This is a genomic window from Achromobacter sp. EG18 (assembly GCF_059759395.1).
The window spans coordinates 5670818-5785720 of sequence record NZ_CM186213.1 but is presented as its reverse complement, the minus strand read 5'-3'; the positions used below and the strand labels follow the sequence as shown (position 1 = coordinate 5785720).

At 67.9% G+C, this 114903-nt stretch carries 91 protein-coding genes and 3 tRNA genes (2 of these 94 only partly in view); 36 read left to right on the top strand and 58 right to left on the bottom strand.

All coding sequences use genetic code 11. The features are described from left to right. Both AC6CR5_RS26685 and axyZ read right to left on the bottom strand, forming a co-directional pair. A protein-coding gene (locus tag AC6CR5_RS26685) for a LysR family transcriptional regulator (protein WP_006389200.1) crosses the window boundary here: on the bottom strand, positions 1–403 show its beginning. The gene continues 494 nt to the left of window position 1, outside the view; 403 of the gene's 897 nt are visible here — the first part of the coding sequence; it begins with the start codon at positions 401–403; its stop codon lies off the left edge, out of view. A gap of 86 nt (positions 404–489) precedes the next feature. Beyond that, complete coding sequence (axyZ, locus tag AC6CR5_RS26680; RefSeq protein ID WP_020924753.1) at positions 490–1128, bottom strand: multidrug efflux transcriptional repressor AxyZ; 639 nt, start codon at positions 1126–1128, stop codon at positions 490–492. Positions 1129–1370: 242 nt separating this feature from the next. On the opposite strand from axyZ, the gene axyX reads away from it, so the two are divergent. From axyX to oprZ, 3 genes are read left to right on the top strand one after another with little or no spacing between them, the layout of a single operon-like run. After that, entirely contained in the window at positions 1371–2546 is a 1176-nt protein-coding gene (gene axyX, locus AC6CR5_RS26675; protein WP_053498263.1) for a multidrug efflux RND transporter periplasmic adaptor subunit AxyX, read from the top strand. Between the two features lie 6 nt (positions 2547–2552). After that, entirely contained in the window at positions 2553–5690 is a 3138-nt protein-coding gene (gene axyY, locus AC6CR5_RS26670; protein WP_020924755.1) for a multidrug efflux RND transporter permease subunit AxyY, read from the top strand. Beyond that, positions 5687–7078: a multidrug efflux RND transporter outer membrane subunit OprZ gene (gene oprZ, locus AC6CR5_RS26665; RefSeq protein WP_498085075.1), complete on the top strand. Its 1392-nt coding sequence runs from the start codon at positions 5687–5689 to the stop codon at positions 7076–7078. The genes axyY and oprZ overlap by 4 nt, the downstream gene beginning before the upstream one ends. Before the next feature lie 9 nt (positions 7079–7087). On the opposite strand, the gene AC6CR5_RS26660 is transcribed toward oprZ, so the two are convergent. From AC6CR5_RS26660 to AC6CR5_RS26635, 6 genes are all read right to left on the bottom strand, one after another. Continuing rightward, positions 7088–7750 (bottom strand): helix-turn-helix transcriptional regulator, encoded by a 663-nt coding sequence (locus AC6CR5_RS26660; protein WP_498085074.1) that lies wholly within the window; start codon positions 7748–7750, stop codon positions 7088–7090. A gap of 25 nt (positions 7751–7775) precedes the next feature. After that, on the bottom strand, positions 7776–9206 hold the full coding sequence (locus tag AC6CR5_RS26655) for an efflux transporter outer membrane subunit (RefSeq protein WP_054496708.1): 1431 nt from the start codon (positions 9204–9206) through the stop codon (positions 7776–7778). Between the two features lie 10 nt (positions 9207–9216). Then, positions 9217–12336, bottom strand: a complete 3120-nt coding sequence (locus tag AC6CR5_RS26650) for a MexW/MexI family multidrug efflux RND transporter permease subunit (RefSeq protein ID WP_020924759.1) — start codon at positions 12334–12336, stop codon at positions 9217–9219. Positions 12337–12352: 16 nt separating this feature from the next. Further along, positions 12353–13483, bottom strand: coding sequence for an efflux RND transporter periplasmic adaptor subunit (locus tag AC6CR5_RS26645; RefSeq protein WP_058207259.1), 1131 nt, complete (start codon positions 13481–13483; stop codon positions 12353–12355). Positions 13484–13673: 190 nt separating this feature from the next. Next, positions 13674–15644 (bottom strand): BCCT family transporter, encoded by a 1971-nt coding sequence (locus AC6CR5_RS26640; protein WP_020924761.1) that lies wholly within the window; start codon positions 15642–15644, stop codon positions 13674–13676. Positions 15645–15825: 181 nt separating this feature from the next. Next, positions 15826–16449, bottom strand: a complete 624-nt coding sequence (locus AC6CR5_RS26635) for a TetR/AcrR family transcriptional regulator (RefSeq protein WP_020924762.1) — start codon at positions 16447–16449, stop codon at positions 15826–15828. A 166-nt stretch (positions 16450–16615) separates the two neighbouring features. On the opposite strand from AC6CR5_RS26635, the gene AC6CR5_RS26630 reads away from it, so the two are divergent. The 5 genes from AC6CR5_RS26630 (at position 16616) to AC6CR5_RS26610 (ending at position 25507) form a co-directional block, all read left to right on the top strand. Next, on the top strand, positions 16616–17797 hold the full coding sequence (locus AC6CR5_RS26630; protein ID WP_394817517.1) for an efflux RND transporter periplasmic adaptor subunit: 1182 nt from the start codon (positions 16616–16618) through the stop codon (positions 17795–17797). Further along, complete coding sequence (locus tag AC6CR5_RS26625; protein ID WP_498085073.1) at positions 17794–20967, top strand: efflux RND transporter permease subunit; 3174 nt, start codon at positions 17794–17796, stop codon at positions 20965–20967. Before AC6CR5_RS26630 ends, AC6CR5_RS26625 begins: the two co-directional genes overlap by 4 nt. Before the next feature lie 2 nt (positions 20968–20969). After that, a complete protein-coding gene (locus tag AC6CR5_RS26620) occupies positions 20970–22490 on the top strand; it encodes an efflux transporter outer membrane subunit (RefSeq protein ID WP_054480814.1) in 1521 nt (506 codons plus the stop codon). Positions 22491–22733: 243 nt separating this feature from the next. Next, the gene (locus AC6CR5_RS26615) at positions 22734–23870 is read left to right on the top strand and encodes a C45 family autoproteolytic acyltransferase/hydrolase (RefSeq protein WP_054515483.1); all 1137 of its coding nucleotides are present in this window, start codon (positions 22734–22736) and stop codon (positions 23868–23870) included. A gap of 74 nt (positions 23871–23944) precedes the next feature. After that, entirely contained in the window at positions 23945–25507 is a 1563-nt protein-coding gene (locus AC6CR5_RS26610) for an ABC transporter substrate-binding protein (RefSeq protein WP_498085072.1), read from the top strand. A gap of 445 nt (positions 25508–25952) precedes the next feature. Here AC6CR5_RS26610 and AC6CR5_RS26605 read toward each other — a convergent pair whose 3' ends face one another. From AC6CR5_RS26605 to AC6CR5_RS26575, 7 genes are all read right to left on the bottom strand, one after another. Further along, a complete protein-coding gene (locus tag AC6CR5_RS26605) occupies positions 25953–27512 on the bottom strand; it encodes an ABC transporter substrate-binding protein (RefSeq protein ID WP_006389183.1) in 1560 nt (519 codons plus the stop codon). A gap of 181 nt (positions 27513–27693) precedes the next feature. Continuing rightward, on the bottom strand, positions 27694–28314 hold the full coding sequence (locus tag AC6CR5_RS26600; protein ID WP_006389182.1) for a GntR family transcriptional regulator: 621 nt from the start codon (positions 28312–28314) through the stop codon (positions 27694–27696). A gap of 90 nt (positions 28315–28404) precedes the next feature. After that, the gene (locus tag AC6CR5_RS26595; protein ID WP_047992163.1) at positions 28405–30060 is read right to left on the bottom strand and encodes an ABC transporter ATP-binding protein; all 1656 of its coding nucleotides are present in this window, start codon (positions 30058–30060) and stop codon (positions 28405–28407) included. Continuing rightward, entirely contained in the window at positions 30057–30878 is an 822-nt protein-coding gene (locus AC6CR5_RS26590; RefSeq protein ID WP_498085071.1) for an ABC transporter permease, read from the bottom strand. The genes AC6CR5_RS26595 and AC6CR5_RS26590 overlap by 4 nt, the downstream gene beginning before the upstream one ends. After that, positions 30875–31819, bottom strand: coding sequence for an ABC transporter permease (locus tag AC6CR5_RS26585; RefSeq protein ID WP_006389179.1), 945 nt, complete (start codon positions 31817–31819; stop codon positions 30875–30877). Before AC6CR5_RS26585 ends, AC6CR5_RS26590 begins: the two co-directional genes overlap by 4 nt. Before the next feature lie 61 nt (positions 31820–31880). Continuing rightward, on the bottom strand, positions 31881–32744 hold the full coding sequence (locus tag AC6CR5_RS26580) for an alpha/beta hydrolase family protein (protein WP_026382620.1): 864 nt from the start codon (positions 32742–32744) through the stop codon (positions 31881–31883). Positions 32745–33345: 601 nt separating this feature from the next. Next, a complete protein-coding gene (locus AC6CR5_RS26575) occupies positions 33346–33771 on the bottom strand; it encodes an Lrp/AsnC family transcriptional regulator (RefSeq protein WP_006389177.1) in 426 nt (141 codons plus the stop codon). A gap of 296 nt (positions 33772–34067) precedes the next feature. Here AC6CR5_RS26575 and AC6CR5_RS26570 point away from each other — a divergent pair, with 296 nt between their 5' ends. Continuing rightward, positions 34068–36224 carry a TonB-dependent receptor family protein gene (locus AC6CR5_RS26570; RefSeq protein ID WP_200220934.1) on the top strand — a complete coding sequence of 719 codons (2157 nt, stop codon included), beginning with the start codon at positions 34068–34070 and terminating at the stop codon, positions 36222–36224. Positions 36225–36315: 91 nt separating this feature from the next. On the opposite strand, the gene AC6CR5_RS26565 is transcribed toward AC6CR5_RS26570, so the two are convergent. Then, the gene (locus AC6CR5_RS26565; RefSeq protein ID WP_026384228.1) at positions 36316–37227 is read right to left on the bottom strand and encodes a DUF808 domain-containing protein; all 912 of its coding nucleotides are present in this window, start codon (positions 37225–37227) and stop codon (positions 36316–36318) included. 163 nt (positions 37228–37390) lie between these two features. On the opposite strand from AC6CR5_RS26565, the gene AC6CR5_RS26560 reads away from it, so the two are divergent. Continuing rightward, positions 37391–37699 carry a DUF1272 domain-containing protein gene (locus AC6CR5_RS26560; protein ID WP_006389174.1) on the top strand — a complete coding sequence of 103 codons (309 nt, stop codon included), beginning with the start codon at positions 37391–37393 and terminating at the stop codon, positions 37697–37699. A 97-nt stretch (positions 37700–37796) separates the two neighbouring features. On the opposite strand, the gene ytfE is transcribed toward AC6CR5_RS26560, so the two are convergent. Next, positions 37797–38477: an iron-sulfur cluster repair protein YtfE gene (gene ytfE / locus AC6CR5_RS26555; RefSeq protein ID WP_006389173.1), complete on the bottom strand. Its 681-nt coding sequence runs from the start codon at positions 38475–38477 to the stop codon at positions 37797–37799. Between the two features lie 150 nt (positions 38478–38627). On the opposite strand from ytfE, the gene norR reads away from it, so the two are divergent. After that, positions 38628–40148: a nitric oxide reductase transcriptional regulator NorR gene (norR, locus tag AC6CR5_RS26550; protein ID WP_054445366.1), complete on the top strand. Its 1521-nt coding sequence runs from the start codon at positions 38628–38630 to the stop codon at positions 40146–40148. 13 nt (positions 40149–40161) lie between these two features. Here norR and AC6CR5_RS26545 read toward each other — a convergent pair whose 3' ends face one another. The 4 genes from AC6CR5_RS26545 to galU form a co-directional block, all read right to left on the bottom strand. Further along, the gene (locus AC6CR5_RS26545; RefSeq protein ID WP_058665908.1) at positions 40162–40512 is read right to left on the bottom strand and encodes a hypothetical protein; all 351 of its coding nucleotides are present in this window, start codon (positions 40510–40512) and stop codon (positions 40162–40164) included. A gap of 84 nt (positions 40513–40596) precedes the next feature. Further along, complete coding sequence (locus AC6CR5_RS26540; protein WP_327763910.1) at positions 40597–41739, bottom strand: ATP-binding protein; 1143 nt, start codon at positions 41737–41739, stop codon at positions 40597–40599. Between the two features lie 25 nt (positions 41740–41764). Next, positions 41765–43294, bottom strand: coding sequence for a PAS domain-containing hybrid sensor histidine kinase/response regulator family protein (locus AC6CR5_RS26535; RefSeq protein ID WP_238920247.1), 1530 nt, complete (start codon positions 43292–43294; stop codon positions 41765–41767). A 99-nt stretch (positions 43295–43393) separates the two neighbouring features. Continuing rightward, positions 43394–44227, bottom strand: a complete 834-nt coding sequence (gene galU, locus AC6CR5_RS26530; protein ID WP_047992155.1) for a UTP--glucose-1-phosphate uridylyltransferase GalU — start codon at positions 44225–44227, stop codon at positions 43394–43396. Between the two features lie 432 nt (positions 44228–44659). On the opposite strand from galU, the gene AC6CR5_RS26525 reads away from it, so the two are divergent. After that, entirely contained in the window at positions 44660–45061 is a 402-nt protein-coding gene (locus tag AC6CR5_RS26525) for a response regulator (RefSeq protein ID WP_173000863.1), read from the top strand. On the opposite strand, the gene AC6CR5_RS26520 is transcribed toward AC6CR5_RS26525, so the two are convergent. Further along, positions 45022–45849: a symmetrical bis(5'-nucleosyl)-tetraphosphatase gene (locus tag AC6CR5_RS26520; RefSeq protein WP_047992153.1), complete on the bottom strand. Its 828-nt coding sequence runs from the start codon at positions 45847–45849 to the stop codon at positions 45022–45024. The two genes, AC6CR5_RS26525 and AC6CR5_RS26520, sit on opposite strands and share 40 nt — an antisense overlap. Positions 45850–46005: 156 nt before the next feature. On the opposite strand from AC6CR5_RS26520, the gene AC6CR5_RS26515 reads away from it, so the two are divergent. Next, positions 46006–46770, top strand: coding sequence for an SDR family oxidoreductase (locus tag AC6CR5_RS26515; RefSeq protein ID WP_020924782.1), 765 nt, complete (start codon positions 46006–46008; stop codon positions 46768–46770). Between the two features lie 10 nt (positions 46771–46780). Here AC6CR5_RS26515 and phbB read toward each other — a convergent pair whose 3' ends face one another. Further along, positions 46781–47521, bottom strand: coding sequence for an acetoacetyl-CoA reductase (gene phbB / locus AC6CR5_RS26510; RefSeq protein ID WP_150101371.1), 741 nt, complete (start codon positions 47519–47521; stop codon positions 46781–46783). Positions 47522–47560: 39 nt separating this feature from the next. Then, the gene (locus AC6CR5_RS26505; protein WP_200220931.1) at positions 47561–48901 is read right to left on the bottom strand and encodes a CitMHS family transporter; all 1341 of its coding nucleotides are present in this window, start codon (positions 48899–48901) and stop codon (positions 47561–47563) included. Positions 48902–49441: 540 nt separating this feature from the next. On the opposite strand from AC6CR5_RS26505, the gene AC6CR5_RS26500 reads away from it, so the two are divergent. The 3 genes from AC6CR5_RS26500 to AC6CR5_RS26490 are packed head-to-tail and all read left to right on the top strand — an operon-like array spanning position 49442 to position 52623. Next, a complete protein-coding gene (locus AC6CR5_RS26500) occupies positions 49442–50140 on the top strand; it encodes a response regulator transcription factor (RefSeq protein WP_020924786.1) in 699 nt (232 codons plus the stop codon). Continuing rightward, on the top strand, positions 50109–51551 hold the full coding sequence (locus tag AC6CR5_RS26495) for a sensor histidine kinase N-terminal domain-containing protein (RefSeq protein ID WP_498085070.1): 1443 nt from the start codon (positions 50109–50111) through the stop codon (positions 51549–51551). Before AC6CR5_RS26500 ends, AC6CR5_RS26495 begins: the two co-directional genes overlap by 32 nt. Next, positions 51541–52623 (top strand): ABC transporter substrate-binding protein, encoded by a 1083-nt coding sequence (locus AC6CR5_RS26490; protein ID WP_150101373.1) that lies wholly within the window; start codon positions 51541–51543, stop codon positions 52621–52623. The genes AC6CR5_RS26495 and AC6CR5_RS26490 overlap by 11 nt, the downstream gene beginning before the upstream one ends. Before the next feature lie 5 nt (positions 52624–52628). On the opposite strand, the gene AC6CR5_RS26485 is transcribed toward AC6CR5_RS26490, so the two are convergent. The 9 genes from AC6CR5_RS26485 to AC6CR5_RS26445 all read right to left on the bottom strand — a co-directional run bounded on the left by AC6CR5_RS26485 (position 52629) and on the right by AC6CR5_RS26445 (position 63053). Continuing rightward, positions 52629–53681 (bottom strand): hypothetical protein, encoded by a 1053-nt coding sequence (locus AC6CR5_RS26485; protein ID WP_498085069.1) that lies wholly within the window; start codon positions 53679–53681, stop codon positions 52629–52631. A gap of 92 nt (positions 53682–53773) precedes the next feature. Continuing rightward, complete coding sequence (locus AC6CR5_RS26480; protein ID WP_498085068.1) at positions 53774–56227, bottom strand: TonB-dependent siderophore receptor; 2454 nt, start codon at positions 56225–56227, stop codon at positions 53774–53776. Positions 56228–56313: 86 nt separating this feature from the next. Then, entirely contained in the window at positions 56314–57264 is a 951-nt protein-coding gene (locus AC6CR5_RS26475) for a FecR domain-containing protein (RefSeq protein WP_150101379.1), read from the bottom strand. Positions 57265–57270: 6 nt separating this feature from the next. Continuing rightward, positions 57271–57798 (bottom strand): sigma-70 family RNA polymerase sigma factor, encoded by a 528-nt coding sequence (locus tag AC6CR5_RS26470; RefSeq protein ID WP_054443133.1) that lies wholly within the window; start codon positions 57796–57798, stop codon positions 57271–57273. A 105-nt stretch (positions 57799–57903) separates the two neighbouring features. Then, a complete protein-coding gene (locus AC6CR5_RS26465) occupies positions 57904–58347 on the bottom strand; it encodes a CopD family copper resistance protein (RefSeq protein ID WP_053499941.1) in 444 nt (147 codons plus the stop codon). Between the two features lie 20 nt (positions 58348–58367). After that, positions 58368–60494, bottom strand: coding sequence for a TonB-dependent receptor family protein (locus AC6CR5_RS26460; protein WP_498085067.1), 2127 nt, complete (start codon positions 60492–60494; stop codon positions 58368–58370). Between the two features lie 96 nt (positions 60495–60590). Continuing rightward, positions 60591–61274 carry an ABC transporter ATP-binding protein gene (locus tag AC6CR5_RS26455; RefSeq protein ID WP_241072149.1) on the bottom strand — a complete coding sequence of 228 codons (684 nt, stop codon included), beginning with the start codon at positions 61272–61274 and terminating at the stop codon, positions 60591–60593. Continuing rightward, positions 61267–62061 (bottom strand): ABC transporter permease, encoded by a 795-nt coding sequence (locus tag AC6CR5_RS26450; RefSeq protein ID WP_054504995.1) that lies wholly within the window; start codon positions 62059–62061, stop codon positions 61267–61269. The genes AC6CR5_RS26455 and AC6CR5_RS26450 overlap by 8 nt, the downstream gene beginning before the upstream one ends. Continuing rightward, positions 62058–63053 (bottom strand): ABC transporter substrate-binding protein, encoded by a 996-nt coding sequence (locus AC6CR5_RS26445; RefSeq protein ID WP_053499937.1) that lies wholly within the window; start codon positions 63051–63053, stop codon positions 62058–62060. Before AC6CR5_RS26445 ends, AC6CR5_RS26450 begins: the two co-directional genes overlap by 4 nt. Before the next feature lie 61 nt (positions 63054–63114). On the opposite strand from AC6CR5_RS26445, the gene AC6CR5_RS26440 reads away from it, so the two are divergent. Both AC6CR5_RS26440 and AC6CR5_RS26435 read left to right on the top strand, forming a co-directional pair. Then, positions 63115–63834: a Crp/Fnr family transcriptional regulator gene (locus AC6CR5_RS26440; RefSeq protein ID WP_024068035.1), complete on the top strand. Its 720-nt coding sequence runs from the start codon at positions 63115–63117 to the stop codon at positions 63832–63834. Between the two features lie 126 nt (positions 63835–63960). Beyond that, positions 63961–64674 carry a TehB-like domain-containing protein gene (locus tag AC6CR5_RS26435; protein ID WP_020924798.1) on the top strand — a complete coding sequence of 238 codons (714 nt, stop codon included), beginning with the start codon at positions 63961–63963 and terminating at the stop codon, positions 64672–64674. Positions 64675–64722: 48 nt separating this feature from the next. Here the strand turns inward: AC6CR5_RS26435 and AC6CR5_RS26430 are convergent, their stop codons facing one another. Next, positions 64723–65451, bottom strand: a complete 729-nt coding sequence (locus AC6CR5_RS26430; RefSeq protein WP_251200034.1) for an META and DUF4377 domain-containing protein — start codon at positions 65449–65451, stop codon at positions 64723–64725. A 406-nt stretch (positions 65452–65857) separates the two neighbouring features. Beyond that, positions 65858–71911: an anti-phage protein ProA gene (proA, locus tag AC6CR5_RS26425; RefSeq protein ID WP_498085066.1), complete on the bottom strand. Its 6054-nt coding sequence runs from the start codon at positions 71909–71911 to the stop codon at positions 65858–65860. A gap of 186 nt (positions 71912–72097) precedes the next feature. Here proA and AC6CR5_RS26420 point away from each other — a divergent pair, with 186 nt between their 5' ends. Next, positions 72098–72883 (top strand): substrate-binding domain-containing protein, encoded by a 786-nt coding sequence (locus AC6CR5_RS26420; RefSeq protein ID WP_026384240.1) that lies wholly within the window; start codon positions 72098–72100, stop codon positions 72881–72883. 79 nt (positions 72884–72962) lie between these two features. Next, complete coding sequence (locus tag AC6CR5_RS26415; protein WP_006389144.1) at positions 72963–73895, top strand: hypothetical protein; 933 nt, start codon at positions 72963–72965, stop codon at positions 73893–73895. Positions 73896–73910: 15 nt separating this feature from the next. On the opposite strand, the gene AC6CR5_RS26410 is transcribed toward AC6CR5_RS26415, so the two are convergent. The 3 genes from AC6CR5_RS26410 to AC6CR5_RS26400 form a co-directional block, all read right to left on the bottom strand. After that, entirely contained in the window at positions 73911–74525 is a 615-nt protein-coding gene (locus AC6CR5_RS26410; RefSeq protein WP_049054468.1) for a hypothetical protein, read from the bottom strand. Positions 74526–74746: 221 nt separating this feature from the next. After that, positions 74747–75346, bottom strand: coding sequence for a nitroreductase family protein (locus AC6CR5_RS26405; protein WP_006389142.1), 600 nt, complete (start codon positions 75344–75346; stop codon positions 74747–74749). A 140-nt stretch (positions 75347–75486) separates the two neighbouring features. Next, the gene (locus tag AC6CR5_RS26400) at positions 75487–77127 is read right to left on the bottom strand and encodes a methyl-accepting chemotaxis protein (RefSeq protein ID WP_498085065.1); all 1641 of its coding nucleotides are present in this window, start codon (positions 77125–77127) and stop codon (positions 75487–75489) included. A 319-nt stretch (positions 77128–77446) separates the two neighbouring features. Here AC6CR5_RS26400 and AC6CR5_RS26395 point away from each other — a divergent pair, with 319 nt between their 5' ends. Continuing rightward, a complete protein-coding gene (locus AC6CR5_RS26395; RefSeq protein ID WP_053074801.1) occupies positions 77447–77752 on the top strand; it encodes a hypothetical protein in 306 nt (101 codons plus the stop codon). Positions 77753–77885: 133 nt separating this feature from the next. Here AC6CR5_RS26395 and AC6CR5_RS26390 read toward each other — a convergent pair whose 3' ends face one another. Together AC6CR5_RS26390 and AC6CR5_RS26385 are read right to left on the bottom strand one after the other, a co-directional pair. Next, positions 77886–80000 carry a PhoX family protein gene (locus AC6CR5_RS26390; protein ID WP_498085064.1) on the bottom strand — a complete coding sequence of 705 codons (2115 nt, stop codon included), beginning with the start codon at positions 79998–80000 and terminating at the stop codon, positions 77886–77888. A 381-nt stretch (positions 80001–80381) separates the two neighbouring features. Beyond that, positions 80382–80466 (bottom strand) — tRNA-Leu (locus tag AC6CR5_RS26385). Between the two features lie 333 nt (positions 80467–80799). Here AC6CR5_RS26385 and AC6CR5_RS26380 point away from each other — a divergent pair. Continuing rightward, on the top strand, positions 80800–80979 hold the full coding sequence (locus AC6CR5_RS26380) for a hypothetical protein (protein ID WP_006389135.1): 180 nt from the start codon (positions 80800–80802) through the stop codon (positions 80977–80979). Between the two features lie 87 nt (positions 80980–81066). Here the strand turns inward: AC6CR5_RS26380 and secG are convergent, their stop codons facing one another. The 3 genes from secG to AC6CR5_RS26365 form a co-directional block, all read right to left on the bottom strand. Beyond that, on the bottom strand, positions 81067–81570 hold the full coding sequence (gene secG / locus AC6CR5_RS26375; RefSeq protein WP_054445344.1) for a preprotein translocase subunit SecG: 504 nt from the start codon (positions 81568–81570) through the stop codon (positions 81067–81069). Positions 81571–81591: 21 nt separating this feature from the next. Next, positions 81592–82338: a triose-phosphate isomerase gene (tpiA, locus tag AC6CR5_RS26370; protein WP_026382285.1), complete on the bottom strand. Its 747-nt coding sequence runs from the start codon at positions 82336–82338 to the stop codon at positions 81592–81594. Positions 82339–82466: 128 nt separating this feature from the next. After that, on the bottom strand, positions 82467–83444 hold the full coding sequence (locus tag AC6CR5_RS26365) for an NAD(P)H-quinone oxidoreductase (protein ID WP_173000853.1): 978 nt from the start codon (positions 83442–83444) through the stop codon (positions 82467–82469). Between the two features lie 121 nt (positions 83445–83565). On the opposite strand from AC6CR5_RS26365, the gene AC6CR5_RS26360 reads away from it, so the two are divergent. After that, positions 83566–83653, top strand: a tRNA-Ser gene (locus tag AC6CR5_RS26360). 162 nt (positions 83654–83815) lie between these two features. On the opposite strand, the gene AC6CR5_RS26355 is transcribed toward AC6CR5_RS26360, so the two are convergent. Together AC6CR5_RS26355 and AC6CR5_RS26350 are read right to left on the bottom strand one after the other, a co-directional pair. Further along, positions 83816–85057 (bottom strand): hypothetical protein, encoded by a 1242-nt coding sequence (locus AC6CR5_RS26355; protein WP_435816288.1) that lies wholly within the window; start codon positions 85055–85057, stop codon positions 83816–83818. A 108-nt stretch (positions 85058–85165) separates the two neighbouring features. Continuing rightward, the gene (locus AC6CR5_RS26350; RefSeq protein WP_047992136.1) at positions 85166–86401 is read right to left on the bottom strand and encodes an MFS transporter; all 1236 of its coding nucleotides are present in this window, start codon (positions 86399–86401) and stop codon (positions 85166–85168) included. A gap of 100 nt (positions 86402–86501) precedes the next feature. Between AC6CR5_RS26350 and AC6CR5_RS26345 the strand changes: the two genes are divergently transcribed. Then, entirely contained in the window at positions 86502–87488 is a 987-nt protein-coding gene (locus AC6CR5_RS26345; protein WP_045952815.1) for an AraC family transcriptional regulator, read from the top strand. Here the strand turns inward: AC6CR5_RS26345 and AC6CR5_RS26340 are convergent. Next, a complete protein-coding gene (locus AC6CR5_RS26340; protein ID WP_020924810.1) occupies positions 87429–88370 on the bottom strand; it encodes a LysR substrate-binding domain-containing protein in 942 nt (313 codons plus the stop codon). The genes AC6CR5_RS26345 and AC6CR5_RS26340 overlap by 60 nt on opposite strands. A gap of 92 nt (positions 88371–88462) precedes the next feature. On the opposite strand from AC6CR5_RS26340, the gene AC6CR5_RS26335 reads away from it, so the two are divergent. Both AC6CR5_RS26335 and AC6CR5_RS26330 read left to right on the top strand, forming a co-directional pair. Then, positions 88463–89386: a carbon-nitrogen hydrolase family protein gene (locus AC6CR5_RS26335; RefSeq protein ID WP_020924811.1), complete on the top strand. Its 924-nt coding sequence runs from the start codon at positions 88463–88465 to the stop codon at positions 89384–89386. A gap of 557 nt (positions 89387–89943) precedes the next feature. After that, positions 89944–90504 carry a PIN domain-containing protein gene (locus tag AC6CR5_RS26330; protein WP_058665856.1) on the top strand — a complete coding sequence of 187 codons (561 nt, stop codon included), beginning with the start codon at positions 89944–89946 and terminating at the stop codon, positions 90502–90504. 1 nt (position 90505) lies between these two features. On the opposite strand, the gene AC6CR5_RS26325 is transcribed toward AC6CR5_RS26330, so the two are convergent. From AC6CR5_RS26325 to rpsO, 4 genes are all read right to left on the bottom strand, one after another. Further along, positions 90506–91723: a threonine ammonia-lyase gene (locus AC6CR5_RS26325; protein ID WP_006389123.1), complete on the bottom strand. Its 1218-nt coding sequence runs from the start codon at positions 91721–91723 to the stop codon at positions 90506–90508. 15 nt (positions 91724–91738) lie between these two features. Then, positions 91739–92467, bottom strand: coding sequence for a hypothetical protein (locus AC6CR5_RS26320; protein ID WP_006389122.1), 729 nt, complete (start codon positions 92465–92467; stop codon positions 91739–91741). Positions 92468–92675: 208 nt separating this feature from the next. Beyond that, a complete protein-coding gene (gene pnp / locus AC6CR5_RS26315; RefSeq protein ID WP_047992133.1) occupies positions 92676–94832 on the bottom strand; it encodes a polyribonucleotide nucleotidyltransferase in 2157 nt (718 codons plus the stop codon). A gap of 90 nt (positions 94833–94922) precedes the next feature. Continuing rightward, entirely contained in the window at positions 94923–95192 is a 270-nt protein-coding gene (gene rpsO, locus AC6CR5_RS26310; protein WP_006223612.1) for a 30S ribosomal protein S15, read from the bottom strand. 318 nt (positions 95193–95510) lie between these two features. On the opposite strand from rpsO, the gene AC6CR5_RS26305 reads away from it, so the two are divergent. Next, positions 95511–96029: a hypothetical protein gene (locus tag AC6CR5_RS26305; protein WP_020924856.1), complete on the top strand. Its 519-nt coding sequence runs from the start codon at positions 95511–95513 to the stop codon at positions 96027–96029. Between the two features lie 60 nt (positions 96030–96089). Here the strand turns inward: AC6CR5_RS26305 and pssA are convergent, their stop codons facing one another. From pssA to AC6CR5_RS26285, 4 genes are all read right to left on the bottom strand, one after another. Continuing rightward, positions 96090–96863 (bottom strand): CDP-diacylglycerol--serine O-phosphatidyltransferase, encoded by a 774-nt coding sequence (gene pssA, locus AC6CR5_RS26300; protein ID WP_006389119.1) that lies wholly within the window; start codon positions 96861–96863, stop codon positions 96090–96092. Between the two features lie 235 nt (positions 96864–97098). Beyond that, positions 97099–98115: a ketol-acid reductoisomerase gene (gene ilvC, locus AC6CR5_RS26295; RefSeq protein WP_006389118.1), complete on the bottom strand. Its 1017-nt coding sequence runs from the start codon at positions 98113–98115 to the stop codon at positions 97099–97101. A gap of 70 nt (positions 98116–98185) precedes the next feature. Continuing rightward, positions 98186–98677: an acetolactate synthase small subunit gene (ilvN, locus tag AC6CR5_RS26290; RefSeq protein ID WP_006389117.1), complete on the bottom strand. Its 492-nt coding sequence runs from the start codon at positions 98675–98677 to the stop codon at positions 98186–98188. 10 nt (positions 98678–98687) lie between these two features. Beyond that, a complete protein-coding gene (locus AC6CR5_RS26285) occupies positions 98688–100457 on the bottom strand; it encodes an acetolactate synthase 3 catalytic subunit (RefSeq protein WP_498085758.1) in 1770 nt (589 codons plus the stop codon). 440 nt (positions 100458–100897) lie between these two features. Between AC6CR5_RS26285 and AC6CR5_RS26280 the strand changes: the two genes are divergently transcribed. Continuing rightward, complete coding sequence (locus tag AC6CR5_RS26280; protein ID WP_054517507.1) at positions 100898–103120, top strand: FUSC family protein; 2223 nt, start codon at positions 100898–100900, stop codon at positions 103118–103120. Between the two features lie 76 nt (positions 103121–103196). Here AC6CR5_RS26280 and yaaA read toward each other — a convergent pair whose 3' ends face one another. From yaaA to AC6CR5_RS26265, 3 genes are all read right to left on the bottom strand, one after another. Then, positions 103197–103967 (bottom strand): peroxide stress protein YaaA, encoded by a 771-nt coding sequence (gene yaaA / locus AC6CR5_RS26275; RefSeq protein WP_020924859.1) that lies wholly within the window; start codon positions 103965–103967, stop codon positions 103197–103199. Positions 103968–103983: 16 nt separating this feature from the next. After that, positions 103984–104766 (bottom strand): 3-hydroxybutyrate dehydrogenase, encoded by a 783-nt coding sequence (locus AC6CR5_RS26270; protein WP_006389113.1) that lies wholly within the window; start codon positions 104764–104766, stop codon positions 103984–103986. Between the two features lie 148 nt (positions 104767–104914). After that, entirely contained in the window at positions 104915–106210 is a 1296-nt protein-coding gene (locus tag AC6CR5_RS26265) for a cation:proton antiporter domain-containing protein (RefSeq protein ID WP_230846632.1), read from the bottom strand. Between the two features lie 257 nt (positions 106211–106467). Between AC6CR5_RS26265 and AC6CR5_RS26260 the strand changes: the two genes are divergently transcribed. Beyond that, positions 106468–106558: transfer RNA gene (locus AC6CR5_RS26260), tRNA-Ser, on the top strand. Between the two features lie 165 nt (positions 106559–106723). Here AC6CR5_RS26260 and AC6CR5_RS26255 read toward each other — a convergent pair. Next, positions 106724–107353: a TetR/AcrR family transcriptional regulator gene (locus AC6CR5_RS26255; protein ID WP_006389111.1), complete on the bottom strand. Its 630-nt coding sequence runs from the start codon at positions 107351–107353 to the stop codon at positions 106724–106726. A gap of 133 nt (positions 107354–107486) precedes the next feature. On the opposite strand from AC6CR5_RS26255, the gene AC6CR5_RS26250 reads away from it, so the two are divergent. The 7 genes from AC6CR5_RS26250 to AC6CR5_RS26220 form a co-directional block, all read left to right on the top strand. Beyond that, positions 107487–109280: an ABC transporter ATP-binding protein gene (locus AC6CR5_RS26250; RefSeq protein WP_498085063.1), complete on the top strand. Its 1794-nt coding sequence runs from the start codon at positions 107487–107489 to the stop codon at positions 109278–109280. Continuing rightward, positions 109274–111040, top strand: a complete 1767-nt coding sequence (locus AC6CR5_RS26245) for an ABC transporter ATP-binding protein (protein WP_047992516.1) — start codon at positions 109274–109276, stop codon at positions 111038–111040. Before AC6CR5_RS26250 ends, AC6CR5_RS26245 begins: the two co-directional genes overlap by 7 nt. Continuing rightward, positions 111040–111981 carry an ABC transporter permease gene (locus AC6CR5_RS26240; protein ID WP_026382302.1) on the top strand — a complete coding sequence of 314 codons (942 nt, stop codon included), beginning with the start codon at positions 111040–111042 and terminating at the stop codon, positions 111979–111981. Before AC6CR5_RS26245 ends, AC6CR5_RS26240 begins: the two co-directional genes overlap by 1 nt. A 20-nt stretch (positions 111982–112001) precedes the next feature. Next, positions 112002–112925: an iron chelate uptake ABC transporter family permease subunit gene (locus tag AC6CR5_RS26235; RefSeq protein ID WP_498085757.1), complete on the top strand. Its 924-nt coding sequence runs from the start codon at positions 112002–112004 to the stop codon at positions 112923–112925. Next, positions 112922–113698, top strand: a complete 777-nt coding sequence (locus AC6CR5_RS26230; RefSeq protein WP_498085062.1) for an iron ABC transporter ATP-binding protein — start codon at positions 112922–112924, stop codon at positions 113696–113698. Before AC6CR5_RS26235 ends, AC6CR5_RS26230 begins: the two co-directional genes overlap by 4 nt. Further along, entirely contained in the window at positions 113695–114675 is a 981-nt protein-coding gene (locus tag AC6CR5_RS26225) for a siderophore ABC transporter substrate-binding protein (protein WP_498085061.1), read from the top strand. Before AC6CR5_RS26230 ends, AC6CR5_RS26225 begins: the two co-directional genes overlap by 4 nt. A 109-nt stretch (positions 114676–114784) precedes the next feature. Beyond that, on the top strand, positions 114785–114903 hold the beginning of the coding sequence (locus tag AC6CR5_RS26220) for a TonB-dependent receptor (protein WP_024068007.1). Its footprint extends 2152 nt past the window's final position; the window shows 119 of its 2271 coding nt (coding positions 1–119); its start codon is at positions 114785–114787; its stop codon lies off the right edge, out of view.

Sequence of the window (114903 nt, the reverse complement as noted above, 5' to 3'; positions counted from 1 at the left end):
CCCGCTGCTCCAGCACCTGGCCGATGTCCACGTAGGGTTCCAGCACCAGTTCGGGATAGGCGGCGCGCACCACGCCGATCAGGCGCGGCAGCCAGGTGAGCGCGGTCAGTTCGCCCACGCCGAAACGGCAGCGGCCGCGCAGGACCGGGGTTTCCGCCAGGGAGGCGCGAATCTGGTCGGCCGCGGCCAGCAATTCGCGCGCCTGCGGCAGCAGCCGCTGGCCGGCGTCGGTCAGCACGGCCTTGTGGCCGCTGCGGTCGAACAGCGGCCGCCCCAATGCGTCCTCGAGTTCGGCGATGCGCTTGGACAGCGACGACACCGACAGGTGCAGGCGCTCGGCCGCCACGGCGAAACTGGCGCAGGTGGCGGCCCAGTAGAAGGCTTCGAGTTGCTTGAGGGTCATGGCCGGATTGTAGGGGCACGGCCTGGCGTGGCGGCGGCCGGCGCGGCATCGGGACGCGGGCTAGCGGGTCGGCCGCGTCCAGGGGGTCAAGCGGCCTGCGGCGTCCGCAGTTGCGGCGACAGCCGCAGGGTGTCGATGGCGGCGCGGAGCATGCGCTCGACGCGCGGCCAGATATCGCCCTTGAGGCGATCGGACCAGCAGATAGTGCCGAACACGCCCTCGATCAGGGAGTGAAGGTAGACATTGGACAGGCGCACGTCCAGCGCGCGCGGCAGGTCTTCGCGGCTGACCGCGGCGCGCAGCAGTTTTTCGGAGGTGCGCAGGGCGTGGCGTTCCCACAGGTCGCGCCGGCGCAGGAGTGGCGCGTTCTCGTCGCTGCGCTCGCATTTCAGGTACAGGATTTCAAGCACGCGCTGCACCGAGCCTTCCTCGGCGTAGATCTGCACGTACTGGCGCATCGAGGCATACAGCGATTCCAGCGCCTCGCCGTCGGTCGAGACCCGGGTCAGCGACACGGCTTCGCCCAGGGCTCGGTCGCACATGGCGATGCAGACGTCGATCTTGTTCTTGTAATGGCCGTAGACGGCGCCCCGTGAAACGCCCGCGAAATCGGCGATATCGCTCATGGTGGTACTGGCCACCCCCTTGGACAGGAACACGTGCTCGGCGGCGTCCAGGATGCGGTCGCGGGTGCGTTGGGATTCTTCTTTCGTCTTGCGGGCCATACAAAGATCTCCTTGTAAATGAACGGGTTGCGGGGAAAAACGGATCGACGTGAAAACGGCGGCCCCGTTTGCGGAGGCCGCCGTCTGCGCACTGTAAAGATGTATGCAGCCGTCAGCATACTTTTGAACAAAACAATTAATCAAGCATGACGGATTAAATGATAGACTGCGGACCCCACAGGGAAAACCCGCGCACTTTCCCTTCCTCGCCCGCCATGGGCAACCCACAATAACTTCTAAAAATGTCGCACCGAGTCCCTCTCAGAACGCTCGCATTCGTATCCGTACTGCTTCTTGTTTCCGCCTGCTCGAAGAAGGAAGCCCCCGAAGCCGCCAAGGCGCCCGCCGAAATCGGTGTCATCGTGGCCAAGGCCACGCCCACCTCGGTGGCCAGCGAACTGCCAGGTCGGCTGGAGCCCTATCGCGAGGCCGAAGTGCGCGCCCGCGTGGCCGGCATCGTCACCCGCCGCCTGTATGAAGAAGGCCAGGAAGTGGCGCGCGGCGCCCCGCTGTTCCAGATCGATCCGGCGCCGCTGCAGGCGGCCTACGATTCCGAGGCGGCCGCGCTGGCGCGCGCCCAGGCCAACCTGTCCGCCGCCGCCGACAAGCTGCGCCGCTACGCCGACCTGGTGTCGGACCGCGCCATCAGCGAACGCGACCACGCCGAGAGCGTGGCTGAGGAACGCCAGGCGCGCGCCGAAGTGGCGTTGGCCAAGGCCAACCTGCAGAGCGCCAGGCTGCGGCTGGAATACGCCCGCGTCACCTCGCCGATCGACGGCCGCGCGCGCCGCGCGCTGGTCACCGAGGGCGCGCTGGTGGGCGAAGGCCAGGCCACGCCGCTGACCGTGGTGCAGCAGCTCGACCCGATCTACGTCAACTTCTCGCAGCCCGCGGCCGAGGTCATGCAGTTGCAGAAGCAGATCCGCGCCGGCGCGCTGGAGGGCGTTGCGCCCGACAAGATGCGGGTGCGCCTGCTGCTGCCCGACGGCTCCGAATACGGCCAGGGCGGCACGCTGTCGTTCGCCGACCTGGCGGTGGACCCGGGCACCGACAACGTGACCATGCGCGCGCTGTTCGACAACCCGGACCGCGTGCTGCTGCCCGGCATGTACGTGCGCGTGCGGCTGGAGCAGGCCGTCAACCGCGACACCTACCTGGTGCCGCGCGACGCCCTGCTGCGCAATGCCGACGGCGCGCACCTGCTGGTGGCGGGCGACGACGGCGAGCTGCGCAGCGTGGCGGTGGCCGCGCACCGCCTGCTGGGGCCGAACTGGGTCATCACAGAGGGGCTCGAGGGCGGCGAACGCGTGGTCGTGGAAAACGCCGCGCAGCTGGCCCCCGGCCAGAAAATCAAACCGGTCGAGCGGGCCGCGCCAAGCGCGCCCATGGCGACCGCGGGAAATAACGAAAAAAGGTAAACCGCCATGGCGCGTTTCTTTATCGATCGCCCCGTCTTCGCGTGGGTGATCTCGCTGCTGATCGCGCTGGTCGGCCTGTTGTCGATCCGCGCGCTGCCGGTGGCGCAGTATCCGGACATCGCTCCGCCGGTCGTCAACATCGGCGCCAGCTATCCCGGCGCCTCGGCCAAGGTGGTCGAGGAGGCTGTCACCGCCATCATCGAACGCGAGATGAATGGCGCCCCGGGGCTGATGTACACCTCGTCCAGCAGCGACTCGACCGGCTGGGCCAGCATCAACCTGACCTTCAAGCAGGGCACCAACCCCGACATCGCGGCGGTGGAAGTGCAGAACCGCCTGAAAGCAGTCGAACCGCGCCTGCCGGAATCCGTGCGGCGCGACGGCGTGCGCGTGGAGAAGGCCGCCGACAACATCCAGCTGGTGGTGTCGCTGAAGTCGGATGGCAGCCTGGACGACATGCAGCTGGGCGAACTGGCCGCATCCAATGTGCTGCAGGCGCTGCGCCGGGTCGAAGGCGTGGGCAAGGTGCAATCGTTCGGCGCGGAAGCGGCCATGCGCATCTGGCCGGACCCGGCCAAGCTCACCGCCCTGTCGCTGACGCCGGGCGACATCGTCTCGGCCTTGCGCAGCCACAACGCGCGCGTCACCATCGGCGAACTGGGCAACCAGGCCGTGCCGCAGGACGCGCCGCTGAACGCCAGCATCGTGGCGGGGGAATCGCTGCACACGCCGGAACAATTCGCCAACATTCCGCTGCGGGCGCAGCCGGACGGCGCCACGCTGCGCCTGAAGGACGTGGCGCGGGTGGAACTGGGCGGCACCGACTACATGTACCTGTCGCGCGTCAACGGCATGACGGGCACCGGCCTGGGCATCAAGCTGGCGCCGGGCTCGAACGCGGTCGAGACCACCCGCCGCATCCGCGAAACCATGCGCGAACTGGCGCAGTACTTCCCGCCGGGCGTGAGCTGGGACATCCCGTACGAGACCTCCACCTTCGTCGAGATCTCGATCCAGAAGGTGCTGATGACGCTGCTGGAGGCGGTGGCCCTGGTGTTCTGCGTGATGTACCTGTTCATGCAGAACCTGCGCGCCACGCTGATCCCGACGCTGGTGGTGCCGGTGGCGCTGCTGGGCACCCTGGGGGTGATGCTGGGGCTGGGCTATTCGATCAACGTGCTGACGATGTTCGGCATGGTGCTGGCCATCGGCATCCTGGTGGACGACGCCATCGTGGTGGTCGAGAACGTCGAGCGCATCATGGCCGAGGAAGGCCTGTCGCCGCATGACGCCACGGTCAAGGCCATGGGCCAGATCAGCGGCGCCATCGTCGGCATCACGGTGGTGCTGGTGTCGGTGTTCGTGCCGATGGCGTTCTTCGACGGCGCGGTCGGCAACATCTATCGCCAGTTCGCCGTGACGCTGGCGGTGTCGATCGCCTTCTCGGCCTTCCTGGCGCTGTCGCTGACGCCGGCGCTGTGCGCCAGCCTGTTGAAACCGATCCCGGCCGGCCACCACGAGAAGCGCGGCTTCTTCGGCTGGTTCAATCGCGCCTTCGCGCGCCTGACCACGCGCTATACGGCGCGCGTGGCCGGCGTGCTGGCGCGGCCAGTGCGCTTCGGGCTGGCCTACGCGCTGGTGATCGGCGTGGCGGCGCTGCTGTTCGCGCGGCTGCCGTCGTCGTTCCTGCCCGACGAGGACCAGGGCAGCTTCATGGCCATGGTGATCCTGCCGCAGGGTTCGCCGCAGGCCGAGACCATGGCCGTGGTCAAGGACGTCGAGCGCTACATGATGGAGCATGAGCCGGTTCAGTACGTGTATTCGGTCAACGGCTTCAGCCAGTACGGCAGCGGCCCGAACTCGGCCATGTTCTTCGTCACGCTCAAGGACTGGAAGGAGCGGCGCGATGCCTCGCTGCACGTCGATGCGGTGGTCAAGCGCATCAACGAGGCCTTTGCCGACCGCAAGAACCTGATGGTGTTCGCGCTCAACTCGCCGCCGCTGCCGGACCTGGGCTCGACCTCGGGTTTCGACTTCCGGCTGCAGGACCGCGGCGGCCTGGGCTACGAGGCCTTGACGCAGGCGCGGCAGAAACTGCTGGCGGCGGCGGCCGAGCATCCGGCGCTGACGGACGTGGTGTTCGCCGGCCAGGAAGAGGCGCCGCAGCTGCAGTTGCGCATCGACCGCGACAAGGCGCAGGCCATGGGCGTGCCGATCGACGAGATCAACACCGCGCTGGCGGTGATGTATGGCTCGGACTACATCGGCGACTTCATGCTCAACGGCCAGGTGCGGCGCGTGACCGTGCAGGCCGACGGCAAGCGCCGCGTGGACGTGGACGACATCTCGCGCCTGCACGTGCGCAACCTGCAGGGCCAGATGGTGCCGCTATCGGCGTTCGCCACGCTGAAGTGGTCGATGGGGCCGCCGCAGTTGAACCGCTACAACGGCTTCCCGTCGTTCACGATCAACGGCTCGGCGGCGCCGGGCCACAGCAGCGGCGAGGCCATGCGCGCCATGGAAACGCTGGCGGCCGAGCTGCCGCGCGGCATCGGCTTTGATTGGTCGGGCCAGTCGTACGAAGAGCGGCTGTCCGGCAACCAGGCGCCGGTGCTGTTCGCGCTGTCGGTGCTGATCGTGTTCCTGGCGCTGGCGGCCCTGTACGAAAGCTGGTCGATCCCGCTGGCGGTGATCCTGGTGGTGCCGCTGGGCGTGATCGGCGCGCTGCTGGGGGTGACCGTGCGCGGCATGCCCAACGACATCTACTTCAAGGTCGGCCTGATCGCCACCATCGGCCTGTCGGCCAAGAACGCGATCCTGATCGTGGAAGTGGCCAAGGACCTGGTGCGCGATGGCCAGGGCATCCTGTCCGCCACGCTGGAAGCGGCGCGGCTGCGGCTGCGGCCGATCGTGATGACCTCGCTGGCCTTCGGCGTGGGCGTGCTGCCGCTGGCGCTGGCCAGCGGCGCCGCCTCGGGCGCGCAGGCCGCCATCGGCACCGGCGTGCTGGGCGGGATCATCACCGCGACCGTGCTGGCGGTGTTCCTGGTGCCGCTGTTCTTTCTTATCGTGGGGCGCATGGTCGGCATGCGCGCCCGTCCCGCGCGCCCCACGGGCCGCGAACCGCTGGAGACGACGCCATGAAGCCCGTGGCAATGACCCTGCTGGCGCTGGCGCTGTCCGGCTGCTCGCTGGCGCCGACCTATGAGCGCCCCGCGGCGCCCGTGCCGGCGCAGTACGACACGCCGGCGCAGGCCGGCCAGGCCACCGCGCCGCAGGACTGGCGCGCCTATTTCAATGACCCCGCGCTCCAGGCCTGGATCGCGGCCGCGCTGGCCAACAACCGCGACCTGCGGGTCGCGGCGCTGCGCATCGAAGAGGCGCGCGCGTTGTATGGCGTGCAGCAGTCCGAACGCCTGCCGGCCATCGACGCCAGCGGCGAATTCAGCCGCGGCCGCTTTACCGAGCCGGGCCAGTCCGGCACCGCGGTGTCCAGCCGTTATCGCGCGGCCGTCGGCATCACCGCCTTCGAGCTGGATTTTTTCGGCCGGGTACGGAGCCTGTCGGAGGCCGCGCTGGCGCGCTACCTTGCCAGTGAAGAAGCGCATCGCGCCGCGACGCTGGCGCTGGTGGCGGAAACGGCCACGGCCTACTTCAACCAGCGCTCGCTGGCCGAGCAACTGCGCCTGACCGACAGCACGCTGGCGCTGCGCGAGGCCTCGCTCAAGCTGACCCAGCGCCGCTACGACGCCGGGCTGGAAACCGCCATCGGCCTGCGCACCGCGCAGATGCTGGTGGAAAGCTCGCGCGCCACGCGCGCCGAGCTGACCCGCGAAGCCAGCCTGGCGCGGCACGCGCTGGGCCTGCTGGCGGGCGATTTCGCGCTGCCGCTCGGCGTCGATCCGGCGCCGCTGGAAAGCCAGAGCCTGACGCCGCTGGCGGCGGGCCTGCCGTCCGAGCTGCTGACGCGCCGTCCCGACCTGCGCCAGGCGGAACAGGCGCTGCTGGCAGCCAACGCCGATATCGGCGCGGCGCGCGCGGCGTTCTTCCCCTCGGTGCAGCTGACCACGGACATCGGCACCACCGCCGACCGCTTCTCGGACCTGTTCAGCGGCGGCACCGGCGGCTGGAGCTTCGCGCCGCGCCTGACGCTGCCGATTTTCAACGCCGGCCGCAACCGCGCCAACCTGTCGCTGGCCGAGACCCGCAAGCACATCGCCGTGGCGCAGTACGAGGGCAGCATCCAGGCGGCGTTCCGCGACGTGGCCGACGCCCTGTCGGCGCGCGACGCGCTGCGCGACCAGATCGAGGCTCAGCGCAAGGTGCGCGACGCCGACCGCGAACGCCAGCGGCTGGCCGAGAGACGCTACACGCGCGGCGTGGCGAACTACCTGGAGATGCTGGAGGCCCAGCGCAGCCTGTTCGAATCGGAACAGGAATACATCCGGCTGCAGCAGCGCCGGCTGGTCAATGCGGTGGACCTTTACAAGGCGCTGGGCGGCTGGGACGACGGCAAGGCGCCGGCCTCGTGATGCCTGCCGTCAGGGGCGCGGGCTGATGCGGTAGGCGCAGCGGCGCGCGCCCAGCAGGATGTGCTCTTCACGCTCGACGCGCACGTCCTCGCCCAGCACCTGGCGGAACAATTCCAGTTCGCTGCGGCAAAAGCCCATACAGGCCTGGGCGGCGGCGCAGATGGGACAGTGGTTTTCGATGAACAGGAAATCATCGCCATCACGGCGGGTTTCGGCCATGTAGCCTTCCGCCGACCGCACCCGCATCAGGCTGTCGACGCGCTGCGCCAGGTCGCGCGCGCCTTGCAGCGCCTGGCGGTAATTGGCCAGCATGGCGGCCTCGCGCACCGAGATCAGCTTGTCGACGCCCTCGTCGCCGAACACCTGGCGCACGGCGTTGATCATCTGCACCGTCATGTCGGCGTGCGTGTCGGGAAAACGGCGGTGGCCGGCGTCGGTCAGGAACCAGATCTGCGTTGGCCGGCCGCGCCCGGCGCTGCGGCTTTCCGAATCCACCAGGCCGTCCGCGTGCAGGCGCGCCATCTGCTGGCGCACCGCTTCCGCCGTGACGTCGAGCGCCTTCGCGATGACCGCGACCGACTGCGGGCCGCGTGCCTTGAGCGTCATGAGCACGCGGTCCGCAGGCTGGTGCGGCTGCCAGGAGAGGGGGTGGGACAGGTTGTCGTCGGACATGGAAGATCGGAAAGGCGCCAAGCCCCTATGGTGCCACGGATTGCGCCTCCCAGCCGCCGCCCAGCGCCTTGTAGAGGGCGACCAGGCTGGTATAGGAAGCCGTTTCGGCCACCGCCACCGCGTCCTGCGCCCGCAGCTGCGTGCGCTGCGCGTCCAGCACCGTCAGGTACGGCGCGCTGCCTTCGCGATAGCGCAGGCGCGCCAGTTCCGCGGCGCGGCCGCTATGGGCGGCCGCCTGCGCCAGGTTGCCAAGCCGCTGCTGGGTCTGGCCGTACTGCGTCAGCGCCCCCTCCAATTCCTCGACCGCCTGCAGCACGGTCTGTTCGTAACGCGCCACTTCGCCCTGCGAACGGGCCTGGGCGGCGCGCTTGCGGGCCAGCGCCGTCGGCAGGTGGAAGGCCGGCCAGTTCACGCCGGGCGCCACGCTGAAGGCGCGGCTGGACGCGCTGCCGAAATCGGCGCCGCGCAGGGCCACGAAACCAAGGAAACCGCCCAGGTCGATGCGTGGGTACAGCTCGGCGGTGGCCACGCCCACGTCGGCGTTGGCGGCCGCCATGTTGCGCTCGGCCGCCAGCACGTCGGGGCGGCGCGCCAGCAAGGCGGCGACGTCGCCGATGGGCAGGCGCGCCGCCAGCGGCGCTTGCGGCGTGGCCGCGTCCAGTTCGCCCAGTTCCGCCGGACGCAGGCCGGCCAGCACCGCCAGCCGGTACAGCGCCAGGCGCCGGGCGGTTTCCTGCAACGGTACGCTGGCCTGCACCGTTTCCAGTTCGGCGCGGGCGCTGGCCAGGTCGCCCTCGTCGCCGCGGCCGGCCGACACCATGGCCTGGATCACGCGCAGGCTGTCGCGCTGGCTCTCAAGATTGGCGCGCGCCACCGCCAGGCGTTGCTCCGCGCCGCGCAATTCGAAGTAGTTGCGCGCCACTTCGGCCGCCACCACGATGCGGGCCTGCGCCAGGTCGGCGGACTGGGCCTCGCTGCGCGCCGCGGCGCCCTCGGCCGCGCGCCGCAGGCGGCCGAACAGGTCGATCTCCCAGGTGGCGTCAAAGCCCGCGCGGTAGCTCTTGGCGAGATTGCGCTCGCCCGTCACGCCGGGATTGGCTTGCGACAGGCTGCGCTCGAAGCGGCCGCCGAGCGTCACCGTGGGGAACTGGTCGAGTTCCTTTTCGTCCAGCACCGCGCGCGATTCGGCCAGGCGGGCCTGGGCAATGCGGATGTCGTGATTGCGTTGCAGCGCCAGGGTGATCAGGCGGTCCAGTTGCGGGTCCTGCAGCTGCTTCCACCAATCCTGCTGCACCCGGTCGGTGGAGAACAGCGCCTGCTCGGGACTGGCCAGCGCCACCGGCGCGGCCTGGGGTTTCTGGTAGTCGGGACCGACGGCGCAGCCGGCGGTGGCCAGCGCGGCCAGCAGCGCCAGGGTGCCGCGACGCAGGCGTTTGGACAGGTCGGGATGTTTCATGATCGGTTCCTCAATGCGATTCGGCCGGGCGCGACGTTGCCGCCGGCAGTCCGTCCTCGGCCTGCGCCCGGGCCAATTCACGGGCGCGGGGCGTGTCGTTGGCGGCGCGGTGGTCGCGCGCCAGCACGGTGTAGACGGTGGGCAGCACGAACAGCGTGAAGAGCGTGCCGACCAGCATGCCGACCACGATCACCAGCCCCAGGCTGTAGCGACTGTGGGCGCCGGCGCCGCTGGCGAACAGTAGCGGGATCAGGCCCACCACCATGGCGGCCGTGGTCATCAGGATCGGGCGCAGGCGGATGCGGGCGGCGTGCTCCATGGCGCTGCGCCGGTCCAGGCCGTGGCTGACCTGCATCTCGTTGGCGAATTCCACCATCAGGATGCCGTGCTTGCTGATGAGACCGATCAATGTCACCAGCCCGATCTGCGTGTAGATGTTGATGGTCGCCATGCCTAGCGCGAGCGGGATCAGCGCGCCGCAGATCGACAGCGGCACGCTCACCAGGATGATGAACGGGTCGCGCAGGCTTTCGTACTGCGCCGCCAGCACCAGGTAGATGACGATGATGGCGAAGATGAAGGTGATCATCAGCGCCGAGCCCTCCTGGCTGAACTGGCGCGCATCCGACTGCCAGTCATAGCTGAAGCCGGCCGGCAGTTCCTGCGCCTGGCGCGTCAGGAACTGCACCGCGTCGCCCATGGTCACGCCCGGCATCGGGATGGCCTGGAAGGTGGCGGCGTTGAGCTGGTTGAACTGGGTCAGCTTATTGGGCTCCACGCCCATCGACACCGACACGATGTTCGACAGCGGCACCTGCGCGCCGCTGGCGCTCTTGACGTAGTACCGCGCCAGCGATTCGGGCGAGATGCGCTGCTCGCGCAGGCTTTGCGGAATCACGTCGTACGAGCGGCCGTCCATGCCGAAACGGTTGACGTAGTTCTCGCCCACCAGCACCGCCAGCGTGTCGCCCACCGCCTTCATGGTGACGCCCAGGCTGTTGGCCTTGGCGCGATCCACCTTCAATTGCACCACCGGGTTGTTGTAGTCCAGGTCGCTGTCGACCACCATGAACAGGCCGCTGGCGCGGGCCGCCTGCTTCAGGTTTTCCATGGCCTCGTACACCACCGGATAGTCGGCCGCGCTCATGATGACCATCTGCACCGGCAGGCCGCCGGTCGAACCCGGCAGCGGCGGCAACTGGAAGGCGAAGATATTGCTGCCCTCGATCTGGTTGACCATCGACTGCATGTCGGCCTGGATCTGGTCGGCCGAGCGCTTGCGCTTCTGCCAGTCGACGAAGTCGACGCCGCCGATGCTGTTGGACACGCCGTCCGAGCCATTGATGAGCCAGCGGCCCTTCTGCTCGGGCAGCGTCGCCATCACGTCGTCCCACTTCTTGCCGAACTTCTCGACGTAGTCGATGTTGGCGTGCTGCGGCGACTTGATCGCGGTGAGCACGGTGGATTGGTCCTCGACCGGCGCCAATTCGCGCTGGGCGGCGTTGTACAGGAACGGCAGGCTGGCCATCACCGCCACCGCCACCAGGCCGGTGACCCAGCGGTGGTGCAGCGACACGTCCAGCAGCCGGCCGTAGGCCTGGCCCAGGCGATTGAAGAAGTGTTCGGCGCGGCGCGCCATCCAGCCCTCGGATACGTGGCTATTGAGCAGGAACGAGCTCATCACCGGCGACAGCGTCAGCGCGATCACGCCCGACACCACCACCGCCCCCGCCAGCGTGAAGGCGAATTCCTTGAACAGCGAACCGGTCAGGCCGCCCATCAGGCCGATCGGCGCGTACACCGCCGCCAGCGTGATGGTCATGGCGATGACCGGGCCGGCCACTTCGCGCGCGCCGATCAGCGCCGCGCGCACCGGCGACTTGCCTTCCTCGATATGGCGGTGCACGTTCTCGACCACCACGATGGCGTCGTCCACCACCAGGCCGATGGCCAGCACCATGGCCAGCAGCGTCAGCAGGTTCACGCTGAAGCCGAACAGCGCCATGATGGCCGCGCCCCCCAGCATCGACAGCGGGATGGTGACCACCGGGATCAGCACCGCGCGCAGCGAGCCCAGGCACAGGAAGATCACCGCCACCACGATGACGATGGCTTCCATCAGCGTGTGCACCACGCCGTCGATCGAGGCGCTGATGAAGCGCGCCAGCTCGAACGGCACCTGCACGCTGGTGCCCGGCGGCAGGTTCTGCTTGATGTTGGGCAGCAGTTCGTTCAGGCGCTTGACGATCACCAGCGGGTTGCCGACCGGCGTGGCGTTCAGGCCGAAGTACACGGCCGGCTCGCCGTCCATCAGGCCGCTGGAATCGGTCGAGGCCGCGCCCAGCTCCACGGTCGCCACGTCGCCCAGGCGCACGATGGCGTCGCCCTCGCGCTTGACCACCATGTCGCGGAATTCGGCCACGTTGACCAGGTCGGTGTTGACCTTGATGTTGGACACCACATACAGGCCCTTGGCCTGGCCGGGCGCCGCCTGCACGTTGTTCTGGCGCAGGGCCTCGGCCAGTTCGCCGGCCGAGATGCCGCGCGCGGCCAGCCGGTCGGGATCGAGCCAGACCCGCATCGCCAGCTTCTGGCCGCCGTACAGTTCCACGCTGGCCACGCCGTCGATCGACGACAGTTGCGGCTGCACCACGCGCGACAGGTAGTCGGTCAGCGCCGGCAGCGACATGGTCGAGCTGGAAAACCCCACGTAGGCCACGGCCGTCGCCTCGCCGGCGGACTTGACCAGCACCGGGTCGTAGGCGTCCTGCGGCAGGCGGTATTTGACTTCGTTGACCTTGGCCATGACCTCGGTCATGGCCTTGTTGGAATCGGCGTTGAGCTTCATGCGCACCGTGATCACGCTGCGGCCCTGGGTCGAGGACGACGACAGGTAGTCGATGCCTTCGACGGTGGCGACCGATTGCGCGATGGGCTGGGTGACGAAGCCCTGCATCAGGTCGGGCGAGGCGCCCGGGTACTGCGTGGTGATGGTGATGGTGGTGCTTTCGGTCAGCGGGTACTGGCGGATCGGCAGGCCGCTCAGGGCGCGCAGCCCCATCAGCAGCAACAGCGTGCTGACCACCAGCGCCAGCACCGGCCGGCGCACGAACAGATCGGTGAACTTCATGATCGGCTCCGCGGGCTCAACGGGCTTGCGCCACGGATTGCGGCGCGGCGTCCAGCGCCACGGTGTCCTGGGCGCTGATCTCGACGGGCGCGCCGTTGTGCAGGCGCAACTGGCCCGAGGTCACCACCCGGTCCCCGGGTTTCACGCCCTTGGTCACCACCACCCGCCCGCGCACGCGCTCAGCGGTCTGCACGTAGGCCTGGGTCACTGTCGGCGGAGCCGACGTGTCGCCCGCCTTGGGCGGCGTCACCACATAGACCGAGTCGCCATAGGCGCTGTAGCTGATGGCGGTTTCCGGCACGGTGAGCACGCCGGGCCGCGCCGGCAGCATCACCTGTCCGTGGGCGAACATGCCGGCCGCCAGCGCGCCGTCGGCATTGGCCAGCGTGGCCTGCACCCGGACCGTGCGCGAGCCGGGATCCACCTGAGGCTCGATCGTGGTGACGGTGCCTTCGAATACCCGTCCGGCATGGGCATCCACGGTGATGCTGACCGGCTGGCCCATGCGCAGCGCGCCCAGCGCCTGTTCCGGCAAGGTGATGTTGGCGTAGACGCTGGCCGCGTCGGTCAGCGACACCAGCGGATCGCCGGCGCGCGCGAACTGGCCCAGGTGGACCCGGCGCACGCCGAGCACGCCGTCGAACGGGGCCTTGACGCGCTTTTGTTCGATCAGGGCCTGGATCCGCTTGATCTCGCCGGCGGCCTGGTCGTAGTCGGCCTGGGCCTGGTCCAGCTGTTCGCGGGTGGCGGCCTGCTGCGGCACCAGGCGGCGGGTGCGCTCCAGCAGCGCCCGGGCATTCCTGGCCTGGGCCTGCAGGCGCGCCAGTTCGCCCTGCTCGGGCGCGTCGTTCAATTGCACCAGCAGTTGGCCGGCGCGCACCCGCTCACCGGGGGTGAACAGGATCTGCGCCACCCGGCCGTCGACTTCGGCCGGCACCAGCACCTGGCGCGTCGCCTCGAGCGAGGCGATGCCGGACAGCGCCACCGGGAAATCCGCCTGCAGCACGGGGGCCACCGCGACCTTGGCCGGCGCCATGGCCCAGCCGCCCTTGTGCTGCGCCCCGCCGAATTTCCAATACAGCCCGCCGCCCGCGGCCACCGCCAGGATCAGCACCCCTGCCGTCCATGCGCCAGATTTCGCCTTCATGATTCTCTCGCTATTTATCAAAGGAATGGCTTGGATAATCCCTGAAAAATCAGACGAAGTCAAAAAACCTAAAGTAATGTTGAGGATTGAAGAATCCTATCGGCGAAAAATGCGCAAAAAAAACCGCCGGCAACGGCCGGCGGTCTGCGGGAAAAGGACGGGCGCCGGCGCGGGCCGGCGCGGATAGCCTCTAGGTACGGACCATGTGCAGGTAATGGCGATGGCGCTCGTACTGGTCGAGGATGTCGCCGATGACGGCGTCGCGGCTCCAGCCCATGATGTCGTAGTCCTGCCCGCCCTCGCGCAGGTGGACCTCGGCGCGGAAGTACTTGCGTTCCTCCTCGTCGGCGGCCTCCTCGGGCGTCAAGCTGGGCCGCACGAAGGCCTGCGGCTGCACCGAATAGAAGAAGTCCAGGTGCTCGCCGTGGTTCACTTCCAGCACCGCGCCGCCCTCGACGTCGCCTTCCTTGACCGCGACCGCGTAGCCCTGCTTGCGCAGTTCGTCGGCCACGTCCTCCAGCGCCGGCGTCACCACGTCCGCGATGAAGCGGAGCACGTGGGCGCGACGCGGCATCATGACCATGTTGCGCAGCCGCCGTTCCCACGACTGGCCGCCGCGCGCCGGACGCGACAAGGTCAACGACTGGAAGCGGATGCCGCGCTTGGTCGCATCCAGCTTGAGCGCCTTGAACAGCCCCCACAGCGAAAGCAGCAGAATCACCGAGAACGGCAAGGCGCTGGCGATGGTCGCCGTCTGCAGGGCGGTCAGGCCGTCCGCCAGCAGCAATGCAATGGCCACCGCGCCCATCAGCAACGACCAGAAGATGCGTTGCCACACCGGCGTGCGGTCGGAGCCGCCCGAGGCCAGCAGGTCAACCACCAATGCGCCGGAGTCGGCCGAGGTCACGAAGAACACGGCCACCATGGCGATCGCCACCAGCGAGACCACCCCACTCCAGGGCAATTGCTCAAAGAAGGCAAACAGGGCCAGCGAACTGTCCGCCTGCACCGTCTGGGCAAAATCCTTGACGCCATCGACCAGGATCAGGTGGATGGCGGTGTCGCCGAACACGGTCATCCAGAACAGCGTGAAGCCCGCCGGCACCAGCAGCACGCCGCTGACGAATTCGCGGATGGTGCGTCCGCGCGAAATGCGGGCGATGAACAACCCCACGAACGGCGACCACGCGATCCACCAGCCCCAGTAGAACAAGGTCCAGCCGCCGATCCAGTCGGTCGGCTCGTAGGCATAGAGATTGAAGGTCTTGTTGACGATGTCCGAGAGATAGGCGCCGGTGTTCTGCACGAAGGTCTGCAGCAGGAACACCGTGGGGCCCGCCACCAGCACGAACACCAGCAGCACCGCGGCCAGGATCAGATTGGTTTCGGACAGGATGCGGATGCCCTTGTCCAGCCCGCTGGCCACGGACAGCGTCGCCAGGCCGCATGTGACGATGATCAGGATGATCTGCGTCGGCACCCCCACCGGCACGCCGAACAGGTGGTTAAGGCCGCTGTTGATCTGCGCCACGCCCAGGCCCAGCGACGTGGCCACGCCCAGCACCGTCCCGAGGATCGCGAAGATGTCGACCGCATGCCCCACCGGCCCGTAGATACGGTTGCCGATCAGTGGATACAGCGCGGACCGCAGGGTCAGCGGCAGGCCGTGGCGATAACTGAAGAAGGCCAGTATCAGCGCCACGATGGCGTAGATCGCCCAGGCATGCAGGCCCCAGTGGAAAAAGGTGATCTTCATGGCTTCGCGCGCCGCGATGGCGTTGCCGCCCTCGCCGACCGGGGGCGCCATGAAATGCATGACCGGTTCGGCCACGCCGAAGAACATCAGGCCGATGCCCATGCCCGCCGAGAACAGCATGGCGAACCAGGTGAAATTGCGGTAGTCCGGTTCGCTGTGATCGGGGCCCAGCTTGATATCGCCGTAGCGGCTGACGGCCAGGAACACCACCGACAACAGGATGATGGCGACGACCAGGATGTAGAACCAGCTGGCGTTGCCCAGGATCCAGGCCTGGACCGCCTCGAACAGGCCCTGCGCGGCCTTGGGCGCGGAAATCGCGAAGCCCACCAGCAGCAGCGTGAATACCGCCGCCGTGAAAAACACTGGACGATTGATGGTGGATGGTCGGGTTTCTGAAGACATGCTGCCGCTCCTTTCGCCCGAGGGATGCCTGAGGCTGCGGCGCTGGCCCCCTCAGTCCAGCCGGCGCGCCGTTGTAATTACTATCACGCGAACGAGCACCCTGACAATGCCCGCGATGCGGCGATCGCCGCGGCCACGGCCCGATTGCCCGGCAATGGGGCCATGGCCGCGGGCGACAACGCTAGCCGCTGTCGCGCTCGCCGAACACCACGCGGCGGAAGAATCCCGCCAGCACCGATTCGGTGGTCTCGGCGCTGACGTTCTGCGGATCGAAGGCGAAGCTGAACTGCATGCCGTCGGAAAGCGCCAAGAGGCCGATGGCCAGTTCGCGCGCGGGCAGCGGCAGCGGCGTGCCGACGCGCTCGGAGAACTGGCGGATGTACTCGGTGGTGGCGTCGCGCAGTTCGCCCATGCAGGCGATGAAGCCGATGCGGAACTCCGGGTCGCGCGCCGCCTGCAGCTTGGCTTCCATCCACAACAGGAAGCACTCGTTGTCGCGGAAATGGTTGCTGTAGTAGTGCAGCACGCTGTCCTCCATCTGCTGGCGGGTTTCCCCGGCCTCGAAGATGGCGCGCATGTCGCTCATGACGTTTTCGTGGTCGCGCTTGAGCAGCTGCAGGAACAGTTCGGACTTGCTGGCGAAATTGGAATAGAAAGCGCCGCGGGTATAGCCGGCCAGTTCGGCGATGTCCTCGACGCTGGCGGCGACGAAACCCTTGGTCAGGAAGATCGATTGCGCGGCATCGAGCAGGCGCTGGCGCGTCTGGTCACGGCTTTGCTCTCGGGTAAGGCGGACTTTTGACATGCGCAGATTCTATCATCTGGAACGATTTCAGATTCACACTTGTATTTGAATACATAGCCGCATTAGAATCCATCCCGTATCGGATTGCCAAGGCGCCGCGCCGGCCTGTAACGGCCGGCCGCCCCGTGTCCTGTTCCCCCCTCATGCCCGCGTCGCGAGGTGTTTCGTGAATTCTCCAGGTTCTTGCGCGCCCGTCGTCGCGCGCAATCCCGCCGCCCGTGTCGCGGCGCTTTCCCGCTCTCCCCTGCGCCGCCGCCCCTGGCCCGCGCTCGCCCTGGCGCTGACGCTGGCGCTGGCCGGCTGCGGCAGCAAGGAAGCCGAGGCGCCGCCGCCGCGCCCGGTGGTGGCCATGCCGGCCAAGGCCGACGCGGCGCTGCCGGCCTGGACCCTGCCGGGTGAAGTGCAGGCGCGCTACAGCACGCCGCTGTCATTCCGCGTGGGCGGCAAGATCATCGAACGCAAGGTGCGTCTGGGCGACACGGTCAAGCCCGGCCAGGTGGTCGCCCGGCTCGATCCCGCCGACGCCACCAAGAATGCCGCCGCCGCCCGCGCCCAGTTGTCGGCCGCCCAGCACCAGTTGGACTATGCCAAGCAGCAACTGGACCGCGACCGCGCCCAGGCCCGCGAAAACCTGATCGCCGCCAACCAGCTCGAACAGACCCGCAACGCCTACGCCTCGGCGCTGGCGCAACGCGACCAGGCGGCGCAACAGGCCGCGCTGTCGGCCGACCAGCTCAACTACACCACCCTCGTGGCCGACCATGCCGGCGTCATCACCGCCGAACAGGCCGACACCGGCCAGAACGTGGCGGCCGGCCAGGCGGTCTACAACCTGGCCTGGTCGGGCGACGTCGACGCGCTCTGCGACGTGCCCGAAAGCGTGTTGGCTGGCCTGGCCATCGGCCAGCGCGCCACCGTCACCCTGGCGCCGCTGCCCGGCAAGACCTTCAGCGCCGTGCTGCGCGAGATCGCGCCGGCGGCCGATCCGCAGAGCCGCACCTACCGCGCCAAGCTGACGCTGGAGTCGCCCTCGCCCGAAGTGCGGCTGGGCATGACCGCCAACATCAGCTTCGACAACCGCCAGGCCAACGGCGCCACCACCTACACGGTGCCGGCGACCGCGCTGTTCCATGACGGCACCGAGCCCGCCGTCTGGATCGTCAAGCCGCAGGAAGACACGCTCGAGCTGCGCCGTGTGCAGGTGCTGCGCTACGACGCGCGCAGCGTCACCCTGTCGCAGGGCGTGCAGGCCGGCGAGCGCGTGGTGTGGCAAGGCGTGCACGCCGTGTCGGCCGGCGAAAAGGTCCGCGCGGTGCCGCCGCTGCACCCCGAGGACTTCGCATCATGAGCGCGCCGGTTCCCGAGAATCAGAACGCCGCGCACCGCCACGAGGAAGGCAAGTTCAACCTGTCGGCCTGGGCCCTGCGGCACCAGCCGCTGGTGATCTTCCTGATCACGCTGGTGACGCTGTTCGGCGTGCTGTCGTATTCGCGCCTGGCGCAGTCCGAAGACCCGCCCTTCACGTTCCGCGTGATGGTCATCAAGACCCTGTGGCCCGGCGCCACCTCGCAACAGGTGCAGGAACAGGTCACCGACCGCATCGCCAAGAAGCTGCAGGAAACGCCGTCCACCGACTTCCTGCGCAGCTACTCGCGCCCCGGCGAATCGCTGATCTTCTTCACCATGAAGGACTCGGCGCCGGCCAGCGAGGTGGCCAACGAGTGGTACCAGGTGCGCAAGAAAGTCGGCGACATCGGCGCGACCTTGCCGCAAGGCGTGCAGGGGCCGTTCTTCAATGACGAGTTCGGCGACGTCTACACCAACATCTACACCCTGGCCGGCGACGGCTTCTCGCCGGCACAGCTGCGCGACTACGCCGACAATCTACGCACGGTGCTGCTGCGCGTGCCGGGCGTGGCCAAGGTCGACTACTTCGGCGAACAGCCCGAGCACGTCTACATCGAGATCAGCAACACGCAGCTGACGCGGCTGGGCGTGTCGCCGCAGCAGATCGCCGAGGCCATCAACAGCCAGAACGCGGTGGCCAGCGCCGGCACCCTGACCACGGCCGACGATCGCGTGTTCGTGCGGCCCAGCGGCCAGTTCCAGGACACCCGGGCACTGGCCGAGACGCTGATCCGCGTCAACGGCAAGTCGATCCGGCTGGGCGATATCGCCACCATCCACCGCGACTACGACGATCCCCCGGCCGAGCAGATGCGCACGCGGGGCGAGCCGGTGCTGGGCATCGGCATCACCATGCAGCCGGGCCAGGACGTGGTGCACCTGGGCAAGGCCCTGGAGGCCAAGTTCGGCGAGCTCAAGGCGCGCCTGCCCGCCGGCCTGACGCTGACCGAGGTGTCGAGCATGCCCAAGGCGGTGTCGTTCTCGGTGGACGAATTCCTGCGCTCGGTGGCCGAGGCCGTGGCCATCGTGCTGATCGTGAGCCTGGTTTCGCTGGGGCTGCGCACCGGCATGGTGGTGGTGATCTCTATCCCGGTGGTGCTGGCGGTGACCGCGCTGTTCATGGACATGTTCGGCATCGGCCTGCACAAGGTCTCGCTGGGCACGCTGGTGCTGGCGCTGGGCCTGCTGGTGGACGACGCCATCATCGCGGTCGAGATGATGGCGGTGAAGCTGGAACAGGGCTGGAGTCGCGCGCGCGCCGCCGCCTTCGCCTACACCAGCACCGCTTTCCCGATGCTGACCGGCACGCTGGTGACGGTGGCCGGCTTCCTGCCGATCGCGCTGGCCAAGTCCAGCACCGGCGAATACACCCGCTCGATCTTCCAGGTGTCGGCGATCGCCCTGATCACCTCTTGGTTCGCCGCGGTGGTGCTGATCCCGCTGCTGGGCTACCGCATGCTGCCCGAGCGCAAGCGCGAGGCGCACCTGCCCGACGACCACGAGCACGACATCTACAACACCCGCTTCTACCAGCGCCTGCGCGGCTGGGTGGCGTGGTGCGTGGACCGGCGCTGGCGCGTGCTGCTGGCAACGGTGCTGGTGTTCATCCTGTCGATGGCTGGCTTCGGCCTGGTGCCGCAGCAATTCTTCCCCAGCTCGGACCGCACCGAACTGCTGGTCGACGTGCGGCTGCAGGAAGGCGCCTCGTTCGCAGCCACGCTGCGCCAGGTCGAGCGGCTTGAAAAGACACTGGACGGCCGGCCCGAGATCGCCCATTCGGTAAGCTTCGTCGGCACCGGCGCGCCGCGCTTCTACCTGCCGCTGGACCAGCAGCTGGCCACGCCCAACTTCGCCCAGATCGTCATCACCGCCAATTCGGTGGAAGACCGCGAGAAGCTGGCGCACTGGCTGGAGCCGGTGCTGCGCGACCAGTTCCCGGCGATCCGCAGCCGCCTGTCGCGGCTGGAGAACGGCCCGCCGGTGGGCTTCCAGGTGCAGTTCCGCGTGAGCGGCGACAAGATCCCCGAGGTGCGCCAGGTGGCCGAGAAGGTGGCCGCCGAAGTGCGCGCCGACAGCCGCTCTGTCAACGTGCAGTTCGACTGGGACGAACCGTCCGAGCGCTCGGTGCGCTTCGACATCGACCAGCAGAAGGCGCGCGAAGTCGGCGTAAGCTCCAACGACATCTCCAGCTTCCTGGCGATGACGCTGTCGGGCTACACCGTGACGCAATACCGCGAGCGCGACAAGCTGATCAACGTCAGCCTGCGTGCGCCCGACAGCGAGCGCATCGACCCGGGCCGCCTGGCCACGCTCGCCATGCCCACGCCCAACGGCCCGGTGCCGCTGGGCAGCCTGGGCCAGGTGCGCTACGGTTTGGAATACGGCGTGATCTGGGAACGCGACCGCCAGCCCACCATCACCGTGCAGGCCGACGTCACGGCCGGCGCCCAGGGCATCGACGTCACCCATGCCATCGACCGCAAGCTGGACGCGCTGCGCGCCGAACTGCCCGTAGGTTATCGCATCGAGGTCGGCGGCCCTGTCGAGGAAAGCGCCAAGGGCCAGTCGTCCATCAACGCGCAGATGCCCATCATGGTCGTGGCGGTGCTGACGCTGCTGATGGTGCAGTTGCAGAGCTTTGCCCGCGTGCTGATGGTGGTGCTGACGGCGCCGCTCGGCCTGATCGGCGTGGTGGCCGCGCTGCTGCTGTTCGGCAAGCCGTTCGGTTTCGTCGCCATGCTGGGCGTGATCGCGATGTTCGGCATCATCATGCGCAACTCGGTGATCCTGGTCGACCAGATCGAACAGGACATCAGCGCCGGGCACAAACGTGTCGACGCCATCGTCGGCGCCACGGTGCGGCGCTTCCGCCCCATCACCCTGACGGCCGCGGCCGCGGTGCTGGCGCTGATCCCGCTGCTGCGCAGCAACTTCTTCGGCCCCATGGCCACCGCGCTGATGGGCGGCATCACCAGCGCCACGGTGCTGACGCTGTTCTTCCTGCCCGCGCTGTACGCGGCCTGGTTCCGCGTGCGCCACGACGAGCGCGAAGAGCCCGAAGGCGTGCCGCCCGGCGCCCACGCCGGCGACAACGTAGAACGAGGAGCCTGACGATGTCCCTCCGTCTCCCGACCCCGGCCTGGCGCCTGGCCACCCTGCCGCTGTTGCTGGCGCTGGGCGCCTGCGCCTTCGCCCCCGATAGCAAGCCGCCGGCGATGGCGCAGCCGGCGCAATACGGCGTCGAAGCGCTGCCCGCCGCCGGCGCGCCGGCACAGGGCGTGGCGCAGCGTTATGCGCGCGAAGGCCGTCCGGTGCCTGAATGGTGGAAACGCTTTGGTTCGGACGCGCTCAACGCCATGGTGGAGGAAGGCCTGGCCAACAGCCCCGACCTGGCCGCGGCCGAGCGCAATCTGGCCGGCGCGCGCGAGCAGTTGCGCGGACAGGTCAATTCGTCGCTGCTGCCCTCGGTGGATGCCGGCGCCGACGTTTCGCGCAAGCGCGCGCTGACCATGCCGAACCTGCCGCAACCCACGGCGCTCTACAACGTCTTCACCGGCCAGGTCCAGGCCAAGTACGACCTCGACCTGTTCGGCGCGGCGCGCTTCGAGAACGTGTCGCGCGCGGCCCAGGTGGAACAGCAGGCCTATCAGCTCGAATCGGCGCGCCGTTCCCTGGCCGGCAACATCGTCACCGGCGCCATCACCTCGGCGTCGCTGGCCGAACGGGTGGCGTTGACCGAAAAGCAGGTGGTGCTGGCGCGCCAGGTGGCGCGCGACACCCAGCGCCGCTACGAACTGGGCTCGGCCTCGCAGAACGACGCGCTGCAGGCCGACCAGGACGCCGCCACGCTGGAAGCCTCGCTGCCGGGCCTGCGCGCGCAATGGCAGGCCACGCGCCACGCGCTGGCGGTGCTGATGGGCCGCAGCCCCGACCAGGCGCCGCCCGACCTGGCCTTCGCCATGATCGCCGTGCCCGAGGAGGTGCCGGTGCTGGTGCCGTCCGAACTGCTGGCGGCGCGGCCCGACATCCACGTCGCCGAGGCCGTGCTGCGCGCGGCGGCAGCCGACGTCGGCGTGGCCACGGCGCAGTTGTTCCCCAGCCTGTCGCTGTCGGCATCGATGGGCAAGGGCGGCTTCAGCTGGCCCACGGCGCTGTCGGGCGCGGGGTCGATCTGGGCAATCGGCGCGTCGCTGACGCAGCCGATCTTCCACGGCGGCGCGCTGCTGGCCGAACGCAGCGCCGCCAAGGAGCGCTATGAGGCGGCGGTGCTGCAATACAAGCAGACCGTGCTGACCGCCTTCCGCGACGTGGCCGACACCCTGGCGCAACTGGAGGCGGACGGTCAGGCGCTGGCCTCGGCCGAGGCGTCGCGCCGGGCCGCGGAGCAGTCGCACCGCAACACCGCCAACCGCGTGCGCCTGGGCGCGCTGGCGCCCTACACCGCGTACGCCAGCGAACAGCACTACGTCGCGGCGCGGGTGCGGGAAGTGGAATACGCCAATGCCCGCCTGACCGAGACGGCGGCGCTGTTCCAGGCGATGGGTTCGCCGGTGCGCGCGCCACAGGCGTCGGCGCAACGGGCCACCGAAGATGCGGCGGCCAATCGGCAGACACTGCAGCAACAACATCAGTAGCCCTCGCCACCCAATCCAGGCGACTCCACAGGCCCCCGACGCCGACGGCGCGGGGGCCTGTTCCTTGATGCTGGCCGCCAGCGCCAGGGATTCGATGCGCCGCGCCGCGACGAGTCGCGCCCAGCCTTGCCAGACCGCTATCTCCGGGCAAACCCTCGGTAATATTGGCGCCAAAATAAGCTAATATTTTTGCAACATTCTCCCCTTCCCCGACCTCACGGCGCCTCGCGCCGCTATCCGTTCATGACCCAGATCACCCAATTCCCGTTCGTATCGGTATCCGGTACTCCCGAGGCCCGCGGCCGCGCCTATGGCCAGCAGGCTGCCGACCGCGTGCGCAAGAGCGCCGCCATGTACGGCCAGACGCTGGTCGACCTGGGCTACGACGCCATGGCGCGCACCCGCCTCATCGAGAGCTTCGCCCGCGAGATCGAGAACTTCGCGCCGCACTACCTCGAGGAAATGCGCGGCATCGCCGCCGGCGCCAACGTGCCGTTCGAAGACATCGTGATGGTCAACGCCCGCACCGAAGTCATCGCCAAGGCCCGCGCCGAAAAGAAGAAGGCCGCTGAACTCGAACCCGGCGACGGCTGCACCGGCGCCCTGATCCTGCCGACCCGCTCGGCCAACGGCCGCCTGATCCATGGCCAGAACTGGGACTGGCGCGCCGAATGCGCCGAAACCGCCATCGTGCTGCGCGTGCGCAACGACAACGGCCCCGACATCCTGACCTTCGTCGAGGCCGGCGGACTGGCCCGCAGCGGCCTGAACAGCGCCGGCGTGTCGATCACCGCCAACTACCTGGAATCCGACCGCGACTTCCGCCAGTTGGGCGTGCCGCTGTCGCTGATCCGCCGCAAGGTGCTGGAACAGGAGCACTTCGCGCTGGCCATCAAGGCCGTCAGCACCACCCCGAAGTCGTGCTCCAACAACATCATGATCGGCATGGCCGCGGGCTTCGGCGTGGACTACGAATGCACCACCGATGAAGCCTTCCCGATCTACCCGGGCGCCGATGACCTGATCGTGCACGCCAACCATTGGGTCAGCGAAGTCGCCCTGGGCAAGCTGCGCGACACCGGCCGCGCCAGCACTCCGGAAAGCGCCTACCGCGACTGGCGCGTACGCCGCCTGCTGAACGAAAAGGACAAGCTGACGCGCGCAGACCTCAAGCGCGCGCTGTTCGACGACTTCGGCACGCCCTACTCGGTCTGCCGCCCGCCGCGCCCCGGCAGCCACGACAACCTGTCGGCCACGGTGGCCATGGTCGTCATGGAGCCGGCCGCCGGCCTGATGGAAGTGGCGCCGCTGCCGGCGCTGAATCGCACCTTCACCCGCTACAGCCTGGACGCCGAGCCGGAACTGCTGGCCGCGGCCTGAACGCTCCCGGCCCCTTGAACCGTTGGCGGCGGCCGGCCTGCCCGGCCGCCCATGCACCCCGTGGAAACGCATCGATGAAAACCAAACTCCTGAATACCGCGGTTGCCCTGGCGCTGGGCGCGCTGGCCGGGACCGCCTGCGCCCAGGCGCCGGCGCCGCTGCGCATCTCGTTCACCGCCGACATCCGCTCGACCGAGCCGGGCGTGAACCGCGACAGCAACAGCGACGCGGTGGTGCTGCACATCGTCGAGGGCCTTGTGGCCTACGGCGAGGATGCCGAAGTGCGCCCGCTGCTGGCCGAATCCATCGACATCAGCCCCGACGGCAAGACCTACACCTTCAAGCTGCGCCAGGGCGTCAAGTTCCACAACGGCGCGCCGCTGACCTCGGCCGACGTGCTCTGGACCTGGCAGCACTACACCGCCGCCAACGGCGGCTGGCGCTGCGCCAGCGAATTCGATGGCCGCGGCACCGTCAAGGTCACCGGCGTCGAGGCGCCCGACGCCCAGACCGTGGTCTACCACCTGGAAAAACCCAGCAGCCTGTTCCTGGCCTCGCTGGCGCGCGCCGACTGTGGCGGCACCGGCATCCTGCAGAAAGCCTCGGTCAAGGCCGACGGCACCTGGGACAAGCCCATCGGCACCGGCCCCTTCGTCTTCGCCGAATGGAAGCGCGGGGAATATGTGCGCCTGACCCGGTTCGCCGACTACGCCAACCGCGACGGCAGGCGCGACGGCTACACCGGTTCCAAGCGCCCCCTGGTCGATGAAGTGCGCTTCGTCATCGTGCCCGACGACTCCACCGCCAAGGCCGCCCTGCAACGCGGCAACATCGACATCATCGAGGACGTTTCCAACAACGACGTGCCGGTGCTGCAAGGCACCCCCAACGTCAAGGTCGCCTACGCGCCCGTCATGAGCATGACCGCGTTGCTGCTGCAGACCCGGGACCCGCTGCTGTCCAATCCCAAGATCCGCCAGGCCCTGGCCCACGCCATCGACTACGACCAGTTGGCCGCCGCCGTCACCGAAGGCCTGGCCAAGCCCAACAACTCCATCGTCCCGCTGGTCTCGCCGTACAACGATGCGACGCAGAAGGAAGGCTGGAAATACGACCCCGCGCTGTCCCGGAAGCTGCTCAATGAAGCCGGCTACAAGGGCCAGGAGATCGAACTGATCACCACCAAGCGCTATCCCCAGTCGTACAACTCCGCCGTCATCATCCAGGCCATGCTGCAGGCCGTCGGCATCAACGCCAAGCTGTCCGTATCCGAATGGGCCACCCAGCTCGACCGCTACAACGCCGGCACCTACCAGATGATGACCTTCCCGTACTCCGCCCGCCTGGACGCGGCGCTGAACTACGAAATGGTCACCGGCGACAAGGCCAGGCAACCTCGCAAGGTCTGGGACAACCCCGACGCCCAGAAGCTCCTGGACGCCGCCTCGGTCGACACCGACCACGCCAAGCGCCAGGCCGCCTTCGACCAGCTGCACAAGCTGTTCCTGGCCGACGTCCCCAGCATCCCGCTCTACAACGGCCTGGACATCGGCGCCTTCCGCAGCGATATCAAGGGCTACACCCCCTGGGCCGTCAAGAAGCCGCGCGCCTGGGAAGTGGAACGCGTGGCGAAGTAGCCCGCGCAACGCCAAGCAAAGAGGCCGCGAAAAGCGGCCTCTTTGCATTGCAAATAAACAGCGGCAGCGGCAACCGCAACCCACGCGCAGCGCCAACCCCAACCGCAAGACACCACGTAAGCTCAAAAAGGCCGCCCGCGCGGCCGCCTTTGCGCGGGCCCCGCAAGACTCGCCCCCACCCTCCGTTGCATCCAGGTACCCCAAGCAAAAAAACCGCCCCGGCAACCGTCAAGCTTCAACGGTCGAGTCCGGGGCGGCGTTGGCCTGGCGTGCGCGGGGCGTGTAGATGCGCCCGAGGGAATCTGAAGGAACAGCCGAAGGCTGTGACGAAGATGACAACGGGGCAGTCCGGAGCGAACGCTCCGGACCGCAATCGTAGCCCCGCGCACGCCAGGCCAACGCCGCCCCGGACGGCCCCAGAAAAAAGCCCCCCGAAAAAAGCGACTTACTTGCCAACGATCTTAGTCTCCCAGGCCCGCGGCTTCCCCTCCCAAACCGAAAACCCCTGCACCCGCTTGTTGGTCGCCCAAGCATCCGCCCCGTTATAAAGCACCAACAGAGGCGTCTGCTCCAGCATCAACGCATGCAGCTGGTCAAACAACTTCTGCCGCTTCGCCGGATCCGACTCCAGGAAGCTCTCGTCGATCAGCTTCTGCGCCGCTGGATCATCCCAGACCTTGCGCGGCTGCTTGCTCTTGTCGCCCGCGAATTGCTCGAAGCTCAGCGCCGGGTCGATCCGCGACGAGAACGTGAACGAACTGATCTGGTACTTGCCCGTGTTGTAGCGGTCCAGCTGCGTGGCCCATTCCAGCACCTCGATCTTGGCATTGATGCCCACCGCCTGCATCATCGCCTGCGCGATCACCGCCACCTGGTAGCTCGGCACGTGCGCGCGCTTGTTGGCGTAGATCACGATCGGCTCGCCCTTGTATCCCGCCTCCTTGAGCAATTGCTGCGCGCGCGCCGGATCGTATTTGTAGGTGCGCTTCTCGGCTTCCTGGTAATAGGCCGAGCCGGCATACACCGCCGAATTGTTCAGCTGCCCCAGCCCTTCGGAAGCCGCCGCCACCACCTGCGGAATGTCCAGCGCCGCCGCGATCGCCTGGCGCAGCTTGACGTTCTTGAGCACCGGATCCTGCGTCTGGAACAGCAGCGTGTGCTTGGTCGCGTCGTGCGGGCTCATCACCGACACCGCCGCGTTGTTCTTCAGCTCGGCCACGTCGGTAATGGTGATCTGGCTGGCGTCGATCGCGCCCGACACCAGGCCGGCCTTGGCCGTCGACGGGTCCGGCACCACCAGGAAGCGCACCTCGTCGGCCAGCGGACGCTTGGCGCCGACGTAGCCGTCCGGCTTGTCGCCGGCGCCGGGCGACACGTAATCCTTGAACGCCGTCAACAACACGTACTCGCCGCGCTTCCATTCCTTGAACTGGTACGGACCGGTGCCGACCGGCTGCTTCCACGAGCCATCGGCGTTGACCGAATCCTTGCTCAAGATAGCCGTCATGCCGCAATCGGTCCGCGCCAGCGAATCCAGAAACACCGCCGACTTGCGGTCGATCTTCATGACCACCGTCTGCGCGTCCGGCGCCGACACGTCCGTCACCTTCAGTCCGTTGCGGCCGTCGAAGTCGCTGCGGCAGCGCCAGTCCGTCTTCGGATCCATGTAGCGCTGCCAGCTCCACAGCACGTCGGCCGACGTCAGCGGCGCGCCGTTGTGGAACTTGACGCCGTCGCGCAACTTGAAGGTGTAGGTCAGGCCGTCTTCGGACAGGTCGACCGACTTGGCCAGCAGCGGCGCCACCGTGCCATTCTCCCGGTAGCCAACCAGGCCCTCCACCATGTTCAGCACCACGCCGTCGGTGGTGTTGTCGCGGTTCACGCCCGGATTGGTCGAGCGGATGTCGGCCGGCTGGGCAATGGTCAGGGTAGCGGCCTGGGCCGCGCCCGCGGCGGCCAGGGCCAGGCTGAGCGCGAGCGCGCGGGAAACAGGATGGTGGTGCATTGCAGGAACTCCCCCGGGGGCATGCGACGCCGGATTCATAACTATATTGGCGCCAAAATAGCTGCCCATTATGAAGGCTTGCGCCGGTCGCGGTATCCGGGGTATCCCTGAAAGCGCCCCGAAAACGAGCGCGGCGGCCTCCTTTGCAGGAAGGCCGCCGCGCGTGCCGGGCGCTGTCGGGTCAGGAAATGTCCTGGCCGACGTGCTGGGCGATGATTTTCTGCAGACGTTTGACGTCGCGCGCTTCCAGCGCCTCGACCATGTCGAAATGCTCGCGCGCCGAGATCTCGATGCGCGACCGCGTCACCCATTCCTTGGCCGGCGCCGCCGGGCCGCGCGCCCGGGTTTCCTGGATCAGGGCGGCCAGCTCACGGTTGGAACACATGTCGTACATGCCGGCATGGAAGGCCAGGTTGACCTCGTACTGTTCCAGCAGCGTGCCGTCCTGCAACAGCTTGGCGAAGCGCTCGGCCAGCGCGCGCAGGGCGCGCACCTTGGCGGCGGTGACATTCGGCATCAGGTCCGCCGCCGCGCCAGTTTCCAGCAGCACCCGGATATCGCGGATCTGCAGGTGCTGGTCCGGGTCCATCGTATAGACGTGATAGCCCCGGTTGGGGATGTGCGCGATCAGCCGCTTGGCCGTCAATTGGTCAAGCGCCCGCCGCACGTCCAGGCGCTTGGCGCCGTAGCGTTCCTGCAGGTCGATCTGTTTCAGCCATGCGCCAGGGCCGTATACCCCCGATTGAATATCCAGGGCAATACGGTCAACCAGGCCCGGCTGTGTCGCCGCCGCTTTCGGCATGGACCACTCCCGTGAATCTAATCCAAACCGCGTATTTTATGCGTAAGTCCGCGCCGCAACGGTAAGCCCGCGCGGCGCGGCCCCGTCCCGTCAGGCCATGGCCCGCGAGGGCTCCGGCTGGTCCAGGCGCCAGCGCAGGCGCACGCCGCCGGTTTCGGTCGATTCCAGGGCCGGAATCGCCGACAGCAGGCTGCGGGTGTATTCCTCGCGCGGCCGGTCGAACACCGTGTCGCGCGAGCCTTGTTCCACGATGCCGCCGTCGCGCATCACCACCACCCGGTCGGCCACCTGCTCCACCACGCCCAGGTCGTGGCTGATGAACAGGCACGAAAAGCCGTGGCGTTCCTGCAGGTCGGCGAACAGGTCCAGCACCTGCGCCCGCACCGTCACGTCCAGCGCCGACACCGGCTCGTCGGCAATCACGAAGGACGGCCGCCGCACCACCGCCCGGGCGATGGCCACGCGCTGGCGCTGGCCGCCGGACAGTTCGTGCGGAAAGCGCTTGGCGTATTCCGAACCCAGGCCGACTTCGGCCAACACCTCGTCGACGCGACGGCGCTTGTCGGCCGCCGGCATGTCGACCAGCATACGCAGGCCTTCGCCCACCAGTTGGCCGATGGTCATGCGCGGGTCGAGCGACGAGTATGGGTCCTGGAACACCATCTGGCAGTTCAGGCGGTAGTCGCGCCAGGCCGGCGAGCGGCGGCTGACCGGCTGGTCGCGGAACAGGATCTGGCCTGATGTCGGCGCCAGCAGGCCGGCGATGGCGCGGCCCAGCGTGGTCTTGCCGGAACCCGAGCCGCCCACCACCGCCACCACTTCGCGCGGCTTGACGTGCAGGTCGATGCCGTTGAGCGCGCGCTTGGCGCCGGTGCGCGAGAACAGGCGCTGGTGGCCGGCGTAGTCCACCACCAGGTTCCGGACCTCGACAATGGGCGCTTCCTGGATCGGCGCGCGCGCCGGCAGGCGGCGCGGCATGGCGTCCAGCAGCTTGCGGGTGTAGGGATGTTGCGGCCGTTCGAGGATGCCGGCGGTGGTGCCGGTTTCCAGCACCTTGCCGTGCTGCATCACCACCATGCGCTCGGTGTAGCGCGCCACCATCGGCAGGTCGTGGCTGATCATCAGCACGGCTGTGTTGTGCTCGCGCGTCAGGTCGACCATCAGTTCCAGCACGTCGCGCTGCACCACCGCGTCGAGCGCGGTGGTGGGCTCGTCGGCGATCAGCAGCGCCGGCTCGAGCAGCATCACCGAGGCCAGCATCATGCGCTGGCGCATGCCGCCCGAGAACTCGTGCGGCCAGGCCTCGACGGCGGCCTTCGGGTCGCGGATGCCGACGCGGCGCAGCATCTCCAGGATGCGTTCACGGCGCTGCGCGGTCGACAGGTCGCGGCGATGCAGCTTGAGGCCCTCGTCCAGCTGGCGCCCGATGGGCATGGACGGGTTGAGCGAGGTCATGGGTTCCTGGAACACCATGCCGATGCGCGCGCCGCGCAGCTTGCGCAGCGCGGCCGGGCGGGCCTGGGTGACTTCCACGCCTTCGAAGCGGATCGAGCCGCCGGCCACCACCAGCGGCGGCGGCGTCAGGCCCATGATGGCGCGCGCCGCCTGGGTCTTGCCGCTGCCGGACTCGCCGACGATGCCGACCATTTCGCCCGGCGCCACCTCGAAGGACACGCCGCTGACGATTTCGCGGCCGCCGCGGCCGACGGTCAGGGACAGATTCGATACGGTTACCAGTGCGCTCATTGCACGCCCCTCATGCGGGGATCGAGACGGTCACGCACCGCATCGCCCAGCAGGTTGATCCCGAGCAGCGCGAGCGCGATGGCCAGGCCGGGAAGAATGGAAAGGTACGACGCCTGCGCCATGAACGGCCGGGCGGCGGCCAGCATGTTGCCCCAGGTGGGCGCCGGAGGCGGCACGCCCAGGCCCAGGAACGACAGCGCGCTTTCCGCCAGGATCACCCAGCCGAACATCGAGGTCGCCAGCACCGTCAACGGCGCGACGCAGTTGGGCAGCACGTGGCGCACCATGGTGTAGATCTCGGAGTTGCCCAGCACGCGCGAGGATTCGATGAACTCCTTCTCGCGCAGCGACAGCACCGTGCCGCGCACGATGCGCGTCACCGACGGCGTATAGGCCAGGCCCAGCGCCAGGATGATGCCGTACTTGTTGGCGCCGACCACGGCCAGCAGGCCCAGCGCCAGCAGCAGGCCGGGAAAGGCCAGCAGGGCGTTGTTGAAGGCCATGATGATGCGGTCGGTCCAGCCGCGCACGAAGCCGGTCAAGGTGCCGATAATGGTACCGGCGATGATGGCGAAGCCCACCGTCAGCAGGCTGATCCAGACGCTGCTGGAGGCGCCGGCCAGCAGGCGCGACAGCTCGTCGCGGCCGAACTCGTCGGTGCCCAGCAGGAAGTCGCCGCCGGGCGGCTTGAGCCGCGCCACGAAGTTGATCTTGAGCGGGTCGTGCGGCGTCCAGAAGGCGCCCATGATGGCCGCGACGAGCATCGCCGCCACGATCACGCCGCCTATCAGCGCGTTAGCTGCAATTCGCTTTTTCATTCGGCGGTCACTCTCGGGTCGAAGATGGGATAGCAGAGGTCGATCAGCAGGTTGACGATCACGTAGATCACGCCGACGAACAGCAGGCAGCCCTGGATCACGGGATAGTCGCGGGCGAAGATCGAATCCACCAGCAGCCGGCCCAGGCCGGGAATGGTGAATACGGTTTCGACCACGGCGATACCGCCGAGCAGGTTGCCCAGCACCAGGCCGATCAGGGTCCAGGTGGGACCGAAGGCGTTGCGGAAGGCGTGGCGCATCAGCACCGCGGATTCCGACAGGCCCTTGGCGCGGGCGTGGGTGATGTAGTCCAGGCGCAGCACTTCCAGCGTGCTGGCGCGCGCCATGCGCATCAGCACGCCGATCTCGTGCAGGAACAGCGTCAGGATCGGCATGGCCAGGTACAGCAGGCCGGCCTTCCAGTCTTCGCCGATCGACACGTAGCCCACCACCGGCAGCCATTGCAGTTTCAAGCCAAAGAAGATCAGCAGCAGCAGCCCGAGCCAGAAGGTGGGAATGGACACCAGCAGCGTGGCGGCGCCGACCAGAATCAGGTCGGGCGCCTTGTTCTGCTTCCAGGCGGCGATCATGCCGGCGGGCACGGCCACCAGGGCGGCGAACAGCACGGCAACCAGCACCACGCGGCCGCTGATCAGGAAGCGGTCCCACACCAGCGGCAGCACGGGTTGGCCGGTGTTGATGGACGAACCCAGGTCGCCATGCAACATGTTGCCGAACCAGATGCCGAACTGGGTCGGCCAGGTCTGGTCCAGGCCCAGCCGCGCGCGCAGGTCGGCCAGGGCCGCCGGCGTGGCCAGGTCGCCCAGCAGCAGCTGCGCGGGGTCGCCGGGAATCAGGCGGATCATGACGAACACCGCCACCGCCACGATCAGCAGTGTCGGAATGGCCATGACGATACGGGATAGCGCGAAACGCAACATGGCCCTCTCCTATCGCGGCCGACAGGCGCTGACGCGCCGGCGGCCGGTCTGGTTGTCGACGTTATTCATTGCGCAGCTTGCGCAGTTCGGCGGCCAGGAAGTCCTGCACCTGGCCGACGCACTTCAGGCCGTCGTGCGGCACGTTGTCGACCACGTCCAGCACGGCCTTGACGCCGGCGGCCTCGAACGAGCGGCGCAGCGATTCCAGGCGCTCGGGACGGGTGGCGCCAGCGGAGTTGGCGCCGGGCATGAAGAACTTGCCGCCTTCGCGGTGGGTGATCTCCCAGGTCTCCAGGTCGGCCTTGCCGACGATCATGTGCACCGCGACCTGGCGCAGGGCGTCGATGTCGACGCCCTTGCCGAAGCGGGCCTCGGCGTCGCGCACGCCGACCCACCAGTCCTGGGCGGGATCGAGCAGCGTGACCGAGCCGGGCGCGCCGATCGACACGGCCCACAGGGTTTCGGGATGCAGCAGGGCGTAGCGGTTGACGAACTGGCCGCCGCCCGAATAGCCGAACAGGGCGAAGCGGGTGAAGTCGCGGCCGAATTTCTCGCCGACTTCGGCGACCATGCCTTGCAGGATGTGGTCGTAGCGGATGTCGCCCTCACGCAGTTGCTTGAAGCCGTCGCGGTTGCCGTCGCCGAGCGGGCTGACGGGAAACAGCGGGCACAGCACGATGCAGTCGTTCCAGCGGGCGAATTCGGCGAAGGCGTCGCGGTATTCGACGAAGGCGCGGCCGGTGCCGTGCATGATCACGACCAGCTCCATGGGGTGCTTGGCCTGGTCGATATGCGGGGGGACGTACATGCAGTACGAGAAGCGCGGGTCGGTGCGCGAGGCGAAGACGGTGCTGTGGCCGAGGTCGTAGATGGCGCGGGCGCGGGCGGCGTCGGGGGCCAGGGCGGGTGCTGCGGTGGACTGCATGGTTTCCTCGATTCCCGGGCGGGGGTGTGCCGGGGGGGTGTTGCGGGCGGGGATGGTTGACTAAATTGGCGCCAATTTTAGGAACCAGGTGTGGGTGGGGGCAAGCGGGGGGAATCCCTAACGGGTGGTTCGTGACGTTGCCCCGGGGGGATGGGTCGGGCGGCTCGGGCTGTGGTTCTTTTGACGCGTGGTGGCCGGGCCGGGCGCAGGGCGGGGCTACGATTGCGGTCCGGAGCCTTCGCTCCGGACTGCCCCTTCGTCATCTTCGTCGCAGCCTTCGGCTGCTCCTTCAGATTCCCTCGGGCGCATCTACACGCCCCGCCCTCCGCCCGGCCCGGCCACCACGCTGCGTCAGTGTCAAGCGAAGCGCCGCTGGGGAGTCTTGCGTGCTTGGGCTTCGCGGCGACGCTGGTTTGTTCGATGGAAGATCTTGCGGGGTCGCCCAAGGCGGCCGCGCGGGCGGCCTTTTTGGGCGTTCAGTGGTGCGGCGTCGACGTCCGGGTTTGCGGAGATGACGTAGGCGTCGTCAACAGGAAGGGCACAGACAAGAGCGGCGATTTTGCGCTCTGGGAGGGACGGTCGCAAAGAGGGGCGGCGGGGCTCAATCGAGCTTGTAGCTTTTCAGGTGGATGCTGGTTTCCGTAGCGGAGATGGCCTTGATGAGGCGGACGCGATCCAGGACGCGGGACATTTCCTCGATGTTGGCGACGCGTAGCTCGGCCAGCAGGTCCCAGCGGCCGTTGGTGTCGTGCAGGGCGACGACGGCGGGATCGCCCAGGAGGATGCTGACGACGCGGCGGGTTTCGTTGCCGTCGACGGCGATGTTCATCCAGGCGCCGATCTGGTCGGGTTGGGATTCGGGGCGCAGCCGGACGGTGTAGCCCACGATGATGCCCTCGTCTTCCATGCGGGCGATGCGGTTGTTGACGGTGCCCCTTGATACGTCGAGCTTCTTGGCCAGGGTCGCGACGGTTGCGCGAGCGTCGGCGCGCAACAGACCCAGCAATTGCTGATCGAGTGTGTCCATGATTGTTCCAGCCTGAAAATTGGCGCCAATTTCACATCTTATACGGATTCGATGCGGCGCTGGCGCGCGCTGTCCGGCACGCGGGCCTGGCGGGCCATGGCGTGTTTTTGCCACGGCCCCAATTTACCCCGTTTGGATTGGCGCCAATTTTTGATATATTTCGGGCCGGTCCGACAGCGCCCTACTCGGCTCATGCATCCACCTTGGCTGACGTCCGTGCCGGACTCGTAAAGATTCTCAATGTGATTGACGCTCGTATTAATGACGAGCGCCCTTCCCCGCTTCCTGGACTTCCGATGCCGATTCCTTTTCCCCCGCGACGCCTGGCGCTCGCGCTGGCCATGCTGACGCTGGCCGCCCACAGCCAGGCGCAGACCGCGGCAGACGCCGCGCCCGCCGACAACACCCTGGGCGCGATCAGCGTCGTGGGCGACTGGCTGGACAACCCCAATGAAGAAAAGGTGCTTGAACACGGCGGCGCGCGCACGATCATCGAGCGTTCGTCGTTCCAGGATACCGGCGCGACCAATGTGCGCGACGTCTTGCGCCGCGTGCCGGGCGTGCAGGTGCAGGAAAGCAATGGCACGGGCGGCAGCGATGTGTCGCTGAACGTGGGCGTGCGCGGGCTGACCTCGCGCCTGTCGCCGCGCTCGACCATTCTGATGGACGGCATTCCGCTGGCGGTGGCGCCCTATGGCCAGCCGCAGTTGTCGATGGCGCCCGTGTCGCTGGGCAACCTGTCGGCGGTGGACGTGGTGCGCGGCGCCGGCTCGGTGCGCTATGGCCCGCAGAACGTGGGCGGCATCATCAACTTCGTGACGCGCGCGATTCCGCGGGACTTCACCGCCGACGCCACGGTCGAGACCGACATGTACAGCCACGGCGGTGTGAAGACCTCGCCCAGCGCGTTCATCGGCGGCACCAATGAGCGGGGCCTGGGCGGCGCCCTGCTGTATTCAGGCACGCACGGCAACGGCTTTCGTGAAAGCAACGACCGCGTGGACATCGATGACGTGATGCTCAAGGGCACCTATCGCATCGGCGCCGACGACAGCGTGTCGGCCGCGCTGCATCACTACGAAGGCCGCGCCGGCATGCCCGGCGGGTTGACCACCAGGCAGTATTCCGAGGACCCCTTCCAGTCGACGCGGCCGTATGACAGTTTCACCGGCCGCCGCACCGACGCCTCGTTCCGCTACAACCACGACGACGGCATCAATAAGTTCGAGCTGCTGACGTACTACACCGACAGCTTCCGCGGCAGCAGCATCGAAACGGAGGGCACCGGCGCCAACGCCGGCAAGCGCCGCCTGACGTTCAACCCGCGCAACTATCACACCTTCGCGATCGAGCCGCGCTATTCGCGCCTGTTCCGCGGCGCCGACGTGACACAGGAAATCAGCGTGGGCTACCGCTACCTGAAGGAAGCCAGCGACGAGCGCGCCTCGCGCACCGCGTTCTACGTGCCGGACAGCGGCTTCGACGCGCCCAACGCGCCCAATCCGCAGTACCAGTACCGCACCGGCGGCACCACGGCGCATGCGGTCTACATCGATGACACCATCAACGTGGGCAACTGGACCATCACGCCGGGCCTGCGCTATGAATTCATCGACTCGTTCCTGAACGACAAGTCCAATCCCGCGGCCAGGACCCATACCAGCATCAAGTCCGAAGAACCCCTGCCGTCGCTGTCGGTGGTCTATCACGTCAGCGAGCAATGGAGCGTGTTCGCCAACGCCGGCCAGTCATTCGGCCCGCTGCAGTACTTCCAGATCGCCTCGACCACCAACGGCCTGCATCCGGAGAAGGCCACCACCTATGAAGTGGGCACGCATTTCAATGGCGGCGGCTGGAAGGGCGAACTGACGCTGTTCAACATCGACTTCGACGACGAACTGCAATTGCGCGGCGGCACCAACGGCGGTTCGGACGCCTGGACCAACCTGGGCGCCACCCGCCACCGTGGCCTGGAAACCGGGCTGTCGTACGACCTGGGCGAACTGTCGGCGGCGCTGTCGGGCCTGTCGCTGTACGGCACCTATACCTACACCCAGGCCACCTACAAAGCCGGCGTGTTCGAGGGCCGCGACCTGCCCTTCTATTCGCGCAACGTGGCCTCGCTGGGCGCGCGCTACACGCGCAACCAGTGGACCTTCAATGTCGACACCTTCCTGCAGTCCAAGCAGCGGTCGCCCGGCGCGCCCGACCCTGGCGCCCGCTACCAGACCGAGGAAAGCGCCAACGGCGCCTACGGCGACATCCCGGGCTACGGCACGGTGCACGTGCGCGCCGCCTACGACTTCGGCAAGCAGATGCACAACCTGAACATCGCGCTGGGCGTGAAGAACCTGTTCGACAAGCGCTACTTCACGCGCTCCACCGACAACAACGCGGGCAAGTACGTGGGCATGCCGCGCACGGTGTACCTGCAGGCGTCGCTGGCGTATTGATCGGGCGCCGGCGCGTGCGGCGCCGCTTCGGCGCACGCGCCGGCGGCACGGCGGGCTGAACCCGCGCGTTCATCGCGGGATCTCGGCGCCGCTATTTGCCCAACAGGCGCTTGACGCCAGCGACCACGCCCAGCGTCACCGCCCCCGCGACGATGCCGAACAGGGCGCTGAGCAAGGTCGACACCAAGGGCGGCAGCAAGCCGCCGCCGCTGGCCGCCGCGACGTGTTCGATGGCCGCGCCCAGCGGCGCGATGCCGTGCGTCAGGATGCCGCCGCCGACCATGAACATGGCGGCGGTGCCCACCACCGACAAGGTCTTCATCAGGTAGGGCGCGGCCGCCACGATGCGCTTGCCGAACCAGGCGGCCAGCGCGGCGCGGCGGGCGCTCAGGTACAGGCCCAGGTCGTCGAGCTTGACGATGCCCGCCACCAGGCCGTAGACCCCCACCGTCATGACCAGGGCGATGCCGGCCAGCACCACCGTCTGGCGCAGCAGATCGGCGCCGGCCACCGCCCCCAGGGTGATGGCGATGATCTCCGCCGACAGGATGAAGTCGGTGCGCACCGCGCCCTTGATCTTGTCGCGCTCGAACGCCACCATGTCCACCGCGGCGTTCTGCAGGGCCTCGGCGCGGGCGGCGTGATTGCCCTCGGCGGTCTCGCCGTGCGGCAGGAACTTGTGGGCCAGCTTCTCGACGCCTTCGAAGCACAGGAACAGGCCGCCGGCCATCAGCAGCGGCGTCACCGCCCAGGACGCGAAGGCGCTGATCACCAGCGCCGACGGCACCAGGATGAGCTTGTTGATGAGCGAGCCCTTCGCCACCGCCCACACCACCGGCAGTTCGCGATTGACCGGCACGCCCGAGACCTGCTGCGCATTCAGCGCCAGGTCGTCGCCCAGCACCCCGGCGGTTTTCTTGGCCGCCACCTTGGTCATGACGGAGACGTCGTCCAGGATGGTGGCGATGTCGTCGAACAATGCGAAGAAGCTGCTGCCTGCCATGGCGGATTCCGCAAAGTGGAGATGCCCGAGTGTACAGGCGTCCGCGCGCCGGGAGCGGTCTGCCGGACGTGGCCGTTTCCGCCCGTTACCTGTCCGTGCGCGCGATGGGCTCGCCGCCGGGGCGCGGGTATGCTGGCGGACCGACCGTTCGGAAAGGACCGCCATGCTCGAATTGCGCCCCAGCTGTGAACATTGTGACGCCGACCTGCCGCCGGCCTCGACCGAGGCCCGCATCTGCAGCTTTGAATGCACCTTCTGCGCGCGCTGCGCCGACGAGGTGCTCGGCAACGTCTGCCCGAATTGCGGCGGCGGCTTTGCGCCGCGGCCTGTGCGCCCCGCCACCGACCGGCGCAATGGCAATTTCCTGGGCAGGTATCCGGCGGCGGCCGAGCGCAAGCACCGGCCGGCCGACCTGGCCGCCCACGCCGCGCTGCGGCAGGCGCTGCGCGGCATCCCGCCACAGGACCGCTGAAACCGCCGGGCCCACGCGCCGCGCATCCGTCGCCGCCACGGCGGGCCAGGGAGCCGGCGCGCATGTGTCCGCGCGCCGGCCGTGCTGGCGGCGCCGACTAGCCGCGCGGGCGGACCGCCTCGGCCTCGGCGTTCTCGAACAGGATGTTGTTTTCCAGGTGGATGTGGGCCATCAGGTCCTGCTTGAACGTGCCGATGCCCAGGTACAGCGCGCGCCAGGTGTTGCAGGCGGCGCGTGGCAGCGTCAGGTCATGCGTCAGGGCCATCAGGCGCTCCAGCGCCACGCCGTGGTCATCATGCTCCATGCGCATCATGGTGATGGGCATGACCGCCATGGCGCCATGGCCGCGCGCCAGCATCGGGAACAGCACCTGTTCCTCCTTCTGCATGTGGCTTTCCAGTTCCTGGTGCATATCGCGCAGGTGATCGGCCAGTCCGGTGGGGCAGTCGGGACTGTCCGCATGCACCTGTTCCACCTTCATCGCCAGCCGGATCAATTCGGGCAACTGCTGCCGGTGCACCTCGTGATAGCGCGCCAGGATGTGATCGATCAGGTCGGCCGGGCTTGCCTGGCTCCAGTCGCGCTCGTCCGAGGCCGCGCCGGCCAGCGCCAACAGCCGCGCCTCGATCTGGCTCGCATCCAGTGACCGTTGCGCCGCGGCCTCGGCCAGGCTTTTCTTGCCGCCACAGCAAAAATCCAATTGATATTCGTGAAACACCTGGGTGGCGCCGGGAATGCTGCGGGCCAGCTGGCCCAGGGACTGTTCAACCATGCTCATCGCGTTTCTCCATGCTTCATGAGGGTGCCTGATCAGTAGCGAGATCCGTGCCAGGAAAAACTTGCGCCAAATCAATGATTTGAAAATTAAAGGGTAAAAACCACCCGGCGCGCTTGCGGTATTTATCACCCCCAAGGGTACGATTGACCCATGCAGAACCTGTTGCTTACCGACTTGGTCGTGGACCTGCCGGCCGCCGTCCGCCTGCAGCGGCTGACGGCCGGCCTGCGCGCCCATTTCCGCTGTGGCGCGGTCGCCCTGTTGCAACTGGAGGCCGACCACCTGCGGCCGGTCGCCGTCGATGGCCTGACCCAGGATGCGCTGGGCCGCCGCTTCGCGGTCCAGCAGCACCCGCGGCTGGCCGCCATCCTGGCGCGCCGCGGCGTCACCTGTTTCCATCACGACAGCACCCTGCCCGATCCCTACGACGGGCTGATCAACGGCATGGCCGGCGAACCGCTGCCGGTGCACGACTGCATGGGCACCAGCCTGCATATCGAAGGCCAGCCCTGGGGCGTACTGACGCTGGACGCGCTGGAGGTCGGCACCTTCGACGCCGAGGCGCAATCGGATCTGCGCGACATGATCGTGCTGGTCGAGGCCGCCCTGCGCGTGACGCGCCTGGAGGCCGAAACCCGCGCGCTGCGCGTGGCCCGCGGCGCGCTGCCGGCCGACAGCGCGCTGGCCGATGACAGCGAGATCCTCGGGCAGAGCGAGGCCATCGCCCGCCTGCTGCACGAGATCGAGGTGGTGGCGGACTCCGAACTGCCCATCCTGCTGCTGGGCGAAACCGGCGTCGGCAAGGAGTTGTTCGCGCATCGCGTGCATCGCCAATCGCGCCGCCGCGGCAAGCCGCTGGTGCACGTGAACTGTGCCGCCCTGCCCGAATCGCTGGCCGAAAGCGAACTGTTCGGCCATGCCAAGGGCGCATTCTCGGGAGCGCTGACCGAGCGGCCGGGCCGTTTTGAAGCCGCCAACGGCGGCACGCTGTTCCTGGACGAGGTCGGCGAATTGCCGCTGGCGGTGCAGGCCAAGCTGCTGCGCACTCTGCAGAACGGCGAAATCCAGCGGCTGGGCGACGACCGCCCGCGCACGGTCGACGTGCGCATCGTCGCGGCCACCAACCGCGACCTGCGCGATCGCGTGCGCCAGGGTGATTTCCGCGCCGACCTGTATCACCGGCTCTCGGTCTATCCGGTGCCGATCCCGCCGCTGCGCGAGCGCGGCCGCGACGTGCTGCTGCTGGCCGGCCGCTACCTGGAACTGAACCGCGCGCGGCTGGGGCTGCGCAGCCTGCGCCTGTCGCCCGAGGCCGAGGAGATGCTCAGCCGCTACCGCTGGCCCGGCAACGTGCGCGAACTGGAACATGTCATCAGCCGCGCCGCCATCAAGGCCGTGAGCCACGGCGCCCATCGCAACGAAATCGTCACGCTGGGCCCCGGCCTGCTGGACCTGGACGATGTCGCCATGCCCGTGCCCCCGCCCGAAGCGCCCGCCTTGCCGGCCGGCGCCGCCCAGACCCTGCGGGCCGCGGTCGACGCCTGCCAGCGCCAGGCGATCCGGCGCGCGCTGGACGCGCACCAGGGCAGTTGGGCCGGCGCCGCGCGGGCGCTCGACATCGATTCCAGCAACCTGCACAAGCTGGCGCGCCGTCTCGGCCTGAAGGACTGAGCCTGCTAGCCAGCTAGGAGCGCGGCATGCGCTCCAGGCAGGCGTTCACCACCGTCATCACCGGTCCGCCGCGCAACTCGGCCTCGGCATGGGCCGCCCCCGAAGCCAGCAACTGGTCATAACGCAGGAAATCCTCCAATGGCACTTTCGCCTGCAGTCCGTCCAGCACGCATTGGCAATAGTCCTTGGCCTTGGCGTCGACGTCGCGCGCGGCGGCCGGCGCCTTGGCCTTGAAGCCCTGCATGCAGGAGTTGTAGGTGGTGCGTTGCACCTCGGGCGGGTACTCCGTCTTTTTGTTGCAGCCAGCCAGCAGGGCCAAGGCCATGGCACCGGCGCCCAGGGCGCGGCAGGAGCGGTTCGGCATGGTATTCCTCGGATCGGGAGGGAATGGGAAACGCCGATTTTGGCACGGCGCGGCATGGCCGCATGCGCGGGCCGGGCCGGCGCGTCAGGAGGCCTGGGGCGCGACTGGCATCCGCAGCGTGAAGACAGTGCGATCCTCGCCCGACCTGACGTCGATGACGCCTTGATGGGCCGTGGCGATGCACCGGCATATATACAGGCCCAGGCCGATTCCCGCCGCCATGCCAGTCCTGCCCGTGGCGCTGCTGGCCCGCGTCAGCGGGTCGAACAGCGTGGGCAGGGCGCGTCGCGGAATCGGCGGGCCGTCGTTCGCCACTTCCAGCCACACCCAACCGGCCGGCTCGGCCATTGCCATCAACTCGATCTCGCCCGCGCCATAGCGAGCGGCATTGGACAGCAGATTGAACAACAGTTGGCCGATACGTCCGGGATCGCAGCGGACAATCAGGTTCTCCGGGCACTCGACGCGGATCACGGCCTCCGGGTAGAGCGCGCCGATCTCCTCAGCCGCCTGGCGGCATATCCGCGCCAGGTCCTGCTCGGAAAGCGCCACCGGCAACACACTGCCCAGCCGCGTCCGCGCGAACACCAGCAGGTCATCGATCATCCACTTCATGCGCACCGCGCTGCGCTGCACGTACGAAGTGGCACGGATACTGGCCGGCGAGAGATTGCGGTCGCGCGACAGGATCTCCGCGGAATTGAGCAACACGCCCAGCGGCGATCGCAGGTCATGCGCCAGCACGCCGGCGAACAGGTCGCGGATGCGCTCGGTGCGGTCGGAAAACTGGCGGACCGACTCGGTCAAGCCCTGGTCGATCGCCTCATTGAAGCGGATCATTTCCTGAAAGGCCTGCGGGCCGGCGGGCGCGCTGTGTTCCCACCGGCGCAACACGCTGGCGCGCAGCGCCCGGTATTCCGCCAGCACTTCATTGATGCCGAACCCCTGTGACAGGCGGTCGTCGGCGTGCAACATGGAAACGGTGTCAAAGGCGCTGTCCTGCTCGCGCTTGGCGCCATGCGATTTTTGCCGCTGCTGCAGGGGAGTCTGCGCCTGGCGCATGTTGGCGGCCACCCTGGTCAACAGCTCGGCGCCTGAATTGCGCAGCTCGACGGCCGTAAGCCGGTGCTTGCCCTGGTTCAGCACCATGGCATATTCCACCCAGTCGTCGATCAGGGCTTCCAGATTGGCTTCGATGAAATCCGCCAGGTCCATATCGGTCTCCATGGATGAAGCGTGCGCGCCGGACGCACTAATGCGCGGCCAACAGCCGCGTCAGGGCTTCGATCGAATAAGGCTTCTGCATGACCTCCAGCGCCCCGGCATCGCGCCCCGCCAACGCTTCACTGTAACCGGTTGCCAGCACCACCCGTATCGCCGGCCATTGCGTCTTGATCATTTCAGCCAACTGCACCCCGTCCATGCCAGGCAACACGATGTCGAGGATGGCGATATCGAAACGCCCCTGCTTCTCTTGCAACATGCGCAACGCGCTCTCGGCATCGGTGGCCCAGGTCAGGTCCTGGCCCAGATCGGTCAGCAAGGTCGACACAACCTCGCCGACCATGCGGTTGTCCTCGACCAGCAGGACGGCCTTGCGCGTCGTGACCCGGGCGGCGACGTCCGCATCGACAGGCCCGGCCACCGCGCTGGCCGGCGTCGCGGCGGGCAGGTACAGCGTGAACGTCGTGCCCTGCCCGACTTTACTGCGGACCGCGACATCGCCGCCCGATTGCCGCACGAAGCCCTGGACCTGGCTCAGCCCCAAGCCCGAATTCTGGTGCTTGCTCTTGGTGGAAAAGAACGGCTCGAAGACATGCGCCACCACATCGTCGGCAATGCCGACCCCGGTGTCCTGTACCGATAGCGCCACCTGCGGCCCGGGTTGGCCGGGAGCGCCGTTCGCGGCGGGCCTGCCATCGACGTGCCGCACCGATATCGTCAGCTGCCCGCCCGCGGGCATCGCATCGCGCGCATTGATCACGAGATTGAGCAAGGCCGATTCCAGCTGGCCCGGGTCCGCGGAAATCGTGCAACTGCCCGGTTCGAGTTCATAGCTCAGGGCGATGCTCGACCCCAGCGACGCTTCGAACAACTGGCGCAACGACGCCAGGGTTTCGCGCACATCGAACACATGCGGCTGCAGCGGCTGCTTCCTGGCATACGCCAGCAGCTTGCGGGTCAGCTGCGCGGCGCGCTCGGTCGTATCGATGATGATTCCCAGGTAACGCGTGGCCGAGGCCGGCAGGTCCGGGGACCGCTTCATGAACTCGGCGGAAAACCGGATGGCGGTCAGGAAATTATTGAAGTCGTGCGCCACCCCGCCCGTCAGGCGGCCGATGGCCTCCATTCGCTGGGCCTGGTGCATGGCGTCGCGCGCCGCCTGGGATTCCTCGCGGCGCAGCGTTTGTTCGGTGATGTCCCGGGTGATCTTGGCAAAACCCACCAGGCGGCCCTGGCCGTCGTGGATCGGATCGATCACCGCGCTGCACCAGAAGCGGCTGCCATCCTTGCGCACCCGCCAGCCTTCGGTTTCGAACCGTCCAGCGCGCAATGCCGTTTCCAGGGCGCGCTCGGGCGCGCCGGCGGCGCGATCCTCTTCGGTGTAGAAGACGGAGAAGTGCTGCCCCAGGATTTCGTGCTCGGCGTAGCCCTTGAAGCGCTCGGCCCCGGGATTCCAGCTGCTCACCAGGCCGTTGGCGTCCAAGAGGTAGATGGCATAGTCCATCACCGCGTCCACCAACAGCCGGTAGCGCTCGTCGGAGGGAATTTGAGGGGCCATGTCTGCCTCGCGAAAGTCGAATTGGTGCGATCCCGCCGCGCCAGCAAGAAACATGCCCCTTGCGCGGCAGACGCCGCCGCAAGCCCACGCCCCGGCCGCTCATCCCAGGCCGTGATACTTCCGGCCCATCTCCATGGTGGCGCGGTAGAAGCCCTCCTTGCTGCCGCAGTCGTAGCGTTGACCGTCGTACTGGTAGCCAAACACGCGGCCCCCATCGAGCAGGGCCGCGATGGCGTCGGTCAGCTGGATCTCGCCGCCGACACCCGGCCGGGTCGCCTGCAGCGCCGGGAAGATGGCGGGATCAAGGATGTAGCGTCCCACCACACCCAGATCGGTCGGCGCGTCCTCTGGCCGCGGCTTCTCGACGATGCCGGTCAGGCGCAGCACTCCGTGCGAGGCCTGCGTGCCGGAGACGATCCCATACTGATCGGTGTTGGCCGGCGGCACCTTCTGCACCGCGATCACGCTGCCGTCGAACTCCCGCGCCACCTTCATCATCTCGCCGATGACGGGCGTTTCGGCGTCGATCATGTCGTCCGCCAGCAGTACGGCGAACGGCTCATTGCCCACGATCGAGGCGGCGCACAGCACGGCGTGGCCCAGCCCCAGGGCGGCGGGCTGGCGGGTATAGACGCACTTCACGGTTTCCGGAATGACATTGCGCACGCTGTCGAGCAGCACGGCCTTGTTCTTCAGCTCAAGGTCGCGCTCCAGTTCCGGCACGCGGTCGAAATGGTCTTCGATGGCGCGCTTGTTGCGGCCGGTCACGAAGATCAGCTCCGTAATGCCGGCGGCCACCGCCTCCTCGACGGCATATTGGATCAGCGGCCGGTCGACGATGGGCAGCATTTCTTTGGGCATGGCCTTGGTCGCGGGCAGAAAGCGCGTGCCGAGGCCAGCAACAGGGAAAACCGCTTTGCGTATGGGAAGCATGGTATGAACCTCAGTCGAGCGGCTCGCCGGAGCGGGAGCCGTGGCAGCGATTAGCAAATGCCGTGCCCGGTCGAGAGCTGCGCCGCGCCGGAAGTCCCGATCACCTGGCGGCGCCGAAAATGTAAGCGTCCATTACTCTGTCGGCGTCGGCGCGCCCAAACACCCGCGAGTGACGCCGCGTTCTGCCGCCGGCCGGTACATACGCACTGGTTTGCGGGCATCTCACCGGCCACGGGATGACGGCATAGGATGAAATTTAGTGAAACAAAGGTGAAGCATCCGTTCGGCCACAGCAACTAAGCTGCCAGCAACAGGTTGAGGAGGACTCCATCCGTGACTATCCGCACGCCCAGACAGGATACGGCCGGCACCCTATCGCACAACCCGCAGCCCGCGACCGGAAAAAATGGCCCGCCGACGCCCCCGCGGCCTTTGACCATCCTGCTCGCAGACGACAACCAGGACGCCGTCGAAACCCTGGCGGAAATCCTCAGGCTTGACCACCACCAGGTCCATACCGCGCTCGAAGGGCGCACGGCCCTCGCCCTGGCGCAGGCGCACCGGCCGGACATCGTCCTGCTCGACATCAGCATGCCGGAACTGGACGGCTACACCCTTTGCCAACGCCTGCGGCGCGAACCCTGGGCCGCGGACCTGGTGATCGTCGCGCTCAGCGGCTACGGCAGCCCGCAAGACCTCGAGCGCGGACGCATCGCCGGCTTCGACCGCTATTTCACCAAGCCTGCCGATCCGGGCGAGTTGCTGGACTATCTGAATCGCCGCGGGGGCCACGCTCATGCAGGCACGGGCCACAACGCTTCGCGCCCCACCTGAAGCAACTTGCGGTCAGCCAGGCGCAGGGCTGTCAATACGCCGCCGGATACGCACCCGGTATCCAGGCACACCACGTCCGACCGCACCAGCAATCCCAGCGTTGCCCAGTGGCCGAAAAGGACCGGAGCCGGCCCCGCCTGCCGGCCCGGGACGTCGAACCAGGGCAGCATGCCGGATGGCCAGCGTCCCGGCGCGGCCTTGGCGTGCGGCGCCAATGTGCCGTCGGGGCGGCAGAGCCGCATCTGGGTGAACGCCCGGACAATGAACCTCAGCCTGGCCGCGCCCGACATCGTGTCGCGCCAGGACAGCGGCGACGGCCCCCGGATCCGCGGCAGGTGCTGGCGCCATCGCGGATGGCGCAGCAACGTCTCGACCTCCCGCGCGCGCGCCATCGCCGTGGCGCAATCCCAGCGCGGATAGACGCCGGCGTGCACCAGCAGATGGCCGGCTTCGGCGTGCAGCAACGGCTGCCGGCGCAGCCAGTCCAGCAGCGACGTGGCGTCGCGCGCGCGCAGCAGCTCGTCCAGCGTATCGCGGCGGCCCGGCCGCAGGCAGCCCGCCGCGACTGCCAGCGCCCGCAGGTCGTGATTGCCGAGCACGACGGTGGCGCGCTCGCCCAGCGCCCTGACCCGCCGCAACGTCGCGGCCGACGCCGGCCCGCGGTTGACCAGGTCGCCCACGAACCAGAACCGGCAGCGCGGGTCATCGGCGATCTCGGGACGCGCCAGCAAGGCATCCAGGGAGTCGCGGCAACCATGCACATCGCCGATCACCCAGATCGATTCCATGGCGTTCAGTCCTTCTGCACAGCGCCACGCGCAGGCGTGCGCGGACGTCGGGACGATGTCAGCAATTGGCGCGCCCGGCCCCATCGCAAGATCCGGATAGCCGGCTCGCTGCGGCTTGCCTATCGTCGCCAGGTCATTTACCTAGAAGGATTCACCATGCATCAACTGACCGGCAAAGTCGCCATCATCACCGGCGCCAGCTCGGGCATCGGCTACGAAGCGGCAAAGCTGTTCGCCCGCGAGGGCGCCAGCCTCGTGGTGGTGGCGCGGCGCCAGGCCGAACTGGAACACCTGGTCGCGGCCATCGAAGCCGATGGCGGCCACGCCGTGCCGCTGGCCGGCGATGTGCGCGACGAGGCCGTCGCCGAGGCCGCCGTCACCCTCGCCGAGCGCCGCTTCGGCGGACTGGACATCGCCTTCAACAACGCCGGCATGACCGGCGGCGCCCTGCCCCTGCACCAGGTTCCGCCCGACGCATGGCGCCAGATCCTGGACACCAACCTGAGCAGCGCCTTCCTCGGCGCCCGCCACCAGATCCCGGCGATGCTGCGGCGGGGCGGCGGCTCGCTGGTTTTCACGTCCACCTTCGTCGGCCACACGGCGGGCTTTCCCGGCATGGGCGCCTATGCCGCCAGCAAGGCCGGCCTGATCGGCCTGACCCAGGCGATCGCCGCCGAATATGGCGCCCAGGGCATCCGCGCCAACGCCCTGCTGCCAGGCGGCACCGACACGCCGATGGGCCGCGCCTCGATGGACTCGCCCGAGGCGCGCCGCTACATTGAGAGCCTGCACGCGCTCAAGCGCCTGGCCAGCCCCGCCGAGATCGCCCGCTCCGCCCTGTACCTGGCGTCGGACGCGTCCAGCTTCACCACCGGCACGGCATTGCTGGTGGATGGCGGGGTATCGATCAATCGGGGGTGATGGCGCCCGTTCAGCTCATGTAGACGCCACCGTTGATCGCATAGTTGGCGCCCGTCACGAACGCCGCCTCGTCCGAAGCCAGCCAGGCGCACAGCCCAGCCAGGTCCTGGGCGGTGCCCAGGCGCCCCACCGGCACGCTTTCGATGATGCGGTCCAGCAACGCCGGCGGGAACGCCTTGACGGTGTCGTCGGCGATGAAGCCCGGCGACACCAGGTTGACGGTGACGCCGCGCGCCGCCACTTCCTGCGCCAGCGAGCGAGTGAAGCCGATGACGGCGCCCTTGGCGGTGGCGTAGTTGATCTGGCCGATCTGGCCCTTTTCGGCGGCGACCGAGCCGATGTTGATGATGCGGCCCCAGCCGCGCTCGGCCATGCCGTCGACCACCTGCTTGGTGCTGTTGAACAGCGTGTCCAGGTTGCTGCGCAGCACCGCCGACCAGTCGGCGTGGCTCATCTGGCGAAAGCGCATGTCGAGCATGGCGCCGGCGTTGTTGACCAGCACGTCGATCTCGCCGACCTCGCGCCGCACCTTGGCGAAGGCCGCCTCGGTCGAGGCCCAGTCGGTGGCGTCGCCTTCCGAAGCGATGAAGTCGTAGCCCAGCGACTTCTGTTCCTTCAGCCAGTGATCCTTGCGCGACGAGCGCGGCCCGCAGCCGGCGATGACGCGGTGACCGGCGCGGTGCAGCGCCTGGCAGATCGCGGTGCCCGTGTGGCCCATCCCGCTGGTGACGTAAGCAATGCGCAAAGCCATGAACGTGCTCCTTTCAAGAAACGTGGGAAAGCGCGGCCGTCAGGCGACGGAGCCGACCAGGGGGAACAGGCCGAACGCCAGCGCGGCCGCCAGCATCACCAGGCACACCATCGTGGCCCACTTGAGCGAATAGCGCTGGTGGTCGCCAAACTCGACGCCCGCCAGGCCCACCAGCAGGTAGGTCGACGGCACCAGCGGACTGAGCAGGTGCACCGGCTGGCCGATCAGCGAGGCGCGCGCCATTTCCACCGGCGTGATGCCATAGCCTTGCGCGGCTTCGCTCAGGATCGGCAGCACGCCGAAATAAAAAGCGTCGTTCGACATGAAGAAGGTGAACGGCAGGCTGACCAGCGCGGTGATGCCGGCCAGGTACGGTCCGAGCGCGTCGGGGATCACCGCCAGCAGGCTGCGCGACATGGCTTCGACCATGCCCGTGCCCGACAGGATGCCGGTGAAGATGCCCGCCGCGAAGATCAGCGACACCACCGACAGCACGTTGCCGGCATGCTGCGCCACGCGGCGGCGCTGCTCGGCCAGGTTCGGGTAGTTGATGATCAGCGCGACCGCGAAGGCGATCATGAACAGCACCGGCAGCGGCAGCACGCCCATCACCAGACTCACCATCAGCGCCAGCGTCAGGCCGGCGTTGACCCACAGCAGCCTGGGGCGGCGCAGGTCGTGGTCGACCTCGATCTCGGGCAGGTTCTTGGGGCCGTCCTCGTCATAGCCGGCGTGCAGCGCGGCGCCGTCGGGCAGTGACAGCACGCCCAGGCGGCGGCGTTCGCGCAGGCCCAGAAAAAAGGCCAGCAACAGGATCGCGACGATGGCCACGCCCATCACCGGCACCAGCGGCACGAAGATTTCGCCGGCGTCCACATGCAGCGCGCTGGCGGCGCGCGCGGTCGGTCCGCCCCACGGCGTCAGGTTCATGACGCCACTGGCCAGCATCGCCAGACAGGTCATGGACAGCGCGTTCATCTTCAGGCGGCGATACAGCGGCAGCATCGAGGCCACCACGATCATGTAGGTGGTGGAGCCGTCGCCGTCCAGCGAGATGACCAGCGCCAGCACGGTGGTGCCGACCACGATCTTGAGCGGGTCGCCCTTCACCGCGCGCAGGATGCGGCCGACGATGGGGTCGAACAGGCCGGCGTCGATCATGACGCCGAAGTAGAGGATGGCGAACATCAGCATGACGCCGGTGGGCGCGATCTTGCGGATGCCGTCGAGCATCATCTTGTCGATGCCGGCGCCGAAGCCGCCGAGCAGGGCGAAGATGATCGGAACAAGGATGAGCGCCACCAGGGGCGAGAGGCGCTTGGTCATGATCAGCGTCATGAACGTGATCACCATGCCGAAGCCAAGCAGGGTCAATAGCATGAGGGGGTATCTCCGGGCTCGTTGTTATTTGCGCTCGGGGCGCTGGGGCGGAAGACTAGGAAGAAAAGCTGTCTGGAACCTGTCGTTTTTTTGGAGGGCCGGGGTCGGGGTGGGGGGATGTTGAGCAAAGAAGGGATGTAGGCCGTCCGGGGCGGGGTGGGTGTCGCGGAGCGCGCCTGCGATTGCGGTCCGGAGCCTTCGCTCCGGACTGCCCCTGCCTCAACCTCGTGGCCGCCCTTCGGCGGCTGCCTTCGGTTTCCGTCGGGCGCATCTGACGGCACGCTCCGCGACACCCACCCCGCCCCGGACTACCGGTTTCTTGGTTTGATGCGTTGCTGGACCTCGGCGGCAGGGGGGAGTGGTGGTGGCCCGCCTTTTTGGGCCGCGCAGGCGGCCCAAACGGCATACGCGGTGGGGGATTGCGTGGCGGTGTGCGCTGCGCGCGGGTGGGGAGCGGGGCGCTATGACAGGGCGTTACAGGGGGACGGATGTGGCGGCGGGGGCCATGGGTGGCTGGGGACGCTATGCGACAATTCGCGCATGCGGATTCTGGTGATCGAAGATGATGAGGACCTGGCCGACGCGCTCGTACGCCGGCTGCGTCGTCTTGGGCATGCCGTCGATTGCCAGAAGGATGGGTTGAGCGCGGATGGGGTGTTGCAGTACGAGACCTTCGATCTGGTGATCCTGGACATCGGCTTGCCGCGCATGTCGGGGTTCGAGATCCTGCATCGGTTGCGGGATCGGGGCAGCAAGACGCCGGTGCTGGCGTTGACGGCGCGCATCGATATCGAGGATCGGGTGCATGCGCTGGATACGGGGGCCGATGATTATCTGGCCAAGCCGTTCGACTTCCGCGAACTGGAAGCGCGTTGCCGGGCCTTGTTGCGGCGGCCCAGCGTGCAGGCGGCGGGGGTGTTGCGGTTTGGCGAGCTGGTGATCGACAGCGCGGCGCGGCAGGTCAGCCTGGCGGGGCAGCGCATCGATCTGCCCAAACGGGAGTACAGCCTGCTCGAGATCCTGCTGGCCGGCATGAACCGCGCGGTGAGCAAGGCCGAGATCGCCAACAAACTGTTCGCGTTCGATGATGATGCCGCGCCCAATGCCATCGAAGTCTACATCGCGCGCTTGCGCAGGAAGCTGGAAGGCTCGCCGCTGCGCATCGAGACGCAGCGCGGCACCGGCTACCTGCTGAAGGCGGTCGAGGATGCCGACGCCGACGCGGCGCCGCGGGACTGAGCCGGTGCCGTCCCGCCGCATTTCCGTGCGCCGGCGCCTGCTGGCGATGCTGCTGGCGCTGTTCGTGGCGGGGCTGGGCGCGCTGTACCTACTGGTGCGCGGCTATGCGCAGCAGACGGCCGACACCACCTACGACCAACTGCTGCGGGCCTCGGTGCTGTCGATGGCGGACAGCCTGCAGCTGGTGCAGGGCGAGTGGCAGATGGACATGCCGTACGCCGCCCTCGCGCTGTTGGAACAGGCGCCGCGCGACCGCGTTTTCTACCGCGTGGCGGCGGCCGATGGCGCGCTGATTTCCGGCTACGCCGACCTGCCTGCCCCGCCTGCTCACGGCGCCGACGCCAACGCCGACACGCAACTGTTCACCGCCACCTACCAGGACCAGCCGGTGCGGGGGGCGTGGATGGAGCGCAAGATCGCCGGCCCGCGCGCCACCGAGACGGCGCTGATCCAGGTGGCGCAGACGCGCGAAGCGCGCAACGCGCTGGCCGCAAGCATCCTGTGGCAGGGCACACTGACGCTGATCGGTTTCACCGCCGCGGCGCTGGCGCTGGCCTACTGGGGCCTGCAGCGCTCGCTGTCGCCGATCCAGCGCATCGAGCGCGAACTGGCCGCGCGCAGCGCCGCCGACCTGCATCCGATCGCCGCGCCCGTGCCCGAGGAGCTGGACACGCTGGTGCATTCGCTCGACGGCTTCATGGCGCGGCTGTCCGAGAACCTCGACACCCTGCGCCTGTTCATCGCCGAGGCCGCGCACCAGCTGCGCACGCCGCTGGCGGCGCTGCACGCGCAGATGGAAGTGGCGCTGGACGAAGAAGACCCGGCCGAACAGCGCCGCAGCCTGCTGGCGGTGCTGCGCAATGCCGAGAAGCTGTCGCGGCTGGTGAACCAGCTGCTCAGCGACGCCAGCGTCATCCACCGCAGCAACGTGCGCAAGTTCGGTCCCGTGGACCTGGCCGAGCTGCTTTCGCAGGCCGTCTACGACACCGTGCCGCAGGCCGACCCGCAGCCCGATGTGCGGCTGCAACTGCCCGCCGCGCAAGAGGGCGCGCCGCCCCGCATCGCGGGCGACAGCCTGATGCTGCGCGAGGCCTTCAAGAACCTGATCGACAACGCCCTGCGCCATGGCGCCTCGGCGGATGGCCACATCGACGTGCGGCTCGAACGCGACGACGCCGGCTGGCGCATCACCGTGGCCGACCAGGGGCCCGGCATCCCGGCCGCGCTGGCGCAAAGCGCCTTCGAGCGTTTCTCGCGCGGCCCCAACCCGCGCACGCCCGGCGCGGGCCTGGGGCTGTCCATCATCAAGCGCGTGGTCGACATCCACCACGGTCGGCTCAGTCTCAGCAATCGCCCCGGCGGCGGCCTCGAAGCCGTCGTCCTCCTGCCCGCCAACGCCCATGACGCCTAGATTTCCCCTGCTCGCGCGCCTGGCCGCGGCTGGCGCCGCCCTGCTGCTGACCGCGGCCAGCTTTGCCGCCGAGACCAGCACCGACGGCCTGACGCTGGGCCCGGCCGACAGCAAACACGTGCTGGTGCTGCACGCCTCCAACAGCGTGCAGGTGTTTCGCGGCGTGCTGGAGGACTTCAGCCAGCTCAACCCCGACGTGCGCCTGGAATACACGGAGCTGTCGACCCAGGCCCTGTATGCCGAAGTCGCCACCCGCGCCGCGCAGGCGCCGCGCGAGAAGGCCGGCCCCGACCTGGTCATCAGCAGCGCCATGGACCTGCAGACCAAGCTGGTCAACGACGGCCATGCCCAGCCGCACGTTTCGCCGGATACCCGCGCCCTGCCCGCCTGGGCCAACTGGCGCGACGAGGTCTTCAGCATCGGCACCGACCCCATCGTCATGGTCTACGACACCCGCCGCCTGGACGCTGCGCGCGTGCCGCGCACGCGCCGTGAGTTGCTGGCGCTGTTGCAGGCGCCCGACCAGCCGCTGGCCGGCCGGATTTCGACCTACGACGTCGAAGGCAGCGGCATCGGCTACCTGGCCGCCACCCAGGACGCGCGCCTGGACAGCCTGGCCGGCGCGCTGCTGGCCGCCTTCGGCCGCAACGGCGTCGGCGTGCACGAGTCGACCGAACACGCGCTCGACAAGCTCGAACGCGGCGAAATCACGCTGGCCTACAACCTGCTGGAATCCTATACCCGCCACCGCATCGACCAGGGCGCGCCGCTGGCCATCATTTACCCGCAGGACTACACCCTGATGCTGTCGCGCTCGGCCATCATCCCGCGCCAGGCCCCGCGCCCCGACCTGGGCGCGCGCTTCCTCGACTACCTGCTGTCGCCGCGCGGCCAGGACATGATCGCGCGCCAATCCGGCATGCGGCCGGTCAGCGCCTCGGTCGTGCCGGCCGCCGGCGTGCGGCCGGTGGCGTTGGGCGTGGGGTTGCTGGTGTACCTGGATCCGCTCAAGAAACGGCATTTCCTCGAAGTATGGCGGGCAGCGGCACAGCCGCCGCGCCAGGCGGACTGAAGCGGTCAGGCTAGGTAAACCGCCACCTCATCCGGCGTCAGATAACGCACGAACGTCATCGACGGCTGCTGCGCATCATGGATCGCGCCGTTGAAACCCGACCAGTTGCGTTGCATGCCCTCTTCCGTCTCCAACGCGATCAGCACCCGCTTGCCATGCCGGGCCAGATTGTCGCGCAGCGCCGCTTCGCCCCAGGCAAAACGCATGTCGTTGACCAGCTTTCCCTGCGCATAGGCATCGGCCTGCAGCCACTGGAAATCGGCGCTGTCGCGTTCGGCGTCGGGTTTGCGCGCGGCGATCTCGCGGCGCACGCCCAGGGCCTGGACGCGGTCCCGCATCAGGTTCTGCAACAGCGTGAAGGCGTGGAAATTGTTGTTGATGCCGTGCGCCCGCGCCACGAAGCCCGTGCCGGAAGTGGGCAACACCACCACGAGTTCTTCCTCGTAGCTGATGCGCGAGGCCAGCCACAGGAAATGCAGCTGCTCGAACGGCAGGTTGTCGTTGAGCGTGGTCATGGCGTACAGCAGGTCCATCAGTTCGGCGTCGGCGACGAAGGCCTGGTGATTGCGCTGGTCGCGCATCAGCATGGCCATCATCGGCAGCACCAGGGTGTCGATGGCGGCGACCTGCGCATCGAGTTCCCAGCGCCGGTCCTCGGGAATGGCTTCAAGCCGCGCCACCGCCTCTTCCCAGGCCATGCGGTCGGCTTCCTCGACCTCGGCGTCGTCATCCTCGACCTCCAGCGCGCACGGCCGCAGGGTCTGCAACCACGGGCCCAGCAACGCCTGCAACGCGGGGAACAGGAGAACGGGATCGGCGCCATCCTCCACCAGCGAACCGCACATCAGCGCCAGCGCCGCCGCCCGGCTGGGGTGCAGCGACGGCAGCAGTTCGGCGCAGAACCGCAGGCTGGCGCTGGTGTGCGCCGGATCCTGGGCTTCCTCGTAGAACGCGCGCACCTCGGGGCGCTGAAAGAACGCATCGAGGGTCTCCACGTCGTCGGCTGACGTGACCGGGGAGCGGAGCGCGGCGGCAAGCGAGGCAAAAGAGGTCGGCATGGGCGGACAGGAATAGTGAATCGGGGGACACCACTATGGCACAAACGGCCCCCCCCAAACCGAAAGCTGCCGGCCGCGCCGACCGGCGCGGATCAATACCGGTAGTTCACCCCCAGCATCGCACTGAACGGCGCCCCGTAGTAATTGCTGTAGACGTTGGTGCTGGCGTAGTACTTCTTGTCCAGCACGTTGTTCAGATTCAGCGTGGCCGACCATTGGCGGTTGAACTGGTAGCGCGCCATCAGATCGACCAGCGCATAGCTGCTCTGCGAGGAATCGAATTGCTGCCCGCCGGGGCCGCGGCTGGTGAAGCCGCTCTGGCTTTCCCAGCGCACGCCGCCGCCGACGGTCAGCGCGCTCCAGGCGCCGGGCAGGCGGTAGGTGGTGTAGAGCTTGGCGATGTGTCGCGGCAGGCCGACCTGGGTCGAGAAGCCCGTCGGCAGGCGGCGGTCCACGTAGGCATACGACAGCTGCATCTGCCAACCGGGCATGAGTTCACCGCTGAGCTCGGCCTCCACGCCGCGCAGCACCGCGCCGTTGGCGGCGACATAGGCGTTGTCGCCATTGGGGGCCAGCTTGTCGCCGTCCAGCATGGCGTAGTTGTCCTGGCGGGTGCGGAACAGCGCCAGCGCGCCGTTCAGGCGGCCGTCCAGCCAGGCGCTCTTCAGGCCGATTTCGTAGGTGTTGCCCTTGATCGGCGCAATGCCGCTGCCCGACACGGTCTGCGCCTGCTGCGGCAGGAAGATGCTGGTGTAGCTGGCATAGGCGGACAGTGTCGGCGTCAGGTCGTAGACCAGACCAGCATATGGGGTGTACACACCTTGCTCGCGCATGTTGTCCGGATAGGCCGAGCCGTCGTTGTAGGTATACGAGGCCTGCTGGTCCCACCAGGTGATCCGCGAACCCAGCACCAGCGACAGCGCGTCGGTCGGGCGCAGGCGCAATGCGCCATAGACCGCGTTCTGCTTCTCGGTGTAGTAGCGCTTGCCGGTCGCCTGCCATTGGGGTTGCGGCATGTCGCCATCCCAGGCGCGCACGTCCGGGATGACCGGGTCATAGCCGGGCGCGGTCCACAGCGGATAGGTGTCGTAGTCGCCCCGGGTGCGCGACAGGCTCACGCCCAGCACCAGGTCGTGGCGGCGGCCCAGCGCGTCGAACGCGCCGCTCAGGCTGGCGTCCAGCGCGTTCTGGGTCTTGGGGATCGGCCATTTGGCGACCCAGACCGAGGCGCCCTGCCCGGTCTGCGGGTTGGCCCAGCCGTTGCTGCTGAACCAGCCATAGGTGCGGTCGTTGTCGTCGCCGGTGCGCGACAGCGTCAGCGACCCCTTCCATGATGACGAGAATTCGTGGTCGAGCGTGGCGAAGACGTTGTAGCGCGTGCGTTCCTGGCGGCTCCAGTTGGTGGCGGAATTGAACCGTTGCCGAAAGTCGGTCTTGGAACCATCGGCGTAGTACGCGGGAAAGCCGAAGTACGAGCACGCGGTGCACTTCTTGCGTTGGTATTCCGCGCCCAGGGTCAACAAGGTGCGCTCGGTCAGGTCCGCCTCGACCACCCCATACAGCAGTTGCGAATCCTGCTTGACGCGGTCGATGAAAGAGCCGCCCTCCTGCCAGGCGCCCACCAGACGCCCGCGCAGCTTGCCCGATGCATCCAGCGGGCTGCCCAGGTCGAACTCGGTGCGCCGGTAGTCCCACGATCCGACGCTGGCGCCGACGCCGGCCTCGAATTCGCGGGTCGGCCGCTTGCGCACCAGGTTGATGGAGGCGGCCGGGTTGCCTGCCCCGCTCAGCAGGCCGGTGGAGCCGCGCACCACTTCGATGCGGTCATACAGCGCCGTGTCCAGCCCCAGGGCATTGAAGTCCTTGTGGGTCGGCACGCCGTCGACCTGCATGTTGGTGATCTCCATGCCGCGCGCATACAGGCCCTTCTCGTTGTCGTCGGCCGAGCCCTTCTTCTTGAAGGTCAGCCCCGGGGTGTTGACGATGGCGTCTTCCAGCGTGTTCAGGCCCTGGTCGGTGAGCCGCTGGCGCGTCATCACCGAGACCGACTGCGGCGTCTCGCGCAGCGTCATCGGCAGCCGGGTGGCGGTGTTCGATACGCCGACCGTGTACGAATCGGTGCCTTCGCTGGGCGCGGGTTCGCGCGCGCCCAGCACTTCGACCGGCGCCAGCGTCTGCGCATTGGCGGCGCGCAGGCCATAGCGGTTGCCGCCCTGATTGACGGCCTCCAGCCCGGTGCCCGACAGCATCGCCGCCAGGCCCGCGACCACGCCATAGTCGCCCTGCAGGCCGGCGCTCTGGCGGCCCTGGGTGAGCGTGGCATCGAACGACAGCACCACCCCGGCCTGGGCGGCGAACCGGCTCAGGGCCAGGCCCAGCGGGCCGGGCGGCACATCATAGTGGCGCGACGCCTGCGCGCTGGAAACGGCCTGTGCCTGCGCCGACGGCGTGGCGCCCAGGGCGCCCAGGGCGGTCAAGGCGATGACAACGGCGCGCGCCAGGGGCGCGAGTTTGGCGGAGTGACGAAGCAAGGGTACAGAAGGCATGGACTCAGGTTTCCGTATGGCAGATCCGACGTAATCCCTGCTAAGTCGGACGAGCGCGGAAAAAGGACAATGCCGAGCGAAAAAAATCAGCGGCGGGCGACGATGCGGACGTAATAACGGGTAAAGCGCGCGATGTTCACGGGCAGCGCGCGCGTCACGGCGGCCAGCGCCTGGTCGGTGTCGTCGACAGGAAACGCCCCCGACAGGCGCAGCGCCGCCACGCCATCGTCGCATCGCAGCAGCCCGGGCCGATAACGGTCGAGCCGGGCAATGAAGTCGTCCAACCGCCAGTTGTCGACCACCAGCAGGCCCCGCGTCCAGGCGTCGGGCTCGCCGGTGATGGCGCCGGCCGCCTGCGCCCCCGCAGGCGCCAGCGTGCCCTGCTCGCCCGCCTTCAGGATCACTAGCGCGCCGCCCGTCGCGGGTTCCAGCGCCACCGCATGGCGCAGCACCGCCACCCGCGTCAGGTCGTCCTGCCGCGTGACGATGAAACGCGTGCCCAGGGGACGCACCGCGCCGTGCGCGGTGAGCACGCGCAAGGGCGGCAGGCCGGGACGGACGTTTTCGGTGTCGACCAGGATCTCGCCGGCATGCACGAAGATGCGCCGCTGGCCGGCGTCGACGGTCACGTCGACCGCGCTGGCGCTGTCCAGCCAGAGCAAGGTGCCATCCGCCAGCCGCAGTTCGCGGCGCTCGCCTGCCCCGGTGCGGTAGTCGGCCAGCATCCGCTCCATCGGCAGGTTGCGCCAGGCCGCCAGGCCACCGGCGCCCAGCAGCGCCACCGCGCCCAGTCCGTTGCGCAGCGCCGCGCGGCGGCGCGAGAAATGCTGGTCGGCACGATTGAGCGTGTCGGCAGCCAGGCGCGCCGGCGCGGCTCCCAGCGTGCCGCGCAACCGTTCCACCTGCCCCCAGATGCGCGCATGTTCGGGATCGGCCGCCAGCCAGCGCCCATGCGCCGCCAGGTCGGCCGCGCTGACGTCGTCCGCGCAGAGTCGCGCGTACCATTGCGCCGCCGCGGCGATGGTCTTGTCCGCCATGGCCGCCTACTGCCGGGCCAGCGCGTACACCAGGCAATGCTCGGTGGCGCGCGCCATGTACTTCTTGATGGAACTGACCGTCACGCCCAGGCGGGCGGCGATCTCGGCGTAGCTGGCCCCTTCCAGCTGGGACATCAGGAAAGCGCGCCGCACCTTGTCGCCCAGGCCGTGCAGCATGGCGTCGATCTCGCGGATGGTCTCGAGCAGGATGGCCTGGGTCTCGGGCGACATCGCGCAGGCCTCGGGCTGCTGCGCCAGGGTTTCGAGCCAGGCGCGTTCCAGCACCTGGCGGCGGATGTGGTCGACCAGCGTGCGTTGCGCCACCGTGGCCAGGAAGCTGCGCGGCTGCCGCACGCCCTGCAATTGCGCCATCGACGCCGGCGACGCCAGCAGGCGCAGGAAGGTGTCCTGGGCCAGGTCGGCGGCCTCGGCCGGCACGTTCAGGCGCCGCAGCAGCCAGCCGCGCAGCCAGCCGTGATGGTCGCGGTACAGCCTGCCAAGCTCGCGGTGTTCCAGGGATTCCGTGGACGACATGGCCGTCGCGTCAGCGCCTTGTGAATTTCGGGAATGGGAATTGTAATCATTATTGATGAAGGCATTCAAATGCCCTTCCCATTACGGCCGGCGCCGCCCGGCGCCTCACCACGTCACATAGAACATCGCCTTGGCCAGCACCACGATGCCGACCATGTGACAGAAAACGCTGATGTGAATGCGCCGCTGCACGGCCGGCGTCAGCCGCCGCTTGCGGGCCAGCGCCAGGGCCGTGACGACGTGCACCGCCACGCTCGCCGCCAGCGCGATCTTGATCGACAGCAGGATGCCCAGCGGCGAGCCGGTCGGATGCGCCAGCACGCCGCGGTATTGCGACGCCAGGCCCAGGCCCGCCAGGTACAGCACCAGCACCGCCCACGGCACCGTGCCGCGCACGCGCGGGCCGAGCTGGGCGCCGAGCGCCTTGCGCACCTCGGGCGGCAGGCGCCGGTGCACCGGTTCCAGGAACAGCACCTCGAAGGTCACCGTGCCGACGAAGACGAAGGCGGCCAGCAGGTGCAGGATCAACAGCAAGGGATAGGTGTTCATGGCGGTGCCTGGATAGGTCATCAGAACCGGTAGGCCACGCCCGCGCTGAACGCCCTGCCGTTGCCTGGCAGGAAGATCGGCATGGCCGCCGTCGCGCTGTTGCGGATGGCGTAGCTGCTGGCGTAGGTCTTGTCGGTGAGGTTGTCGGCCTGCACGTAGGCGCTCCAATGCGCATCATGCTCGTAAGCGATCTTGAAACCCAGCAGCGCATAGGCATTCTGCTGCGTGCCCGGCGCGTTGGCGTGGTTGGTCTCAGTGTCGCTCATCAGCCAGCGCAGGTTGGGCCCCGCGCGCCAACCGCCTTTGCGGTACATCAACTCGGCGCTCAGCAGGTGGCGCGGCACCCCGGCGATGCGGTTGCCCTGGAATTCCCCCTCGCGGAAACGGAAGTCGCTGAAGGTGTAGGCGACGCGGTAGTCCAGCAGGCCGTCGCCCGGCGCCGGCAGGCTGCCGGACAGGCCCGCTTCGATGCCCTGGTGGCGGGTACGACCGCGATAGTTGTAGGTGCCGGCCGGCGTGCCGTTGGCGTTGGTGACGGACATGAGTTCATCCTCCACCCGGCTGCGATAGAGCGACACGGTCCAGCGCAGATCACGGCCGGCCACGGCGAAGGTGCCATCGCCGCCGAGTTCGACCGTCAGCGCGCGTTGCAGGTCGAGCTTGCTCATGGAAGTGACGGCGGTGGCCGGGTTCATGGGCGCGGGCACTTCGCCGTTGACGATTTCCCAGAAGGTCGGCGCCTCGTTGCTGCGGCTGACGTTGGCATACCAGCGCTGCGTCTGCGCCGGTTGCCAGACGATGCCCAGGCGCGGGGTGGCGTAGTTCCAGTCCTGGTCCAGCGTCTTGCCGCTGCCGCGCTCGCGCGCATCGCGCACCGCCTGGGTGTACTTCAGGTCGCCGACCAGGCTGAGCTGCCCGGTGAGGTGCCAATCCAGGCCGATCAGCGCGCTGCGGTTCTCGGCCGTCAAGGCATAGTTGCCGAAGCGTTGCAGGCGGCGTCCATCGGCGGGACGGATGGCGTAGAAGTCGCGGTCCATATTGCTACGCTGCCAGTCGAGCGCCACGCGGTAATCGACACTGCCCGCCTTGCCGGCCAGCTGCCACGCCAGGCCGTAGGTATCGCCGTCCGTGACGTTGGCGACCTGCGGGTTGGTGAAGTCGTCATTGGTGCGCTGCCAATAAAGGCCGGCGGTCTGGTTCAAGTCGTCGCTGCCCCAGTAGCTGCGGTTGGCGATGCGGAACTGGCTGGTCTCGCGGTGCGGGTCCCGGTTGTAGACGTTGTTGGCCAGGTCCTGCGGCGAATTGCCGTCGCCCAGCACGCCGCGCGGATCCGCATACATGCGGGCCTTGGGCACCGGCTGGGGAATGTCGAACCTGAGGTCGGTGTAGGACAGATAGGTACGGTTCTCGAAAGTCCCGCGACGAAAGCCCAGATTGCCCTGGAAGCTGGAGCGTTCGGACGCCGAATGATGGCGATAGCCATCCGACTTGTCGTAGCCGAAGCTGAAGCGGCCATCCAGGCGCTCGTCCTCGAAGCCCTTGGACAAGGTGACCGAACGCGTGCCGAAGCTGCCAGTGCCAAGCCGGATCTGGTCACCCTGGGTGCCTGTGAGCGACCGGAAGTCGACTTCACCGCCCAGCGTCGTGGCGCCGGGTGCCAGCGCATTGGCCCCGCGCCGCACGGCGACCAGGCCCGCGTTGCGAGGTTCGAGCAGGCTGATGACGAACGAGCCGTCGGCATCGTTCAGCGGCAAGCCGTCCTGCATCAGCAGGATGCCGCGACTGAGGGGATTGCTCTGGATGCCGGAACCGCGGATGTTCAGCCGGGGCTGGTCCAGTCCGCCGAAGAATTCCTGCACCACCACGCCCGGCTGGTAGTCGAGCGCATCACGCAGCGTGATCAGGCGCACCTCCTGCTGCGGCAGGATCAGGTTGGTGCCACCCGGCACGGCCTGTTGTTCGGCCTGGATCCGCCGGGGACCGGGATCGAGCCCGCGCGTGACGGACTCGCCGGACACGACCACCGGCGACAACGACGGCACGGCCTGGCCGGTCGCGGGAGGCTGCGGCTGGGCATGGGCCGCGGACAGGCCGAGCACGCCCAGGGTGAGGCTAGACGCCAACTGGCGTAGGAGGGGGGATGTCATGCGAGTACTTCCACGTAGCAAGGAAACAAAAGAGCGTTCATGGCGGAGCCGGCGAACGGGGAAATCGGAAAGACGGAAATCCTGGCAATGGCCGCGTCACAGCCCGGCGCCGGCCTCCAGCAACAGGGCGCGCAGGCGCACGGCCGACAAGGCGCCAGTGGCGTCCGGCTCGATGGCAATGACGCTCCCTTGCCGCACCAGCACGCAGCGGTCGACCAGGCCCAGCAATTCCTCGGGGTCGTGGCTGATGCACAGCAAGGCCGCGCCGCTGCGGACCAATTCCTCGCGGCAATTGGCGGCCAGCTGGCGGCGCAGCGCCGGATCGAGCGCGCTGAAGGGTTCGTCCAGCATCAGCAGGTCGGGTCCCAGCGCCAACGCGCGGGCCAGGGCGACACGCTGCGCCATGCCGCCCGACAACTCGCCCGGCCACGACTGCATCGCCGCGTCCAGCCCCACCCGGACCAGCCATTGCGCTGCCAGCGCCCGCGCCCTGGCGGGCGCATGGCCGGCAGCACGCAGTGGCAACGCCACGTTGTCCAACGCGTGACGCCAGGGCAGCAGCCGCGGTTCCTGGAACATCAGCGCGGCGTGGCGAAAATCGTTGCGCAAGGAGCCGCCGCTGGGCCGCGCCAAGCCGGCGGCCAGGCGCAACAGACTGCTCTTGCCGGCGCCGCTGGGGCCGATCAGCCCCAACCGCTCGCCCGGACGCAGGCGCAGGTCGACATCGCGCAACACGGATTGCGCGCCATAACGCAGGGACAGGCCGCGCAACTCAAGCATGGCTCGGCTCCATCCAGCGCCCCAGGCGCCGCTGCAGCGGTTGCAGGAAGGCGAATTCCAACAAGGCCACCAGGCCCAGGATCAGCAGCACCCAGGCATACAGCTCGGCCGTGTCGAAGGTGCTGCGGGCATTGGCCAGCGCGTAGCCCACGCCGTTCTCGGCGCCCAGCACCTCGGCCATGACCACCAGCCGCACGCCGCCGCAGGCGGCGATCAGAAGCGCCGCCAGCAGCGGCGCGCTGAGCGCGGGCAGGTACAGGTGCCGCAAGCGCAGCCAGGGGCCATAGCGGTAGACCTGCGTCATCTCGATCAGCTTGCGATCCACGTGCAGCATGCCCTTGACGGTGTTGACATACATGCCGGGCGCCATCATCAGCGTGGTGATGAAGATCACCATTGACGAACCCAGGCCGAACCACAGCATTGCCAGCACCACCACGACCACCGGCGGCATCGCCATCAGCAGCCAGCGCAGGGGCTCGATCAGGCCGCGCAGGCGGGCGCTGTGGCCGGCCAGCATGCCCAGCGCGAAACCCAGCGATGCGCCGGCCAGCACACCGACGCCGATGCGCATCAGGCTGACGCCAGCGTTGGCGAAGAATTGCGGGCCGCGCACCAGCGGGCCGATGGCGCGCAGCGCCTCCCAGGGCGTCGCCATGAGCAGCGGCCCGAGCTGGCGCGCGGCCAGGTGCCAGGCCAGCAACAGCAGCAGCACGCCGGCCGCGCTCCAGGCGCGCGAGGTGCGCAGGGCCGGCGTCCCCTGGCGCGAAAAACGCGGGCCGCTCATGGCCCGTAGAAGCCGACCGGCGGCAGGCCGCCGCCGATGGCCTGGGGATAGCGGTTGGCCAGCAACTGGTACAGGGCCTCGATGTCGGCACGCGCCTCGCGAGCGCTGCGGCTCCGCAGGCGCGTCTGGCGGATCGCGGCTTCGAGGGCGGCCTGCGGCATGTGCGGCAGATGCTCGCGCACCAACGCCGCGCATTCGGCCGGATGATCCATGCACCAGCGCGCGGACGCGGCATAGGCCGTGTCGACCGCCTGGCACAGCGCCACGTCGTCGGCCACGCCCGCGGCGGCCATGATGCCCGCCTGCGGCAAGGCAGGCTGCGCGGGGAACGCGGCGCGCCAGGCCTGCTCCAGGCTCGGACCGCGGTGCAACGTGGGCGCGCCAGCCTGCTGCCGCGCCCGCCACAGCAGCAGCGACGCCATGGGTTCGACCAGCAGCGCTTGTTCGGTCTGGCCGTCCAGCATCAGCGCGATCGCGTCCTGGCCGTCGCGTGTGCGGCGCAGCCTGACGGGCGCCAGACCGCGCGCGGCCTGGGCCTCGAGCAGCGTATCCAGCAGCACCGCCGGCAGGTCGCGCTGGAATGGCACCGCCAGCTCGCGGCCGGCCAGGTCCTCGAACGACTGGATGGCGGGGTCGCGGCTGACCAGCCAGAGAATGCCCCACACCGAGATGTTCAGCAGCCGCACCGGCAGCCCGCGGTTGCGCAACAGCGCCGGCAGCGTGCTGGGCGCGGCGCTGAAGTCGACGTCGCCGTTCACCAGCAGCGTGCGCAGCTGGTCGGCGCTTTGCCACAGGCGAAAGCGCACCGCGTCCGCCTGCCCGGCCAGGGCGCCGGTCGCGGCCATGTGCATCAACGGATAGCTGACCACGGCGCCAGGCCCGGCCAGCGTGAGCGTGGCGCGTGGACGGGGGCCGGCCACGCCCCAGCGCGGCAGCAGCGCCGCGGCGCTGACCGCGGCGCAGAAACGGCGGCGCGTCGGGATGTTCTTCATGGAATTTCAAATGGGAATTGTTATCGTTTAAAATTTTCCCATTCACGCGCAAAGACCCAGAATGACAAATATCAATCTGCCCGACCCGGTCGCGGCGGACCTGCTCGCCCGCCATCCGCTGCTGCGCAGCCTGCCGCCGCCGGCGGTCGCCGAAGTCGCCACGTACCTGGTGGGCGACGCCGTGCCGCTGCGCGCCGAGGCCGGACAGATCCTGTTCGGCGAAGGCGACGTCGCCCGCCACTACCTGTTGGTGGGCCACGGCCAGGCCGAGGTCATGCGCTATGGCTACAACGGCGACGAACGCGTCTTCCGCGTGTTCGAGCCGGGCACGCTGATGGCCCATGCCGCCATGTTCATGCCGCATGGCCGCTATCCGATGCAGGCGCGGGCGCGCACGGCTTTCCAGGGCTGGCGGCTGTGCCGTCGCCGGCTGCACGAGGCCTGCCGCCAGTGGCCGGACCTGGCGCTGGCGCTGCTGGCAGGGCTGAGCAAGAACCTCTACGACCAGGTCAACAGGGTCGACTGGATGACGTCCAGCTCCGCGCCGGAGCGGTTGGCCAACTATCTGATGGGACTGCGCGAGCGCCAGGGCGACACGGTGACGCTGCCGCTGAACCAGCGCCAGCTGGCCGCGCACCTCGGTATCCGCGCCGAGACCCTGAGCCGCCTGCTGAATGACTGGCAGACCCAGGGCCATGTCAGCGGCAAGCGCCGCGAATGGATACTGCACACGCCGGCCTACCTGGAAAAACTGGCGACGACGGCCAAACGGCCGTTCTGACGGCCGGCTGCCACGCCCGGCGCGCCGCGACGCCGGCCGTGATGCCGGGCCCGCCAATGACATTCGTCATCGGCGCCGCCCTCCCCTCCGGCCGACAATGGGACTGGTCTTGCCCCCTGCCCCATCATGCCGCCCGATTTCCCCGACCTTCCCGCCGCGCCGATCAGCGAGGATGACATCCGCCGCCTGGTCCACCGGTTCTATGCCCGCGTGCGCCAGGACGACACGCTGGCGCCTATCTTCGACGCGCGCGTGACCGACTGGGATGCGCACCTGGCCATGCTGTGTGATTTCTGGTCCGCGCTGCTGCTGGGCACGCGCCGCTTCAAGGGCGCGCCGATTCCGGCGCACGCCCGCATTCCAGACCTGTCATGGCCCCTGTTCCAGCGCTGGCTGGCGCTGTTCCACCAGGTCACCGCGGAAGTCGGGCCGCCGCTGCTGCAGGCGCAGGCCGACGCCATGGCCGAACGCATCGCCGCCAAGCTGTGGCACGTCTGGCAGCAGCGGCACGCCATGCCCGGCCTGCCGGATACCCTGCCCGCGAACGTGCGTCCCTACCGCGACAGCCCCATGTTCACGCCCGACAACCTGCCCGCCGCATTGCGCGCCGCGCATACGACCAAGGCGGGAACCTGGGGATTGTTGACCGTGTACAGCGGCGTGCTGCGCTACACGCTGGACGATCCGCCGCACACCGAAGTGGTGCTGGCCGCCGGACAGCGCGTGCTGATCGCGCCGCAAGTGCGGCATCACGTCGCCTTCGAACTGCCTGGAAGCTTCCAGATCACGTTCTGCCGCGCGGATGGGGCCTCGCCGGCAGACGCCGAACGTTCGGCGTAGTCGCCCCGGGGCCCTGGGAGGCCGCGCCCGATCGGGCGCGGCAGGTGCTTACTTCTTCTTGCCCGAGGCGTCCTGCTCGACCACCATGTCCAGCACGTACACCTTCGACGGCGCGTCGGCCGGCGGGTTCTTCCAGTCGTAGCGCTTGACCCGCAGCACGGTGCGCACGCCATCGCGGTGATCGTAGCCTTCGATCGACTGGTACAGCGGATGCCAGTCTTCCTGCGGCGGCAGCTGCACCCCGGCGTCGTTGTAGCGGCGCTCACGCACCATCAGGCACTGGTAGCGCGGAATCATGGGATGGCTGCAGTCGGCGCGCTTGGGCGCCACTTCCAGGAACATGATCTCGCCGGCGCTGCCGTACAGGGTCTCCGGCGTCGGTTCGCCGACGAACTTCAGCACGCTGCCGTCCCGCGCCACCAGCTCCAGCGCGGGCTCGGCCGGATCGCCGCCGAGCGTGGCGCGCAGGTCGCCCTTCAGGCGCTGGCCGAACTCGGCGTCCAGCGTCATCAGGCTGGGCTCGCAGGCCTTCATGGTGGAAGCCAGATTGGCGACCTGCAGCACGCCGTTCTTGTAGGTATAGCCGCCGAACTGCGCATTGCAGCCGCCGCGCACGTTCAAGGCATCGGCCGTGAACGACAGGCGCAAGGGCTGTTCGACGCCCTTTTGCAGGGCGGGGATGGATTTGCCCGAGGCATCGGTGGCCGACACCAGGCGCCAGTAGTAGGCGGGCAGGCTCACCGCGTTCGCGGCGGGCGTCGCGGAAGAAGTGGACATGGAGGACGATCCTTCGCCAGGGGTGGTAACCGGTGCGCAAGCCTGCAGCAGCGCGGCGCAGACAGACGCCAGGAGAATTGTTTTTTTCATGGTGGGTTCCTATCAGCCGTGCGGCACTGGTGAAAACCCGGATTCTACGTCCGCGCCATGGACGAAATGGGCGGGTTCTGTCCTTGGACGTATCAAAATCTTGCCGCCTGACTGAACGCAGGCTGACACCTGCAAGCATCTCCGCCCGCGCCTTCCCCCTGCGGCGGCGCGGCCAATCCCGGTACGCGGCGCGGGCGGATCGCGGCCCGCCCCGCAATTACAGTCTGACACTCACGGGCCACGCCCCGGCGCAACACTCTGCGCAGTAATGCAGATCTTTGCGGGCGCCCACGCGTGATGGGGCGCCCGCCGCGTCTCAATCCACCCGCAGCATCCCGGCATCGTCGCGCACCCGGCCTTGCGCCTGCAGCGCCGACAACGCCAGTCCCAGCCGCGCCTCGGCATCCGCCAGCGTGCGCGACAGGCCCAGGAGGCGGCAGACCGACTTGATCACATCGGCCCGCGGCGCGTTGCCGGTCGTGGCCAGCACCCGCAGCACGCCGTTGGCCAGTTCTTCCAGGCAGACATCGTCGACGCGGCGGCGCGAGGCCTCGTCCTCGCCGGCGCCGCGAAAGTCCGCCCACGCCGCCGGCCGCGCGCCGGCGGGCCAGAGGAACGTGACCTCGCCTTCGCGCGTGCGGCCGCTGTCGGCCGGCGTCAGCTGGCGCAGGCGCTCGACGATGCGCGCGCCGGTGCGTTCCAGGCCCCAGGCCCGCGCCACCCGCCGATGCAGCACGCTTTCGGGCAGGGGGCCCTCGGTCTCGATCACCTGGCGCAGCTCGGCGGTCAGTCGCGCATTGTTGGCGCGGTCGTAGAACGCCTGCGCGTCGCCGGGCGCCAGATCGGTCACCTGGTAGGTCGTGATGGCGCCCGCCGCCGCGTTCGGCCGCGGCGGCGCCTGGCCCGGCATCGTGCCGGAACCGGCCGCGTCCACGCCATCCTCGGTGGTGATGGTGAAAGCCACGTCGTCCGCCTGCGCCGCGTCGTCCTCGCCGGAACCAGACTGTGGGCCAGGCTGCGGGTCAGGCTCCGGTTCGGGGGCGGGCCCTTCCTCCTCGCGCGCCAGTTCCGCGTCCAGGCGGGCCAGCAGCTTGTCCACTTCGCGTTCGGGATTGATCCACCAGTCGGTCGACCAGATCCGGTGCAGGCGCCACCCCAGCCCTTCCAGCACCACCTGCCGCAGGCGATCGCGGTCGCGCGCGGTGGCCCCGGCATGATAGGCGCGGCCATCGCATTCGATGCCCAGCAGGTAGCGCCCCGGCGCGCGCGGATCGACTACGCCCATGTCGATGCGGTAGCCCGAGCAGCCGACCTGCGGATGCACCACCCAGCCGCGCTCGCGCAGCACCTTGATCACCTGCGTCTCGAACGGGCTGTCGGGCTCGCGGCCCGTGGGCAGCGACTGCGCCACCAGCGCGCGCGGCCCCTTCAAGGCGAACTCCAGATAGTGCTTCAGGTCGCGCACGCCGGCGGCGCGCACGCGCGACAGGTCGATCTGCTGCGGCGCCAGCGTGCTGTAGATCACCACGCCTTCGCGGGCCCGCGAGATCGCCACGTTCAGGCGGCGGTGGCCGCCTTCGCCGTTGAGCGGGCCGAAGTTCATCGTCATCTTGCCGGCCGCGTCCGGCCCATAGGTGATCGAGAAAAGGATCACGTCGCGCTCGTCGCCCTGCACGTTCTCCAGGTTCTTGATGAAAAGCGGTTCGCGCGCCTGCGCCGCAATGGCCTTGTCGAGCGCGGCATTGGCGCGGCGGCGCGCATCCAGCAGCGTTTCGATGAGCGACTGCTGCGGCTGGTTGAAGGTCACCACGCCCAGGCTCTGGCGGCGCCGCGCCGGGTCCAGGTAATGGCGCTCGACGCCCTGCACGATGGCCTCGGCCTCGGCGCGGTTGGTGCGGCTGCCGCCGCGGTCGTAGACGCCGGCCACGCGCTCGAGCCGCACCGCCAAGTCGTCGGTGACCGGCGACGGGAAGGTGATGAGCTGCGAATCGTAGTAGGTCACGTTGCTGAAGGTGATCAGGCTTTCGTGGCGGCTGCGGTAGTGCCATTGCAGGCGCAGGCGGTTCATGTCGGCGCCCAGGCATTCGTCCAGGATGCTCTCCAGGTCTTCCACCTGGCCATCGTCGCCGGCGCCGTCGTCGTCGTTGGCCGACTTGCTGAAGAAGCTGGTGGGCGGCAACTGCTTGGTGTCGCCCACCACCACCAGCTGCTGGCCGCGCGCGATGGCGCCGATCGAATCCCACACCGGAATCTGCGAGGCTTCGTCGAACACCACCACATCGAACTGCGAATGACCGGCGTCCAGGTATTGCGCCACCGACAGCGGCGACATCAGCAGGCACGGCTTGAGGCGCGGCAGCAGCGACGGCAGGCGCTGCATCAGCTGGCGCACCGGCACGTGGCGGGCCTTCTTCTGCAATTCCCGGCGCAACAGGCCCAGTTCGCTGTCGGGACTGACCAGGACGGCATTGCTGGCCGGCACCTTGCCGGCCAGCAATGCCGCGATATGGGCCGACGTGAGTTGCTGGAAGCGGTCATCGGCCTGGCGGAACTCGCGGATCTTGCGATCGTGGTCGGCGCTGGAGAACGACCGCAGCAGCGGCGAATGGTCGATGACCTTCTTGACCCACCAGTTGCGATAGCTGAACTCGAAATGCGCCTCGACCCGGGCCAGCGGCACGCGCCCCTGCTCCAACGTCGCAACCAGGCCCTGCAACTGCATGCCGATGGCCTGCTCGCGCGCCTGGCGCCAGACGCACCACGGCATCAGGCTCTGCTTGTTCAGCCGCCATCCGGCCAGCACGGCCTGGATGCGTTCGAGCGCCCCGCCGTCGTGTTCCTGCCCCTGCAGCGGCATGGTGGGATGCGCCAGGCCCTCCACCACGGCAAGCTGGTCGCGCAGCGCGCGCCAGGCATTGCGGGTGTCGAGCAGGCGCCTGCCAAGCGCGGCGCCCGGCTGCAGGAAGGCGCGATTCTCGCCCACCAGCGGTTGCAGGCGCGTGCGCAGCGCGCCGGCCGCGGCCGGATCGCCGGCCATCAGCGTGACCGCCCCGGCGAAGCGTTCGGCCCATTGTTCGTGGCGCCCGACCTGTTCCCAATCCGTGTCCAGGCCGGCGTAGTCGTTCAACAACAGGCGTTCGGCATCGGCCTTCAGGGACGCCAGTTCCCGGTCTTCGGCATTGACCCGCGCCAGCGGCGCCAGCATCGCGTCAATGGCGGCATCGTCCGGACCACGCGCGTCGACACGAAACGCCGCCAGCCGCTTGCGCAGGCGCCGCTTGGCGAAGGCCGACTTGGGCCACCAGGCGGCACGCGCGGCCTGCCATTCGGCCTGCAGCGCGGCGCCGTCCAGGTCCGCCAGGCGCGCCTGCCAGGACGCGTCGACCTCGGCCCAATGCGCATTGCGCGCCAGGCCGTGACGGGCCAGCGCCTGCACCCGCTGGCGCGCCGCGGGATCATGCGCCTGCGCGGCCAGGCCGGTGGGCACCCGCGGCGCCGCCAGCAATACGTCGATTAATGCATCCAGGCGCGCATAGGCCTCCAGGCCCAGGCCGGCGACCGGCACGCCCAGTTCGGCGCCGGCGACGTCCACGCAGGCCTTGAACGCGTCCGCCGCCCGGTCCAGGGCCTGCGCCGCCGCCAGCAGCTCGTCCTGCCAGCTGGGGCTCCACCCGGTCATGCCGATGTGGGCCAGGGCGTGGCCATGCAGCGCGCCCAGTTCGCCGGACAGCGTCGACATGCGCCGCGCCGCCTCGCGCAACTGCGCCAGCTCGTCCTCGCCATGCGCCTGGGCATCGGGCCAACACAGCGGCGACGGTTCCTCGCCGCTGTGTTGGATGCAGGTGCCGATGGCGTCGTAGACCGTCAGGCCGTTGCCATGCCGCTGATGCAGGGCTTGGACCAGGCCGTTCAGCTCCTGGCGCAGCGCCGCCAAGCGCTCGGCTTCGCGGTTCCATTCATCGCTGCTGCGCTGGCCGCCCAGTTCCAGCGCCCGACCGAGCTGCTGCAGCACTTCGGACTTGCGCGCCTTGGACGAATGCAATTCCAGGCAGAACGGTCCCAGGCCGATATTGGCCAGGCGGCGATGCACCACCTCCAGCGCCGCCATTTTTTCCGAAACGAACAGCACCGTCTTGCCACGCGCCAGCAGGTGCGCGATCAGGTTGGTGATGGTCTGGCTCTTGCCGGTGCCGGGCGGGCCTTCGAGCACCAGGTCGCGGCCGGCATCGACCGCGCAGATCGCCTTCAACTGCGAGGAATCCGACAACAGCGGCGTCAGCAGGTCCAGCGGCCGGTAGCTTTCGTCCAGGCGCTCGAAGCGCGGATCCCAGGGCTCCTGCGCGAAAGCCTGGCCGGGGTGCTCGATCAGGTGCCGCACCACGCGGTTGGCCTTGAGCTGGCCGCTGCGGTCCTGCAGGTCCTTCCACATCAGGTATTTGGTGAACGAGAAAATCCCCAGGTGCACCTGCTCCAGCACTTCCCAGCCGACGATCTCGCGCACCGCCAGGCGGAACGCCTGCAACACCCGCGCCACGTCCACGCCCTTATCGTCGGCCGGCAGCGCATCCAGGCCGGGGATGCGCAACTCGTAGTTGTTGCGCAGCATCTGCAGCAACGTGGGGTTGATGATGGTCTCGTCATCGTGGCGCACCAGCCGGAAACCGCTGCGCACCGACTGGCGCTGCAGCGACACCGGCACCAGGATCAGCGGCGCCAGGTGACTGCTCTCGGCGGCGGGATGCTCGGTCCAGCGCAGCATGCCCAGGGCCAGGTACAGCGTATTCGCGCCGCCTTCCTCCAGCCCGGTGCGCGCGGCGCCGAAGATGGTCAGCAGGTTGGCGTCCAGCGCCTCCTGCGCCACGCGGGCGATCAGTTCCTTGTTGCCCAGCGCCTCCAGCGCCATGTCGTCCAGCGGCGCGCGGCCGCCACGGTCGACGTGCACCTGCGCCACGCGCGGGTCGCTGCCCTCCATCAAGGCGGCGGGCAAGGGACGGATGCGGAACTCGCCGCCGTCGGCAATGGCGTCTTCCAGCCGTCCCAGGTCGGGCACCACCAGCGGCAGGGTCGACTTGGTGTTCTTGAAATTCAGCAGCCGGTTGCGCAGCGTCAGGTCCAGCAGGCGCGATTTCCACTTGGCCAGGCGGCCTTCGGGCGTGTCGTCGGCCGGCTCCAGGCTGATGACGAACTCCGGATCCAGCGGCGGCAGCTGGGGCGTGGGTTCGATGGCGGCGGGCGCCTCGGAGGCATCGGCTTCGCCCGGCGCCGTGGCGCCGGCGCGCGACGGCAGCGGCTTGATCTGCAGCTCGCGCGCCCGGTGCACGTCGATGGCGTAGCGGAACGTATCGTCTTCGCGCAGGTGCGCGGCGCCCTGTTCCAGCGCCAGCCGCAGCGACGGCCGGAAACTCGGATGCTGGGCGATGCCGGTGGTCTCGAAGGCCAGGAATTCGCCGCTGTCCACGCGCTTGCGCACGGCCTGCACGTCGTCGGTCAGCGGATCGGCAAAGCAGGCCGGATGCAGCCACACGCCCACCCAGGCGTGGCCTTCCTTCATCAGGATCACGGGGCGCAGCCCGGCCTGCTCCAGGCACGACGAAAACAACATCGCCAGGTCCAGGCAGGTGGCCACGCGGGCCTCCAGGATGCGGTCGGGCGTGCGGATCTTCTGGCCGTCGACGCCGAACGATGCGGGCGGCTCGGCGTAATGCAGCGTTTCGGCCGCCAGCGTGCTGTAGATGGCCGACACCTGCTTCCAGACCACGTCTCGGCTCTTGGACTGGTAGCCGTTCATGGTCAGGTCGCTCTGCTGTTCGCGCAGCAGCCGGGCGGCCTTGCCGATGAGCCCGTCAACGGCCGGGTTGTTGGGCATGGAAAACGCGGCCAGCAATTCCGGCAGCGCGCGGGTGCCGGCCCACTGGTCATAGGCCAGCACCGCCACGGGCTGCGCGGCGCGGCCCACTTCGCGCCCATCGGCCTGCGCCGTCACCTCGATGGCCGCGCGCTGCGCTTCCTGCAGATCGGCCAGGTAGCCATGGTCGGGCGCCAGGTCCAGCGGCGCGATGCGGCGGATTTCGCCGGGCACCAGCACATCGAAGCGCAGCCGCACCGGCTGCGCGAAGGCCGGATTGCAGCGGATCTGGACCTCGACGTTCTCGAAAGTCTCCTGCGAGCGGTTGACCAGGCGCAGCGATCGCAGGACCGGCACCGCATTCTGGATGGAGGCGTAGCCCAGCGTCGGATCGGCCTCGATCTCGATCATCACGCCGTCCCGTGCCGCGACGTCCTGTCCGACCGGCTCCAGCGCCGCCATGCCGGCGCCATGCGCGGCGCCCTCCCGCATCGCCGGGGATTCCAGGTCCAGTCGCTTGTCCATCGATTTCTCTCTGCTCGGTTCTTCGCCCATTGGGCAGGGACTATAGACCGAAATCGATGGAATATTCGCGTCCGCCCCAACGTCCACAACAGGAGGGACCCACGCCGCGACGGCGCCGCGCCTCGTATCCCAACCCACCGGCCAAGCGCCTCGGCGCGCTGGCCGGCCCGCCGGAGAATCCCCGACATGAAATCGAATCGATCGACATTGCAACAGACACTGGCCGGCGCCCTGCTGGCGCTGGCCGCCGTGTCCGGCCCCGCCGCCTGGGCCGCGCAGGACCTGAACGTCTATGGCCCGGGCGGCCCCGCCCCGGCCATGAAGGAAGCGGCCGAGGCGTTCGGCAAGCAGCGCGGCATCGAGGTCAAGGTCACCGCCGGCCCCACGCCGGCCTGGGCCGAACAGGCCCGGCAGAATGCTGACGTGCTGTTCAGCGGCGCCGAGAACATGATGAGCGGCTTCGCCGCCACGCTGCCGGGCGTGTTCGACCTGCGCGATGCGCGCACGCTGTACCTGAGGCCATCCGCGATCCTGGTGCGGCCGGGCAACCCCAAGGGCATCCAGGGCTTCAAGGACCTGCTCAAGCCGGGCATCAAGGTCATGGCCGTCTCCGGCGCGGGCCAGACCGGACTGTGGGAAGACGTGGCCGGCCGCCTCGGCGACATCGAGACGGTGCGCGCCTTCCGCGCCAACCTGGTGCTGCCCGAAGCCGGCAACAGCGCCCAGGCGCGCAGCCAGTGGACCGAGGACAAGAGCATCGACGCGTGGCTGATCTGGAACATCTGGCAGGTGTCCAATCCGACGCTGGCCGACGTGGTGGCGGTGGAAGAGCCCTACCGCATCTACCGCGACGCTGGCGCGGTGGTTACGCGCCACGGCAAGGCCAATCCGCAAGCGCAGGCCTTCGTCGAATTCCTCGCGTCCGCCGAGGGCCGCGCGATCTTCAAGAAGTGGGGCTGGAAAACGGACTGACGCCGACGGCTGCGCGTCAGCGGCATTCGGCGATAATCGGGCAACTCCATGACCGCCCGGCCGCCGCCGGGTCACGCCGATGCGTATCCGCGCCGCCCTGCTGCTCTGCCCGCTGGCCCTTGCCCTGCACGCCCCGATGACGCGCGCCGACACCCGGGTGCAATCCCTGGACCAGGTGCCGGGCGCCATCAAGACCCAGGACGCCCGCAAGATGTACGACAGCCAGATGAGCGGCGCGCCCCGACCCGACGGCCTGGGCGTGCAACTGCCGGCGGGCTTCAGCAATGCCTTCCTGTTGCAGCAACTGGCGCCCGGCCAGAATCCCGCGCGCCTGCTGCTGGCGGGCGCCAAGGCCTGGCCGCAGCGCCCCGGATCCTACGTGGCGCTGGTGTGCCTGGCGGCCAGCGCCGAACGGGCCGAGCGCCTCAAGCAGTTCGGCGGCGGCGACTGCGCCAACCTGTCGCGCGACCAGGACAGGAACGAGATATGGGTCGGCGTGTTCGAATCGACGCCCGGCGCCGCGCCGCGCCTGGTGGCGCGCACCGAGGCCCCGGTGACGGAACCGACCGACTGGAGCGACACCGACATCGACCCGCCCATGGACCTGGCCATGCAGGATGCCGGCGCGCCCATGCTGTCCACGCCCGACAGCTGGAAGCGCTTCGATCTGGCCGCCTACAGGATCGCCCCCGACACCACCGCCTTCGGCCTGCGCGCGGGCTGGAGCGAGGGTTATGCGGGCGGCGGCGCCGATTTCGAGGCCCTGTACCTGTTCCGCATCGACGGCGCGACCCTGAAGGTGGTGTTCGCCCGGCCCATGTCGTTCGTCAAGAGCATCGCGGGCGACTGGAACCCCGATGGCACGCGCGAACACGATGAATCCGACGCCAGCAATTCGCTGCTGGTGCTGCCGGGCAAGACCGGCGGCTACTTCGACATCCAGCTGCGCCAGCAGGGCGGCAAGTGGAAGCGCACGTTCAAGTGGTCGGCGGGCAAGCAGGCGTACGAATAGGTCCCGCGCCGCCGTTCAGGCCGCATCCACGTAATTCGGTTTGCCGCCCAGGAATTTCAACAGTTCCTCGGGCTGGCTGACCTGCGCCAGCGGAATGAAATACACCTCATCCGCCACATCCGGACGCTGCACCGGAATGATCTGCAGATAATCCGGCGTCAGCGCGATCAACGAGATCTTGTCGTCTTCATAGCCGGATTCGAAATGGCTGCCGTTCTGGTCCAGCACGAAGCGGTCCGCGTAGAAACGCGCCGATCCCTTCAGGCTGGCGGCGCCCTTGAAGATGGTCTTGCGGATCATGCGCCTGAGCACCCACTTGGGCGTGGGCTGGCCGTTGCCCAGGCCCTTGATGATGCGCCGCGTCTTGGCAGCGGCGATGAAGCTCAAGGCCATCAGCAGCATCACGCTGGCGAAGACCGCCGTGTGCGCGCCCACCTTGCCGGTGGTCAGCTTCTCGATGCCGACGATGACGATGGAAGCCAGGAAGGCACCATGCCGTATCCAGGTCCAGGTGCGCGTGGCGGCGTTGACCACGTCGGCGGCGCGCTGGCGCTGCGCCAGCAGATGGGCCTCCAGCGTTTCCAGGGGCAGGTCGTAGTCGGCTTGGCTGATCGGTACGGCGTCGGTCACGGCGGGGCCTTTCTCTTTCTATATGCGGGCGGAAAACCCCGGATTATGCCTGCACGCGCAGCGCGTCCCGCTGCCGATGGCCGCACACGCGGCGTCCCAGGGTCTGGCCGCCCGCTGTCGCCGGCCAGGGTTCAGCCAAAGAAAAACCCGCAGGTCCCGGAATCGGGACGTGCGGGTTTCGAGAGGGGCGGCCCGGCGCGGCGCGCCAGGCGCGCGCCGGTTCAGCCGACCACGCGGAAGCGCTCGGCGTCGTCCATGAAGGCCTTTTCGCCAAAGCCGTTTTCGTTCGAGCCGAACGGCATCTGCGCGCGCAGCTTCCAGCTGGCGGGCACATTCCATTCACGCGCCACGCCGGCGTCGATGAGCGGGTTGTAGTGCTGCAGGCTGGCGCCCACGCCGGCATTGGCCAGCGCGGTCCAGACCGACAGCTGGGCCATGCCGCCCGCCTGTTCCGACCACACCGGGAAGTTGTCGGCGTACAGCGCGAATTTTTCCTGCAGGCTGCGCACCACGTCCTGGTCTTCAAAGAACAGCACGGTGCCGACGCCGGCGGCGAAGCTCTTGAGCTTGGCTTCGGTCTGGGCGAAGCTTTCGGCCGGAGCGACCTTGCGCACTTCCTCGATGGCCAGGTTCCAGAGCTTGTCGCTTTCGGCGCCGAACAGGATCACGGCGCGCGAGCTTTGCGAGTTGAACGACGAGGGGCTGTGCTTGATCGCGTCCTGGATCAGGGTCGCCAGTTCCTCTTTCGAGGCGGACAGGTTGCGGCCCAGCGAATACTGCGTGCGGCGCTTCTTCAGTGCGTCGAGGTATGCGTTGCTCATGAGGATATTGCCTTTCGACTGGTAGATAGAGGGGTAGGGAGTGAACAAATTCTACTGGCCGGTGCCGCGGGCGACCACCGTTCAAGCGCGGTTTTTGCCGGAACAAACTGTTCCAGTTTTGTAGCGAATGCCGCCCGGTCTCACGCCGGCAGCAATCGCGCATTGCCCACGGGCGTGGCTCGCGCCTGCAAGGCACCGCCCGCCCCCACCCGGAACGCCGCGACGGCCTGCCGCAAGTCGGCCGCCTGCACCCGCAAGGCCTCGGCGCCGGCCGACGCCTCCTCGACCCGGCGCGCGTTCTTCTGGGTATCCTCGTCCAGTTGCGCGATGACCTGCGCCACCTGCTCGATGCGGCCGGTCTGCGCCACCGACGCCTGCACGATGCCATTCATGGTGGCCGTGGTCTGGGTGATCGCTTCTAGGATCAGGTCCATGGTCTGGCCGGCGGCGCCGACGCGGTCCACGCCCTGGCGCACCGTGTCGGCCGACTGCGAGATCAAGGCATTGATTTCCTTGGCCGCCGTGGCCGACCGCTGCGCCAGCGAGCGCACTTCGCTGGCGACCACCGCGAAGCCCTTGCCCTGCTCGCCCGCGCGCGCCGCCTCGACCGCCGCGTTCAACGCCAGGATATTGGTCTGGAAGGCGATGCCCTCGATCACCGAGGTGATGTCGGAGATCTGCGCCGACGCCCTGGACAGGTGTTCCATCGTGTCGATCACGGCGTGCATGGTCTGGCTGCCCTGCCGCGCCGCGTCCATCGCCTGGCCGGCCATGTCGCCAGCCTCCTGGGCAGCATGGGCATTACGCTTGACCGCGCCGGTCAGTTCCTCCATGGATTCGGCCGTCTGGCGCAGCGCGCGCGCCTCGTCGCTGGTACGCGCCGACAGGTCGGCATTGCCCTGCGCCAACTGCACGCTGACCACCGATACGGCGTCGGCGTGCTGGCGCACCCCGCCCACCACCGAAGCCAGGTTGCGCTGCATGCCGGCCAGGGTGGCAAGGATGCTGCTGGCGTCGCCCTGCCTGACCGCGATCGGGCTGGCCAGGTCACCGGCGCTGACGGTTTGCGCGATACGCTTGAGCGTCGCCGGTTCCGCCCCCAGGGCGCGCGTGATGCGGCGCGCGATCAACCAGGCCAGGCCGGCGCCCAGCAGGATCGCGGCGCCGGTCAGCGCCAGCATCAATTGCTGGAAATCGACGCCCACGCGCCGCGCCATATCGCTCTGGTCCTTCATCAGGCGTTCCTCCAGGTCGATCATGCGGTTGATCGCCGCCAGCCACTGCACGAACAGGGGCCGCGCCTGATCCAGCAGCGGCCGCGCCTGCGCGGCGTCGCCCCGCTCCAGCGCCGTCAACAGGCGCTGCACCACGGGCAGCGTGCGCGTCTCGATCGCCTTGATGCCCGCCAGCGTCTCGCGTTCCTGGGCCGACACGTCGGCGCCCTGCGCGAACAGCGCGTCCATGGGCGCCGCTGCCTCGTCGTATTGGCGCTTGAGGCGGTCGATCTCGGCCACCAGCGTCCGCAGTTCGGCGGGAGCGGCCAGCACGGCGTCCCGCAAGGCGATGGAGCGGTCATGCACGCTGCCCCGGAAGGTGATGGCATAACGCTGCTTGACGCCGTGGACATCGTTGATGGCGGCGAGCGCGCCATTCATCCGGTTGACCTGGGTGATGCCGACCACCGTCAACAGCACCATCAGGCAGAGAACGACGGTGAAGCCGAGCATGATGGAACCGCCCGTGCTGCGCACCCCGCGCGAAGGGGAATGGGAATCCTGCATGAAACCTCCTGCGGCCACCCGCCGGATGAGCCGGACGGTGCCTATCGACTTAATTTAATAAAACTATCAAATATAGTTTTTTAATTATATATAACTATCGTTACGAATACAGCCTTTTCGCCCCGTTCCGCGCGGGGGTTTCGCGCTGCATCGACGTGCCCAGGACATACCGAGAGCCCGGATCCGGTCGCGGTCCCGGCCGCGATGCGCGATCGGTAAACTAGGCGGCATCTTTCTCATCCGCTTACGTCGTTCCCCTGATCGCCACATGACGATGGCCAGAGCGCCGAGCCTGGTCGCCAACGCTGGAGCCCCGCCCATGCTGAAAGACCGCCGATTCCAGATCTGGCTGGCCGTGTTCGCGCTGGTCGCCATGCCGCTTGTGGCACTGCTGTGGCCGCGCAGCCCGCAATACCCGTCCATCGGCGGCGGCGGCTACGACCTGTCCGGGTTCGTCTACACGCTCGCCCTGCTCGGCTTCAGCGGCGTGTGGTCCTTGGTCGCACTACTGGTGGCTTTCGGCCGTAACGAGGCCACGGCGGCCAGGCGGGCCTACGCACTGGCCGGCATCGGCGCCGCGACATTCGTGACGGCGGCCATCGCCTTCGGCCACCACCTGCACTAAGGAACGCATTACTTCAGGCTCGGGCGCGGATCCGAGCCGCAAAAAAAAAGGCCGGCACGCGAGGTGCCGGCCAGTCACGATCGCTTTGCCATGGCGGCGGACGCCAGGTCCGCGACCATCGGCAGCATCGTCGTCAGGTGCCGACGGCGGTACCGTCCTGCTTCCAGATCACCACCGTAGCCGGGCGCGGCCGGCTGGCAGTGGCGTCGTCGGGCCACTTGGAGGCCATGAGGGGATTGTTCTGCGCATCCGTCACGCTCGGGCCTTCGCCCGGGTGCTGGATGTTGATGAACAGGTACTTCTGGTCGGGCGTCCAGGTCAGGCCGGTCACTTCGCAACCGATCGGGCCGGTCATGAAGCGGCGGATTTCCTTGGTGGCCGGATTGGCGACCAGCATCTGGTTGTTGCCCTGCCCGGCGTAGGGGCCGGTGTTGGAGTAGTTGCCGTCAGTCTCGATCCACAGCAGGCCGCGCTTGTCGAAGGCCAGGCCGTCGGGGCTGTTGAAAGTGTTGTCCGTGGTGACGTTGGCCGAGCCACTGCGCAGGTCGGTGCGCGGGTACAGCGTCGGGTTGCCCGCCAGCACGAAGATGTCCCATTCGAAAGTCAGCGACGCCGGATCGCCGTTCTTCTCGCGCCAACGCACGATCTGGCCGTACTGGTTGGCGGTACGGGGGTTGGCGTCGTCGGCGCCCGGATGCTGCGGGCCGTTCGGATAGCGGGTGCCGCCGGTGCCGCGCGAGCTGTTGTTGGTCAGCGTGACGTAGGCTTCGCGGGTGGTCGGATGGGTGGTGATCCACTCGGGCCGGTCCATTGGCGTGGCGCCCACCGCGTCGGCGGCCTGGCGCGTCTTGACCAGCAGTTCGCCCATGTCCTGGTTGAACAGGGCGCCGAGCGTGCCGCCGGCCAGCGCCGGGGTATCGAGCTTGAGCGCAATCCATTCGCCCACGCCCATCGCGTCGCCCTGTGCGGCGCCGTCCAGGAAGCGCGCGACGTACAGCGTGCCCTTGTCCAGCAGCAGGCGGTTCAGCGCCGGGCGGGCCGGGTCGTACTTGCCGTCGGACACGAACTTGTAGATGTACTCGCTGACCTGGTCGTCGCCCATGTAGACCACCACGCGCTTGTCGTCGGCCAGCGTCATCGCGGCGTTCTCGTGCTTGAAGCGGCCCAGCGCGGTCAGCTTCTTGGGCGTGGAGTTGGGGTCGAACGGGTCGATCTCGACCACCCAGCCGCAGCGGTTGTATTCATTGGGCTCCTGCGCCCAGTTGAAGCGGTTGTCGTAGTGGTCCCAGCGGTACGAGCTGCTGGAGGTCTTGCCCGAACCCTTGTAGCGTTCCATGTGCTTCTGGTATTCGGCATCGGGATAGTTCACCGTGGTCGGGTCGGCAGTGCCGACGCCGAAGTAGTCGGTGAAGTTCTCTTCGCACGTCAGGTAGGTGTTCCACAACGTGTAGCCGTTGCCACAGTTGCCGAAGGTGCCGAAGCAGCGCGTGCCCGTCGGATCGGCGTTGGTGCGCACCAGGCGGTTGCCCGCCGCCGGCCCCACCAGTTGCATCGCGACGTTGGCGTTGACGCTGCGGTTGAAGGGCGAATCCAGCACCGGTTCCCACTTGCCGTTTGCCAGGCGCATATGGCGCACCGACACGCCATGGGCGTGCTGCGACTTGCGCACCCAGTCCAGGTTCCATTGCGCGTTGCCCGGCTGTACGCCCACCGGATAGAAGTAGTCCGGCGTGGTGTATTCGTGGTTGGTGACCATCAGGCCTTCCACGCTGCTGCCGTTGACGCTGTCGGTGCCATCGATCGGGAAGAAATGCATGCCGTCGTGGTTGTACCCGAGCTGGCGGGCCTGGTCGTCGCCGCCGTTGCTGGCGTCGGCCTTGAAGGCCGGCGCACCGACAAAGAGCGGATCGCCCCAGCGGTTGATCACGGCGAACTGGTAGCCCTCGGGGACCACCACGGTATCGGCGGTGCTGATCGGCACGGCCTTGAAATTGAGTTCCACGGGCTTGGCCGGCGTCTCGCCGCCCGGGTTGGTGCCCGGGTCGGTGCCCGGATTGCTGCCCGACGAATCGTCATCGTCGTCATCGCCGCCACAGGCTGTCAGGCCCGCGCCCATGAAGCCGACCGCGCCGGCGCCCAGGCCGGCCTTGAGAAAGCCCCGACGCGACACCGCGCGGCGCACCACTTCGTTGAAATGCACTGCCTGGGAGGGGTTGGACGGGATGTCGTCCTGGTCCGAAGAACTCATCAGTTTTCCTGTCATTGTCGGTGTTCTTGGCTGGCGCACCCGCGGGCCAGCCTCACGGCATGATCGTTCCCAAACATGACGTAGCGATAACAGCAAAATGAAAGGTTGGAGAAAACTCCACTGCCATCCAACGGATCCGGCCCAGGCGGCGGCCCATGCGAATCGGTCGTCCCGATGCTCGCCAAGAGCTTCATTGGCGAAAAGCCAAGATATCGCGTTCAACGCCAGGATAAGGAGCCTGATGCATTGGCGCTCCGTCAGCTGATCGTCGATGGCTGGCCCCGCGGCCAACGATTAACGACTGAGGCAACAAAAAACCCGCATCCTCCAGGAGAGATGCGGGTTTTTACGTGCGCCCAGGGAAAAGCTGGGACAAATTCTTGGTGCCGACGGCGAGACTCGAACTCGCACAGCTTTCGCCACTACCCCCTCAAGATAGCGTGTCTACCAATTTCACCACGTCGGCTAACTTCATCCAGAAAAGCCGTGGCTTCCTGGAAAGTCGAACATTCTATCACGTAATTGACGATTCGCGTGCATCCGCCCGCCGTGTCGCTCCAGACCCAGCCGCCCGGCGAGCCCCGCCCGGGCAACAAGCCCTTACAAGCGCGACAGGCCATGGCATCAATCTGTCATGTCGCCGGGCAATACTGGCATCCTCATGCGCACACCCGGGATGTTCCCGGGGAATTTCCTCCGGATATTCATATAAAAGGGAATTCGTTGGCGCGCATGCCTGGCCGGCTTACGATGCCAGCCATACACAACAGGGCCTCAGGCCCGTAGAAAAGGTTCCACCATGCAACGTCTGATATCCCCCATCCTGGCCCGTCGCCCCACGCTGCTCGCCGGCCCGCGCAGCTCGCGCCGTTACGACGCCGTCGTGTCCCTGCGGGCCTACCGCGAAGCGCGCCAGTTGCGCGAATCCGCCGAACGCATCCTCGCGGTGTCGGCGCGCCACATGCTGCCGGGCGCCTGAACACGCCTTTCCCGCAAAGGGCGCCATTGCGGCGCCGCCATGAAAAAAGGCCGGCTATCGCCGGCCTTTCTCATTGTGGCGGGACGCTTACTTGGCAGGCGTCTCGGCCGGCTTGTCGCCCGCGGCGGCCGGCGCCGACGGCACCGAAGCGTCCGGCTTGGAAGCCGGGGCCGGAGCAGGAGCCGAGCCGGCGCCAGGCACCGACGAACCGGCGCCAGGGACGGACGAAGCGCCCGGCACCGACGAGGCACCCGCGCCCGGCTGGGCCGGCGCGGCGCCCGGCACCTGCGGCACCGAACGGTCGGCCGGGAAGTTCTGCATCACGCCGGAATCGACGGCCGGGCCGCTCGTGCCCTTGTGGCTGACGTAGGCCAGGCCGGCGGTGGACGCGAAGAAGACCACCGCGGCCCACTTGGTGGCGCGCGACAGGAAGTTGGCCGCGCCAGTGGCGCCGAACAGGCTGCCCGACGAGCCGCTGCCGAAAGCGGACCCCATGTCGGCGCCTTTGCCCTGCTGCAGCAGGACCAGCACGATGATAGCCAGCGCCGAGATCACTTGGACGGCCAGCAGAAGTTTGAGCATCAAGGGCATTACAGACTCCGGAACGGAAACTTAGATGGCGGCGATTCGCAAAAATTCTTCGGCCACGAGCGACGCGCCGCCGACCAGGGCTCCGTCGATATCAGTCATGGCGAACAAACTGGCGGCATTGGCAGCCTTGACGCTGCCGCCGTACAAAACCTGCACCTGGGCCGCGCCCAGCGCGGCCAGAGCGGCGCGGATGGCGCCGTGGACTTCCTGGGCCTGCTCGGGGCTGGCGGTGCGGCCGGTGCCGATGGCCCACACGGGTTCGTAGGCCAGCACCATGCGCGAGACGGCCTCGGCGCCCAGCGCCAGCACCGGCTTGAGCTGGCGTTCGATCACGGCCAGCGTGTTGCCGGCTTCGCGATCGGCCAGCGACTCGCCCACGCACACCACCGGGGTCAGGCCGGCAGCCAGCGCGGCGCGAGCCTTGTCGGCGACCATCTGGTCGGTTTCACCGTGCAGCACGCGGCGCTCGGAGTGGCCGGCCAACGCATAGCGGCAGCCGAATTCCTTGAGCATGGCGCCCGCGACTTCGCCCGTGTAGGCGCCCTTGTCGTGGGCGCTGACGTCCTGCGCGCCCCAGGACACGGCGCTGCCGGTCAGGGCCGAGGCGGCCTGCGCCAGGTACGGAAACGGCACGCAGACGCCGATTTCGCAATGGCTGGCGGCATCCGCGGCGCGCAGTTCGGTCAGCAACGCGGCATTCTCGGCCAGGTTGCCGTGCATCTTCCAGTTGCCCAGCACGAGGCGGGCGCGGTGTTCGACTGAAGTCATGGCGCAAATGTCAGAGTGGGTGAACCCGGGGGAAAAACACCCGCCCACGGGCTGGCCTGGAAATAATTCCAGGCGAAACCCGTGATTGTATCCTGTTGCGCGGCGCCGCGCCGAACGCCGCGCGTTTCTTACACGGTCAGGATGATTTTGCCGATGTTCTCGCCGCTTTCCATCATGGCGTGGGCCTGGGCGGCCTGGGCCAGCGGGAAGGTGGCGTGCACGATCGGCTTGATGGCGCCCTGCTCCAGCAGCGGCCAGGCGCGCTCGCGCAGCGCCCGGGCGATGGCGCCCTTGAAGTCCACCGGGCGCGGACGCAGGGTCGAGCCGGTGATGGTCAGGCGGCGGCGCATGACCTGGCTGGTATCGACATTGGCCTGCGCGCCGCCCAGCTGGGCAATGATGACGATGCGGCCGTCGTCGGCCAGGCATTGCATGTCGCGGGCGATGTAGTCGCCGGCCACCATGTCCAGGATCACGTCGACGCCGCGGCCGCCGGTGGCGTCCTTCACTTCCTTGACGAAGTCCTGCGTCTTGTAATTGATGCCGCGCGCGGCGCCCAGCGCCTCGACCGCGCGAGCGCGGCCATCGCTGCCGACGGTGGCGTAGACCGGGTTGCCCATGGCGCGGGCCAGCTGGATGGCCGTGGTGCCGATGCCGCTGGCGCCGCCGTGCACCAGCAGGATCTCGCCGTCGGCCAGGCGGCCGCGGTCGAACACGTTGCTCCAGACGGTGAAATAGGTTTCCGGCAGGCCGGCCGCTTCGATATCGGACAGGCCCTTGGGAATCGGCAGGCACTGGGCCGCGGGCGCGACGCAGTATTCGGCATAGCCGCCGCCAGCGACCAGGGCGCACACCTTGTCGCCCAGCGCGAAGCCGCTGCCGGCCAGGTCGCCGCCGACGATTTCACCGGCCACTTCCAGGCCCGGCAGGTCGGACGCCCCGGGTGGCGGCGCGTAGTTGCCCTTGCGCTGGAACACATCCGGACGGTTGACGCCCGCGGCGCTGACCTTGATCAGCACTTCACCCTTGCCGGCTTCAGGCGTGGGACGTTCGGCGGGAACCAGGACCTCGGGGCCGCCCGGGCGTGAGATTTCTACACAGTGCATCGCGTGCCTCCTTCGCGGCAAATGGATTATTATTGCGCCCTTTACGGCAAGTCGCGTTTTCGTCAGGTAGAGTGTTTGCCTGGCGGCCGGATTGCCGCCCCCGCAGTACAGTGCGGCACCAGGAAGCGTGGCAGAGTGGTCGATTGCACCGGTCTTGAAAACCGGCAACGGGCAACCGTTCGTGAGTTCGAATCTCACCGCTTCCGCCAGGAATCCGCCCTTTCCTCCCTTTTTCGCGCCATCATGCGCCCAGGCCTATCAGCCGGCAGGATCGCGCTCGCCTTCGCTTGTGCTGGGCGCGGAGGCCGGTCAGCGGCGGACCGCGTCGCGCCTTGTGGCACGGCTCCCGTCATTTGTTGATCACGGCACCATCACCGCGATGCTCGCGGCCACGCGCCGCGGGGGGGGGCTGCATCGGGCGTTGGCGCGGCGGCCTCCGGCCGCTGGCGCTGGATCTGCTCCAGTTGCGCCGCCGCCTCGTCGCCCTTCAATTCGGCCACCCGGCCGCGCACGATCGCATCCATGTACTGGCGCGTGAACGTTTCGCCCACGCGCCAGGCATCGCCGTCGCGCACGAAATCGAAATCGCCTTCGAGCACCTGCCAGTCGGCGCGGCCGATGGCCGACAGCAGCCGGTCGCGATATTCGGCCTGCAGGCGGCACGACCATTTGCCGCCTCCCAGCTCCTTGCAGTCGCCTAGCGGCTGGACGTTGCGGACCGTACGCGTATCGGTTTCCGGCGGCAGGCCCACGCGCTGGCGTTGGCGCTCGTACGCCGCCTTGCGCGCTTCGCCCCGGGTGGTCTGGTCGAATGCCGCCACGCCCTGCTCGAACGCGGCTGCCAGCCGGACGGCGCCGGCCGGCTGGCCCACGTCGCGCGGCTTGCCGCTGGCATCGAGCTGGCCGTAGCGGACCCGCACCACGCGCGGGTCCGCGCCGGCGATCATCATTTCGCCCTTGGCATTGGGTCCGATGGTGTAGGCCAGGCTGGAGGAGGCCTCGCCCACCTTCAACGTGGCGGTGCAACCGCGCGAACGTTCCGGCTTGATGTAGCCGACCTCCTTCACGTCCGCAAATGTCGCCAGGTACAGGTCCGCGGGTGCCGCGCCCCCGGCCAGCGGGTTCCTGGACATCTGCTGAATGCGCGAGGTGAACATGCTGGCGCGCAGGGTCTTCTGCACATCGGCGTCATCGCATTGCGGCGGCGATGCCGGCGCAAACAGGTACCAGCCCGCCGCGGCCACCGCGATCACGCCGCCGCCCAGCCATGCCCAGCGCGGGCCGGGAAAAGCGCGCTTGAGCGCGACCTGGCGCACCTGCCGTTCGTATTCTTCAAGCTTGCGCTGCATCAGCGCGTCCATCTCGGCCAGCGCCTGGCGACGGGTGGCGTTGCCGGCGAAGGCGGCTTCGGTCACGGACAGCTCGCCGATGGCCGCCAGGTCCTCGTCGGAAACGATGTGCTCGTCCACCAGCCAGAACAACGCCTCGCCAAGCGACGTCCACGGTTCGGCGCCCCTCTCGCCCAGGCGCTGGCGCGCGGCGGCGTGGTGGTCCGGGCGAATGACGCCGTCGGCAAGCAGGCGGTCGAGAAGCGGGGTCGATGCAGGGACCATGGATGTACGGCGGGCTGCCAAGACGAGGATGGCACATGATACCGTCGCCGCATTCACGCGCCCGGCCGGCGCGGCCTCATACCGCGCCGGCCTCAGGCGGCGCAGGTCTCAAAGATGCACTGCCGGACCGGGGCCGCGTCCGGGCGCGTGGATGCGCACCCGCAATGCGATCAGCAGCGCCGCCAGCAGCATCAGGATGCCGGCCGCCACGAACACGCCGACAATGCCGTTGGCGCTGAACATCGCGCCACCGGCCGCCGCGCCCGCCGCGATCGACGACTGCACCGACGCCACCACCATGCCGCCCGCGCTTTCGGCCTGGTCGGGCACCGCGCTGGCCACCCAGTTCGACCACGCCACCGGCACCCCGCCGAACGCCATTCCCCATAGCGCCACCAGCAGCGCCTGTCCCGTCACGGACGCCGGCAGCAAGGCCAGCGCCAGGGCCGCCGTCCCCACCAGCGCAGGCATCAGCACCAGCGTGGCGCGGGCGCTGCGGCCCAGCAACCAGCCCGCCAGCAGGGTGCCGGCGAAATTCGCCACGCCAAAACCCAGCAGCATCAAGGCCAGTCCGTCGGCGCCGACGCCTGTCGTGGTTTCAAGGAACGGCCGGATGTAGGTGAACAACGCGAAGTGGCCGGTGTGCACCAGCACGCATCCCAGCATGCCGACGGCGATGCCGGGACGCAGCAATACCTCCAGCACCGTGCGCAGCCGCGCGGTCCGGCCCGGCGCCAGCCGCGGCAGCGTGAGCCACTGGAACGCCAGCGTCGCCACGCCGACCGCGGCGGCGGCGACGAAGGCGCTGCGCCAGCCATACCTGCCGCCCAGATAGCTGCCGAGCGGCACCGCCACCACGGTCCCCACGGCAATGCCACTGAAGATGATCGACAACGCGCGCGGCAGCAGGGCGGGCGGCACCAGGCGCATGGCCACCGCCGCCGCCATGCTCCAGAAACCGCCCAGCGCAACGCCGAGCAAAATACGCATCGCCAGCAGCACCGCCAGGCTGGAAGACAGCGCCACCAGCAGATTGGAGGCCACCATCAGGGTGCTGAAGGCCAGCAGCACCACGCGCCGATCGAGCGCGCGCGTCAGACCCGGCACCAGCAGTCCGGCAAACAGCGCCACCACCGCCGTCACCGTCACCGCCTGCCCGGCCAGCGCCTCGGAGACGCCCAGGTCGAGCGCCATCGGCGTCAGCAGGCTGGCCGGCAGGTACTCCGCGGTCAGCAAGCCGAACACCCCCATCGCCAGCGAAAACACCGCCATCCAGGCGGGCGGCGCATCCGCCGCGCGCGACATGCGGCCATCGCAGACCGCTTCACAGACACCATGACTCATCGCAGAACATCCTCAGGAAAACATCACAGCGGCCAGTCTAGGGATGGCATCCAGGATGATCTATGATGAAGAATCTTTGGTTTTTGATCCAAACACCTGAATGAATGCCACGGATGCCTTTGCGCTTTCGTCCGACCTGATCAGCGAACTGCTGACCGGCATGCGCCTGCGCGGCGTGCAATACCGCCGCATCCAGGTCGGCGCGCCGGTCGGCCTGGGTTTCCGCGCCCGCCCCGGCCACGCCTACTTCCACTACCTGGCGGTTGGCAACGCGGTGCTGCGCAGCGCCGACGGCGCGCTGCATCCGCTGTCCGCGGGCAACGCCGTGCTCATTCCCCAGGGCGACGCCCATCACTTGCTATCCGACCCGCGCGCCCCGGTGCGCGATATCGACGAGGTGGCCGCGGCGCCGCTGGGCGAGCAGGTCAGCGGCGTCGACACCTGCCCCAGCACGCACGACACGCCCAGCGCCGTGCTCTTCTATGGCTGCATGGCGTTCGACCTGGGCGGCATGCGGGGCCTCGGCCCCTTGATGCCTGGCCTGATGCTGGTGGACGCCGCCAGCGAACGCTACCCGGGCGCGCTGGCGCTGCTGGACGCCATGAAGCGCGAAATCTGCGCCGGACGCATCGGCTTTGCCGGCATCCTGGCGCGCCTGGCGGAAGTGGTGGCCGCCATGATCGTGCGCGGCTGGATCGAAAGCGGTTGCGATGATGCCGCCGGCCTGGTGGCCGCCCTGCGCGACCCGCGGCTGGCGCGCGCCATCCTGGCCCTGCATCGCCAGCCCGGCCGCGATTGGACCGTGGAAGAACTGGCGGCGCAATGCAATGTCTCGCGATCGGTCTTCGCGCAACGCTTCCAGGCCACCATCGGCACGCCGCCGCTGCGCTACGCCACCGAATTGCGCATGCGCCTGGCCAGCCAATGGCTATCCCACGAGCGCTTGCCGATCGACACCGTGGCCGAGCGCCTCGGCTATACCTCCCAAGCCGCCTTCAGCCGCGCCTATAAACGCGTCACCGGTCAATCACCGGGCGCCAGGCGCCGCGGCCCAACCGTAGCCCTGCAGCAGGCCCAGCAGGGATAGGCGTGCCACCGCCACGGCCTCATCGCGCAAGGCATCGGCACGCCAGCCCATCTCGATGGCGTAGCCCGGCATGGCGACCGGGCACGGCAGCAGCCGCAGCCCCGAGACCGCCGCCAGGCCGCGCGCCGCGTGGGTCGGCAGGGTCGCCAGCGCGTCGCCGCCACGCAACAGGAACGCCAGCGCCGCAAAGTGCGTGGTCGCGGCCAGCACCCGTCGCGTCAATCCCTGCGCGTGCAGCACCTCGTCAACCACGCCGATGAATCCGCCCGACGACACCAGCACGTGCGCACGCCCGGTGAAATCCTCCACGGACAACGCATCCTGGCCCGGCGCCAGGCTGGCCGGATCAACCAGGCAGGCATAGTCGCCCTGCCCCACGGTCACGCGCTGCAATGCGGGCGCGGTCAGTCCACCGGACGCGATCACCAGGTCGACGTCGCGCGCCATCAGCATGTCGGCGGCCAGGCGGCTGTGGGTCTGGCGAAAGATCAGACGTAGTCCCGGCGCAGCCTCGGCCAGCGCCGCGATGGCCTCGCGCCCCAGCGCGATTTCGAAGTCGTCCGACAGCCCCAGCGTGACCGAACGCCCGGCAAACCCGGCCGGCCCAGGCCGGGCCAGCGACAGGCTTTGCCGGCACTTGTCCAGCGCCTCGCCGATGATCGGCCGCAGCTCGCGGGCCCGCAGGCTGGGCGAAAGGCCGCGCCCGGTGCGCACGAACAGCGGATCCGCATACAGCGTGCGCAGCCGCGCCAGCGACGCACTGACGGCCGACTGCGTCACCCCCAGCCGCAGCGCCGCGCGGCCCGCGCCGCCCTCGTCGTAGATCGCCTCGAACACCTTGAGCAGGTTCAGGTCGGTCGACTCGATATCGATCTGGCTCATATCATTTATCGTCAAATGGGATTGATCGATTTTAGGCTGGCGCCGACACTGGCAGCTCCCGACACCCCGCCAGCCCCAGCCAAGGAACCCGCATGACCACCCAGACCGTTGCCGCACTGCAGATCGGCGCCTCGCCCGAGGGCAAGGAAGCCACCCTGGAACGGATCCTGGCCTTCGAGGCCGAGATCACCGCCTCGGGCGCCGCGCTCGTGGTCATGCCCGAAGCCCTGCTCGGCGGCTATCCCAAGGGCGAGATATTCGGCACGCGCCTCGGCTACCGCTTGCCCGAAGGCCGCCAGGCCTATGCCCGCTATTACCAGAACGCCATCGACGTGCCCGGCCCCGAGACCGACGCGCTGGCCGCGCTGTCGCAACGCACCGGCGCCAGCCTGGTGATCGGCGTCATCGAACGCGCCGGCAGCACGCTGTACTGCACCGCGCTGTACTTCGATCCGGCCGCCGGCCTGGCCGCCAGGCATCGCAAGCTCATGCCCACCGGCACCGAACGCCTGATCTGGGGCCAGGGCGACGGCTCCACCCTGCCCGTGGTGGAAACCGCCGCGGGCCGCGTCGGCGGCGCCATCTGCTGGGAAAACCACATGCCGCTGCTGCGCACCGCCATGTACGCCAAGGGCGTGCAGATCTGGTGCGCGCCCACCGTCGACGAACGCGACATCTGGCAATGCTCGATGCGTCACATCGCCCACGAGGGCCGCTGCTTCGTCATCAGCGCCTGCCAGGTGCAACCGTCGCCCGCCGAACTGGGCCTGGACGTGCCCGGCTGGGATCCGCAACGCCCGCTCATCAATGGCGGCTCGCTCATCGTCGGCCCGCTGGGCGACGTCCTGGCCGGCCCGCTGCACGGCCAGACCGGCCTGCTGACCGCAACCATCGACATCGAGGACCTGGTGCGCGCGCGCTACGACTTCGACGTGGTCGGCCATTACGCGCGTCCCGACGTTTTCGCCCTGGACGTGGATGAACGCGTGCGCCAGAGCGTGCGTTTCACCGCCTGACTTCACCCGGCCGGCGTCCGTCAGGGCGGGAAGCCCGCGGCTCCAGTGGTATAGTCACGGCCGCTGGATACCCATGCCGCGCCCGCGCGGCTCACCCGGTATCCCGTTGCCGCCCCGTCCGCGGGGTCGGCGATGCCCGAGTGGTGAAATTGGTAGACACAAGGGACTTGAATCCATTTGAGCCCTCCGGAGGAAACTCCAGAGGTGTAGCCCGTCAAACTCGGCGAATGCCCTGGACCCGGTCCGAGCCAACGCCGAGCCAAGCCCGCTTCGAAAGAACCGGGAAGGTGTAGAGAGCAGACGGCGGGCACCTAAGGCCGCAAGGCTATGGTGAAGGCGTGCTCCAGACCACGAACGGCGCTTGACGCGCCGGCGGCGAAAGTCGAAGTGGTACGAAAATCCCTCGGCCGCGAGGCCGTACCGGTTCGATTCCGGTCTCGGGCACCACCCCTATGCCAGGCGCCGCCGCGCCTGCCTTGCCTGCGCGCCCGGACCGCCCGATCTTGACCGCCACACCCGCCGCCCCGCCCTTCATCGTCCTGGACGCCTGTGTCCTCATGTCCGGCATCCTGCGCCGCCTGCTGCTGCGCCTGGCCGACGCCGGCGTGTTCCAGCCGGTCTGGACCGAGCGCATCGGCGAGGAATGGCGCCGCAACGCCTGCCGCATCTGGGACATCCCGCCCGAGGTGATGGCCGAGTTCTGGGCCGAGATGAACGCCCGCTTCCCGCAGGCCATCGAGCACGACACCCAGGTCTACGAGGCGGCGCTGCGCTACAGCGACCCCAAGGATTTCCACGTCATCGCCGCCGGCCTGGCGCGCCGCGCCCGCTGCGGCCTGCCGCAGACGCCGGTGGTGCAGGTGCTGACTTGGAACCTGAAGGATTTCAACCGCTCGGAACTGCGGCGCCAGGGCCTGGACGTATACAACCCCGACCGCATGCTGGCGCAATGGTGGCAGGACGGCGCCGACCGCATGCGCGAGGCCATCGCGCAGATTCCGGTGGACTACGTAGCGCTGGGGCGCGAGCCCGAGCCGCTGGCCGCGACCTTGCATCGCGAGCGGCTGTACCGGCTGAAAAACCAGGTGGGCCGCGACCCGGAACTGGGCCGCCCCTGACTCAATGGTCGTGGTTGCTGGCCGCGAAACCGGCCGCGTTCAGGATGTCGATCACTTCCTGGATGTGCTCCGGCCCGCGCGTCTGCAGCACGAAATCCACTTCCACATTGCGCACCGGCAATGAGGTGAACGCGCGCTGGTGATGCACCTCGGTGATGTTGGCCTGGGCATCGGCGATCAGCTTGGTCGCGTGGGCCAGCGCGCCCGGCAGGTCGCGCAGATCGACGCGGATACGGGCCAGGCGACCGGCGCGCACCATGCCGCGCTCGATCAGTTCGCCCAGCATCAAGGGGTCGATGTTGCCGCCGGTCAGCACCAGGCCGATGCGCTTGCCCTTGAAACGCTCGCTGCCCGCCTCCTGCGCGCGCAGCAGCGCCGCCAGGCCGGCCGCGCCGGCGCCTTCAACCACGGTCTTCTCGATTTCCAGCAGCACCACGATGGCGTGCTCGATGTCGGCCTCGCTGACCAGTTCGATGTCGTCGACCAGCCGGCTGACGATGGGCTGCGTCAGCCCGCCCGGCGATTTCACCGCGATGCCTTCGGCGATGGTGTACTGCCCCTGCGGCATCGATACGCCCTTGACGGCGGCATACATGGCGGGAAAGCGCTCGGTCTGCACCCCGATGATCTCGATGCCGGGCTTGAGCGCCTTGGCTGCCGTGGCGATGCCCGAGATCAGGCCGCCGCCGCCGATGGCGATCACCAACATGTCCAGCTGCGGCTGGTCTTCCAGCATTTCCAGCGCCACCGTGCCCTGCCCCGCGATCACCGCCTCGTCGTCGTAGGGGTGGATCATGATCAGCCCGCGCTGTTTGGCCAGCTCGTAGCCATGCGCCTTGGCGTCGTCGAAGGTATCGCCGGCCAGCACCACTTCGGCGCCGAAGCGGCGCGTGTTGGCGACCTTCACGGTCGGCGTGAAGCGCGGCATCACGATCACGGCCGGCACGCCCATGCGCTGCGCATGGTAGGCCACGCCCTGGGCATGGTTGCCGGCCGACACCGCGATCACGCCCGCGCGGCGCTCGTCTTCCGACAGCGTCAGCATGCGGTTGAGCGCGCCGCGCTCCTTGAAGCTGGCGGTGAACTGCAGGTTCTCGAATTTCAGCCAGATCTCGGCGCCGAAGATGTCGGACAGCGTGCGCGACAGGGTGAACGGGGTCTTGAGCACCTGGCCGCGCAGGTTCTCGCGGGCGGTCTGGATGGAAGCGATATCGATCACGATGGAAAAATCCTGTTAGCGCACCGGCAGGAAATTGAACAGCAAAAGGCCTTGCGCATAGTTGATGCCGATGCGCCGCGAGTTCTCGCCCAGCAGATTGGCGATCAGGTCCAGCCGGCCGATGATGGCGCCGAACTCGCGTTCGAAACTGAGGTTGGTGGCCTGCGCCGACATCTCGTTGGCCAGCAGCAGCGGCTCGCCCTGGTTGTTGCGGCGCGACGCCAGCAGCCAGGCCGCCGCCTCGACGTTCCGTGCGGCATTGTAGACCCGCTGCCCGTCGAGCGCGTCGGTGGCGTACAGGCGGGTCTTGCCGTTGTGGGCGGCGATGATGGTGTCGGCCAGGCCGTAGATGAAGGCCCCGACGCGGTCGCCGCTGTAGTTGGGATCGAGCGACACCGCCAGGATCTGGATGTCGTGCAGGCCGGCCAGGTCGGCCGGCGGGATCCGCACCTCGATCGCATGCTTGACCCGCGACACCGCGGTCGCGTGGTCGGGCGCGCCGGTCTTGCGCCATTCGCGCGGGTTGCGTCGGTAGAGCTTGTCCAGCAGGCTGTAGAGGCTGGCCAGGTTGTCGCGCACCTCCAGGGTGACGGTGCGGTTGAAGTCGGTCTGGACCAGTTGGTCGGCCGACATGCCTTCGCCCTTGGGCGAACCCTGGCCCGGCCCGGGCGCGGACATGCATCCGGCCAACAACGCTCCCAGCAGCATGGCCGCCGCCGTGGCGGGTCCTCGCCATCGCGTCATGCTCGATCCATCCGTATCCCCCTCTGTCTGGCGCCCTGCCGGCTTGCGCCGCGCCGGCGCTCGTGTCACGCGCAAGACTTTACCGTAAGGCGCGCGAAGATGGGAGATGCGGGAGATTCGAAGACGAAAGAAGATGAATCCGCCTGCCACCAAAGCAAAGAAAAACGGCGCCTCGCGGCGCCGTTCTTGAGCAGGGGAAAGGCAGGCCTTATTCGGCTTGCGGTTCCGCTTGCGGGGCGGCTTCGGCAGCGGCCTGCTGCTGCTCGATGCCGCCGATCGCCTTGATGGACAGGCGCAGGCGGCCCTTGTCGTCGGCCTCGATGACCTTGACGCGGACTTGCTGGCCGACCTTCAGCACATCGTTGATGTTGGCGATGCGGTAGTTGGCGATTTCCGAGATGTGCAGCAGGCCGTCGCGGCCCGGCAGCACTTGCACGATGGCGCCGAAGTCCAGCAGGCGCAGGACCGAGCCGTCGTAGACCTGGCCCACTTCGACGTCGGCGGTCAGCTCGACGATGCGGCGCTGGGCTTCCTTGGCCTGCGCTTCGTCGACGCTGGCGATCACGATCGTGCCGTCGTCGGAGATGTCGATCTGGGTGCCGGTTTCCTCGGTCAGCGCGCGGATGGTGGCGCCGCCCTTGCCGATCACGTCGCGGATCTTCTCGGGGTTGATCTTGATGGTCAGCATGCGCGGGGCGAAAGCCGACAGCTCGCCGCGCGAACCGTCCAGCGCTTCCTTCATCTTGCCCAGGATGTGCAGGCGGCCTTCGCGGGCTTGCGCCAGCGCCACTTGCATGATTTCCTTGGTGATGCCCTGGATCTTGATGTCCATCTGCAGCGCGGTGACGCCGTTTTCGGTGCCTGCGACCTTGAAGTCCATGTCGCCCAGGTGATCTTCGTCACCCAGGATGTCGGTCAGCACGGCGAACTTGCCGCCGTCCAGGATCAGGCCCATGGCCACGCCGGCCACGTGATCCTTGACCGGCACGCCGGCGTCCATCATGGCCAGCGAGCCGCCGCAGACCGAAGCCATCGACGACGAGCCGTTGGACTCGGTGATTTCCGAGACGATGCGGATGGTGTACTGGAAGTCTTCCGGGGCCGGCAGCAGCGGGATCAGCGCGCGCTTGGCCAGGCGGCCGTGGCCGATTTCGCGGCGCTTGGGCACGCCGATGCGACCGGTTTCGCCGGTGGCGAACGGAGGCATGTTGTAGTGCAGCATGAAGCGGTCGCGGTACTCGCCCATGAGCGCGTCGATGATCTGCTCGTCCTGCTTGGTGCCCAGCGTGGCCACGACCAGCGCCTGGGTTTCACCGCGGGTGAACAGGGCGCTGCCGTGCGCGCGGGGCAGCACGCCCAGGCGCACGCTGATGGGACGCACGGTGCGGGTGTCGCGGCCGTCGATACGCGGTTCGCCGTTCAGGATCTGGCCGCGGACGATGGCCGATTCCAGCGAGAACAGGATGTTGTCGACGGTGACGGCGTCCGGCGCCGGCTCGCCCTTTTCGGCGGCGGCGGCGTTCAGCTTGGCCGACACGTCGGCGTAGACTTCACGCAGCTTGGTGGTGCGGGCCTGCTTTTCGCGGATCTGGTAGGCGGCGTTCAGGCCTTCCTGGGCGGCCGACGTGACGGCGGCGATCAGGGCCTCGTCCTTGGCGGGCGGCTGCCAGTCCCAATCGGGCTTGCCGGCGTCCTTGACCAGTTCATGGATGGCGTTGATGACGGCCTGCATCTGCTCGTGGCCGTAGACCACGCCGCCCAGCATGATTTCCTCGGACAGCTGGTCGGCTTCCGATTCCACCATCAGCACGGCGTTTTCGGTGCCGGCGACCACCAGGTCCAGCTTCGAGGACTTCAGCTGCGACGCGGTCGGGTTGATGGCGTACTGGCCATCGATGTAGCCCACGCGGGCGGCGCCGATCGGGCCGTTGAAGGGGATGCCGGAGATGGCCAGCGCGGCCGACGCGCCGATCATGGCGGCGATGTCCGGATCGATTTCGGGATTGACCGACAGCGTGTGGATGACCACCTGGACTTCGTTGTAGAAGTCTTCGGGGAACAGCGGACGCAGGGGACGGTCAATCAGGCGCGAGGTCAGCGTTTCCTTCTCGGACGGCTTGCCTTCACGCTTGAAGAAGCCACCCGGGATGCGGCCGGCGGCGTAGGTCTTTTCGATGTAGTCGACGGTCAGCGGGAAGAACGTCTGACCCGGCTTGGCCTTCTTGGAGGCCACGACAGTGGCCAGGACGACGGTGTCCTCGATCGACACCACAACGGCGCCGGAGGCCTGGCGAGCGATTTCGCCGGTTTCCAGGACGACCGTGTGCTGGCCGTACTGGAACGATTTAGTCACTTTATTGAACATGACGATTATTCCTTACAAATGAAAAACCGTGGCCGTCGCGACATGCGTCGCACCGACCACGGTTGCGTCATGGGGAGCCAGCCCCGTCGATCACTTGCGCAGACCGAGTTTTTCGATCAGTGCGCGGTACGAATCGGGATTGCGGCCCTTGAGATAGTCGAGCAGCTTGCGGCGACGGCTGACCATACGCAGCAGACCGCGGCGCGAGTGATGGTCCTTCATGTGTTCTTTGAAGTGACCGGTCAGTTCGTTGATACGGGCGGTGAGCAGAGCCACCTGGACTTCGGGGGAGCCGGTATCGCCTTGAGCGCGTTGGAACTGCGCAACGATATCGGATTTCTTGATGTCAGCTACAGACATTGATGACCTCTTCGGACATGCGACAGGGCCGAGGCGCCCTGACGTGGTTTGGAAAAAAATCGCGGCCGGCGAAAAGCGTTATTGCGTTCTCACTGCTGCTTCAAGGCTACCCTGGAAGTGCCGCAAGACAAGGCTTGGCGCCCCATTTGCCGCATGTCCAGCCCAGCCCCGTTGCCGGCGCAAAGCATCTTGCAAAATCAATACACTTGATAAAGCCTGACGATTATAGCCGATTCGCTAGAATTACCCCAGTGAGACCGCCGGCCCGCCGCCGGGCGTCGCGCCGCCGCCCTCGCGGAAGGCACCAGGAGCCATAATATGTCAAATTATTACAGACTTGCCCGCACCACCCTGGCCGCCGCGGCCCTGGCCGGCCTGGCCGCCTGTGCCAATCTTGCCCAGGTCGCCCCCGGCACCCCGCTGGCCGACGTCCAGGCCCAGTTCGGCCGTCCCAATTTCGAATGCCCGCAGGCCAACGGCGGCCGCCGCGTGATCTGGACGCAGCAACCCATGGGCCAGTATGCCTGGGGCGCCAACGTCGGCGCCGACGGCCGAGTCGACCGGGTCGTGCCGCTGCTGACCGACGCCCACTTCAAGGTGCTGGAACAGGGCCAATGGAGCCCCGAGCGCGTGCGCTGCGAGTTCGGCCCGCCGGCCCGCATCGATCAGGCCGGCCTGGGCGAAAAACGCGAGGTGATCTGGTCGTACCGCTACAAGGAAAACAGCGTCTGGAATTCGCTGATGTACGTCTACATGGGCCGCGACGGCAACGGGGTGACGCACTTCCATCCCGGCCCGGACCCGATGTACGACGATGACCGCTTCATGTGGCGTTGATTCCCCCATGAAAAAACCCGCCTTCATCCAGGCGGGTTTTTCTTTTGCCGGGCGGCGGGCTCAGGACGACTGGCCGCGGCGCTCCTGTTGCAGCCGGCGGGCGCGGTTCCAGCGCCAGGCCCAGATCACCCAGCCCGAAAAGCCGTACAGCACGAACAGGCCGAACAGCACCACCGGGGGATCGCTGGAGACGAACACGAACACCGCCACCACCAGCAGGATGCCCCAGAACGGCACGCTGCGGCCCAGGGCGAAGCTCTTGCCGCTGAAGAACGGCGCGTTCGACACCATGGTGATGCCGGCGTACATGGTCAGCGTGAACGCGACCCAGGCCATCACGCTGTCGTGGATCGGCAGCTTGTTGTCGACCGCCAGCCAGACGAAGCCGGCCACCAATGCCGCCGCCGCCGGGCTCGGCAGCCCCTGGAAGTAACGCTTGTCGACCACCGCGATATTGGTGTTGAAGCGCGCCAGGCGCAGCGCGGCTCCCGCCACGTAGACGAACGCCGCCAGCCAGCCCCAGCGGCCCAGGTCGTTCAGGATCCATTCGTACATCACCAGCGCCGGCGCCACGCCGAACGAGGTCATGTCGGACAGCGAATCGTATTGCTCGCCGAAGGCGGATTGGGTGTTGGTCAGGCGGGCCACCCGGCCGTCCATGCCGTCCAGCACCATGGCCACGAAAATGGCGATGGCGGCGACCTCGAAGCGGTTGTTCATGGCCTGCACCACGGCATAGAACCCCGCGAACAACGCCGCGGTGGTGAATGCGTTGGGCAGCAGGTAGATGCTTCGGTGGCGGTTCTCGGAATCGCGCATGGAAAAATTGGGCATGGTCTCAATTACTTACGACAGACATTGAAAGGTTAACTCATCTGGCCCCACAACGGGCCGCAGCAAGGGCCGTGCCCGCGCCGATCCGGCCCCGCCGGCGCGAAAAGCCCCGCTCGCGCCCCGCTGACGCGCCCGCCTCGCGCATTTTCCGCGCAAAGAAAAACGGCATGCCCTCGCGAGGCATGCCGCTTGCCGTCGGCGCGCGCGGGGCGCAAACCCCGCGCGGAAACCGGAATCAGTTCTTGGACTTGTCCACCAGCTTGTTGGCGGCGATCCAGGGCATCATGGCGCGCAGCTTGCCGCCCACCACTTCGATCTGCGATTCCGCGTTGATGCGGCGGCGCGAGGTCAGCGTCGGGGCGCCGGCGGCGTTTTCCAGGATGAACTTCTTGGCGTATTCGCCAGTCTGGATGTCCGTCAGGCACTGGCGCATGGCCTTGCGGGTTTCGTCGGTGACGATCTTCGGGCCGGTCTCGTACTCGCCGAACTCGGCGTTGTTCGAGATCGAGTAGTTCATGTTGGCGATGCCGCCTTCGTAGATCAGGTCGACGATCAGCTTCAGTTCGTGCAGGCACTCGAAGTACGCCATTTCGGGCGCGTAGCCGGCTTCCACCAGCGTGTCGAAACCGGCCTTGATCAGTTCGACGGTGCCGCCGCACAGCACGGCCTGTTCGCCGAACAGGTCGGTTTCGGTTTCTTCACGGAAGTTGGTTTCGATGATGCCGGCACGGCCACCGCCGTTGGCGCTGGCGTACGACAGGGCCACGTCGCGCGCGGCGCCCGACTTGTCCTGATAGACAGCGACCAGGTGGGGCACGCCGCCACCCTGCTTGTAGGTGTTGCGCACCGTGTGGCCGGGGGCCTTCGGGGCGATCATGATGACGTCGATGTCTTCGCGCGGCACGACCTGGCCGTAGTGGACGTTGAAGCCGTGGGCGAAGGCCAGGGCGGCGCCGGCCTTGATGTTGGCGTGCACTTCCTTGTTGTAGACCGAGGCGATGTTCTCGTCGGGCAGCAGCATCATGACGATGTCGGCGGCCTTGACGGCTTCCGCCACTTCCTTGACCTGCAGGCCGGCGTTGGCGGCCTTGTCCCACGAGGCGCCGCCCTTGCGCAGGCCGACGATGACCTTCACGCCCGAATCATTCAGGTTCTGGGCATGGGCGTGGCCTTGCGAGCCGTAGCCGATGATGGCAACGGTCTTGCCTTTGATGAGGGAGAGGTCGCAGTCTTTGTCGTAGAAAACTTTCATGGGGTGCTCCAGATATTTTTGGATATTCGTTGGTTCGGGATGTAGGGTGCGGCTTGGCCTGGAAGGCCGGTCAAAGCTTCAGGATCCGTTCACCGCGGCCGATGCCGGACACGCCGGTGCGCACGGTTTCCAGAATGGCACTGCGGTCCAGGGCCTCCAGGAAGGCCTGTACTTTTTCCTGCACCCCGGTCAATTCGATGGTGTAGGACTTGTCGGTGACGTCGATGATGCGCCCGCGGAAGATGTCCGCCATGCGCTTCATTTCCTCGCGTTCCTTGCCGACCGCGCGCACCTTCACGAGCATCAGCTCGCGCTCGATGTGCGCGCCTTCGGTCAGGTCCACGACCTTGACCACGTCCACCAGGCGGTTCAGGTGCTTGGTGATCTGCTCGATGACTTCATCCGAGCCGGTGGTGACGATGGTCATGCGCGACAGCGTGGCGTCCTCGGTCGGCGCCACGGTCAGGGTCTCGATGTTGTAGCCCCGCGCCGAAAACAGGCCGACCACGCGCGACAGCGCGCCGGGCTCGTTCTCGAGGAGGACGGAAATCACGTGCTTCATGGTGGCCTCCTTACAGGTCTTCAGAGCCGAGCAGCATTTCGGTCAGCCCGCGGCCGGCCTTGACCATCGGCCACACGTTTTCGGTGCGGTCGGTGATGAAGTCCAGGAAGACCAAGCGCTCCTTGTGTTTCTTGAACGCTTCGCGCAGCGCCGGCTCGACGTCGGCCGGGCGCTCGATGCGCAGGCCCACGTGGCCGTAGGCCTCGGCCACCTTGACGAAGTCGGGCAGCGAATCCATGTACGACTCGGAATAGCGCGAGCCGTAGTCGATCTGCTGCCACTGCCGCACCATGCCCAGGAAGCGGTTGTTCAGGCAGATGATCTTGGGCGTCAGGCGGTACTGGGCGCAGGTCGACAGTTCCTGGATGTTCATCTGGATCGAGGCCTCGCCGGTGATCACGGCGATGTCATGACCCGGATTGGCCATCTGCACGCCCATGGCGTACGGCAGGCCCACGCCCATGGTGCCCAGGCCGCCGGAATTGATCCAGCGGCGCGGCTTGTCGAACTTGTAGTACTGCGCGGCCCACATCTGGTGCTGGCCCACGTCGGAGGTGACGAAGGCGTCGCCGCCGGTCACTTCCCAGAGCTTTTCCACCACGAACTGCGGCTTGATGACTTCGTCCGAATTCGCGAACTTCAGGCATTCCTTGCCGCGCCAGGTCTCGACCTGGTCCCACCACTTGGCGATGGAAGCCGGCTTGTGCTCGGCCGAGGCGGCCTCGTACTGCGCGCTCAGGTCGGCCAGCACATCCTTGACGTTGCCGACGATCGGGACGTCCACGCGCACGCGCTTGGAGATCGACGACGGGTCGATATCGATATGGATGATCTTGCGGGCGTTCTGGGCGAAGTGCTTGGGATTGCCGATCACGCGGTCGTCGAAGCGGGCGCCGATGGCCAGCAGCACGTCGCAGTGCTGCATCGCCATGTTGGCCTCGTAGGTGCCGTGCATGCCGGGCATGCCCACGAACTGGCCGCTGCTGGCCGGGAAGCCGCCCAGGCCCATCAGGGTGCTGGTGCAGGGCGCGCCCAGTTGCGACACGAGCTTGTTCAGCTCGGGCGCGGCGTTCGACAGGATGACCCCGCCGCCGGTGTAGATCATCGGCCGCTCGGCGGCCAGCAGCATCTGCACGGCTTTCTTGATCTGCCCCTGGTGGCCCTTGTTGACAGGCGCGTAGGAACGCATCGAGATCTCGCCCTTGGGCGGGGTGTACTTGCACTGCGCGACGGTGATGTCCTTGGGGATGTCCACCAGCACCGGGCCGGGACGGCCGGTGCGCGCGATGTAGAACGCGCGGCGCATGGTTTCGGCCAGGTCCTTGACGTCGCGCACCAGGAAGTTGTGCTTGACGCAGGGACGGGTGATGCCGACGGTGTCGCATTCCTGGAAGGCGTCCTCGCCAATGGCCGCAGTGGGCACCTGCCCGCTGATGATGACCATGGGGATGGAGTCCATGTAGGCGGTGGCGATGCCGGTGACGGCATTGGTCACGCCCGGACCGCTGGTCACGATGCAGACGCCGACCTTCTGCGACGAGCGCGAATAGGCATCGGCCGCGTGCACGGCGGCTTGCTCGTGACGAACCAGGATATGCTGGAATTTGTCCTGCTTGAAAATCGCGTCGTAGATGTAGAGCACCGCGCCGCCAGGGTAGCCGAAAACGTGTTCCACGCCTTCATCGGCCAGGCAGCGCACGACGATATCGGCGCCATTCATTTCCATGTTGTCATTCCTTTCAAAACCGGCCCTGCAACCCTGACTGCTGCGCGCCCGGATACGGCGGCAACGGAACCCATGCCGGCTGCGGCAACATGATCCGGCGCTTAGCGGCTCACGGAGCCACGCCACCCGGACACCCTGCCGACCCGGCACACGTTCGACAGAACGCAGTGCAAACGCCCCTGGGGGACGCTGGAGGTCGAAATGGAAGCCTTGGCAACACACGCTTGTGGCGCGGCCAACGGCAAATGTATCTGCTGCGGGATGGCTGGGAGGTGACCCTGGCCATCCGCCTCATCGCGCCGGTTTCGGATAGGCAGACCGGCGCAAGTGGAGCAATTTACCGCGTTGCGTCAAAGCTAGCAAATCGAGGTTTCGCGGACGTTGCACGGAAGTCGCGCCCGGCCATGCGGGAAAGTCTGGTAACCATCTGGCCCCTAAAACGCGACCGCTCTCTCTATACTTGACGCGTCACCCGGATTCGAGCCCCGCCGTCCATGGATCTGCGCATTGCCAGCATTCGCCGCTTTCTCTACAGCCACTACTTCTTCGGAGGGGTGCGGCAGGGAGTCGGCATGCTGTTGCCGGTGCTGGTGCTGGGCGGGCTGTTCGGCCACTACACCACCGGCCTGGTCGCCACCTTCGGCGCCCAGTGCCTGGCCATCATCGACCAGCCCGGGGGCCCGCAGCGGCACCGCACCAACGAGATGCTGGGCGGCGCCGCGCTGGGCACGCTGACCGTCATCATCACCGGTCTGGCCTCGACCAACCCGGTGCTGATCTGGCTGGTGGTCATCGCGCAGTGCTTCGTCTATTCCATGTTCACGGTGTTCGGCAAGCGCGGCGGCCTGATCGGCTTTGCCGGCCTGCTGCTGATGACGCTGACCATGCATTCGCCGCTGGAACCGCACGAGGTGCTGGCGCATGCCGCCGCGACGCTGGGCGGGGCGCTGTTCTACGTGGCATTCAGCCTGGGATTTTCGCGGCTGTTCTGGCTGCGGGAAGAACAGCAGGCGATGTCGGTGGCACTGTTCGCCACCGCCGACTACGTCGCCGCGCGCGCCGCCTTCTACGACGAAACCGCCGACCTGGACGAAGCCTACCGCAACCTGATCCAACGGCAGTCCGTCATGACCGAAAAGCACCAGGCGGCGCGCGACATGGTGCTGCGCGCCCTGCCCCGCGGCAAGGGCCTGGGCGACCGCCAGCGCGTGATGATCTGGAACATGTTCGTCGACATGCTGCAACTGCTGGATACGCTGGTGGCCACCCACACCGACTACGCCGCGCTGCGGCGCGCGCTGGCCGGCAACGATTGCCTGATGTTCATGCGCGATGCGCTGGTGAAGATGTCGCTGGAACTGAACCGCATCGCGCTGGACGTGTCGCGCGGCCGCAAGGTGCAGTACCGCAGCAGCGCCAAGGCCGAACTGCGCGCCATCGAGTACGAGATCGAGCAACTCAAGCAGCAGGGCCTGGGCGAGCGCGAGCCCGAGATGCTGGCGCTGATCGTGCAGGTGCTGCGCCGGCTGCGCAACTCGGCCCGCATCGTCGACCGCCTGGCGGACCACACCGCCGCCTCGCCCCACGCCAAGCCCACCGACGTGCTGCGCATCAACAAGTCGCTGACGCGCTTCATCTCGCGCCAGGAATTCCGCTTCGGCCTGCTGACCAGCAACCTGCGCCTGGATTCGCCGCACTTTCGCTATGCGCTGCGCGTGACCGCGGCGGCCGCCATCGCCATGACGCTGGCCAGCCGCTGGCTGTCGCCGGCGTTCTCGGCGCACAACTACTGGATCATGCTGACCATCGTCATCATCATGAAGCCGGGCTTCGCGCTGACCCGCCAGCGCAACGGCTGGCGCCTGATGGGCACGCTGATCGGCTGCATCTGCGCGCTGCTGCTGTTCAACGTCACCGACCGCCCCGAGATCCTGTTCGCGGTGCTGCTGGGCGCCTGCGTCATGGGCAACAGCATGGTGCAGCTGAACTACATGGCCAGCGCCATCTTCAACACCCTGTTCGTGGTGCTGGTGTTCCACTTCGTCTCGCCCGGCACGGTGTCGATGGCGGTGATCGGCGAACGCGCCATCGATACGCTGATCGGCTGCACGCTGGCGCTGGTGTGCAGCTACATCCTGCCCTGGTGGGAAGCGCGCTACCTCAAGCCGCTGGCCGCCGCCGCCACGCGCGCCAATCGTGAATACCTGATGGCAGGCATGCGCTACGTGGAAGCGATGCAGGCACACGGCGCGCCGATGGGCGCGGCCGCCGACGCGACGCCCGCGGTCACCGACGCCGACATCGCCTGGCGCCTGGCGCGCAAGAACGTGCACATCGCCTTCAGCAATTTCGCCGAGGCCTTCTATCGCATGATGAGCGAGCCCAAGTCGCACCAGGTCAGCGTGCCCGAGCTGAACAACCTGCTGATCCAGAACCACGTGCTGGCCTCGCAGATCACCGCCGCCATTCCCATCCTGGCCGCCCTGCCCGCCACGCCCGAGGCGGTGCAGCGAGCGCTCACCGGCATGGCCGACCTGCTCGACGAGAACCGCGCGCAGCCCCCCGCCGACCTGCCCACCCAGTTCGACACCGAAGGCGAGCAGGCGGCGCTCGTCTATCCGGTCAAGCAGATGATCAAGGCCGCGCACATGATCCGCCAGGAACTGCTGGCGCTGGCCGATCCGCAGCACGCGCCGCCTGTCGCGGCGCCGGCCTGAATCGAGCCGCCGCGCTCCGCGGGAACAAAAAAACCGGCCCCTTCGGGGCCGGTTCTCCGCGCTACCCGCGTCCCGCTCAGAGCTTGCGGCGGAACACCAGCTTGTCCTCGGTCGAGGCCGAGGCGTCGTACTTGTAGCCTTCCAGGTCGAAGCCGTGCAGGCCTTCGGGCTTGGACACCTTGTGCAGGATGGCGTAGCGCGCCATCAGGCCGCGCGCGCGCTTGGCGTGGAAGCTGATGATCTTCCAGGCGCCGTTCTTCCAGTCCTGGAACACGCACTGCACCACACGCGCCTTGAGCGCCTTCAGGTCGACCGCCTTGAAATACTCTTCGGACGCCAGGTTGACGATGACCGGCGCCTTCTGCCCGGCCTGGCGTTCGTTCAGGTAGTCGGCGATGCCGCTGCCCCAGTATTCGTACAGGTTCTTGCCCTTGGACGTTTCCAGGCGCGTGCCCATTTCCAGGCGGTACGGCTGCATCAGGTCCAGCGGCCGCAGCACGCCGTACAGGCCGCTGAGGATGGCCACGTGTTCCTGGGCCCAGTCCAGTTGCTTGGCCGACAGGGTCGAAGCCTCCAGGCCTTCGTACACGTCGCCGTTGAAAGCCAGCACGGCCTGGCGCGAATTGGCCTGCGTGAAGGTGCGCTTCCAATGCGCATAGCGCTGCACATTGAGCTCGGACAGCGCCGGGCTCAGGCTCATCAGTTCGGATATATCGTCCGCGGTCTTGGTCTTGAGCACCTTGATCAGGGCGGCGGCCTGATCCACGAACAGCGGCTGGGTATGGGTCTCGACATGTACCGGCGAGTCGTAGTCCAACTTCTTGGCGGGGGAAAGCAGAAACAGCATTCGAAGATTCCTTTGATCAGCGCGCCGTCCAGCCGCCATCGACGGAGACGGTGGTGCCGGTGATTTGCGCGGCGGCATCGGAGGCCAGGAAGACGGCCGTGCCGCCCAGTTGTTCGGGCGTGACGAACTGCAGCGACGGCTGCTTTTCGCCGAGCAGTTCACGCGCGGCGGTTTCCTGGTCGACGCCGTTCTTCTCGGCCAGCGCCGAGATCTGCTTTTCGACCAGCGGAGTGCGCACCCAGCCCGGGCAGATGGCGTTGGCGGTGATGCCCTGGCCGGCGGTTTCCAGCGCGGTCACCTTGGTGAAGCCGACCACGCCGTGCTTGGCGGCGACGTAGGCCGACTTGTTGGCCGAAGCCACCAGGCCGTGCGCCGAGGCGATGTTGATGATGCGGCCGAAGCCCTGCTTCTTCATGTGCGGCAGCGCGGCGGCGGTGCCGTGGAACACGGCCGACAGGTTCAGCGCCAGGATTGCGTCCCATTTTTCGGTGGGGAAATCCTCGATCAGGGCGGTATGCTGGATGCCGGCGTTGTTGACCAGGATGTCGATGCGGCCCATCTGGCGCACCGCGTTGTCGACCAGGCCGCGCACGGCGTCGCCCTTGGACAGGTCGGCGCCGTCGTACAGCACCTTGACGCCATGCTGGGCTGCCAGGCCGGCGCGGACCTTTTCGATCTCGGCGGCGTCGCCGAAACCGTTCAGCACGATATCGGCGCCCTGCGCGGCCAGCGCGGTGGCGATACCCAGGCCGATCCCGCTGGTGGAACCGGTGACGACTGCGACTTTACCTTTGAGCATAGATGTTCTCCTGTGGCGGGGCGCGAAGGGCGGACGGCGGCCGGAACACGCCGGCCGGCGCCGTGGGCGAAACACGGACTGAAAAACTGCGTCAAGTGTAGCTGCCCGGCAAGGCGCCCATGATGCCATGCCCCCACGGCGCGCGGGGTCAAGCGCGCGGCCGGCCCGGCGCCGTATCCGTCGCTGTATCCGTCTCTGTATCCGCCACCGTATCCGACGCGGTTGGCGGCGCTACGCGCGGCGACGCATCCGGCCGCCCACCGGCCGTCGCCGGGTCCGGGTCCGGCTCCGGCTCGGGCAGGTCCGCCATGCCGCCCAGGCGTTCGGGCACCCGTTCGAGCAGCTTGATCAGGATGGGCACCACTCCCATCGACACCGCCACCACCACCGCCAGCACGTCGCGCTGATCCAGGTCCATCAAGTGGTTGTCCCAGGCTTCGTTGAAAATCGCGAAGCTGAATTCGCCACCCTGCGCCAGCACCATCGCGAACAACAGGCGGTGGTAGCGGGGCAGGCCGAGCACGCGCGCAAAGCCATACAGCACCGCCACCTTGACCGCCAGCAGCGCGCTCACCCCCGCCAGGATGAAGGCCCAGTGGTCCGCGACCACGCTCAGGTTCACGGACATGCCGATCGCGACGAAGAACAGGCCCAGCAGCAACCCCTTGAAGGGCTCGATGGCGGTTTCCAACTCGTCGCGGTAGCGCGATTCGGCCATCAGCACGCCGACCAGGAAACCGCCCAGGCCGGCCGACAAGCCCGCATAGTCGAACAGCTGGGCGGTGCCCACCACCATCAGCAGCGCCGCCGCCGTGAACAATTCCTTCAGCTGCGCCTTGGCTGCCCAGCCCAGGAGGCGCAAACGGTAGGCCACCGCCACCACCGCGACGGCGACCAGCGCTTCCTTGAAGGACGGCGCCGATGCGCCGCCCGCGCCCAACAGCCCTGCCGCCACCAGCATCGGGATTGCCGCCATGTCCTGGAACAACAGCACCCCCAGCGCCGACCTGCCCATGGGCGTGCGCGTCAGGCCGCGCTCCTCCAGCAACCGCAGCGCCACCGCCGTCGACGACAGCGCCAACGACAGGCCGCACAGGACGGCCGCCTGCCATCCCATGCCTGCCATGTGCCGCAGGGCCGCGCCGAACACCAGGCCCAGCAGCAGGCCGCAGGCCAGCATCTGCATCGCGCCCAGCGCGAACACTTCGCGGCGCATGGCCCACAGGCGCTTGGGCGCCAACTCCAGGCCGATGACGAACAGCATCATCACCACGCCCCATTGCGAGACGTTGACCATATCGCTCACGTCCGTCACCAGCTTCAGGCAGGACGGCCCGACCAGCACGCCGGCCACCAGATAGCCCGGGATCGCGCCCAGCCCCAGCCGTTGGGTCAGGGGCACGCACAGAACGGCGGCCAGCAACAGGATGAGAATCAGGTTCATCGGCGCGAAACGGACGGGTCGGAACAACCCGATTCTGCGCAAGGATTGCCCAGCTGGGAAGCGGATGAAACCCGCTGTAGCCGCCGATCTCGACGGGCTTTACACAAAACTTTTTTTTGCTGTAGAATTGCGGGCTTCGCTGCTCCGACAACGCAGATTCTTCCGACCAGGGATCTGATCGTGGGAAACCAGGAACCGCCGATGGGCTCAAGCCCGGCGCCGGCAACTGGAATTTCACCGTTGCGGAACCCAGCCACGGAGAGGTGGCAGAGTGGTCGAATGTACCTGACTCGAAATCAGGCGTACGGTATCCCCGTACCGTGGGTTCGAATCCCACCCTCTCCGCCAGTTTTGGCTTGTGAGCCCCACCGCGGTCTCGCAGGCAAGCAAAAACACAGACGACCCGCATAAGCCCCGCTTGTGCGGGTTTTTTGTTGGCCGGGCGTGTCGACCATATCCGACCATATCCGACCATATCCAGCCAGCGGGCCTGCGGGCAGAGGCGCCCATGCCTCAGCCCTGCGCCTGAGGCACCGCCCCGGCATCGAGCATGGCGAGCGCGCCCATGATCAGCGCATGCATGCCCTGCGCGAATTCCGCCTCCATCTCGGCCTCTTCCGCCGCGCGTTCGGCCTCGACCAGTGGTTCGCGGCCCGCCACCGAATACACCGTGTCCGCCACCGCGATGCAATGGAACGCCACCGTGGCCAGCAGCCAGCGCGCCTGCTCTTTCGGAATGCCGTAGATGCGCGCGATGCGGCTCTGGTGCTCATCGATCTTGACGAGCATGGGCGGCGTCGCGGCCAACCGGCGCAGCACGTAGGGTGTCAGTCCGAGATTCTGCTTGACCAATTGCTGGGCCGACGCCGAGAACGCGAGCAGGTATTCCTTCAACCCGCTGCGTCCGTCATCACAGGGCAGCGGGATTCGCCAGCGGCTGAAGATCTCCTCGGCCACCAGGTGCTTGAGCGCCTCCAGGCTGGGCACATGCTTGTAGAGCGCCATGTGGCTGACCCCCAGCGCCGCGGCAACGCCGACGAAGGTGATGTTCGGCAGGCCGATGGCGATGCCCGCGTCCGCGATCCGTTCGCGCGTGATGGAGGGTGGACGCCCGCGCGCCGCGGACCGGGGTGACGATTTCATATGGCAATTCCCGCTGATGGCGACGGACCCGCAATAACTTTGATCCGCCTGTCCATTTAGTTTAGTTGGATGCAAGTAACTCTTATTTAGTTTATAGTCATGCAACTAATTATTCAGACGCCTTATTCTTTGCATGAGCACGCGCGATACGGCTGCGGCCCCGCCCCAGAAATCCGGCCCGATCAGCCTGTTGTTGCGACCCATCCGCGCACGCCTGGCTCTCGCCGCCCTCTGCGCCGCCATTGGCACGATGCTGACGCTCGTGCCTTTGGCGGGCATCGCGCATATCGCGCAACTCGCCCTGGGCGAGCACGCCGCGGCGGCGTCGACGCGGGATGAAATCTGGCGGGTCGCCATCGCCAGCGCCGTATGCCTGCTGGCCGGCATGACGCTGGTCTTGGCCGGTGAGCTGCTCGCCCACCTGGCCGACAACCGGCTCACTGCCCAACTGCGCCTGGCTGTCACGCACCGGCTGGCGCGGGTTCCGCTGGGCTGGTTCACCAGCCGCGCCTCGGGCGAGGTCAAGCAGGCCATGCAGGACGACATCGCCACCCTGCACAGCCTGACCGCGCACTTCTACACCGCGGTGGGGCGCGCGGGCGGCGCGATCCTGATCTCCGTGCTCTACCTGTTCGCCATGGATTGGCGCCTTGCGATCGTCGCGCTGTTGCCGTTTCCCGGCTTCTTCCTGTTCCTGCGCCGCGCCATGCGGGCCAGCGGCGCCAACATGCAGGCCTTCGTCACCCGCCTTGGACGGGTCAACAGCGCGACGATCGAATTCGTCAGCGGTATTCCGGTGGTCAAGGCATTCGGCGCAGACGGCCGCGCACATGACGGGTATCGCAAGGCCGTTGACGCCTTTGCCGAGGCATTCGCGGATTTCACCCGCCCGCTGGTCGTGGCCATGGCGCATGCCCATGCCATGATCGCGCCGGTGACCGTGCTGGGCCTGGTGCTGGCCTGCGGCGCATTGTTCGTGGGGCTGGGCTGGATGACGCCGCTCGAGCTGCTGCCGTTCGCCCTGGTGGCGCCGGGCATCTGCGCCCCGGTCCTGCTGCTCCACACGCTGCTGCACGACCTGGGCAATGCCGCTGGCGCCGCCCAGCGCGTCCAGGCGCTGCTGCGAACGCCGATGCTGGCGGCGCCCTCGCCCGATCGGCACAGCCCGCCGACGGGCCACGAGGTCCGTTTCGAAAACGTCAGCTACGCCTATGACGCCGAACAGCCGGCGCTGACGAATCTCGGTTTCACCCTGGAACCGGGCTCGGTGACGGCGATCGTCGGTCCCTCCGGTTCGGGCAAATCGACATTGGCGCGATTGCTGCTGCGCTTTTTCGACCCGACCGATGGACGCATCACGCTCGGCGGCGTCGACCTGCGGCAGATCGAGACGTCGCGGCTGTACCGCCTTATCGGGTTCGTGCTGCAAGATGTGCGCCTGATCCACGCCAGTCTCCACGACAACATCGCCTTGGGACGGCCTTCGGCAAGCCGACGCGAAGTCGAGGACGCGGCGCGCGCGGCCAACATCCATGAACGTATCCTGGCCCTGCCACGAGGCTACGACTCGGTGGTGGGCGAGGATGCGCAGCTGTCCGGCGGCGAACGCCAGCGCGTGAGCATTGCCCGCGCAGTGTTGCTGGACGCACCGGTGCTGGTTCTGGACGAAGCCACCGCCGCCGCGGATGCCGGCAACGAGGTGGCGATCCAGGACGCGCTGTCGCGCTTCGCGCGCGGCCGCACCGTGCTGGTCATCGCCCATCGCCTCGATACCGTCATGCATGCCGATCGCATCCTGGTGCTCGACCGCGGCGTGATCGTCGAGCAAGGCACGCACCAACAACTGCTGGCTCGCCAGGGCCACTATGCGCGCATGTGGCGGCTGGGCGGCCACGCGGGCGCCCCTTTGCAGGAGGCGTCATGCTGAGAACATTGCTGCAATTGCTGGGCCCGGATGCCGTCCTCTTGCGCCGCTATGCCTGCCAGGCCGTGGCCTACAGCCTGCTGTGCGGCCTGACCATCAGCGCGCAGGTACCCGTGCTCAGCCATCTGCTGGCGGGCGATGCGCGCGCGGCGCTGCCTTGGCTGGCGTTACTGCTGGCCGGGGTCGCGCTCTGCTGGATCGGCCGGCGCTATGTGGAACAGGCCGGTGTGCGCGTTGGCGTCTGCGTGCTGCAAGGCGGGCGCCAGCGACTGGGCGACCACGTCGCGCGTTTGCCCGTGGGCTGGTTCACTGCCGACAACACTGCCTGGTTGGGGCACCTGATCACCCAGGGCATGATGGCGGTGGCTCAATTGCCGGCGCATGTCTTCACGCCCGTGATCGGCGGTCTGGTGACGCCGGTGGTCATCGTGGCCGTCCTGCTCGCGCTGCACTGGCAACTGGGCCTGATCGCGCTGGCGGCCCTGCCCTTGCTGGCCGGCGTGCTCGCGCTGAGTGGACGGCTGTCGGGGCGCGCGGACCGGGCCTTCCATCGCCACTTCGCCGATACCAGCCAGCGCATGGTCGAGTTCGCGCAGGCCCAGTCGGTGCTGCGCGCCTTCAACGGCGACGGCGCCAGCGCCCGCTTCGTCGAGCAGGCCGTGGCGCGGCAACAGCGCTCCGGCACGCGGCTGATCCTGCTGTCATCCCTGTCCTCGGTTCTCAATGCCTGGGCCGTGCAGGCGGTGTTCGCCGCGCTGCTGGTCGCGGCGACGCTATGGCTCAATGTCCAACTGGCAAACCCGCTGGCCGCCGCCGAGATCGTCGCGCTTGTCGTCTCACTGCTGCTGGTGGGCCGCTACATCGACCCGCTGCTGGAAGTCGCCGCCTACGGCGAAGCGCTGCGCGGCGCGCGCGGCCAGCTCGACGCCATACGCGAACTGCTGGCGGTCCCGCCGTTGCCGGCGGCGCAAGCGCCGCGGCCGCCGCGGGACGCCGGCGTGGAACTACGCGACGTTTGCTTCCGCTACGCGCCCGGCCAGACCGATGTGCTGCGCGGCGTGAACCTGTGTGTCGCTCCCGGCAGCATGACGGCACTGATCGGCGCGTCCGGCTCGGGCAAGACCACGTTGGTACGCCTGATTGCGCGCTTCTTCGACGCCGACCAGGGCAGCGTGCGGGTCGGCGGGGTCGACGTACGCGACATGTCGCAGACGCAACTGGCGGGCCAGATCAGCCAGATTTTCCAGGACAGCTATCTGTTCACCGGCAGCATTGCCGACAACATCCGCCTCGGCCGGCCCGAAGCGAGCGACGCCGACCTCATGGAAGCCGCGCGCCTGGCCGGCGTGACCGAAATCATCGAGCGCCTGCCGCAAGGGCTGGAGACGCCGGTCGGCGAAGGCGGCGCGCGGTTGTCCGGCGGAGAACGGCAGCGCATCGCCATTGCGCGCGCCTTGATCAAGAATGCGCCCATCCTGCTGGTGGACGAAGCCACTGCCGCGCTCGACGCCGAGAACCAGGCGGCCATCGCCGACACGTTGGCGCGATTGCGTGGCCGGCGCACCCTCATCGTGATCGCGCACCAGCTATCCACCGTGTCCATGGCCGACCAGATCGTGGTACTGGAAGACGGCCTGATCGTCGAATCGGGAACGCCCGCGCAGTTGCGCGCAAGCGCAGGGCACTACGCCCGTTTCCTGGCCCAGCGCCAGGCCGCCAAGGGCTGGCGCATCGCGCCGGCGGCGCCCGGTCGGGAACGCTGATGCCCGCGCGCCTGTGCTGCCTGCTGGCCATGCTGTGCGGCGTCTCCCTGCTGGTCGGCTCCAGCCCGCTGACGTGGTCGCAGACGCTTGCCGGATCGGGCGACGCCTGGCTGACGCTGACGGCCAGCCGCCTGCCACGCCTGGCGGCCGTGGTGCTGACCGGCGTGGGCCTGTCGGTCTGCGGCGTCATCCTGCAGCACATCGTGCGCAATCGCTTCGTCGAGCCCGGCACTTCCGGTGGGCTGGATGCCGCCAAGCTCGGCATCCTGGTGTCGCTGACGCTGGCGCCGGCGGCCGGCACGACGAGCCGCATGCTGTTCGCGCTGGTGTTCTGCCTGGCCTCCAGCCTGCTCTACGTAGGCATCATTCGCCGCATTCGCTGGCGCAATACGGTACTGGTGCCGGTCGTCGGCCTGATGTACGGCAGCGTGCTCAGCGCCGTGGCCGAGTTCTACGCCTATCGCCACAACATCCTGCAAAGCATGCAGGGCTGGCTGCTGGGCGATTTCTCGCGCGTCGTTCAGGGCCATTACGAGATCATCTATCTGGTCCTGCCCATCGTCGCCCTGGCCTATCTGTACGCGCATCGCTTCACCGTGCTCGGCATGGGCGAGGACATGGCATCCAGCCTGGGGCTCGGCTATGCGGCTACCGCGGCGCTGGGCCTCGTGCTGGTCGCGGTGACGGTGTCCGTAACGGTCATCATCGTCGGGGCGATTCCATTCGTCGGACTGGTCGTGCCCAACCTGGTGGCACTGCGCTACGGCGAGAACCTCGGCCGCACGCTTCCCATCGTCGCGCTGGGCGGCGCATCGCTGCTGCTCGCCTGCGACATCATCGGCCGCCTGCTCATCCACCCGTTCGAAGTGCCCATTGGCCTGACGGCCGGCGGCGTGGGCGGCGTCATGTTCCTGGTCTTGATCCTGCGGGGGTTGCGGTGAAGCGCGCGCCCCGGTTCTGGATGTTCGGCCTGGCATTGGCCGCCCTGGCAATCGCCTTCGTATTCGCGGGCGCCGGGTGGGACTTCGGCTACGTGATTCCCAAGCGCCTGATCCGCCTGGCGGCCATCGTCGTCGGCGGCATCTGCGTCGCGCTTTCGGCCATCGTCTTTCAGACGCTTGCCGGCAACCGCATCCTGACGCCCGCCGTGATGGGCTACGAGGCGGTGTATCTGCTGTGGCAGTCGCTGCTGCTTCTGTTGATGGGCACGCACGGCATGGCGATGCTCGGCGTGGCCGGAAACTTCCTGGTTTCGGTGGGGCTGATGCTGGCCTATTCCTGGGTGGTGCATCGCTGGCTGCTGCGCGGCGGCAACGATGTGTACCGGATGCTGCTGCTCGGCCTGGTGCTGACGATGGTGATCACGACTTTCACGCAGTTCGTTCAGCTGCGCATCAGCCCGGGCGAATTCGCCGTGTTCCAGGGACTGGGCTACGCCTCGTTCAATCGAGCGACGACCGAAACCCTGCTCTACGCAACGGTGGCACTGGCGGCGGTGTGCTTCGCAGCTCGCGGCGGCCCGCCCGCGCTCGACGTGCTGGCGCTTGGCCGCGACCAGGCGATGTCGCTGGGCGTGCACCATGCCCGATATGTCCGCCGCTACCTGGCGCTGATCGCCATTCTGGTGGCGATATCGACCAGCCTCATCGGGCCCACGGCCTTCATGGGCATCTTTGTCGCCAACATCGCCTATGCACTGGCGGGCAGCAACCGGCACCGGATCACGCTGCCCCTGGGCTGCGGCGTCGCGATTTCCGTATTCATCGTCGCCCAGCTGCTGGTCGAACACGCCTTCAACTACAAGACCTCGGTCAGCATCCTCGTCAACCTGGTGTGCGGCGCGTATTTCCTTGCCCTGACGTTCCGAGGCCGAGCCACGCCATGATCACCGTCCGCAATCTTCGCAAGACCTACGGCGCCAGAACCGTCCTGGACGGCATCGACGCCGAATTCCCGGCGCGGCGCGTGACCTCGCTGATCGGGCCCAACGGCGCCGGCAAATCCACGCTGCTGATGCTGATGGCGCGGCTGCTGGAACCCAGCGGCGGCGAGATCCTGCTCGACGGGCAGCCGGTGACGAACTTGCGGATCGCCGAGTACGCGCGGCGCGTCGCCACCCTGCGCCAAGCGCCGGGGTTCGACCTGCGCCTGACGGTGCAGGAGCTGGTCGCCTTCGGCCGCTTCCCCTACAGCCGCGGCACGCTGACGGCCGCCGACCACAACGCGGTCGACTCAGCCATCGATTTCCTGAGCCTGACGCCGCTGCGCGATGCCAACCTCGATGAACTCAGCGGCGGCCAGCGCCAGATGGCGTTCCTGGCGATGACGATCGCGCAGCAGACGGATGTGCTGCTGCTGGACGAACCGCTGAACAACCTCGACATGAAGCATGCCGTGCAGATCATGCGGGCGCTGCGTCGCCTGTGCGACGAGCAACGCCGCACCGTGATCCTGGTGATCCACGACATCAACTTCGCCGCCAACTATTCCGACCATATCGTCGCGCTCAAGGACGGCGCCCTGCATGGCTGCGGCCCGTCGGCGCAGGTGGTGACCGAGCCGCGCCTGCGCGCGCTGTACGAGCTGGATTTCGAGGTCTTGCGCAACGAACGCGGCTGTCTCTGCAACTACTTCAATCCATCCGGAGTTCCGATATGAGCTGGAAAAGCACCTGCCGCGCCGCGGGCCTGGCAATGATCGCGATGGTCGTCCTGCAGGCGTGCGGCGACAAGCCCGCCCAGCCGCCCCAGGCGGCGCAGGCCTCGCCGGCATTCGACTCGCCCATCAGCATCACCCACAAGCTGGGCACGACGACGATCACGCGCCCGCCCCGGCGCGTCGCGGTGCTGGACATGAACGAAGCCGATACGCTCGACCAGTTGGGCGTGCCGATCGTGGGCATGACCAAGGACTATGTGCCGCACTTCCTCGCGCGCTACAAGGAAGACGCCAGCGTGCTGGACCTGGGCGCCATCGTCCAGCCCAACCTGGAACGGGTGCACGCGCTCAAGCCCGACCTGATCCTGATCTCCCCGATCCAGGCCAACCATTACCGTGAGCTGACCGAAATCGCCCCGACGCTGCATTTCGATGTGGACTTCGGCAACAGCAAGGGCCAGCACCTCGCCGTCATCAAAGATCACCTGATGACGCTGGGACGTCTCTTCGGCAATGAGGACGTGGCCCGCCGCAAGGCTGCCGAACTCGATGCCAAAGTGGCAGCCGCCCGCCGCGTGACGGAAGGCCGTCCCGAGAGGGCCATGATCGTGATGTTCAACAACGGGGCCTTCAGCTCCTTCGGCGTGCAGTCGCGCTACGCCTTCGTCTTCGACGCGCTGGGCGTCAAGCCCTCCAGCACCCTCGTCGATTCCAGCCTGCACGGCCAGCCGATTTCCAGCGAGTTCATTCAGCAAGCCAATCCCGACATCCTGTACGTGGTCGACCGTACCGCGGTCATGGAACGGCGCCCGGTCATGGATGCCGAGCGCATGAGCAACCCGCTGCTGCGGCAGACCAATGCCTGGAAGAACGGCCGCGTGGTGTTCGTCGACGCCGACGCCTGGTACACCACCGCCGCCAGCGTGACTTCGTTGCAGCTGGTGATCGACGACGTCATCAAGGGCTACCAGGACTGAAACCCGGCCGTTTTTCCTGGCCGGTTCTTTGATAAACGATTCTCGATCTCACTCGTTTTCTTGTTTTCAAACCGAAGCAATTTTTCAACCTACATTGAAAGGAATCGGCATGAACGCACTGTGCCGTCAAAACCGTATCGCCCTCCCCGCGCCGCAGGCTATCCGCCGCACCACCGCCTTCGAGTTGAACCGCACCGCGGTCGCCGTGCGAGCGGCGATCTGGCTGGG

Coding starts and splice junctions, on each gene's coding strand:
- AC6CR5_RS26480 (WP_498085068.1), bottom strand. CDS start 56,227: ATGCCTTCTGTACCCTTGCTTCGTCACTCCGCCAAACTCGCGCCCCTG.
- AC6CR5_RS26590 (WP_498085071.1), bottom strand. CDS start 30,878: ATGAAAAAGCGAATTGCAGCTAACGCGCTGATAGGCGGCGTGATCGTG.
- AC6CR5_RS26595 (WP_047992163.1), bottom strand. CDS start 30,060: ATGAGCGCACTGGTAACCGTATCGAATCTGTCCCTGACCGTCGGCCGC.
- AC6CR5_RS26500 (WP_020924786.1), top strand. CDS start 49,442: ATGCGGATTCTGGTGATCGAAGATGATGAGGACCTGGCCGACGCGCTC.
- AC6CR5_RS26655 (WP_054496708.1), bottom strand. CDS start 9,206: ATGAAACATCCCGACCTGTCCAAACGCCTGCGTCGCGGCACCCTGGCG.
- AC6CR5_RS26615 (WP_054515483.1), top strand. CDS start 22,734: ATGACCCAGATCACCCAATTCCCGTTCGTATCGGTATCCGGTACTCCC.
- AC6CR5_RS26575 (WP_006389177.1), bottom strand. CDS start 33,771: ATGGACACACTCGATCAGCAATTGCTGGGTCTGTTGCGCGCCGACGCT.
- AC6CR5_RS26365 (WP_173000853.1), bottom strand. CDS start 83,444: ATGCACTGTGTAGAAATCTCACGCCCGGGCGGCCCCGAGGTCCTGGTT.
- norR (WP_054445366.1), top strand. CDS start 38,628: ATGCAGAACCTGTTGCTTACCGACTTGGTCGTGGACCTGCCGGCCGCC.
- AC6CR5_RS26270 (WP_006389113.1), bottom strand. CDS start 104,766: ATGCTCAAAGGTAAAGTCGCAGTCGTCACCGGTTCCACCAGCGGGATC.
- AC6CR5_RS26350 (WP_047992136.1), bottom strand. CDS start 86,401: ATGAGTCATGGTGTCTGTGAAGCGGTCTGCGATGGCCGCATGTCGCGC.
- pssA (WP_006389119.1), bottom strand. CDS start 96,863: ATGCCCAATTTTTCCATGCGCGATTCCGAGAACCGCCACCGAAGCATC.
- axyX (WP_053498263.1), top strand. CDS start 1,371: ATGTCGCACCGAGTCCCTCTCAGAACGCTCGCATTCGTATCCGTACTG.
- AC6CR5_RS26235 (WP_498085757.1), top strand. CDS start 112,002: ATGTTCGGCCTGGCATTGGCCGCCCTGGCAATCGCCTTCGTATTCGCG.
- AC6CR5_RS26390 (WP_498085064.1), bottom strand. CDS start 80,000: ATGAGTTCTTCGGACCAGGACGACATCCCGTCCAACCCCTCCCAGGCA.
- phbB (WP_150101371.1), bottom strand. CDS start 47,521: ATGGCTTTGCGCATTGCTTACGTCACCAGCGGGATGGGCCACACGGGC.
- AC6CR5_RS26445 (WP_053499937.1), bottom strand. CDS start 63,053: ATGAAGAACATCCCGACGCGCCGCCGTTTCTGCGCCGCGGTCAGCGCC.
- AC6CR5_RS26435 (WP_020924798.1), top strand. CDS start 63,961: ATGCCGCCCGATTTCCCCGACCTTCCCGCCGCGCCGATCAGCGAGGAT.
- AC6CR5_RS26520 (WP_047992153.1), bottom strand. CDS start 45,849: ATGGAATCGATCTGGGTGATCGGCGATGTGCATGGTTGCCGCGACTCC.
- AC6CR5_RS26535 (WP_238920247.1), bottom strand. CDS start 43,294: ATGGCCCCTCAAATTCCCTCCGACGAGCGCTACCGGCTGTTGGTGGAC.
- AC6CR5_RS26660 (WP_498085074.1), bottom strand. CDS start 7,750: ATGTCCGACGACAACCTGTCCCACCCCCTCTCCTGGCAGCCGCACCAG.
- AC6CR5_RS26565 (WP_026384228.1), bottom strand. CDS start 37,227: ATGGCAGGCAGCAGCTTCTTCGCATTGTTCGACGACATCGCCACCATC.
- AC6CR5_RS26640 (WP_020924761.1), bottom strand. CDS start 15,644: ATGTCTTCAGAAACCCGACCATCCACCATCAATCGTCCAGTGTTTTTC.
- AC6CR5_RS26240 (WP_026382302.1), top strand. CDS start 111,040: ATGCCCGCGCGCCTGTGCTGCCTGCTGGCCATGCTGTGCGGCGTCTCC.
- AC6CR5_RS26620 (WP_054480814.1), top strand. CDS start 20,970: ATGTCCCTCCGTCTCCCGACCCCGGCCTGGCGCCTGGCCACCCTGCCG.
- AC6CR5_RS26570 (WP_200220934.1), top strand. CDS start 34,068: ATGCCGATTCCTTTTCCCCCGCGACGCCTGGCGCTCGCGCTGGCCATG.
- proA (WP_498085066.1), bottom strand. CDS start 71,911: ATGGACAAGCGACTGGACCTGGAATCCCCGGCGATGCGGGAGGGCGCC.
- oprZ (WP_498085075.1), top strand. CDS start 5,687: ATGAAGCCCGTGGCAATGACCCTGCTGGCGCTGGCGCTGTCCGGCTGC.
- AC6CR5_RS26230 (WP_498085062.1), top strand. CDS start 112,922: ATGATCACCGTCCGCAATCTTCGCAAGACCTACGGCGCCAGAACCGTC.
- AC6CR5_RS26475 (WP_150101379.1), bottom strand. CDS start 57,264: ATGGCGGACAAGACCATCGCCGCGGCGGCGCAATGGTACGCGCGACTC.
- AC6CR5_RS26545 (WP_058665908.1), bottom strand. CDS start 40,512: ATGCCGAACCGCTCCTGCCGCGCCCTGGGCGCCGGTGCCATGGCCTTG.
- AC6CR5_RS26245 (WP_047992516.1), top strand. CDS start 109,274: ATGCTGAGAACATTGCTGCAATTGCTGGGCCCGGATGCCGTCCTCTTG.
- ilvN (WP_006389117.1), bottom strand. CDS start 98,677: ATGAAGCACGTGATTTCCGTCCTCCTCGAGAACGAGCCCGGCGCGCTG.
- AC6CR5_RS26650 (WP_020924759.1), bottom strand. CDS start 12,336: ATGAAGTTCACCGATCTGTTCGTGCGCCGGCCGGTGCTGGCGCTGGTG.
- AC6CR5_RS26505 (WP_200220931.1), bottom strand. CDS start 48,901: ATGCTATTGACCCTGCTTGGCTTCGGCATGGTGATCACGTTCATGACG.
- galU (WP_047992155.1), bottom strand. CDS start 44,227: ATGCTTCCCATACGCAAAGCGGTTTTCCCTGTTGCTGGCCTCGGCACG.
- axyZ (WP_020924753.1), bottom strand. CDS start 1,128: ATGGCCCGCAAGACGAAAGAAGAATCCCAACGCACCCGCGACCGCATC.
- AC6CR5_RS26450 (WP_054504995.1), bottom strand. CDS start 62,061: ATGAGCGGCCCGCGTTTTTCGCGCCAGGGGACGCCGGCCCTGCGCACC.
- AC6CR5_RS26380 (WP_006389135.1), top strand. CDS start 80,800: ATGCAACGTCTGATATCCCCCATCCTGGCCCGTCGCCCCACGCTGCTC.
- AC6CR5_RS26540 (WP_327763910.1), bottom strand. CDS start 41,739: ATGGAGACCGATATGGACCTGGCGGATTTCATCGAAGCCAATCTGGAA.
- AC6CR5_RS26470 (WP_054443133.1), bottom strand. CDS start 57,798: ATGTCGTCCACGGAATCCCTGGAACACCGCGAGCTTGGCAGGCTGTAC.
- AC6CR5_RS26415 (WP_006389144.1), top strand. CDS start 72,963: ATGCGTATCCGCGCCGCCCTGCTGCTCTGCCCGCTGGCCCTTGCCCTG.
- AC6CR5_RS26460 (WP_498085067.1), bottom strand. CDS start 60,494: ATGACATCCCCCCTCCTACGCCAGTTGGCGTCTAGCCTCACCCTGGGC.
- AC6CR5_RS26345 (WP_045952815.1), top strand. CDS start 86,502: ATGAATGCCACGGATGCCTTTGCGCTTTCGTCCGACCTGATCAGCGAA.
- AC6CR5_RS26625 (WP_498085073.1), top strand. CDS start 17,794: ATGAGCGCGCCGGTTCCCGAGAATCAGAACGCCGCGCACCGCCACGAG.
- AC6CR5_RS26320 (WP_006389122.1), bottom strand. CDS start 92,467: ATGACGCGATGGCGAGGACCCGCCACGGCGGCGGCCATGCTGCTGGGA.
- AC6CR5_RS26635 (WP_020924762.1), bottom strand. CDS start 16,449: ATGTCAAAAGTCCGCCTTACCCGAGAGCAAAGCCGTGACCAGACGCGC.
- AC6CR5_RS26580 (WP_026382620.1), bottom strand. CDS start 32,744: ATGCAGTCCACCGCAGCACCCGCCCTGGCCCCCGACGCCGCCCGCGCC.
- tpiA (WP_026382285.1), bottom strand. CDS start 82,338: ATGACTTCAGTCGAACACCGCGCCCGCCTCGTGCTGGGCAACTGGAAG.
- yaaA (WP_020924859.1), bottom strand. CDS start 103,967: ATGCTGTTTCTGCTTTCCCCCGCCAAGAAGTTGGACTACGACTCGCCG.
- AC6CR5_RS26430 (WP_251200034.1), bottom strand. CDS start 65,451: ATGTCCACTTCTTCCGCGACGCCCGCCGCGAACGCGGTGAGCCTGCCC.
- rpsO (WP_006223612.1), bottom strand. CDS start 95,192: ATGTCTGTAGCTGACATCAAGAAATCCGATATCGTTGCGCAGTTCCAA.
- pnp (WP_047992133.1), bottom strand. CDS start 94,832: ATGTTCAATAAAGTGACTAAATCGTTCCAGTACGGCCAGCACACGGTC.
- AC6CR5_RS26225 (WP_498085061.1), top strand. CDS start 113,695: ATGAGCTGGAAAAGCACCTGCCGCGCCGCGGGCCTGGCAATGATCGCG.
- AC6CR5_RS26465 (WP_053499941.1), bottom strand. CDS start 58,347: ATGAACACCTATCCCTTGCTGTTGATCCTGCACCTGCTGGCCGCCTTC.
- ytfE (WP_006389173.1), bottom strand. CDS start 38,477: ATGAGCATGGTTGAACAGTCCCTGGGCCAGCTGGCCCGCAGCATTCCC.
- AC6CR5_RS26440 (WP_024068035.1), top strand. CDS start 63,115: ATGACAAATATCAATCTGCCCGACCCGGTCGCGGCGGACCTGCTCGCC.
- AC6CR5_RS26485 (WP_498085069.1), bottom strand. CDS start 53,681: ATGCCGACCTCTTTTGCCTCGCTTGCCGCCGCGCTCCGCTCCCCGGTC.
- AC6CR5_RS26335 (WP_020924811.1), top strand. CDS start 88,463: ATGACCACCCAGACCGTTGCCGCACTGCAGATCGGCGCCTCGCCCGAG.
- AC6CR5_RS26280 (WP_054517507.1), top strand. CDS start 100,898: ATGGATCTGCGCATTGCCAGCATTCGCCGCTTTCTCTACAGCCACTAC.
- AC6CR5_RS26355 (WP_435816288.1), bottom strand. CDS start 85,057: ATGGTCCCTGCATCGACCCCGCTTCTCGACCGCCTGCTTGCCGACGGC.
- AC6CR5_RS26400 (WP_498085065.1), bottom strand. CDS start 77,127: ATGCAGGATTCCCATTCCCCTTCGCGCGGGGTGCGCAGCACGGGCGGT.
- AC6CR5_RS26490 (WP_150101373.1), top strand. CDS start 51,541: ATGACGCCTAGATTTCCCCTGCTCGCGCGCCTGGCCGCGGCTGGCGCC.
- AC6CR5_RS26330 (WP_058665856.1), top strand. CDS start 89,944: ATGTCCGGCATCCTGCGCCGCCTGCTGCTGCGCCTGGCCGACGCCGGC.
- AC6CR5_RS26340 (WP_020924810.1), bottom strand. CDS start 88,370: ATGAGCCAGATCGATATCGAGTCGACCGACCTGAACCTGCTCAAGGTG.
- AC6CR5_RS26585 (WP_006389179.1), bottom strand. CDS start 31,819: ATGTTGCGTTTCGCGCTATCCCGTATCGTCATGGCCATTCCGACACTG.
- AC6CR5_RS26420 (WP_026384240.1), top strand. CDS start 72,098: ATGAAATCGAATCGATCGACATTGCAACAGACACTGGCCGGCGCCCTG.
- AC6CR5_RS26560 (WP_006389174.1), top strand. CDS start 37,391: ATGCTCGAATTGCGCCCCAGCTGTGAACATTGTGACGCCGACCTGCCG.
- AC6CR5_RS26255 (WP_006389111.1), bottom strand. CDS start 107,353: ATGAAATCGTCACCCCGGTCCGCGGCGCGCGGGCGTCCACCCTCCATC.
- AC6CR5_RS26305 (WP_020924856.1), top strand. CDS start 95,511: ATGTCAAATTATTACAGACTTGCCCGCACCACCCTGGCCGCCGCGGCC.
- AC6CR5_RS26645 (WP_058207259.1), bottom strand. CDS start 13,483: ATGAAGGCGAAATCTGGCGCATGGACGGCAGGGGTGCTGATCCTGGCG.
- AC6CR5_RS26250 (WP_498085063.1), top strand. CDS start 107,487: ATGAGCACGCGCGATACGGCTGCGGCCCCGCCCCAGAAATCCGGCCCG.
- AC6CR5_RS26600 (WP_006389182.1), bottom strand. CDS start 28,314: ATGCCGAAAGCGGCGGCGACACAGCCGGGCCTGGTTGACCGTATTGCC.
- AC6CR5_RS26605 (WP_006389183.1), bottom strand. CDS start 27,512: ATGCACCACCATCCTGTTTCCCGCGCGCTCGCGCTCAGCCTGGCCCTG.
- AC6CR5_RS26395 (WP_053074801.1), top strand. CDS start 77,447: ATGCTGAAAGACCGCCGATTCCAGATCTGGCTGGCCGTGTTCGCGCTG.
- AC6CR5_RS26610 (WP_498085072.1), top strand. CDS start 23,945: ATGAAAACCAAACTCCTGAATACCGCGGTTGCCCTGGCGCTGGGCGCG.
- AC6CR5_RS26455 (WP_241072149.1), bottom strand. CDS start 61,274: ATGCTTGAGTTGCGCGGCCTGTCCCTGCGTTATGGCGCGCAATCCGTG.
- ilvC (WP_006389118.1), bottom strand. CDS start 98,115: ATGAAAGTTTTCTACGACAAAGACTGCGACCTCTCCCTCATCAAAGGC.
- AC6CR5_RS26515 (WP_020924782.1), top strand. CDS start 46,006: ATGCATCAACTGACCGGCAAAGTCGCCATCATCACCGGCGCCAGCTCG.
- AC6CR5_RS26265 (WP_230846632.1), bottom strand. CDS start 106,210: ATGAACCTGATTCTCATCCTGTTGCTGGCCGCCGTTCTGTGCGTGCCC.
- axyY (WP_020924755.1), top strand. CDS start 2,553: ATGGCGCGTTTCTTTATCGATCGCCCCGTCTTCGCGTGGGTGATCTCG.
- AC6CR5_RS26405 (WP_006389142.1), bottom strand. CDS start 75,346: ATGAGCAACGCATACCTCGACGCACTGAAGAAGCGCCGCACGCAGTAT.
- AC6CR5_RS26495 (WP_498085070.1), top strand. CDS start 50,109: ATGCCGACGCCGACGCGGCGCCGCGGGACTGAGCCGGTGCCGTCCCGC.
- secG (WP_054445344.1), bottom strand. CDS start 81,570: ATGCCCTTGATGCTCAAACTTCTGCTGGCCGTCCAAGTGATCTCGGCG.